The 96,162-nt window shown below is 72.6% G+C and carries 86 protein-coding genes, 3 tRNA genes and 2 pseudogenes (1 of these 91 cut by a window edge); 33 read left to right on the top strand and 58 right to left on the bottom strand.

All coding sequences use genetic code 11. The features are described 5' to 3' along the window. Positions 1–300: 300 nt before the first annotated feature. Complete coding sequence (gene proS, locus ACFQGL_RS16450) at positions 301–1,707, bottom strand: proline--tRNA ligase (protein WP_377512522.1); 1,407 nt, start codon at positions 1,705–1,707, stop codon at positions 301–303. A 69-nt stretch (positions 1,708–1,776) separates the two neighbouring features. On the opposite strand from proS, the gene ACFQGL_RS16445 reads away from it, so the two are divergent. Together ACFQGL_RS16445 and ACFQGL_RS16440 are read left to right on the top strand one after the other, a co-directional pair. Continuing rightward, a complete protein-coding gene (locus ACFQGL_RS16445; protein WP_377512519.1) occupies positions 1,777–2,334 on the top strand; it encodes a hypothetical protein in 558 nt (185 codons plus the stop codon). 22 nt (positions 2,335–2,356) lie between these two features. Continuing rightward, positions 2,357–2,953: a TetR/AcrR family transcriptional regulator gene (locus ACFQGL_RS16440; RefSeq protein ID WP_377512516.1), complete on the top strand. Its 597-nt coding sequence runs from the start codon at positions 2,357–2,359 to the stop codon at positions 2,951–2,953. Positions 2,954–2,995: 42 nt separating this feature from the next. On the opposite strand, the gene ACFQGL_RS16435 is transcribed toward ACFQGL_RS16440, so the two are convergent. From ACFQGL_RS16435 to ftsY, 9 genes are all read right to left on the bottom strand, one after another. After that, complete coding sequence (locus ACFQGL_RS16435) at positions 2,996–4,075, bottom strand: amidohydrolase family protein (protein ID WP_377512513.1); 1,080 nt, start codon at positions 4,073–4,075, stop codon at positions 2,996–2,998. A gap of 67 nt (positions 4,076–4,142) precedes the next feature. Beyond that, on the bottom strand, positions 4,143–5,702 hold the full coding sequence (gene ffh, locus ACFQGL_RS16430; RefSeq protein WP_377512510.1) for a signal recognition particle protein: 1,560 nt from the start codon (positions 5,700–5,702) through the stop codon (positions 4,143–4,145). Between the two features lie 114 nt (positions 5,703–5,816). After that, a complete protein-coding gene (locus ACFQGL_RS16425; RefSeq protein WP_377512507.1) occupies positions 5,817–6,473 on the bottom strand; it encodes a response regulator transcription factor in 657 nt (218 codons plus the stop codon). After that, positions 6,470–7,609: a sensor histidine kinase gene (locus tag ACFQGL_RS16420; RefSeq protein WP_377512504.1), complete on the bottom strand. Its 1,140-nt coding sequence runs from the start codon at positions 7,607–7,609 to the stop codon at positions 6,470–6,472. Before ACFQGL_RS16420 ends, ACFQGL_RS16425 begins: the two co-directional genes overlap by 4 nt. A gap of 477 nt (positions 7,610–8,086) precedes the next feature. Beyond that, complete coding sequence (locus ACFQGL_RS16415; protein ID WP_377512501.1) at positions 8,087–10,363, bottom strand: [protein-PII] uridylyltransferase; 2,277 nt, start codon at positions 10,361–10,363, stop codon at positions 8,087–8,089. Positions 10,364–10,380: 17 nt separating this feature from the next. Continuing rightward, positions 10,381–10,719: a P-II family nitrogen regulator gene (locus tag ACFQGL_RS16410; protein ID WP_007456507.1), complete on the bottom strand. Its 339-nt coding sequence runs from the start codon at positions 10,717–10,719 to the stop codon at positions 10,381–10,383. Between the two features lie 25 nt (positions 10,720–10,744). After that, positions 10,745–12,139, bottom strand: a complete 1,395-nt coding sequence (locus ACFQGL_RS16405) for an ammonium transporter (protein ID WP_377512498.1) — start codon at positions 12,137–12,139, stop codon at positions 10,745–10,747. Positions 12,140–12,381: 242 nt separating this feature from the next. Next, the gene (locus ACFQGL_RS16400) at positions 12,382–13,245 is read right to left on the bottom strand and encodes an aminoglycoside phosphotransferase family protein (protein ID WP_377512495.1); all 864 of its coding nucleotides are present in this window, start codon (positions 13,243–13,245) and stop codon (positions 12,382–12,384) included. 6 nt (positions 13,246–13,251) lie between these two features. After that, a complete protein-coding gene (gene ftsY / locus ACFQGL_RS16395; protein ID WP_377512492.1) occupies positions 13,252–14,436 on the bottom strand; it encodes a signal recognition particle-docking protein FtsY in 1,185 nt (394 codons plus the stop codon). A gap of 83 nt (positions 14,437–14,519) precedes the next feature. Here ftsY and ACFQGL_RS16390 point away from each other — a divergent pair, with 83 nt between their 5' ends. The 5 genes from ACFQGL_RS16390 (at position 14,520) to ACFQGL_RS16370 (ending at position 19,544) form a co-directional block, all read left to right on the top strand. Beyond that, on the top strand, positions 14,520–16,232 hold the full coding sequence (locus ACFQGL_RS16390; protein ID WP_377512489.1) for an alkaline phosphatase D family protein: 1,713 nt from the start codon (positions 14,520–14,522) through the stop codon (positions 16,230–16,232). A gap of 26 nt (positions 16,233–16,258) precedes the next feature. Beyond that, positions 16,259–16,699 carry a MarR family winged helix-turn-helix transcriptional regulator gene (locus ACFQGL_RS16385; protein ID WP_377512487.1) on the top strand — a complete coding sequence of 147 codons (441 nt, stop codon included), beginning with the start codon at positions 16,259–16,261 and terminating at the stop codon, positions 16,697–16,699. 136 nt (positions 16,700–16,835) lie between these two features. Beyond that, entirely contained in the window at positions 16,836–18,455 is a 1,620-nt protein-coding gene (locus ACFQGL_RS16380; RefSeq protein ID WP_377512483.1) for an MDR family MFS transporter, read from the top strand. An 11-nt stretch (positions 18,456–18,466) separates the two neighbouring features. After that, the gene (locus ACFQGL_RS16375; protein ID WP_377512480.1) at positions 18,467–18,961 is read left to right on the top strand and encodes a universal stress protein; all 495 of its coding nucleotides are present in this window, start codon (positions 18,467–18,469) and stop codon (positions 18,959–18,961) included. Between the two features lie 61 nt (positions 18,962–19,022). Then, positions 19,023–19,544, top strand: coding sequence for a DinB family protein (locus tag ACFQGL_RS16370; RefSeq protein WP_377512477.1), 522 nt, complete (start codon positions 19,023–19,025; stop codon positions 19,542–19,544). 7 nt (positions 19,545–19,551) lie between these two features. On the opposite strand, the gene ACFQGL_RS16365 is transcribed toward ACFQGL_RS16370, so the two are convergent. From ACFQGL_RS16365 to ACFQGL_RS16355, 3 genes are all read right to left on the bottom strand, one after another. After that, entirely contained in the window at positions 19,552–20,172 is a 621-nt protein-coding gene (locus ACFQGL_RS16365; RefSeq protein ID WP_377512474.1) for an HAD family hydrolase, read from the bottom strand. Then, positions 20,172–23,786, bottom strand: coding sequence for a chromosome segregation protein SMC (gene smc / locus ACFQGL_RS16360; RefSeq protein ID WP_377512471.1), 3,615 nt, complete (start codon positions 23,784–23,786; stop codon positions 20,172–20,174). The genes ACFQGL_RS16365 and smc overlap by 1 nt, the downstream gene beginning before the upstream one ends. Positions 23,787–24,156: 370 nt before the next feature. Next, entirely contained in the window at positions 24,157–24,351 is a 195-nt protein-coding gene (locus tag ACFQGL_RS16355) for a hypothetical protein (RefSeq protein ID WP_007456482.1), read from the bottom strand. Positions 24,352–24,722: 371 nt separating this feature from the next. On the opposite strand from ACFQGL_RS16355, the gene ACFQGL_RS16350 reads away from it, so the two are divergent. Then, positions 24,723–25,931, top strand: a complete 1,209-nt coding sequence (locus ACFQGL_RS16350; protein WP_377512468.1) for a CAP domain-containing protein — start codon at positions 24,723–24,725, stop codon at positions 25,929–25,931. Positions 25,932–26,050: 119 nt separating this feature from the next. Next, positions 26,051–26,893, top strand: coding sequence for an endo alpha-1,4 polygalactosaminidase (locus tag ACFQGL_RS16345; RefSeq protein WP_377512465.1), 843 nt, complete (start codon positions 26,051–26,053; stop codon positions 26,891–26,893). A 184-nt stretch (positions 26,894–27,077) separates the two neighbouring features. On the opposite strand, the gene ACFQGL_RS16340 is transcribed toward ACFQGL_RS16345, so the two are convergent. From ACFQGL_RS16340 to rsmD, 9 genes and pseudogenes are all read right to left on the bottom strand, one after another. Continuing rightward, positions 27,078–29,297, bottom strand: coding sequence for an MMPL family transporter (locus ACFQGL_RS16340; RefSeq protein ID WP_377512462.1), 2,220 nt, complete (start codon positions 29,295–29,297; stop codon positions 27,078–27,080). 232 nt (positions 29,298–29,529) lie between these two features. Further along, entirely contained in the window at positions 29,530–30,387 is an 858-nt protein-coding gene (gene mutM, locus ACFQGL_RS16335; protein WP_377512459.1) for a bifunctional DNA-formamidopyrimidine glycosylase/DNA-(apurinic or apyrimidinic site) lyase, read from the bottom strand. Positions 30,388–30,622: 235 nt separating this feature from the next. Continuing rightward, positions 30,623–31,342 (bottom strand): annotated as a pseudogene (gene rnc / locus ACFQGL_RS16330) (ribonuclease III); the annotation flags it as partial. Then, positions 31,339–32,325 carry a phosphate acyltransferase PlsX gene (locus ACFQGL_RS16325; protein ID WP_377512456.1) on the bottom strand — a complete coding sequence of 329 codons (987 nt, stop codon included), beginning with the start codon at positions 32,323–32,325 and terminating at the stop codon, positions 31,339–31,341. The gene ACFQGL_RS16325 and the pseudogene rnc, both read right to left, overlap by 4 nt. A 114-nt stretch (positions 32,326–32,439) precedes the next feature. After that, positions 32,440–32,613: a 50S ribosomal protein L32 gene (gene rpmF / locus ACFQGL_RS16320; protein WP_377512453.1), complete on the bottom strand. Its 174-nt coding sequence runs from the start codon at positions 32,611–32,613 to the stop codon at positions 32,440–32,442. 5 nt (positions 32,614–32,618) lie between these two features. Next, positions 32,619–33,182, bottom strand: a complete 564-nt coding sequence (locus ACFQGL_RS16315; RefSeq protein WP_377512450.1) for a YceD family protein — start codon at positions 33,180–33,182, stop codon at positions 32,619–32,621. Between the two features lie 112 nt (positions 33,183–33,294). Next, positions 33,295–33,792, bottom strand: a complete 498-nt coding sequence (locus ACFQGL_RS16310; RefSeq protein ID WP_377512448.1) for an SPFH domain-containing protein — start codon at positions 33,790–33,792, stop codon at positions 33,295–33,297. A gap of 225 nt (positions 33,793–34,017) precedes the next feature. After that, positions 34,018–34,500, bottom strand: a complete 483-nt coding sequence (gene coaD, locus ACFQGL_RS16305; protein WP_377512445.1) for a pantetheine-phosphate adenylyltransferase — start codon at positions 34,498–34,500, stop codon at positions 34,018–34,020. Then, complete coding sequence (rsmD, locus tag ACFQGL_RS16300; RefSeq protein ID WP_377512442.1) at positions 34,497–35,060, bottom strand: 16S rRNA (guanine(966)-N(2))-methyltransferase RsmD; 564 nt, start codon at positions 35,058–35,060, stop codon at positions 34,497–34,499. The genes coaD and rsmD overlap by 4 nt, the downstream gene beginning before the upstream one ends. Before the next feature lie 305 nt (positions 35,061–35,365). Here rsmD and ACFQGL_RS16295 point away from each other — a divergent pair, with 305 nt between their 5' ends. Further along, the gene (locus ACFQGL_RS16295; protein ID WP_377512439.1) at positions 35,366–36,328 is read left to right on the top strand and encodes an LPXTG cell wall anchor domain-containing protein; all 963 of its coding nucleotides are present in this window, start codon (positions 35,366–35,368) and stop codon (positions 36,326–36,328) included. Positions 36,329–36,426: 98 nt separating this feature from the next. Here the strand turns inward: ACFQGL_RS16295 and recG are convergent, their stop codons facing one another. Next, entirely contained in the window at positions 36,427–38,625 is a 2,199-nt protein-coding gene (gene recG / locus ACFQGL_RS16290; protein WP_377512436.1) for an ATP-dependent DNA helicase RecG, read from the bottom strand. Next, positions 38,622–40,235 carry a DAK2 domain-containing protein gene (locus tag ACFQGL_RS16285; RefSeq protein WP_377512433.1) on the bottom strand — a complete coding sequence of 538 codons (1,614 nt, stop codon included), beginning with the start codon at positions 40,233–40,235 and terminating at the stop codon, positions 38,622–38,624. The genes recG and ACFQGL_RS16285 overlap by 4 nt, the downstream gene beginning before the upstream one ends. Before the next feature lie 239 nt (positions 40,236–40,474). On the opposite strand from ACFQGL_RS16285, the gene rpmB reads away from it, so the two are divergent. Beyond that, positions 40,475–40,666 carry a 50S ribosomal protein L28 gene (rpmB, locus tag ACFQGL_RS16280; RefSeq protein WP_007456456.1) on the top strand — a complete coding sequence of 64 codons (192 nt, stop codon included), beginning with the start codon at positions 40,475–40,477 and terminating at the stop codon, positions 40,664–40,666. 178 nt (positions 40,667–40,844) lie between these two features. After that, positions 40,845–42,101: an ATP-grasp domain-containing protein gene (locus tag ACFQGL_RS16275; protein ID WP_377512430.1), complete on the top strand. Its 1,257-nt coding sequence runs from the start codon at positions 40,845–40,847 to the stop codon at positions 42,099–42,101. A gap of 16 nt (positions 42,102–42,117) precedes the next feature. Here ACFQGL_RS16275 and ACFQGL_RS16270 read toward each other — a convergent pair whose 3' ends face one another. Together ACFQGL_RS16270 and ACFQGL_RS16265 are read right to left on the bottom strand one after the other, a co-directional pair. Further along, positions 42,118–42,612 (bottom strand): GNAT family N-acetyltransferase, encoded by a 495-nt coding sequence (locus ACFQGL_RS16270; protein WP_377512427.1) that lies wholly within the window; start codon positions 42,610–42,612, stop codon positions 42,118–42,120. Continuing rightward, positions 42,609–43,541: a thiamine-phosphate kinase gene (locus ACFQGL_RS16265; RefSeq protein WP_377512543.1), complete on the bottom strand. Its 933-nt coding sequence runs from the start codon at positions 43,539–43,541 to the stop codon at positions 42,609–42,611. Before ACFQGL_RS16265 ends, ACFQGL_RS16270 begins: the two co-directional genes overlap by 4 nt. A gap of 153 nt (positions 43,542–43,694) precedes the next feature. Here ACFQGL_RS16265 and ACFQGL_RS16260 point away from each other — a divergent pair, with 153 nt between their 5' ends. Both ACFQGL_RS16260 and ACFQGL_RS16255 read left to right on the top strand, forming a co-directional pair. After that, positions 43,695–43,928, top strand: coding sequence for an Lrp/AsnC ligand binding domain-containing protein (locus tag ACFQGL_RS16260; RefSeq protein WP_013284547.1), 234 nt, complete (start codon positions 43,695–43,697; stop codon positions 43,926–43,928). Next, complete coding sequence (locus ACFQGL_RS16255) at positions 43,929–44,612, top strand: DUF3515 family protein (protein WP_377512424.1); 684 nt, start codon at positions 43,929–43,931, stop codon at positions 44,610–44,612. A gap of 112 nt (positions 44,613–44,724) precedes the next feature. Here the strand turns inward: ACFQGL_RS16255 and ACFQGL_RS16250 are convergent, their stop codons facing one another. Together ACFQGL_RS16250 and ACFQGL_RS16245 are read right to left on the bottom strand one after the other, a co-directional pair. Further along, on the bottom strand, positions 44,725–45,825 hold the full coding sequence (locus tag ACFQGL_RS16250; protein WP_377512421.1) for a D-alanine--D-alanine ligase family protein: 1,101 nt from the start codon (positions 45,823–45,825) through the stop codon (positions 44,725–44,727). A 191-nt stretch (positions 45,826–46,016) separates the two neighbouring features. After that, a complete protein-coding gene (locus ACFQGL_RS16245; RefSeq protein WP_377512418.1) occupies positions 46,017–46,235 on the bottom strand; it encodes a hypothetical protein in 219 nt (72 codons plus the stop codon). Positions 46,236–46,511: 276 nt separating this feature from the next. Between ACFQGL_RS16245 and ACFQGL_RS16240 the strand changes: the two genes are divergently transcribed. Continuing rightward, positions 46,512–47,357, top strand: a complete 846-nt coding sequence (locus tag ACFQGL_RS16240; RefSeq protein ID WP_377512415.1) for a helix-turn-helix domain-containing protein — start codon at positions 46,512–46,514, stop codon at positions 47,355–47,357. Between the two features lie 5 nt (positions 47,358–47,362). Then, positions 47,363–47,563 carry a DUF397 domain-containing protein gene (locus ACFQGL_RS16235; RefSeq protein WP_377512413.1) on the top strand — a complete coding sequence of 67 codons (201 nt, stop codon included), beginning with the start codon at positions 47,363–47,365 and terminating at the stop codon, positions 47,561–47,563. A gap of 24 nt (positions 47,564–47,587) precedes the next feature. Here the strand turns inward: ACFQGL_RS16235 and ACFQGL_RS16230 are convergent, their stop codons facing one another. The 5 genes from ACFQGL_RS16230 to ACFQGL_RS16210 form a co-directional block, all read right to left on the bottom strand. After that, complete coding sequence (locus tag ACFQGL_RS16230; protein WP_377512410.1) at positions 47,588–48,637, bottom strand: ROK family protein; 1,050 nt, start codon at positions 48,635–48,637, stop codon at positions 47,588–47,590. A gap of 135 nt (positions 48,638–48,772) precedes the next feature. Further along, on the bottom strand, positions 48,773–49,561 hold the full coding sequence (locus ACFQGL_RS16225) for a putative protein N(5)-glutamine methyltransferase (protein WP_377512408.1): 789 nt from the start codon (positions 49,559–49,561) through the stop codon (positions 48,773–48,775). A 145-nt stretch (positions 49,562–49,706) separates the two neighbouring features. Further along, positions 49,707–50,825 carry a cystathionine gamma-lyase gene (locus ACFQGL_RS16220; protein WP_377512405.1) on the bottom strand — a complete coding sequence of 373 codons (1,119 nt, stop codon included), beginning with the start codon at positions 50,823–50,825 and terminating at the stop codon, positions 49,707–49,709. Positions 50,826–50,832: 7 nt separating this feature from the next. Next, a complete protein-coding gene (locus ACFQGL_RS16215; RefSeq protein WP_377512402.1) occupies positions 50,833–51,840 on the bottom strand; it encodes an NAD(P)H-dependent glycerol-3-phosphate dehydrogenase in 1,008 nt (335 codons plus the stop codon). After that, entirely contained in the window at positions 51,837–52,574 is a 738-nt protein-coding gene (locus ACFQGL_RS16210) for a lysophospholipid acyltransferase family protein (protein WP_377512398.1), read from the bottom strand. Before ACFQGL_RS16210 ends, ACFQGL_RS16215 begins: the two co-directional genes overlap by 4 nt. Before the next feature lie 127 nt (positions 52,575–52,701). On the opposite strand from ACFQGL_RS16210, the gene cofC reads away from it, so the two are divergent. Genes cofC through ACFQGL_RS16185 form a run of 5 tightly spaced genes read left to right on the top strand, consistent with a single transcriptional unit; the run spans position 52,702 to position 58,394 of the window. Beyond that, positions 52,702–53,349, top strand: coding sequence for a 2-phospho-L-lactate guanylyltransferase (gene cofC, locus ACFQGL_RS16205; RefSeq protein WP_377512395.1), 648 nt, complete (start codon positions 52,702–52,704; stop codon positions 53,347–53,349). 23 nt (positions 53,350–53,372) lie between these two features. Then, entirely contained in the window at positions 53,373–53,570 is a 198-nt protein-coding gene (locus tag ACFQGL_RS16200) for a cold-shock protein (protein WP_121677258.1), read from the top strand. A gap of 54 nt (positions 53,571–53,624) precedes the next feature. Next, complete coding sequence (locus ACFQGL_RS16195) at positions 53,625–55,982, top strand: RNA degradosome polyphosphate kinase (protein WP_377512392.1); 2,358 nt, start codon at positions 53,625–53,627, stop codon at positions 55,980–55,982. 25 nt (positions 55,983–56,007) lie between these two features. After that, positions 56,008–57,528, top strand: coding sequence for a CYTH and CHAD domain-containing protein (locus ACFQGL_RS16190; protein WP_377512389.1), 1,521 nt, complete (start codon positions 56,008–56,010; stop codon positions 57,526–57,528). Beyond that, positions 57,516–58,394, top strand: coding sequence for an NUDIX hydrolase (locus ACFQGL_RS16185; protein WP_377512386.1), 879 nt, complete (start codon positions 57,516–57,518; stop codon positions 58,392–58,394). Before ACFQGL_RS16190 ends, ACFQGL_RS16185 begins: the two co-directional genes overlap by 13 nt. A gap of 66 nt (positions 58,395–58,460) precedes the next feature. On the opposite strand, the gene ACFQGL_RS16180 is transcribed toward ACFQGL_RS16185, so the two are convergent. From ACFQGL_RS16180 to leuC, 4 genes are all read right to left on the bottom strand, one after another. Beyond that, positions 58,461–60,443, bottom strand: coding sequence for an endonuclease/exonuclease/phosphatase family protein (locus tag ACFQGL_RS16180; protein WP_377512383.1), 1,983 nt, complete (start codon positions 60,441–60,443; stop codon positions 58,461–58,463). Positions 60,444–60,578: 135 nt separating this feature from the next. After that, positions 60,579–61,265 carry an HU family DNA-binding protein gene (locus ACFQGL_RS16175; RefSeq protein WP_377512380.1) on the bottom strand — a complete coding sequence of 229 codons (687 nt, stop codon included), beginning with the start codon at positions 61,263–61,265 and terminating at the stop codon, positions 60,579–60,581. A gap of 171 nt (positions 61,266–61,436) precedes the next feature. Then, positions 61,437–62,024, bottom strand: a complete 588-nt coding sequence (gene leuD, locus ACFQGL_RS16170; protein ID WP_377512377.1) for a 3-isopropylmalate dehydratase small subunit — start codon at positions 62,022–62,024, stop codon at positions 61,437–61,439. Between the two features lie 14 nt (positions 62,025–62,038). Further along, entirely contained in the window at positions 62,039–63,484 is a 1,446-nt protein-coding gene (gene leuC, locus ACFQGL_RS16165) for a 3-isopropylmalate dehydratase large subunit (RefSeq protein WP_377512374.1), read from the bottom strand. A 49-nt stretch (positions 63,485–63,533) separates the two neighbouring features. Here leuC and ACFQGL_RS16160 point away from each other — a divergent pair, with 49 nt between their 5' ends. Beyond that, positions 63,534–64,220: an IclR family transcriptional regulator gene (locus tag ACFQGL_RS16160; protein ID WP_091671614.1), complete on the top strand. Its 687-nt coding sequence runs from the start codon at positions 63,534–63,536 to the stop codon at positions 64,218–64,220. A gap of 75 nt (positions 64,221–64,295) precedes the next feature. Here the strand turns inward: ACFQGL_RS16160 and ACFQGL_RS16155 are convergent. From ACFQGL_RS16155 to ACFQGL_RS16140, 4 genes are all read right to left on the bottom strand, one after another. Next, positions 64,296–64,368 (bottom strand) — tRNA-Glu (locus tag ACFQGL_RS16155). A 188-nt stretch (positions 64,369–64,556) separates the two neighbouring features. Continuing rightward, positions 64,557–64,629, bottom strand: a tRNA-Glu gene (locus ACFQGL_RS16150). A 133-nt stretch (positions 64,630–64,762) separates the two neighbouring features. Beyond that, positions 64,763–64,834 (bottom strand) — tRNA-Gln (locus ACFQGL_RS16145). A gap of 108 nt (positions 64,835–64,942) precedes the next feature. Beyond that, positions 64,943–65,746 (bottom strand): fumarylacetoacetate hydrolase family protein, encoded by an 804-nt coding sequence (locus tag ACFQGL_RS16140; RefSeq protein ID WP_377512371.1) that lies wholly within the window; start codon positions 65,744–65,746, stop codon positions 64,943–64,945. 175 nt (positions 65,747–65,921) lie between these two features. Here ACFQGL_RS16140 and ACFQGL_RS16135 point away from each other — a divergent pair, with 175 nt between their 5' ends. Both ACFQGL_RS16135 and ACFQGL_RS16130 read left to right on the top strand, forming a co-directional pair. Continuing rightward, on the top strand, positions 65,922–67,415 hold the full coding sequence (locus tag ACFQGL_RS16135; RefSeq protein ID WP_377512368.1) for a hypothetical protein: 1,494 nt from the start codon (positions 65,922–65,924) through the stop codon (positions 67,413–67,415). 31 nt (positions 67,416–67,446) lie between these two features. Beyond that, a complete protein-coding gene (locus tag ACFQGL_RS16130) occupies positions 67,447–68,313 on the top strand; it encodes a 3-methyladenine DNA glycosylase (RefSeq protein ID WP_377512365.1) in 867 nt (288 codons plus the stop codon). A 15-nt stretch (positions 68,314–68,328) separates the two neighbouring features. On the opposite strand, the gene ACFQGL_RS16125 is transcribed toward ACFQGL_RS16130, so the two are convergent. Both ACFQGL_RS16125 and ACFQGL_RS16120 read right to left on the bottom strand, forming a co-directional pair. After that, positions 68,329–68,925: a TetR/AcrR family transcriptional regulator gene (locus tag ACFQGL_RS16125; protein ID WP_377512363.1), complete on the bottom strand. Its 597-nt coding sequence runs from the start codon at positions 68,923–68,925 to the stop codon at positions 68,329–68,331. Positions 68,926–68,998: 73 nt separating this feature from the next. Continuing rightward, a complete protein-coding gene (locus tag ACFQGL_RS16120) occupies positions 68,999–69,997 on the bottom strand; it encodes an aldo/keto reductase (RefSeq protein WP_377512360.1) in 999 nt (332 codons plus the stop codon). A 227-nt stretch (positions 69,998–70,224) separates the two neighbouring features. Here ACFQGL_RS16120 and ACFQGL_RS16115 point away from each other — a divergent pair, with 227 nt between their 5' ends. Next, positions 70,225–71,130 carry an RICIN domain-containing protein gene (locus tag ACFQGL_RS16115; RefSeq protein WP_377512358.1) on the top strand — a complete coding sequence of 302 codons (906 nt, stop codon included), beginning with the start codon at positions 70,225–70,227 and terminating at the stop codon, positions 71,128–71,130. 29 nt (positions 71,131–71,159) lie between these two features. Here ACFQGL_RS16115 and arfB read toward each other — a convergent pair whose 3' ends face one another. The 7 genes from arfB to ACFQGL_RS16080 all read right to left on the bottom strand — a co-directional run bounded on the left by arfB (position 71,160) and on the right by ACFQGL_RS16080 (position 76,714). Then, positions 71,160–71,585: an alternative ribosome rescue aminoacyl-tRNA hydrolase ArfB gene (gene arfB, locus ACFQGL_RS16110; protein WP_377512355.1), complete on the bottom strand. Its 426-nt coding sequence runs from the start codon at positions 71,583–71,585 to the stop codon at positions 71,160–71,162. 34 nt (positions 71,586–71,619) lie between these two features. Continuing rightward, positions 71,620–71,916, bottom strand: coding sequence for a hypothetical protein (locus ACFQGL_RS16105; RefSeq protein WP_377512352.1), 297 nt, complete (start codon positions 71,914–71,916; stop codon positions 71,620–71,622). Positions 71,917–72,026: 110 nt separating this feature from the next. Then, positions 72,027–72,887, bottom strand: coding sequence for a S1C family serine protease (locus ACFQGL_RS16100; protein ID WP_377512349.1), 861 nt, complete (start codon positions 72,885–72,887; stop codon positions 72,027–72,029). A gap of 41 nt (positions 72,888–72,928) precedes the next feature. After that, a complete protein-coding gene (locus ACFQGL_RS16095) occupies positions 72,929–73,888 on the bottom strand; it encodes a VWA domain-containing protein (RefSeq protein WP_377512346.1) in 960 nt (319 codons plus the stop codon). Next, positions 73,885–74,916 carry a DUF58 domain-containing protein gene (locus ACFQGL_RS16090; RefSeq protein ID WP_377512343.1) on the bottom strand — a complete coding sequence of 344 codons (1,032 nt, stop codon included), beginning with the start codon at positions 74,914–74,916 and terminating at the stop codon, positions 73,885–73,887. Before ACFQGL_RS16090 ends, ACFQGL_RS16095 begins: the two co-directional genes overlap by 4 nt. After that, positions 74,913–75,962 (bottom strand): AAA family ATPase, encoded by a 1,050-nt coding sequence (locus ACFQGL_RS16085; RefSeq protein WP_377512340.1) that lies wholly within the window; start codon positions 75,960–75,962, stop codon positions 74,913–74,915. The genes ACFQGL_RS16090 and ACFQGL_RS16085 overlap by 4 nt, the downstream gene beginning before the upstream one ends. 242 nt (positions 75,963–76,204) lie before the next feature. Then, complete coding sequence (locus ACFQGL_RS16080) at positions 76,205–76,714, bottom strand: hypothetical protein (protein WP_377512337.1); 510 nt, start codon at positions 76,712–76,714, stop codon at positions 76,205–76,207. 335 nt (positions 76,715–77,049) lie between these two features. Between ACFQGL_RS16080 and ACFQGL_RS16075 the strand changes: the two genes are divergently transcribed. Further along, positions 77,050–78,048 (top strand): endonuclease/exonuclease/phosphatase family protein, encoded by a 999-nt coding sequence (locus tag ACFQGL_RS16075; protein ID WP_377512335.1) that lies wholly within the window; start codon positions 77,050–77,052, stop codon positions 78,046–78,048. Positions 78,049–78,059: 11 nt separating this feature from the next. On the opposite strand, the gene cimA is transcribed toward ACFQGL_RS16075, so the two are convergent. Continuing rightward, the gene (cimA, locus tag ACFQGL_RS16070) at positions 78,060–79,688 is read right to left on the bottom strand and encodes a citramalate synthase (RefSeq protein WP_377512332.1); all 1,629 of its coding nucleotides are present in this window, start codon (positions 79,686–79,688) and stop codon (positions 78,060–78,062) included. A gap of 208 nt (positions 79,689–79,896) precedes the next feature. Here cimA and ahpD point away from each other — a divergent pair, with 208 nt between their 5' ends. The 3 genes and pseudogenes from ahpD to ACFQGL_RS16055 all read left to right on the top strand — a co-directional run bounded on the left by ahpD (position 79,897) and on the right by ACFQGL_RS16055 (position 81,843). Next, positions 79,897–80,427 (top strand): alkylhydroperoxidase, AhpD family, encoded by a 531-nt coding sequence (gene ahpD / locus ACFQGL_RS16065; protein WP_377512329.1) that lies wholly within the window; start codon positions 79,897–79,899, stop codon positions 80,425–80,427. A gap of 161 nt (positions 80,428–80,588) precedes the next feature. After that, positions 80,589–81,047: a PRC-barrel domain containing protein gene (locus ACFQGL_RS16060; protein WP_377512326.1), complete on the top strand. Its 459-nt coding sequence runs from the start codon at positions 80,589–80,591 to the stop codon at positions 81,045–81,047. A 56-nt stretch (positions 81,048–81,103) separates the two neighbouring features. Then, positions 81,104–81,843: pseudogene (locus tag ACFQGL_RS16055) on the top strand (tyrosine-protein phosphatase). Positions 81,844–82,043: 200 nt separating this feature from the next. Here the strand turns inward: ACFQGL_RS16055 and ACFQGL_RS16050 are convergent. Together ACFQGL_RS16050 and ACFQGL_RS16045 are read right to left on the bottom strand one after the other, a co-directional pair. Beyond that, positions 82,044–83,141: a branched-chain amino acid aminotransferase gene (locus ACFQGL_RS16050; RefSeq protein ID WP_377512322.1), complete on the bottom strand. Its 1,098-nt coding sequence runs from the start codon at positions 83,139–83,141 to the stop codon at positions 82,044–82,046. A 166-nt stretch (positions 83,142–83,307) separates the two neighbouring features. Beyond that, complete coding sequence (locus ACFQGL_RS16045) at positions 83,308–84,339, bottom strand: 3-isopropylmalate dehydrogenase (RefSeq protein ID WP_377512319.1); 1,032 nt, start codon at positions 84,337–84,339, stop codon at positions 83,308–83,310. Between the two features lie 229 nt (positions 84,340–84,568). On the opposite strand from ACFQGL_RS16045, the gene ACFQGL_RS16040 reads away from it, so the two are divergent. Then, entirely contained in the window at positions 84,569–85,411 is an 843-nt protein-coding gene (locus tag ACFQGL_RS16040) for an FAD:protein FMN transferase (RefSeq protein WP_377512316.1), read from the top strand. A 507-nt stretch (positions 85,412–85,918) separates the two neighbouring features. Further along, complete coding sequence (locus ACFQGL_RS16035) at positions 85,919–86,275, top strand: hypothetical protein (RefSeq protein WP_377512313.1); 357 nt, start codon at positions 85,919–85,921, stop codon at positions 86,273–86,275. 80 nt (positions 86,276–86,355) lie between these two features. Here the strand turns inward: ACFQGL_RS16035 and serA are convergent, their stop codons facing one another. After that, complete coding sequence (serA, locus tag ACFQGL_RS16030) at positions 86,356–87,954, bottom strand: phosphoglycerate dehydrogenase (protein WP_377512310.1); 1,599 nt, start codon at positions 87,952–87,954, stop codon at positions 86,356–86,358. A gap of 265 nt (positions 87,955–88,219) precedes the next feature. Between serA and ACFQGL_RS16025 the strand changes: the two genes are divergently transcribed. Continuing rightward, complete coding sequence (locus ACFQGL_RS16025; protein ID WP_377512307.1) at positions 88,220–88,504, top strand: hypothetical protein; 285 nt, start codon at positions 88,220–88,222, stop codon at positions 88,502–88,504. On the opposite strand, the gene ilvC is transcribed toward ACFQGL_RS16025, so the two are convergent. The 4 genes from ilvC to ACFQGL_RS16005 all read right to left on the bottom strand — a co-directional run bounded on the left by ilvC (position 88,488) and on the right by ACFQGL_RS16005 (position 94,517). Further along, positions 88,488–89,501 carry a ketol-acid reductoisomerase gene (gene ilvC, locus ACFQGL_RS16020; protein WP_377512303.1) on the bottom strand — a complete coding sequence of 338 codons (1,014 nt, stop codon included), beginning with the start codon at positions 89,499–89,501 and terminating at the stop codon, positions 88,488–88,490. The two genes, ACFQGL_RS16025 and ilvC, sit on opposite strands and share 17 nt — an antisense overlap. Before the next feature lie 57 nt (positions 89,502–89,558). Further along, positions 89,559–90,074, bottom strand: a complete 516-nt coding sequence (gene ilvN / locus ACFQGL_RS16015; RefSeq protein ID WP_377512300.1) for an acetolactate synthase small subunit — start codon at positions 90,072–90,074, stop codon at positions 89,559–89,561. Beyond that, positions 90,074–91,957: an acetolactate synthase large subunit gene (locus tag ACFQGL_RS16010; protein WP_377512297.1), complete on the bottom strand. Its 1,884-nt coding sequence runs from the start codon at positions 91,955–91,957 to the stop codon at positions 90,074–90,076. Before ACFQGL_RS16010 ends, ilvN begins: the two co-directional genes overlap by 1 nt. Positions 91,958–92,144: 187 nt before the next feature. Further along, the gene (locus ACFQGL_RS16005; RefSeq protein ID WP_377512294.1) at positions 92,145–94,517 is read right to left on the bottom strand and encodes a putative bifunctional diguanylate cyclase/phosphodiesterase; all 2,373 of its coding nucleotides are present in this window, start codon (positions 94,515–94,517) and stop codon (positions 92,145–92,147) included. A 111-nt stretch (positions 94,518–94,628) separates the two neighbouring features. Here ACFQGL_RS16005 and ilvD point away from each other — a divergent pair, with 111 nt between their 5' ends. Beyond that, positions 94,629–96,162, top strand: the 5' portion of a protein-coding gene (ilvD, locus tag ACFQGL_RS16000; protein ID WP_377512292.1) for a dihydroxy-acid dehydratase. It continues 314 nt past the right edge of the window; only the first 1,534 of its 1,848 coding nucleotides appear in the window; the start codon lies at positions 94,629–94,631; its stop codon lies beyond the right edge, outside the window.

The following is a 96,162-nucleotide window of genomic DNA, read 5'->3' as shown; positions in this document are numbered from 1 at the left end:
CACCCGCCCCGCCCCACCCCACCGGCCCCGCCCCACCGGCCCCGCCCCACCCCGCCACCACCCTCACCTCGTCGATCTAGGGCATATCGTCGTCAGCGGAGATCGAATAACAACAAGATGCCCTAGATCAACGGCGAGAGGGGGCGACGGCGGCAGGGGGCGCGGGGGCAGGGGGCGCGGGGGCGGTCAACGGCGAGAGGGGGCGACGGCGGCAGGGGGCACGGGGGGGGGCGACCAAGGGCGAGAAGGGGGACGGCCACGGGGGGTGACCAAGGGCGAGGGCCGCGCCGGGGGTGCGTTTTAGTAGGCGCGGGCGAGGATGGCGATCAGGTTGGGCTCGTCTTCGGAGTCCGGGACTGAGCCGTCGGCGCGGAGCAGGCAGCGGACCGTGACGCCCTGACCGTTCGCCTCGGCCTCGCCGGCCACGCCGACCGCCGACCACGGGACCCGGGCCCAACCGGTCGCGGCGGCCTCGATCGCCTCGGCGAGGGTGGCCACCTCGACCGTGCGCGACTCGCGATTGGCCAGCGCCTCGTCGTGCAGCACCTGCTGGTCCGTCTCCAGGGCGGCCAGCACCGCGGCCACCACGTCGGCCACCGGCGTCGGCGACTTCGACCCGTCGGTCCGGCGCACCACCACCGCGTTGCCGGCGGCCAGGTCGCGGGGGCCGACCTCGACGCGTACCGGATAGCCGCGCAGCTCGGCGTCGACGGCCCGGCGGCCGAACGGGGTGTCGGTGCGGTCGTCGAGCGCGACCCGGACACCGGCGTCGCGCAGGCCGTCGCGCAGCTTGGCCGCCGCCTCGGCGACACCCTCGCCATCCTTGACGATCATGACGTACGCCTGGATCGGGGCAAGCCTCGGCGGCACGCGCAGGCCGTTGTCATCGCCGTGGGCCATGATCAGGCCACCGAGCATCCGGGTCGAGGTGCCCCAGGAGGTGGTCCAGGCGTGCTCCCGGCCGCCCTCCTTCGAGGAGTAGCTGATGTCGAACGCCTTGGCGAAGTTCTGGCCCAGCTCGTGGCTGGTGCCCAACTGGAGCGCCTTGCCGTCGCCCATCATGCCTTCGCAGGTGTACGTGGCGGTCGCCCCGGCGAACCGCTCGCGGGCCGTCTTCAGGCCGACCACGACCGGAATGCCGATCACGTTGACCATCAGGTCCTCGTACGCCTCGTGCAGGATCCGCCGCGCGTAGGCCCGAGCGTCCTCGCGGGTGGCGTGCGCGGTGTGCCCCTCCTGCCAGAGGAACTCACTGGTCCGCAGGAAGATCCGCGGGCGCAGCTCCCACCGGACCACGTTGGCCCACTGGTTGAGCAGCAGCGGCAGGTCCCGGTACGAGTCGATCCACTTGGCCATGAACTCGCCGATGACCGTCTCGCTGGTCGGACGCACCACCACCGGCTCGGCGAGCGGCTTGCCGCCACCGTGGGTGACCACCGCCAGCTCCGGCGAGAAGCCCTCGACGTGCTGCGCCTCGCGCTTGAGGTAGCTCTCCGGGATGAACAGCGGGAAGTACGCGTTCTCCGCGCCGGCCGCCTTGATCCGGGCGTCCATCTCGGCCTGCATCCGCTCCCAGATGGCGTAGCCGGCCGGGCGGATGACCATGGTGCCGCGGACCGGGCCGTTGTCGGCCAGCTTCGCCTTGGCGATCAGGTCCTGGTACCAGCGGGGGAAATCCTCCGCACGGGGAGTGAGCACGCGTGCCATGACCGCACATCCTATGCGCCGCTTCTCGGGGCGGTGCGCTCGGGCGCGGCATCGTTAGCATCTGCCGTCATGGCCTTCCTTGATCCGCACACCGGGGCGGCTCCCACGCCCCAGCCCGACCCCAGCGATCTGGCGCAACTGGCCGCGAGATGGGTGCGCTGGGTAGCTCGGCACCGACAGCCGGCCAACCCGATCGCCGACCGCTCCGGCCGACACGCCGGGCACCACCAGCCCGCCGACGTGTGGTTCCTCGCGGGCACCTTCGGCGGCTCGGCGCAACGGAGGTGCGTGGTGCCCGCCGGACGGCCGCTCTTCTTTCCGGCGTTCTGCTGGTGGGAGGTCGGCGGGGCAGCCGGCCCGGCACGGGCCACCCTCGGCGCGACCGGCCACGCGCAGATCGACGGGGTGCCGGTGGCCCTGACGGCGGCTGGTTCGGCCGAGCCGTTCCCGGTTCGCGGCTTCTTCAACAACGTCGTCACCACCTGGCCGTGGTCGACCCCGGTCTCCTGCTGGGGACTGTGGGGACTGGTCCCGCCGCCCGCTCCGGGCCGGCACGAGCTGACCTTCGGCGGCACCGACGGCGGGCGGTTCCGGGTCGATGCGCAGTACCAGGTGGACGTGCGCTGAATCGACCTACACTTCGACAACCATGACTGAGCAGAGCAACACCACCCGGCTGCGGAACGGCATCGTCGACGCCGCTCGCGCCTTGACTGTCGCGACCGGGTGGGACGGTGTCCGGATGGGTGCCGTCGCGAGCGCTGCCGGCGTGAGTCGGCAGACGGTCTACAACGAGTTCGGCAGCAAGGCCGGGCTGGCCGAGGCGCTCGCCCGGCGTGAGGTGGACCAGTTCGTCGGCGCCGTACGGGCCGCGCTGATCGCGCACGGTCCCGACGTCCGGGCCGGCGCGTACGCGGCGATCGCCCACACCCTCGCCACGGCTGCGGACAACCCGCTGGTCAAGGCGATCCTGACGAGCGCCCGGGGTGGCTCGGACGAGCTGCTGCCGTACCTGACCACCCGGGCCGAGGTGGTGCTCACCGAAGCGTCCGGTGCGCTGATCGACTGGGCGGGCACCTACCTGCCGGGGGCGGACCCGACCGCGCTCGCCTTCGCCGCGGACACGATCGTCCGCCTGGTGGTGAGCCACATCGTCCTGCCCCGGGACCCGATCGACCAGACCGCCACCGCGCTGGCCAACCTGGCCGTACGCCTCTTCACCGCCGCCGCCCACCCCCCTCGCTGACCGACCCGACCCGACCCGCGCCCGCGCCCGACCCGCGCGCGGTCAGCGCAGGACGCGGCCGCGCAGGATGGTGCGGGAGGGAGCGCGGACGACGCGCAGGTCGCGGCGGGGGTCCTCGGGGTAGACGACCAGGTCGGCGAGGCCGCCCTCGACCAGACCGGGGAAGCCGAGCCAGTCCCGGGCACCCCAGGAGGCGGCGGCCAGCACGTCGAGCGGCGTCATGCCGGCCCGTTCGTGCAGCAGCAGCATCTCCTCGGCGGCCAGGCCGTGGTCGATGCCGCCGCCCGCGTCCGTGCCCACGTAGATCGGCACGCCCGCCTCGTGCGCGGCCCGTACCACCTCGGGGAAGCCGTCCCGCAGCGCCAGCATGTGCTCGGCGTACCCGGGGAACTTGGCCCGCGCATGCTCGGCGATACCACCGAACGTGGCGATGTTGATCATCGTGGGAACGAGCGCCGTGCCCTGGCGGGCCATCTCGTCGATCAGGTCCAGGCTCAGCCCGGTGCCGTGCTCCACCGAGTCCACCCCGGCCCGCACCATGATCTCCACGGCCGACTCGGAGAAGGTGTGCACCGCGGCGCGTACCCCGGCGTCGTGCGCGGTCCGCACGGCCGCGGTGAGGGTGTCCGCGTCCCAGGCCGGCGCCAGGTCACCCACGCCGCGGTCGATCCAGTCGCCGACCAGCTTGACCCAGCCGTTGCCGGCCCGCGCCTGCGCGGCGACCGCCGCGGCCACCTCGGCCGCGCCGACCTCCACCCCGATGTCGCGCAGGTAGCGCTTCGGCGGCGCGATGTGCCGGCCGGCGCGGGCCAGTCGCGGCAGGTCCGGCTCGTCCTCCAATTCGGGGTACGGGTACGGCGAGCCGGCGTCACGGATCGCCAGCACCCCGGCGTCCCGGTCCACCCGGGCCAGCTCACGGGCCTGGTCGAGGGAGGTGATCGGGACGCCACCACGGCCGATGCCGATGTGGCAGTGCGCGTCGACCAGACCCGGCAGCACGAAGCCGCCGTCGACGACCGTCTGGGCACCGGGCACCGGAGTGAAGGTCACCCGGTCGCCGACCAGCCAGAGATCCCGGACCTCGTCGTCGGGGAGCAGTACACCGCGCACGTGGAGAGCCATGCGCACAGTCCTACCCGATCACCCCTGGCCGTGCGCGAGGAGCCCGGCCCACCGCCACCAACACGCCTCAGCGGGGACGGTTGTCACCGCCCTTGCCGAGCTTGTTGAAGTCGATCTTCGGGAGCTTGAAACCCGGGGGCAGGCCCTGGCCGCCGGCCAGGTCGTTCGGGTCCATCCCCGGCGGGAGCTGCGGCATGCCGCCCGGGAAACCGCCCGGCATTCCGGCGCCGGCCCCGGTACGCGGACGACCGCCACCCTTGGTGCCCTTGCGCTTGTTCTTGGGGCTCTTGGTCGCCTTGCGCCGACCGCCGCCGGGCAGGCCCATCATGCCGCCCATCTGCTTCATCATCTTCTGCGCGTCGGTGAAGCGGTTGAGCAGCTGGTTGACGTCCATCACGGTGACCCCGGAGCCGTTGGCGATGCGCGCCCGGCGGGAGCCGTTGATGATCTTCGGGTTGGTCCGCTCGCCCGGCGTCATCGAGCGGATGATCGCGGTGATCCGGTCGAAGTGGGAGTCGTCCAACTCGGCGAGCTGGTCCTTCATCTGCCCCATGCCGGGCATCATGGCCAGCACGTTGGCGATCGGGCCCATCCGCCGCACCGCGATGAGCTGGTCGAGGAAGTCCTCCAGGGTGAACTGCTCGCCGCCCATCAGCTTGGCGGTCATCTTCTCCTTCTGATCGGAGTCGAAGGCCTGCTCGGCCTGCTCGATCAGAGTGAGGACGTCGCCCATGCCGAGGATCCGGCTGGCCATCCGGTCCGGGTGGAAGACGTCGAAGTCCTCCAACTTCTCACCGGTGGAGGCGAACAGGATCGGCTGCCCGGTCACCTCTCGCACCGACAGCGCGGCGCCACCGCGGGCGTCGCCGTCGAGCTTGGAGAGCACCACGCCGGTGATGCCGACGCCGTCGCGGAACGCCTCGGCGGTACGCACGGCGTCCTGACCGACCATCGCGTCGATGACGAAGATGACCTCGTCCGGCTGGACCGCGTCGCGGATGTCGGCGGCCTGCTGCATCATCTCGGCGTCGATGCCGAGCCGGCCGGCGGTGTCGACGATGACGATGTCCCGGGCTGCCCGCTTCGCGTGCTCGATCGACGCACGGGCCACCTGGACCGGGTCGCCGGTGCCGTTGCCGGGCTCCGGGGCGTACACCTCGACACCGGCCCGACCACCGAGCACCTGGAGCTGCCCGACGGCGTTGGGACGCTGGAGGTCGGCGGCGACCAGCAGTGGCTGGTGGCCCTGGCCCTTGAGCCAGCGGGCCAGTTTGCCGGCCAGGGTGGTCTTACCGGAGCCCTGGAGGCCAGCCAGCATGATCACCGTCGGCGGCTGCTTGGCGAACTGGAGCCGCCGGCCCTCGCCGCCGAGCACGTTGATGAGCTCTTCGTTGACGATCTTGATGATCTGCTGCGCCGGGTTCAGCGCCTGGGAGACCTCGGAACTGCGGGCCCGCTCCTTGACGTTCGCGATGAAGCCCTTGACCACCGGCAGCGCGACGTCCGCCTCCAGCAGCGCAAGGCGGATCTCGCGTGCGGTGGCGTCGATGTCGGCGTCGGTGAGCCGCCCCTTGCCGCGGAGCTTGGTGAAGATCCCGGACAGGCGGTCACTCAAGGTGTCAAACACGCGAACATCCCGTTTGTCAGTTTTTCGGCGGGCACAACGCGGCCGGCAGTGCGGAGTCCGGCCACCGCTAGGGTAGCCGCCCGGCCGCACGGCCGCTGTCGGCCGGCCCGGCCGTCAACCGGACACCAACCCTGACTGGTACGCGAAGACGACGAGCTGGGCCCGATCCCGGGCTCCCAGCTTGCCCATCGCCCTGCTGACGTGGGTCCGCGCGGTCGCCGGGCTGACCACCAGCCGGGCCGCGATCTCCTCGTTGTTCAGCCCTTCGCCGACCAATCCGACCACCTCGCGCTCCCGGTCGGTGAGCGCGTCCAGCCGGGGGTGCGGGCGGGGAACCCGGGACGGCCTGGTGGCGAACTCCCGCACCACCCGACGGGTCACCGACGGCGACAGCAGCGCCTCCCCCTCGGCGACCAGCCGGATCGCCCGCAGCAGTTCGGCCGGCCGGGTGTCCTTGGTGAGGAACCCGCTCGCGCCGTGCCGAAGCGCGTCGAACACGTACTCGTCCAGCTCGAAGGTCGTGAGCACCACGACCCGGGTGCCGGCCAGGTCGGGGTCCGCCACGATCCGCCGGGTCGCCTCGATCCCGTCGATGCCGGGCATCCGGATGTCCATGAGCACCACGTCCGGCCGTTCCCGCCGGGCCAGCTCGACCGCACGCAGCCCGTCGGCGGCCTCGCCGGCCAACGCCAGGTCGTCCTCGCTCTCCACCAGCGCGCGCAGCCCGAGCCGGACCAGGTCCTGATCGTCGGCGATGAGTACCCGGATCACGCGGCCGGCTCCACCGGCAGCCGGGCGTGCACGCGGAACCCGCCGCCCGGACGCGGTCCGACGTCCAGCAGCCCACCCAGCGCGGCGACCCGCTCCCGCATTCCGGCCAGTCCGTGCCCAGCGGTCCCGTCGCCGGCCGGATCCACCGTGTCGAACGTGGTGCCCACGCCATGGTCGGCGACCTCGACGGTCAGCTCGTCGGCCCGGTAGCCGACGGTCACCTCGGCGCTGGCCACCCCGGCGTGCCGCAGCACGTTGGTCAACGCCTCCTGCACCACCCGGTACGCGGCCAGGTCCACCGCCGCCGGCAGGTCGCGGGGAGCACCGACCGTGCGCAGCTCGACGGCCAGACCGGCCCCGGCGAGCCGCTCACGCAACGCCGGGAGCCGGGCCAGACCGGGCACCGGGCCGCGCTCCGCACCACGCCGCACCGCGCCCAGGGTCACCCGCAGCTCGTCCAACGCCTCCCGGCTGGTCCGGCTGATCGCGGTCAACGCCGTCTCGGCCTGCTCCGGCCGCTTCGGCAGCAGGTGCAGGGCGATGTCCGCCTGCATGCTGATGGCGGCCAGCCCGTGTCCCACCACGTCGTGCACCTCCTGCGCGATGCGCAGCCGTTCCTCGTCGGCCTGCCGTCGAGCCTGCTCGGCGCGGCCGCGGGTGAGCGTCTCCCGGTTCGCCCGTACGGCCACCCCTGCCGCGAACGGTACGACCACCCACGCCGACGCCGGGAGCACTCCCTCCCAACCCGTCGCCGGGCCACGGGACCAGAAGACGTGCACCAGCAGCCCGGCGAAGGCACATCCACCCGCCACCGCCGCTGCCCGCACCGGCAGCCGCACCGCCACCGTGTAGACCGCGATCAGGAAGGCGAGCAGGACCGGCCCGTACGGGTAACCGAGCACCAGGTACGTCGAGGTGGCCACGGTGACCACGCCGAGGGTCGCCGCCGGCGCCAACCGCCGGCCCACCAACGCCAGCACGGCGAGAGCGATCAGCACCCGACAGACGGCGTCCACGGGCCTGGTCCCCGGTTGGTTGTCGCCGGCCAGGCCGGTGGCGAGCAGCCCGAATCCGAGCAGCACCAGGGCGAGTACGGCGTCGATGGCCGTCTCCTGCCGCCGCCCGATCAGCCTCATGAACGTCATTCTGCCCGCGCCAAGGGCCCCCGTCGTGCGTCCGGCGGCGGCACCGTCGCTACGTCCGCCGACGTATCCGCTACCGCGAACCGGGTCCGCTGTCCGGACGGGCGTCGGCTCGCACGTGGCGCTGGCCGGGCGTGGCGCTGGCCCGGGCGTGGCGTTGGCCGGGCGTGGCGCTGGCCGGGCGTGGCGGGTTCGGCGGCGGACACGTCCGCGAGCAATATGACTCTGAGGTATGAATATGACTCTGGGGTATATCGCTCATCGATGTGACCGGCCCGAGCAGCGGCACCTGCGTGCCGATGGTTCGGCTCCGACCTCGGCGACCGCAGGAGAGCCAGCCCATCGGCCAAGGCTGACGCGTGATCGACAGGCCCGCCGGGACCACGGGCGACCCGGCCGCCCTCGACGCCGACGATCCGGCAAGGGCTCGGTCTGGCGGCCTTCGAGGGTCGGCTGGCTGCGGATCGCCGGTCAGACGGCCGCGAGGACGGCGGCCTCCAGGCGGGCCCGGGTGGCGTCGTCCGGCCAGCCACCGACCAGGTAGAAGGCGTCGACCACGTCGGCGCCGAGGGTGGAGATGCGCGCCGCTCGTACCAGCGCCCCGGCCTCGTCGAGCGCGCAGGTGACCCGGTAGAGCAGCCCGGCGGCGTCGGCGGCGCGCAGCTCCAGCAGCACGGCGTCGGTCGCCGCCTCACGGTGCCAGACCACTCGGGGAGCAGCGCCGGCCCCCCGGGCGGCGAGCGCACGGCCGCGCAGGCGTTGGGTGACCGACACGTCGCCGGCGACGGCCCGACGCAGGTCGGCGCGGAGCGGGACCGGATCCGGGGGCAGGCCGTAGCGGGGCTGCACCCGGCACTCGACCAGGGCACGGCCGTCCACGGCGGAGGCGTCCGCCGAGATGACCTCCAGCCGGTGCAGGGCGAGGCAGCCGGCCACCGTGGCGAGCAGACCCCGGCGGTCGGCCGCCGCCACCGCCACCCGGTCTCCGGTCAGGTGGACGACCGGCAGGGGGCCAGCCAGCAACGCCGGGTCCGGGGCCGGCGGTTCGGGCAGGACGCCGGTGTCCAGCGCGGTGCGGACCCGGGCGACCAACTCGGCGACGAGTCGGCCCTTCCAGTCCGACCAGGCCGCCGGGCCGGTGGCCGCCGCGTCCGCGCGGACCAGCGCGTGCAGCAGGTCGAGCGTGCCGGTGTCGCCGACCGCCTCGGCCACCGAGGCGATGGTGACCGGGTCGGCGAGGTCCCGCCGGGTGGCCACGTCGGGCAGTAGGAGGTGCAGCCGGACCAGCGTGCCGATCAGCTCGGCCTCCGCGGCGGGCAGACCGATCCGGGTCGCCACCGCCTCGGCCAGCGGTACGCCGACCGTGCTGTGGTCGCCGGGCAGCCCCTTGCCGATGTCGTGCAGCAGGGCACCGAGCAGCAGCAGGTCCGGCCGGTCCACCTCGCGGGCGTGCAGGCTGGCCTCGTGGGCGGTCTGCACCAGGTGCCGGTCCAGGGTGTAGCGGTGCACCGGGTTGTGCTGGGGCAGGCTGCGCAGCCTGGTCCACTCCGGCAGCCAGCCGTCGACCAGCCCGTACCGGTCGCAGGTCTCCCAGGCCGGCACCAGGCCGGGACCGGCGCCGAGCAGGGTGGTCAGCGCGGCCCGGGCCTCGGCCGGCCAGGGTGCGGGCAGCGGCGGGCAGTACGCGGCCAGCCACTCGCAGGTGGCGCGGGCGATCGGCAGCCGGGTGGCCGCTGCCGCGGCGGCCATCCGCAGCGACAGGCTCGGGTCGGGGCGGGCGCCGATCGCCGTTCGGGCCAGCACCAGCTCGCCGTCGTGCTCGACCACGTCCCGGGCCACCGGGCGGCGCGGCGGACGGCCGGCGGCACCTCGGGATCGGCCGGAGCGCAGCCGGTCGGCGGCCCGGAAGGCATCGTCCAGGGCGTGACTGACCGTCCGCGCGTCCCCGGCGACCCGCCGCATGAGGGCGTCGCTGTCCTCCAGCCCGAGCAGTCGGGCCACGCCGTCGCGCTCCTGGGCGACCAGCCGGTCGACCCGCCGCCCGACCTGCTGGTGCAGGGCGTCGCGGGTGTCGAGCAGGCGCAGGTGGGCGGCGCGGACGGCGGGGCGCAGCGCGTCGGTGATCCCGGCGGCGGAGATCGCCCGCAGCAGCCCCACGTCCCGTAGCCCGCCGGCGGCCTCCTTGAGGTCCCCCTCCAGCAGGAAGGCCAGCTCGCCGTGGGCCTGCCACCGGGCGGTGGTGACCTCCCGCAGGCCGGGCAGCTGGCGGACGGCGGTCCGTCGCCAGTGGTCGGCGGCGGTGCGGATCAGCGCGTCGGCCAACGCCCGGTCGCCGGTCACCAGCCGGGCGTCGAGCAGCCCGAGGGCGACCTTGACGTCGTCCTGCGCCACCGAGAGCGCCTCGGCGACGGTACGTACCGAGTGGTCGAGCCGCAGACCGGCGTCCCAGATCGGGTACCAGACCGACGCGGCCAACTCATCCGTGCCGGGCACCCCGGCGTGCAGGAGGACCAGGTCGAGATCGCCGTACGGGGCGCACTGCCGGCGGCCCAGCCCACCGACGGCGAGCAGTGCCACCCCCTCGCGTTCGGGCAGCAACCCGCGCAGGAAGGTGTCGTACGCCGCCGCCCGGGCCAGCCGGGCCTGCTGACCGATCCCCCCGGGCACGCCAACGGCCTCGTTGATCAAGAGGTTCGCGTCGCCGTCACCGGCGTGGTCTGACGCGTTCCTCTTGATCAACGAGGTCATGTCGGTCGTGGCCCTGGTCAGAGGGCGTCGAGGCCGCGCTCGCCGGTACGCACCCGGACGACCTCCTCGACACCGGTGACCCAGACCTTGCCGTCGCCGATCTTGCCCGTACGGGCGGCGCCGACGATGGCGTCCACGATCTTTTCCACATCGATCTCGTCGGTGAGCACCTCGACCCGGATCTTGGGCAGGAACTCGACCGTGTACTCGGCACCCCGGTAGACCTCGGTGTGCCCCTTCTGCCGCCCGTACCCCTGGACCTCGCTGACGGTCAGCCCGGCCACCCCGAGGGCGTGCAGGGCCTCCTTCACCGCGTCCAGTTGGTAGGGCTTGATGACCGCGGTCACCAGCTTCATGTCCAACCCCTCCATCTCAGGAACGTTAACCGGAGACCTTCGCGCTGACCGGACCGCTGGCCGGCCCGGCCGACGCGGCCGGCTCGCCGGCCGAGTTGGCACCGGTGAGCCCGGCCATCGCGAAGGCACCGCCGCTGCTGCCCGTGGTTGGCGAGAGGTCGTACGCGCTCTCCGCGTGCTCCGCGACGTCGATGCCGGCGACCTCGTCCTCGGCGTCGGCCCGCAGACCGATCACGACCTTGACCGCCAGGGCGATCAGCGCCGCCACCGCGAAGGAGTAGACCGACACGATGCCACTGGCCAGCGCCTGCCGGCCGAGCTGGGTCACCCCGCCGCCGTAGAACAGGCCCTCGCTGGCACCCAGACCCTCGATCGCCGAGTTGACCTGGAGGGTGGCGAAGAGGCCGATGAACAGCGACCCGATCCAGCCGGCCACGAAGTGCACACCCACCACGTCGAGGGAGTCGTCGAAGCCGAGCTTGTACTTCAGGCTCACCGCGTAGGCGCAGATCGCACCGGCGATGAGGCCGAGCAGCACCGACGGCAGCGGGGCGATGAAGCCACAGGCCGGGGTGATGGCGACCAGACCGGCGATGGCACCGGAGGAGGCACCGACCAGGGTCGGCTTGCCGCTGCGGATCCACTCGATCACGACCCAGCCGAGCACGCCGGCCGCCGTAGCGACCTGGGTGTTGACGAAGGCGACAGCGGTGGTGCCGTCGACGGTCAGCTCCGAACCAGCGTTGAAGCCGAACCAGCCGAACCAGAGCAGCCCGGCACCGAGCGCCACCAGCGGCACGTTGTGCGGCTTGAAGCTCTCCCGGGGCCAGCCGACCCGCTTGCCGAGGACCAGCACCAGACCGAGCGCGGCCGCACCGGCGTTGATGTGCACGGCGGTACCACCGGCGAAGTCCAGTGCCTTGATCTTGGATCCGATGAAGCCGCCGCCCCACACCCAGTGCGCCACCGGCAGGTAGACCAGGGTGAACCAGGCGAACGCGAAGAGCAGCCAGCCGGAGAACTTCAACCGGTCGGACACCGCGCCGCTGATCAGGGCGACCGTGATGATGGCGAACATCATCTGGAAGACCATGAAGACGTACGTGGGGATGCCGGTCCCCGCGCCGAGGAAGAGCCACTCCTCGCCGATGAAGCTGGTTTCGGTGCCGAGGTACTGGGTGAAGCTGCCGATCACGTTGTTGACCCCGGCATTGCCGTTGGTGCCGAAAGCCAGGGTGAAGCCGTAGATGACCCAAAGAACGGAGATGAGCCCGATCGCGGAGAAGCTCATCATCATCATGTTGAGTACGCCCTTGGACCGATTCAGCCCGCCGTAGAACAGGGCCAGACCCGGCGTCATGAGCAGCACGAGCGCAGACGACAAGAGCAACCAGGCGGTGTTGCCGGTGTTGATCTCCACGCTGCCTCCTCTCGGTGTGGAAGTCCTCCCGTCGGCTGAAAAGAGGCAGCATCGCCCGTCAGCCGGTTGCGCGGAAGCTTCGCGGCCGGCTGTTTCACCTAGGGTCTCGTGCGGGTTTCCGTTTCGTGACGGGTTGTTTCGTACGTGTCACGAAGTCTGCACACTCGCCGGCTTGGACGGTGGTGGATCACCCGGACGGCGTACGTCGATGGCTGACCGGTCGGAGGCATCGACCGGCCGGCTCAGCGCAGCGCGTTCTCCAGAGCGTGCCGCTCGTAGTCGAGCAGCCGCAGATCGCGCATCGGCCGACGCAGGTGGCCCTTGTGCACGATCCGAACGAATGCCGGCTCACCGGCGGCGGCCATCCTCCGGATCCCCTCGACGTGGTCCACGATCCGCTTGCGGATGGTCCGGATGAGCCGGTGCCGATCCCGGGGGATCAGCCCGTACGCGTCGGCGAACAACCGCAGCCGGCGCGGCCGGTCCGGGTGCTTCCAGCCCAGCGTGATCGAGTCCCGGTCGGCGAAGATCGGCACCCAGGTCCAGGCCGCGTACGCCACGTCGTAGATCCGGGCACCGGGCGAGGCGAGGTCGAAGTCGATCAGCCCGAGCGTGCCGTCCGGCCGCCAGATCACGTTGTGCGGCGCGGCGTCGTGATGACAGATCACCTCGGTGTCCGGTGGCGGCGGCCCGAACGAGCGCCAGACCGCCCCCGGCGCCGGGGTGAAGCCGTACTGCGCGTCGTGGAACATCCGCAGCATGGTGGCCACGGTGACCAGCGCCTCGTCGGTGACCCAGTGCGGGGCCAGCGGGTACTCCCCGCACTCCCCCTCCAGGTACGACAGCACCTCGCGGTTGCGCTCGTCCATGCCGAGCGCCCGGGGCGCGCCGGTGAACCCGACGTACTCCAGGTGCCGCAGCAGAGCGTGCACGGACGGGGTCCACGGCCCGGCGTTGCGACGGACCGTGTCACCGACCCGCACCACGGTGCTGACGTTGCCGCCGTGCAGCGGGATCTCCTGCGAAGTCACGTACGGTCTCCCGAGGCGCTGCGAGGGGTGGCCGGGCTCGCGCCAGCCCGCGTACGCGCGATCGTCACTGGTCACCCGAGACTACGCGTCCCGTCCGGTGGCCTCGGTGCCCAGCAACGCGTCGACGAACTGCGCCGGGTCGAACGGGGCCAGATCGTCCTTGCCCTCACCAAGGCCGACCAGCTTCACCGGGATGCCGAGCTTGCGTTGCACGGCGATCACGATGCCGCCCTTCGCGGTGCCGTCGAGCTTGGTCAGCACCACCCCGGTCACGTTGACGACCTCGGTGAAGACTCGGGCCTGTTCCAGGCCGTTCTGCCCTGTTGTGGCGTCCAGGATGAGCAGTGTCTCGTCGATCGGGCCCTGCTTCTCCACCACCCGCTTGACCTTGCCCAGCTCGTCCATCAGGCCGACCTTGTTCTGCAGGCGGCCGGCAGTGTCGATGAGCACGGTGTCCACGCCGGTGTCGATGCCGCGCTTGACCGCGTCGAAGGCGACGCTGGCCGGGTCGGCGGCTTCCGGACCGCGTACGGTCTCCGCGCCGACCCGCGAACCCCAGGTCTCCAACTGGTCGGCGGCGGCGGCGCGGAAGGTGTCCGCCGCGCCGAGCAGCACGGTGCGGCCGTCGGCCACCAGCACCCGGGCGATCTTGCCGCAGGTGGTGGTCTTGCCGGCACCGTTGACGCCGACGACCAGCAGCACCGCCGGCACACCGTCCTTCGGTGCGGTGCGCAGCGACCGGTCCAGGCTCGGGTCGAGCGCGTTGACCAGCTCGGTGGCGAGCAGCGCGCGCAGCTCGAAGGCCGAACGGGTGCCCAGCACCCTGGTCCGCTCGCGCAGCCGGTCGACGATCTCGCGGGTGGCGTCGACGCCGACGTCGGCGGTGATCAGGCTGTCCTCGATCTCCTCCCAGACGTCCTCGTCGAGGTGGTCGCGGGCGAGCAGGCCGAGCAGGCCCTTGCCGAAGACGTTCTGCGAGCGGGACAGCCGCGAGCGGAGCCGGACCAGCCGCCCGGCGGTCGGCTCGGGCACCTCCACGGCGGGCGCTTCGAGCACCGGTGGCGGCTCGACCAGGACACCGGTGGACAGATCCGACTCCGGTGCCTCGACCGGCGGGCCGGCGAGATCCTCCTCGGCCCGGGTGTCGACCTCGGTGCGCGGCAGCGGGGGCTGGGGCCGCCGGCGTAGCCGTGGCGCGACCAGCCCGACTGCGCCGACGATCAGCACACCGAGCAGGACCAGAGCGAGGACGAGATATTCGGCCATGCCGGAATCCTGTCAGATGCGGGCGGCGGCGTCCCAGCCACCGCACCCCGGCCGGTGCCAGGAACCGGCGGTAGGCTCGCCGCATGTCCGCCGCACCCCTGCTTATCGGCCCACTTCTGCGGCGAGTGGTGGACACCCGGGCGACCATCTGGGTGGAGACCGAGGGTCCCGGTGTGGTCACCGTCCGCACGGCCGACGGCGCCACCGGCACCGCGCCCACCTTCTCGGCGTACGACCACCACTACGCGCTCGTGGTGGTGCAGGGCCTCACCCCGGACAGTTCGACCACCTACGAGGTGCTGGTCGACGACGTGGTGGTCTGGCCGGTGCCGAGTAGCGGCTTCCCGCCGAGCGTGATCCGTACCCGGGCCGCCGACGACCGGGACCAGCCGGTCAACCTGATCTTCGGTTCCTGCCGGGAGACGACCCAGCACGCCACCACCCGCAAGCTGCCGCCGGACGCGCTCGACGCGTACGCCCGGCGGTTGATGGCCGACCCGGAGTCGAACCCGCCGCCGGACCTGCTGGTGCTGCTCGGCGACCAGGTCTACGCCGACGTGACCTCGCCGACGGTACGCCGGCTGCTGCGCCGACGGCGGCGGCGTCCGAAGGGCGCCCCGGCCGACCAGGTGGTGAGCTTCGACGAGTACACCAAGCTCTATCTGGAGTCCTGGCGGGATCCGGAGATCCGCTGGCTGCTCTCCACCGTGCCGAGCGTGATGATCTTCGACGACCACGAGATCATCGACGACTGGAACACCTCGGCGGCCTGGCGTTCGGAGGTCCGTGAGCAGCCCTGGTGGGCCGAGCGGATCGGCAGCGGGCTCGCCTCCTACTGGGTCTACCAGCACCTGGGCAACCTGTCCCCGGACGAGATCGCCGCCGACCCGGTCTTCGCCAAGGTCGCCGCCGCCGAGGACGCCACCGGCGTGCTGCGCGAGTTCGGGCACCGGGTCGACCAGGAGTCCGACCTGGCCCACGACACCGAGCGTTGGCGCGCGGTGCAGTACCAGTGGAGCTACGCCCTGGACCTGGGTCGTACCCGGCTGGTCATGCTCGACAACCGGTGCAGCCGGGTGCTCGAGGCGGGCCGCCGGGAGATGTTGCCGCCGGGCGAGTGGTCCTGGTTCCTCGACCAGGCGCACGGCGTCTACGACCACCTGGTCGTCGGTGCCTCACTGCCCTGGCTGCTGCCGCCGGGCATCCACCACATCGAGGCCTGGAACGAGAAGCTGGCCGACTCGCGCCGCCCGTGGGTGGCGCGCGGGGCGGAGAAGCTGCGCCGGGCCCTGGACCTGGAGCACTGGGCGGCCTTCCGGCGCTCGTTCGAGGCGCTCGGGGCGACCTTCGCCCGGATCGGCACCGGCACGCCGGGGCGGACCGGCGCGCGGGTCGGCGCCGGTCCGGCGTACGCCCCGCCGGCCTCGATCAGCGTGCTCTCCGGGGACGTGCACCACTCGTACGTGGCCCGGGCCCGGTTCGGCGATCCGGCGGTGGTCACCCCCGTGCACCAGCTCACCTGCTCGCCGATCCACAACCAGGTGCCGGCCGGCATCCGCCCGCTGATGCGGCTGGGCTGGTCACCCGGTCCGGCCGGGGCCACCCGGGCGCTGGCCCGCTCGGCCGGTGTCCGCCGCCCCGGGGTGCGCTGGCGCAAGCTGTCCGGCCCCTACTTCGGCAACGCCGTGGCCACGTTGACCCACCGGGGCCGCGGTGCCGAGGTGACCGTCGAGGGCACCACCAGTGATGGCCAACTACGTCCGGTGATGTGCCACCGGCTCGCCGGCGACGACTGACCCGCCCCCGCCGTAGTCTCTACGCCGTGGACGAGCACCTGCCGGAGCCGATTCGGGCGGTCGAGCACGAGTTGACCGCTTTGCTGCGTCGTGGGCGGGCGGTGTCCTGGGAGATCGCCCGCGAGGTGCACCCGACCCTCGAACCGAACACCTACGGGCTGCTGCTCTGGCTGCGCCGGAGTGGGTCGATCCGGCTGACCGAGCTGGCGGCGCGGCTCGGGGTGGGCAAGGGGACGTTGAGCCGGCAGATCAACGGGCTGGAGGCTCTCGGCCTGGTGCACCGTGACCCCGATCCGAGCGACCGGCGGGCCGCTCAGATCAGCCTCACCGAGGAGGGCCAGCGCAGGTTCGACGTGGCACGGTCCGGCCGGCTGCGTGAGTTCCTGCGTGCCCTGGACGGCTGGCCGACCCGGGACGTCGAGGAGTTCGCCCGGCTGCTCGGCCGCTTCAACGACTCCTGGACGTGACCGTCGACGTGGGGAATGTCCCAGTGGTCCAGCACGTTGTTGCTTTGGGCAACCAAGGGCATACGGTTGCCCCGAGCAACTCTCAGGCGGCCATGCGTGACAAGCGCCGCCCTTGCACCTTTCGGAGGCAACAACGATGACTCAGGCGACAGCGCCCCCTCGGCCGACCGGCGTCGACATGACCCACCGGCAGATCATGGAGGCACTCTCCGGTCTGCTGCTGGGTCTGTTCGTCGCGATCCTCTCCTCCACGGTCATCTCGAACGCGCTGCCGCGGATCATCACCGAACTGCACGGCGGCCAGTCCGCGTACACCTGGGTGGTCACCTCGGCCCTGCTCGCGACCACCGCGACCACCCCGATCTGGGGCAAGCTCGCCGACCTGACCAGCAAGAAGACGCTCGTCCAGATCGCCCTGGGGATCTACGTGCTGGGCTCGGTGCTGGCCGGTGCCGCGCAGGGCACCGGTGAGCTGATCGCCTGCCGGGTGCTCCAGGGCATCGGCGCCGGCGGCCTCACCGCGCTGGCCCAGGTCATCATGGCCACGATGATCGCGCCGCGCGAGCGGGGCCGCTACAGCGGCTACCTCGGCGCAGTGATGGCCGTCGGCACCATCGGCGGCCCGCTGATCGGCGGCGTGATCGTGGACACCTCCTGGCTCGGCTGGCGCTGGTGCTTCTACGTCGGTGTGCCGTTCGCCATCGCCGCGCTGGTCGTCCTCCAGAAGACCCTGCACCTGCCGGTGGTGAAGCGGAAGGCGCAGATCGACTGGTGGGGCGCCACGCTGATCACGGCGGCCGTCTCGGTGCTGCTGATCTGGGTCTCGCTCGCCGGCGACCAGTTCGCCTGGCTCTCCTGGCAGACCGTCGTCATGGTGCTCGGCGCCCTCGTCCTCGGTGCGCTGGCGATCCGGGTGGAGACCCGGGCCGCCGAGCCGATGATCCCGCCACGGCTGTTCCGCAACCGCACCATCACGCTGGCCGTCGTCGCCAGCATCGCGGTCGGCGTGGGCATGTTCGGTGCGTCGATCTTCCTGGGCCAGTACTTCCAGATCAGCCGCGGCCAGAGCCCGACCATGTCCGGCCTGATGACCCTGCCGATGATCCTCGGACTGCTGGTCGCCTCCACCGTGGGCGGGCGGATCATCACCAAGACCGGCCGCTGGAAGGGGTTCCTGGTGAGCGGCTCGGTGCTGCTCACGGTCGGCTTCGCACTGATGGGCACACTCCGCGCGGACACCAGCTTCACCCTGCTCAGCGTCTACATGGCGCTGGTCGGCGTCGGCCTCGGCCTGACCATGCAGAACCTGGTCCTCGCCGTGCAGAACACCGTCGGCCCGCACGAACTCGGCGCGGCCAGCTCGGTCGTGGCGTTCTTCCGCAGCCTCGGCGGCGCGATCGGCGTCGCCGCGCTCGGCGCGGTCCTCGCCCACAAGGTCAAGGCCTACACCGCCGACGGGCTGGCCCAGCTCGGCGTACCCACGGCCAGCTCGAGCGGCGGCGGCACCCTGCCCGACGTGCACACCCTGCCCGGCCCTCTGCGTGCCGTGGTCGAGGGCGCGTACGGCCACGGTGCCGGCGACATCTTCCTGGCGGCCACGCCCTTCGCGCTGATCGCGCTGATCGCGGTGACCTTCATCAAGGAGGTGCCGCTGCGGCAGCACAACGGCAGCGCGGTCGCCGACGAGGTCGAGCGGGAGTCAACCGTCGCGGCCGGCGCCGGCGCCGCCGTGATCCGTACCGGCGAGCAGAGGTGAGGTAGCCAGCCATGAGCGTGGGAGCACCGGACCGCGAGGAGTACGGCCCGAGGACCCGTCCGCTGCCCTTCGAGCGCGGCACGGACGGCCCTCGGGTGGTGCTGGCCGGCGTGGACGGCACCCGCACCTCCGAGCGGGCCGGCTCGTACGCCACCGGCCTCGCCCGCCGGCAGGGCGCCGCCCTGGTGGTGGTCTTCGTCAGCTCGGCGAGCGGGCTGACCGCCCTGGTGCCCGGGATGGACGCCGGCGCGGTTCAGCGCACCCACGACGAGTTGGCCGACGAGCTGCGCCGGGAGTGCCGACGCGGGGCCGAGGAGTGGGGCATTCCGCTGACCTTCCTGTGCCGCCGCGGCGACGCGTACGCCGAGCTGTGCACCGCGGCCGACGAGTTCCAGGCCGACATGGTGGTGGTGGGGGCCTCCGAGCAGGCCGGTCACCGGCTGGTCGGCTCGGTCGCCACCCGCCTGGTCCGTACCGGCCGCTGGCCGGTCGTGGTGGTCCCGTGAGGGCCCGGGTGCGCGGATAACCCGTCGCGGAGTGTCCGGGGTGCCGGGCAGGATGCGCCGCATGACCTGGATCGCGCCGGGGATCACCCGGACCAACGAGCCCTACGTCGGCGACGAGCGCACCATGCTCGAAGGCTGGCTCGACTACCACCGTCAGACGTTGCTGCTCAAGTGCGCCGGGCTGACCGAGGCCCAGTTGCGTACGCCCAGCGTGGAGCCGTCCGGGCTGACGCTGCTCGGACTTGTCCGGCACCTGGCCGAGGTGGAGGCCTGGTGGTTCCGGGAGAACTTCGCCGGGGAGCGGGTCGACTACCCGTACTTCACCCCGGAGAACCCGGACGCCGACCACGACGTGAGCACCGCCGACGCCGAGGCCGACTTCGCCATCTTCCATCGCGAGGTGGCGCTGGCCCGGGAGGCCGCGGCCGGCCACTCGCTCGACGAGACGTTCACCGAGGTGGGCGCGAAGAAGCGCACCTTCAACCTGCGCTGGGTGTACGTGCACATGATCGAGGAGTACGCCCGGCACAACGGCCACGCCGACCTGATCCGGGAACGCATCGACGGCGTCACCGGCGAGTGACCCGCGCTCAGTGGGCCAGTGCAGCCCGCAGGTAGCGCAGGTCGGCGTGGCCGCCCCAGCGGTGCGCCGACAGCCCGGCGGAGCGCGCACCCCGTACGGCCCAGTCCTCGTCGTCGACGAACAGGACCCGGGCCGGCGGGGTGGCCAGCGCCACGCAGGCGGCCTGGAAGTATTCCGGGGCCGGCTTGTGCACGCCGAGCGTCGAGGAGTTCACCACCACGTCCAGCTCGTCGGTCAGCCCGAGTGCGGCCAGGTCGGCGTCGAGCAGGTCGGTGGCGTTGGTGGCCAGACCGACCTTGATCCCGGCGGCGCGTACCTCCCGGACGACGTCGAGCACCTCGGTGTCCACCTCGCCGCGGTAGCGCTGCCACTGCTCCACCGCCGCACGGGCCCGCTCCGGGCCTCCGGCCGGCTCGGCCAGCGCGTCGGCCACGCTGCTCACCCATTCGGCATGGTTGACCTGGCCGGTGAGCACCGGCTGGAGCCGGCCCCACTGCATGGCGATCTCGGTGAGCACCCCGTCGGCGAGGCCGTACTCCCGCTCCACCCCGGCGGCGACCGCCGGGTCGAACCGGCGCAGCACGCCGTCCAGATCCAGCAGGAGCGCCGTCGCGCGTTCCCGAGCCACTACCCGTTCTCCTCGCCGCGGCCCTGCCGCTGCTCGTCCCCGTCGGCCCGGTTGAGCCTCTGACTGATCACCTGGGTGACCCCGCTACGCATGGTCACGCCGTAGAGCGCGTCCGCGATCTCCATCGTCCGCTTCTGATGCGTGATGACGATCAGCTGGCTCTTCTCCCGCAACTGTGCCAGCAACGTGATCAGCCGGCCCAGGTTCACGTCGTCCAGGGCCGCCTCCACCTCGTCCATGATGTAGAACGGGCTGGGTCTGGCGCGGAAGATCGCCACCAGCATGGCCACCGCGGTCAGCGACCGCTCGCCACCCGAGAGCAGGGAGAGCCTCTTGATCTTCTTGCCCGGCGGGCGGGCCTCCACCTCGACGCCGGTGGTGAGCAGGTCGTCGGGGTCGGTGAGGATCAGCCGTCCCTCGCCGCCGGGGAAGAGCACGGTGAACACCTGCTCGAACTCCCGGGCGGTGTCCTCGAATGCGCTGGCGAAGACCTCCAGGATCCGGTCGTCCACGTCCTTGACCACGGTGAGCAGGTCCCGACGGGTGGCCTTGAGGTCCTCCAACTGCTCGGACAGGAACTTGTAACGCTCCTCCAGCGCGGCGAACTCCTCCAGGGCGAGCGGGTTGACCTTGCCGAGCAGGGCCAACTCGCGTTCCGCCTTGGCGGCCCGCTTCTCCTGCACCGGCCGCTCGTAACGGACCGGCTCGGGCACCGGAAGGCCGTCTCGTTCGGCGATCGCGACGTCGGCCTGGGTGGGCGGGACCAGTTGGGCGGGGCCGTACTCGGCGACCAGGGTCTCCACGTCCAGCCCGAAGTCCTCGGCCGCCTTCGCCTCCAACTGCTCGATGCGCAGCCGCTGTTCGGCACGGGCCACCTCGTCCCGGTGCACCTGGCTGGTCAGCCGCTCCAGCTCCGCGCCGAGCCGCTTGGCGGCACCGCGTACCTCCTGGAGCTCGGCCTCACGCGCGGCGCGTTCCCGGGCGACCGCGTCGCGGTGCTCCTCGGCCGCCGCGATCGAGGTGGTGAGCCGGGCCAGCGCCTCCCGGGCGCCGGCCGCGACGGCCCGGGCGATGCCCGCGCCCCGGGTCCGCGCGGCCAGCCGGGCCGCGATGCGTTCGCGGGCGGCCCGCTCCGCGGCCGCCTGCCGGGCCAGCGAGTCGGCCCGCCCGGCGATCGAGGAGACCCGCTCCTCGGCGGTACGCACGGCGAGCCGGACCTCCATCTCGTTCTGCCGGGACTGCGGCACCATGGCGGCGAGTTGGTCCCGCTCCTCGGCGGACGGCTCGGCGTCGACCGGGGTCTCCTCGGCCAGCCGCAGCCGCTCCTCCAACTCGGCGAGTGCCGTGAGGTCCCGCTGTCGGGCCGCCTCGGCGCGGGCCCGGGACTCGCCGAGCCGGTCGGTCTCCGCCTTCGCCGAACGGGCCGCCGCGCCCAGTTCGGCCAGCCGGCGGGCGGCGGCGTTGCGGTGGCTCTCGGCTTCGCGCTTCTCGGCGGCGGCGTGCTGCACGGCCTCCTTGGCGGCGGCCACCTCGGCGCGCGCCTCGACGAGTTGGTCGCGCAGCTCGGCCCCGGCGCGCTCGGCGGCGAGCCGGTTCGTACGCGCCTCCTCGACGGCGGCCTGCACCTCGATGTAACTGGGCGCCTTGGCCGACCCGCCGGCCGCCGCGTACGCCCCGACCACGTCACCGTCCGGGGTGACCGCCCGCAGCTCCGGGTTTGCGGCGACCAACTCGGCCGCGGCGGCGAGATCGTCGACGAGCACCACGTCGCGCAGCGCCCGGTGCACGGCCGGGCGCAGCTCCGCACCGCACTCCACCAGGTCCGGTGCCCAGCGGGCGCCGTCCGGCACCTTCGGGCGCAGCGCGTCGGCGGAACCCGTCATGCCGGGCCCGGCCGGGCTGCCGACCAGCAGGCCGGCACGACCAGCGTCGGAGATCTTCAGCAGCCGCATCGCCTCGACGGCCTCGTCCACCCCGCTGATCGCGACCGCGTCGGCGAGACCGCCGAGCGCGGCGGCCAGCGCGGCCTCGTGCCCGGGTGCGACGGTGAGCAGCCCGGCGAGGCTGCCGAGCAGGCCGGGCACCTCGCCGGCGCGGGCGAGCAGCGCGCCGGAACCGTCCTTGCGCCGCAGACCCAGGGCGAGCGCCTCCTCCCGGGCCTTCCAGGTGGCCGCGTCCTTCTCCGCCGCCCGCTCGGCGTCGGCAAGCGACCGGACCGTGGCCTGCACCCGGTCCTGCCCGGCGACCGCCTCGGCGTGCCGGGCGTCCAGATCGGCGTTGTCCCGGTCCGCCTCGGTGGACTGCGCGGCCACCGCGTCCAGGTCGGCCTGCGCCTGCTCGGCGCGGCCCAGCGCGTCGGCGTGCGCGACGGCGAGCCGTTCGATCTCCTCGCCGGCGCTGGTGGTCCGGGCACGGGCCGAGTTGACCTGGCCGGTGAGCCGGGCCATCCCCTCGCGTCGATCGGCGATGGCCTTGGCGGCGGCGACCAGCTCCCGCTCGGCGGCGGCGAGCTGCCGTTCCAGCTCCTGGCGGTGCTCCACCGCCTCGGCCAGCCGGATCTGATCGTCGGTGAGCGCCGCGCGCAGCTCTTCCTCCTGCTCGCGGACCCGTTCGGCCTCGGCCTCCAGCTGGTCGGGGTCGCGGCCGGTCCGCTCGTCGTCGCCGGTGGCGCTCAGATGCCGCAGTCGCTCCCGGGCCAGCTGTTCGATCGAGCGGAACCGCTCCTGCAGGGCGGAGAGCTTGTACCAGGTGTCCTGGGCGGCGGCGAGCAGCGGAGCGTCCTCGGCCAGCGCGGCCTCCAACTCACCGAGCCGACCCTGCACCTCGGCGTGCTCGGCCTCGACCTGCACGCGCCGTTCCCGCAGCGCGGTCTCGTCGGCGATCTCCCGGTCGAGGGTGGTCCGCAGGGTGGCCAGGTCGTCGGCGAGCAGCCGCAGCCGGGCGTCGCGCAGGTTGGCCTGGATGGCGGCGGCACGCCGGGCCACCTCCGCCTGCCGGCCCAATGGCTTGAGCTGGCGGCGCAGCTCGGCGGTGAGGTCGGTCACCCGGTTGAGGTTCACCTGCATCGCGTCGAGCTTGCGCAGCGCCTTTTCCTTGCGCTTGCGGTGCTTGAGGACGCCCGCGGCCTCCTCGATGAACGCCCGGCGGTCCTCCGGCTTGGCGTGCAGCATGCCGTCGAGCCGGCCCTGGCCGACGATGATGTGCATCTCCCGGCCGATGCCGGAGTCGGACAGCAGCTCCTGGATGTCCAGCAGTCGGCAGGAGTTGCCGTTGATCTCGTACTCGCTCTCACCCGAACGGAACATCCGGCGGGTGATGGAGACCTCGGTGTACTCGATCGGCAGCGCGCCGTCGGTGTTGTCGATGGTGAGGGTGACCTCGGCACGGCCCAGGGGCGCCCGGCCGGCGGTGCCGGCGAAGATGACGTCCTCCATCTTGCCGCCGCGCAGCGCCTTGGCCCCCTGCTCGCCGAGCACCCAGGCGATGGCGTCGACGACGTTGGACTTGCCGGAGCCGTTCGGGCCGACCACGCAGGTGATCCCGGGCTCCAGCTTCAACGTCGTGGCGGAGGCGAAAGACTTGAAGCCCCGCACCGTCAGACTCTTGAGATACACCTTCTCGATCCTCGTCCGGTGGCCGCCGTACCGTCGCCGGCTGCGCGGACCTGGGTGAACCCGCAGACTAACCCGATGGTGGGGGCGGGCTGGCACGCGACCCGCATCCCGGGCGCGCCGGGCGGGAGTGCGGGCCGCGACCGTGGGTCGGTCGCGCTGTTGTTCCGCTGGCAACGAGTAAGGCAAAGACCGTTCATGATCGGCTTATCGGTCGGCACGTTTCCGGAATCCGCCGATGCCCTTCCGACTCCACCCAACGCAAGATCATAAATCGACGGCCACGAAAGGGGCCGGACAGCGTTGCGCGCCGGCACAGAGGTGTCGGCGCGCATTTTTGCGGTGGTGCGATTCAGTTTTCCGACCCGGAAGATCAGGTCAGCGCCGGCTCGGCCAGACGGAGCAGGTCGTCCGCCTCCGCCGCAGCCGCCGCGAGCCGATCGTTGTCGGCACGCAGACGCGTGATCTCGAACTCCAGTGCCTGAACCCTGGCACGCAGTCGGGTGACCTCGTCGAGCAGACGCCGGTCGGGCGCTGCACCTACGTGGCCATAGAGGGCCTTCGCCATGCTGACTCCTTGATATGCGCTGCCGGAAAGGCCGGCCAACGCGCGCCCATTTGTACGCGGCTGTCATTCCAGCTGTATCTGGGCATGACCGGGCGCGACTGGCGACACCTATATATTGAGCCGCAAACCCCTCCTTCGTCAAGTTCTCGCAGGCCGTAGATCATCTCCACGTCGACCTGTCCACTTGGCTGGGGGCTGCCACAAGGCACGGACACTCTCTGTCCGGACCCCCTTACTGTACGCCGGGATCTGCGGAAGTCCGCACCCTGGCGTCCGACTTCCCCTTAACTCTTCCTTAGCCACGTTGCCGCAGGTCACGGGCTGGTCGTAGCGTCACCCGGGCCAGCAACCAACCCCGTGGAGGCAGAGCCGTGTACGGCTGGACCGACCCGATGGACCCGAACGACGCCCACCGGCGCGCCGAGCGGCCGACCGACGAGCCGGACTGGCTGCGTGACCGCCCCGAGCCCCGCTCGGCCTACCTGTTCGGGGACGACCCCGACCAGCCGGCCGACGAGTGGCACCAGACCCAGCCCACCGCCCACTGGCAGCCGGAACCGACCTCCCCCGGCCACCCGGTCGACGGACACACCGCCGCCTGGCCGCCCTACCGGCCGGGTAACGGGCCGACCGACGGCTGGCACGGCAGCGGCCCGGCCGAGGAGACCACCGGCGGCTGGCGGACCGACGCCGACGCCCAGGCCAACGACGGCCGGCGGACCGAGACCGACGCCCAGGCCACCGGCGACTGGCGGACCGACGCCGACGCCGAGACCACCGACGGCTGGCGGACCGGCGCGGCCGCTGCGGGTCGCCCCGGCGAGGGGCGGCACCGCTCCCCGCGGCGCTGGCGCCGCCCACTGATGATCGGCGGCGCCGCCGCGGCGGCCACCCTCGTGGTGAGCTTCGGCGTCGGCGCGCTCGCGATGCCGGGCGGAGGCGGCGGGGCCGGCGAGCCGACCGCCGTCGACGACACCATCGCCGCCGCGCCGGCGGTACCGACCGAGCAGCCGTCGGCCGACAACCTGGTCGCGCCCTCCCCGACCGCCACGCCCAGCCCGACCCGGCCGAGCCCGTCGCCGAGCAAGGTCGTCAAGCCCACCCCGGCGTCGTCGAGCACCACCGCCGCGTCGCGGGGCAGCGCCCGACGCAGCAGCAGCTCGCCGAGCACCACCGGCTCGGGCTCCAGCGGCAGCGTCAGCGCCCAGGCCCGCGAGGTGGTGGACCTGGTCAACGCCGAGCGGGCCAAGGCCGGCTGCAAGGCGCTCACCATCAACACCAAGCTGATGACCGCCGCCCAGCGGCACAGCCAGGATCAGGCCGACCACCAGAACATGTCGCACACCGGCAGCGACGGCAGCGACAGCGGCGTACGGCTGGACCGCGTCGGCTACGCCTGGCGCACCTACGGCGAGAACGTGGCCTGGAACCAGAAGACCCCGGCCGCCGTGATGGACGCCTGGATGAACAGCTCCGGCCACCGGGCCAACATCCTGAACTGCGCGTTCACCGAGATCGGCGTCGGCATCGCCAGCAGCAACGGACCGTACTGGACGCAGGTCTTCGCCGCGCCGCGCTGACCGCGCGTCGTCCACGCCCCCGCGCTCGTTTGACCCGATGAGGTACGTCGGGCCGGAGCGTGGGGGCGACGGCGTACCGGTGGGGCGGCGACCGGCCGCCCGGACCCCGGGAGCTGCCGATGCGGATCCGGCTGCGGCGACGCGCCGTCGTACGTCCGCTGCGCCGCGTCCTGTCGGCCGGCGTCGTACTGGTCCTGGTGCTCCCGGCGTACGCCTGCCGGGTTGATCTGAGCCCCTCCGGCGCGCCCACCGCGTGGCCGGCCGAGCAGGCCCGCCACTGGCAGTGGCAGTGGCAGCTCAGTGGCCCGCTCGATCCGACGGTGGCCGCCAACGTCTTCCTGCTCGACCCGGTGGCCACCACCGCCGCCCAGACCGCCGAACTGCGCGCGAAGGACCGCCGGCTGATCTGCCAGGTGTACGTCGGCTCGGTACGGTCGACCGACCCGGACGCCAGCCGCTACCCGGCCGCAACCCAGGGCGCCACCGGCCGACGGCCGCAGAGCCGGTGGCTGGACGTCCGGGCCTGGGGCGTCCTGGAGCCGGTGCTGGCCGACCGGTTCCGGCTCTGCCGGGGCAAGGGATTCGGTGCGGTGGCGCTCGCCGACGCGGACGGGTACGCGCAGCGCACCGGTTTCCCCCTCGACTTCGACGACCAACTGCTGTTCAACCGTCGGCTGGCCGAGTTGGCCCGGTCGCTGGACCTCTCCCCCGGGCTGGTCAACGACGTGCCACAGCTCGCCGCCCTGGCGCCGGACTTCGACTTCGCGGTCAACGAGGAGTGCGTCCGACTGCGGCAGTGCGCCAAGCTGCTGCCGTTCGCCGACGCCGACAAACCCGTGTTCCACGTCGAGTACACCGGCTCGACCGACGACTTCTGCGTCACCACCGTCGGCTACGGCTTCGCGTCCATCCGCAAGGAATCGACGCTGAACGCCTGGCGAGTACCCTGCCCCCTCCCCTAACCCCTACCCCGCGCCCCGCCCACCCCCACGCCCCACGCCCCACGCCCCGCGCCCCCACGCCCCGCCCCCGTCGATCTAGGGCGAATCGTTGTTGACAGAGGTCAACTAGCAGCGATTTGCCCTAGATCGACGGGGAGAGGGGGCGGGGGGAGGGACGGGACGCGGGGAGAGGGAGGGGAGGGGGTTAGGGCACTGGTACTAGTTCTGGGGCTGGGGTTGGGGGGTCGGCGGGGGTTGGGGTCGGGCGTTGGCGCAGGAAGCGCGGGGCCCACCAGTTGGCGTCGCCGAGCGTGGTCATCAGCGCCGGGAGCACCACACCCCGGATGATCGTGGCGTCCAGCAGGATCGCCGCCGCCAGGCCGATGCCGAGCTGCTTCATGTCGATGGTGCTCAGGGTGGCGAAGATCGAGAACACCCCGACCATCACGATCGCCGCACTGGTCACCACGCCGGCCGACGAGGTGATGCCGTACGCCACCGCGTCCCGGTTGGCCATGCCGGCGCGGATGCCCTCACGGATCCGGCTGACCACGAAGACGTGGTAGTCCATGGAGAGGCCGAACAGCACCACGAAGAGGAACAGCGGCAGCCAGGACACGATCGCGCCCATCGAGGTGAAGTTGAGCGGCCCCTCCGCCCAGCCACCCTGGAAGATCAACACCAGCAGCCCGTACGCGGCCCCGGCGGAGAGCAGGTTCAGCAAGATCGCGCTGGCCGCCACCACCACCGACCGGAAGGTCAGCACCATGACCAGGAACGTGAGCACCAGGACGAAGCCCATCACCAGCGGCAACTTGTCGCGTACGTGCTGCGCGTAGTCCTGGCTGTCGGCCACCCCACCGCCGACCGCGTACTCGATCCCGGGGATGCCCCGCAGTTCGGCCGGGACCAGATCCGTGCGCAGCTTCTCCAGTGACCGCACCGACCGGTCGTCGCGGCTCGCGTACGGGGTGGCGACGTCCAGCACCGACACCCGCCGGTCGGCCGACACCTCGATCTTCGGGCCGTCCGCCTCCGCCGGGGCGAAGAGCGGGTCGGCGGCGGTCCGGGCGGCCAGGTCGGTCAGCGCCGCGTGGACCCGGTCGGCCTGCTCGGCGGGCGCCCGTACGGCCACCACGTGGTTGGTGCCGGTGCTCGGGAAGGCGGTGGTGAGCCGGTCGTACGCCTGCATGGCCGGGGTGGTGCGCGGCAGGTCCTCCATGCCGGGGAACTTCAGCTTCATGCCGAGCGCGGGCGCGGCCAGCGCCAGCAGCAGCCCGACCGAGATGACCAGGGTCGGCACCGGTGCGCGCAGGGCGGGCCGGAGCACCGCCGGCCAGAAGCGCGGCGTGCGCGGCTCGCCGTGCCGGCCGGTACGCGGAGCGGTGAGCCGCCACAGCAGCGGCACCCGGGGCCGGTCGACCCAGCGGCCGAGCTTGGCCAGCAGGGCCGGTAGCACGGTCAGCGAGCCGATCACCGCGACCGCGACCACCAGGATCGAGCCGACGGCGAGGGACGAGAAGACCACGTCTCCGGCGAGCAGCAGGCCGGCCATCGAGATGATCACGGCGAAGCCGGAGACCACCACGGCGTGCCCGGAGGTCTCCGCGGCGATCTCGACCGCGTCCAGACCGGAGCGTCCCTTGGCGCGCTCCTCGCGTTCCCGCCGGACGTAGAAGAGCGAGTAGTCCACCCCGACCGCCATGCCGATCAGCAGGATCACGGGTGACGTGGTGTCGGTGGCCGGCACCAGGTGCGAGGCGATGGTGGACAGACCCATCGCGGCGGCGACCGACGAGAGCGCCAGCAGCACCGGCACACTGGCGGCGATCAGCGCACCGAACGCGATGATCAGGATGGCCAGGGTGACCGGCAGGCTGAGCAGTTCGGCCCGCTTGAAGTCCTTGCCCAGGGTGTCGTCGAGGGCCTGGCCGATCGACGGCCCGCCGACCTGCTCGACGCGCAACTGCGGATGCGCGGCCTGCACGGTGGCGGTGGCGTCGCGCAGCGGCTGCACCCGCTCCGAGGCGGTGTCCGGGTCGCCGGACATGGTGATCGGCAGCAGCAGGGCCGAACCGTCCCGAGCGGTGATCGGTGGGCCGACCTCGGCAACCCCGGCGACGGTACGCAGCCGGGCCGCCGCGTCGTCGGCCGCCGCCTTCGCCGCCGCCGGATCAAGTGCGCCACCCCGGGAGGTGATCAGGACGTTCTCCACGGCCTTGTCGTCGAAGCTGCCGGCGTCCACGATCAGACCGGCCCGGCCCGCCTCGCCGATCGCCTGGTCGCCGCTGGTCGCCTCGTTGAGACCGGCGGCGTTGCCACCGAGGAAGCACACCGCCACGAACACGGCCCACAGCGCGACCGCCCGCCACGGGTGCTCGGCGCTCCACCGCGCCATCCGTACCGTCACCGGTCTTGCCTTCATCTCGTGTCCCCCTGTCACGTCAGCCCCCTGTCAACGGTGCTGACGCTAGGGACGTGACGAGGCGGTCACATCGGGGATCGGCCCCGGCCGTCCCCGGATCCCGCTCATCCGGGGTGACGGGTCCGTTCGGCGACACCGGTGGGCGAAAGCCCGCGATCCGGACGACCGCCGGGGTCCCACCCCGGAGTGGCCGGCCGCGACCCGCCGGAACCGACCCGGAGCCGCCTCCGGGTCATCCCCGAAGGGAACCCCGGGGCCGCGGCTGGCAGCGCGGGCAACTGTACGAGGAGCGGTTCATGAAGGCTTCCCGGCGGACCGGTGAGCCACACTGTCGGCACGGCTCACCCTCGCGGCCGTAGACGTTCAGCGCCCGGTCGAAGTAGCCACTCTCGCCGTTGACGTTGACGTAGAGGGCGTCGAAGCTGGTGCCGCCCTCCTTGATCGCCTCGGAGAGCACGTCGCGGACGTGGCCGAGCAGGCGCTGCGCGGCCGGCCCGGTCAGTGCGTCGGTCGGTCGTACGCCGTGCAGCCCGGCACGCCAGAGCGCCTCGTCGGCGTAGATGTTGCCCACGCCCGAGATCAGGGTCTGGTCGAGCAGTGCCCGCTTCACCTCGGTCCGCCGACGGCGCAGTGCGGCGACGAACGCCGCGTCGGAGAACTCCGGGTCCATCGGGTCCCGGGCGATGTGGGCGATCTCCGCGGGAAGATCGGCACCGCCCTCGCTGACCGACAGCCCGCCAAACGTGCGCTGGTCCACGAAGCGCAGCTCCGGCCCGTCGTCAGCGAACCGGAACCGCACCCGCAGGTGGGTCTCGTCCGCGGTGCCGGGCGGCTGGAGCAGCAGTTGGCCCGACATGCCGAGGTGCCCGATGATCGCGTCGCCGCTGTCCAGTGGCAGCCACAGGTACTTGCCGCGGCGGCGGGCGTCCAGCACGGTCCGGCCGGCGAGCACGTCGGCGAAGTGGACGCCGCCGGGGACGTGCCGGCGGACCGCGCGCGGGTGCCGTACCTCCACCGAAGCGATCCGGCGGCCGGTGACCCACTGGGCCAGCCCCCGCCGGACGGTCTCCACCTCGGGCAGCTCAGGCACGGGTCGGTCCTGCCGTGCTGCGGTCGTCGGCCCCGGCCGGTTCGACGGCCCCGTCGTCGGTGTGCGGTCGCGCGCCGTTGGCGCTCCGGCCCGCGCCGTTGCGTGCGGCCTGCTCCGCCGCGACGTCGGCCGGCATGGCCTGCGCCTCGTGGTCGGCCTGCTCGGCCCGGGCCGCCCGGTCGGCCCGCTCCTGCGGCGCGACCGGCGCCTCCCGGTCGGCCGAGCCGTCCTGGTCCTTCTCGTCGTTCTGGTCGGCGAGCATCCGCCAGGCCGCCTCGGCGGCTCGCTGCTCGGCCTCCTTCTTGCTGCGTCCCTCGGCACCGCCGTACCGGTTGCCGGCCACCACCACCCAGGCCGTGAACGTCTTGAGGTGATCCGGGCCGGTGCCCTCGATCCGGTATTCCGGCACGCCGAGCCCGAGCGCCGCGGTCAGTTCCTGGAGGCTGGTCTTCCAGTCCAGGGCGGCGCCCCGGCCGGCCGATTCGGCCATCAGCGGGTCGAAGAGCCGGTGGATGACGATCCCGGCGGTGTCCAGGCCGTACTGGAGGTAGATCGCGCCGAGCAGCGCCTCCAGCGTGTCGGCGAGGATGCTCGCCTTGTCCCGGCCGCCGGTGGTCTCCTCGCCCTTGCCGAGCAGGAGGTACGCCCCGAGGCCGTCCGGGCCGAGGCCACGCGCCACGTCGGCGAGCGCGCGCATGTTGACCACGCTGGCCCGCAGCTTGGCCAACTGCCCCTCGGGCAGGTCCGGGTGATTGTGGAAGAGCGCCGTGGTGATCACCACGCCGAGGACCGAGTCGCCGAGGAACTCCAGCCGCTCGTTGGTGGGCAGACCACCGTTCTCGTAGGCGTACGAGCGGTGGGTCAGCGCACGTTCCAGCAGGTCGGGTTCGAGACTCACGCCGAACGCGGCTTCCAGGTGACCGACGGACGCCCGCCGCCGCTTGTCGTTGCTCATGATGTGCGTACCTCGGTGTCGGTGGTGCGGTCGGTGCGGTCCGTCGCGGCGTCGCCGTCGAGCAACGCGCAGATCAGGTCGGTGGCGTGCCGGCGCCACAGATGGGCGGCGAGGGCGATGCCGGAGGCGACGTCGTCCGCGCGCGCGGCGCCGTGGCAGACGACCACCGTCCCGGCGACGCCGAGCAGAGCGGCGGCGCGAGGGGCGCCACCGCTGGCCGGTGGTCCACCGGCCATCGCGTACGCGCCCTCGATCGCCTTGAGCAGCACGTTACCGGTGAAGCCGTCGGTGACCACCACATCGGCGCGCGCGCCGAGGGCCACGTCGTACCCCTCGACCAGGCCGACGTAGCGCGCCCCGCCGGGCAGCGGTTCGGCGACGAGCAGCGGGTCGGTGGCACGACGGACCCGGTCGCCCTTGCCGGCCTCGGTGCCGACCGAGAGCAGTCCGACCCGCGGTGCGGCGATCGAGTGCGCCACCGCGGCGTACGCGGCGCCGAGCACGGCGTGCCGGGCGAGGGTGGCCGGGCGGGGCTCCAGCGAGCCGCCGACGTCGAGCAGGACGACCGGCCCGGCGACTGCGGGCAGGGTGGCGACCAGGGCGGGTTGCCGGATTTCCGGCCAGCGGCCGAGGCCGAGCACGGCGGCGGTGACGGTGGCACCGGTGGCACCGGCGGAGACCAGGGCGTCGGCGGTGCCGTCGCGGACGGCGTTGACGGCGGCGCGCACGGTGCTCTCCGCGCGGGCGGCGCTGGGATGGTCGGCCATGCCGACGGCGTCACGGACCGGCCGCACCGTGATCCGGGCCCGCTGGGCCGGTTCGAGGGCAGCGATGAGCTCGTCGGCCACCTCGGTCGGGCCGACGAGCAGCAGATGCAGGTCGGGGTCGGCGCGTACGGCCCGCAGAGCGCCGTCAACCACGACGGCGGGAGAGTCGTCCCCGCCGAGGAGGTCAACGGCGATCCGCGCGGTGCCCGGCTCCATTGGAACGCCGACCGGATTGGGTCGGCCGGCGTCGGAGGGAGCCGGGTCACCGGGCGAATGCCAGGGTGCACGCGCCGCCCGACCTGGGGTCGGGGGCGTCACTCGGCGTCCAGGTCAGACCTCGATGACCTGGCGGCCGTTGTAGGTGCCGCAGACGGAGCAGGCGGCGTGCGGCAGCTTCGGGGACTTGCACTGCGGGCACGCGACGGTCGCGACCACGGCCGCCTTCCAGTTCGCCCGGCGGGACCGGGTGTTGCTGCGCGACATCTTGCGCTTCGGGACGGCCACGGTTCTTACTCCTCTGTACGGGTCAGTTGCGACAGGCCCGCCCAACGCGGGTCGATCTGCTGGTGACTGTGGTCGGCCGGCAGATCGTCCCAGTGCGCCCCACATTCGGGGCACAGTCCTGGGCAGTCCTCCCGGCAGAGCGGGTTGGTCGGCAGCGTGAGCACCAACGCGTCCCGCAGCGCCGGCTCCAGGTCGATCAGATCGCCCTGCATCCGGCCCACCTCGTCCTCGTCGGTCGTGGCGTCCGTGGTGCTGTTCTCGTACGCGTACAGCTCCTGGATCGTCACGGCCATCGAGTCGTCGATCTGGCGCAGGCAACGGCCGCACTCGCCGCGGACGGGACCGGTGATGGTCCCCGTGACGAGCACGCCCTCGGACACCGACTGCAACCTCAGATCGAGGTCGAGGTCCGCGCCCTCCGGCACGCTGATCAACTCCAGGCCGAGGTCCGCCGGTGCCGGCACGACCCGCTGGACCGTACGCAACGCGCCAGGGCGACGCGGCAGTTCCCTCGTGTCGAGAACCAGCGGCGACTTGGGGTTGAGTGTCGATGGCGAGTGTTTGGGCATAGTCAGACTCCGGCCGGTGAGAGGCCGACAAAAAAGGTTACCTGGGCGACCGCCGGACCGTCGAACCGGGGGCGACGCCCGCCCTTGGAGATGTCGGCTGGTGAGGTGCCGCTCAGAAGGGTAGCGGGCGTTCCGCCTCATCCCCAGCGAAGGTGCCGATCTCCCGCAACGCGTGCATCTTGTCCCGGCCGCGCTCTATCGAGGCCAGCGCCCGGGTGAGGAACTGCTCGAAGTTGGCCAGGGCGGTGTCGACGTAGTCGTCGACCTCCTCGCGCAGGCGCTGCGCCTCGGCCCGGGCCTCCGCGATGATCCGGGCACCCTCGTGCTCGGCCGAGACAGTGATCTCATTCACCGAAACGAGGCGGGCGTGTTCTGCCTCACCCTCGCTGATGATCCGGTCCGCCTCGCGCTTGCCGGCTTCCATGATCTTGTCGCGCTCGTCCAGGAGCGCGGCGGCCCGCCGCAGGTCGGCGGGGAGGTCGGCACGCATCTCGTCCAGGGCCGCGATCACTTCGCCCCGGTCGAGCATGCAGTTGTTGCGCGACATCGGGACGGAGCGGGCCTGCTCCACCATGGCGATCAGTTCGTCGATGCGATCGAGCGGGTCCACCGGTACCTCACTCCTGTCGTTCGTCGGCCGACCTCCATGATGCGGGCTACGGCCGGTTCCCCGCTTCACCAATCATGTCGTGCCGACCCCACACCTGCCCGATCCACCCCGGCCCGGCGCGTCGCGACACTGTCACAGCCCGCCGATCTTGCAGTTACTGCCGGGGCGAAGCGCTCATAAGGGGCGATCACGGGACCGCAAGTGCAAGATCGCGGAGGGGCGCGGTCAGGCGCGCGGGCCGAGTCGGGACTGAAGGGCCTCGCGGACCGGGTCCGGAACGTGGGCGGAGATGTCGCCGCCCCACTTGGCCACGTCCTTGACCAGACTGGAGGAGAGAAACGAGTAGAGCGGGTTGGTCGGCATGAACAGCGTCTCGACCCCGGCCAGCCCGATGTTCATCTGGGCCATCTGCAACTCGTAGTCGAAGTCGCTGACCGCGCGCAGGCCCTTGATCAGCACGCTCGCCTGCTGGGCCCGGCAGAAGTCGACCAGCAGACCTCGGAACGACTCGACCCGCACGTTGCCGTACGAGGAGGTCACCTCGCGGAGCATGTCGATCCGCTCCTCGACGGTGAACAGGCCGCTCTTCGACTGGTTCACCAGCACGCCGACGATCACCTCGTCGAACAGCCGGCTGGCCCGGCCGATGATGTCGAGGTGTCCGTTGGTGACCGGGTCGAACGAGCCGGGACACACCGCACGTCTCATGATCGGCGACCGTACCAAAGGGTGGTCTCGCCGTAACGGCGACTGCGCTCGGCGGTGATCCCGTCCACCCAGTCGACCGGCCCGGTGCGGCTGGACCGCTCCACCACCACCAGGGCGTCGGTCGCCAACCAGCCGCCGTCGACCAGCGTGGCCAGCAGTCCGGTGATCTCCTCGTCCGACACCGCGTACGGCGGGTCGGCGAAGACCACGTCGTACGGCCCTCCGTCCGGGCCACCGGCCAGCACGGTCGCCACCTTGCCGGTCACCAACCGGGCGGACGGCGTGACCCGCAGGGTCGCCACGTTCTCTCGGATCACCCGGGCGGCCCGGGGGTCGGACTCGACCAGCAGCACGTGCCTGGCCCCCCGGGAGAGCGCCTCCAGCCCGACCGCTCCGGAACCGGCGTACAGATCGGCGAAGCGGGCACCGTCGAGATCGACCTCGGCCTGGACGGCGCTGAAGAGCGCCTCGCGGACCCGGTCGGAGGTGGGTCGGGTGCCGGCACCGGGTGGCGCGGCGATCCGTCGGCCGCCGAGCGTCCCGGCCACGATCCGGGTCACCATCTCCTCCTGCTCATGCCCGCGACGCTACGCGAGCCGCCGGAGGAGACCGCCGACCAGGTCGGTACCGGCACCGCGATCACATGATCACTTCTCGTATATCAATGATCTCAAATTCATAACATCACCCTTAGCAAATCATGAGCGCTGTATCACGAGCGACGATCTCGCTAGGGTCGGCCGGGTGCCGGCGGCAAACCGTCGGCCCACGGCTCGGGAGCGCCTCCCTACATTCGGACGTGCGGTGACCGTCCACTGTCGCTCCCGCGCCACGCCCCTAACGCTTCCGTTATTCAGGAGTACCAGTGATCCGTCCGAAGTCTCCGTTCCGGCGCGTCGCGGCCATCGCCGCCGGTGCGCTGATCGGCCTCGCCGGTGTCGGCACCATGGCGGCCCCCGCAAGCGCCCACCACCCCGAGCCCTCCGGCACCTACTGCTTCGCGGCCGATGGCCAGGCCACGGTGACCTGGAAGGTCGGCAACAGCGAGGACATCACTGCCAAGATCACCTCGGTCAAGTCGACCGTCCCCAGTGATTTCACCAGCGGCGACCTGAAGCTCGACGCCACTCTGCCGGCGAAGGGCACGGGTTTCCTCACCGCCACCCAGACCTACCGGTTCGCCGAGCGGCAGCCGAAGATCGAGCTGACCGTCGAGGCGCGCTGGGAGCGTCCGAACCGCATCATCACCGAGCACCGGACGGTGGAGGCCACCCGGGCCGGTACCTGCGCGGCGGAGCCCACCCCGACGCCGAGCAGCCCGACGCCGACCCCGACCCCCACCACGCCGGCGTCGCCGACCCCCACCCCGACCACCGCGTCTCCGTCGCCGAGCCAGTCGCCGAGCGAGTCGCCGAGCCCGACCCCGACCGCCACCCCGGTGCCGGCCGAGCCGGTGGGCACCGTCGAGTCGACCTGTGACGAGCTCATCTTCACGATCGAGAACCCGGCGGACGGCAAGACCGTCAAGATCACCCTGACCCCGAACAAGGGCGAGGTGAAGACGCTGACCGTCGAGCCGGGCAAGACCGGTTCGGTCTCCTTCGACGCCGTGAAGGGCCTCACCGTCACGCCGGCCGCCGAGGGCCTTGACGACACCGAGCCGATCGCCTGGGAGCAGCCGGCCGAGTGCGACAAGGGCGAGGGTGGCGGCCTGCCGCTCACCGGCTCGAACACCACCACGATCGCTGGTGGCGCCGTCCTCCTGCTGGCCGTCGGTGCGGGTCTGTTCCTGATCGCCCGTCGTCGTCGGCTCCGGTTCACCGCCTGAGCTGAACGGCGCTGAACTGCGCTAAGCCCGAGGGCGCGTCGACCATCCGGTCGGCGCGCCCTCGGCCATTTCCACGTACGACCTGATCGGGCCGGGCGTCAGCCCTTCTCCAGGTATTCCGCGCGATCCTCGTCGACCAGCGCCGCCACCGAGGCGGCCAGCGCCGGATTGCGGGTCAGCTCCGGGTCCTCCTCGACCAGGGTGATCGCCTCGGCGCGGGCGTCGCGGATCAGGTCGGCGTCGCGCAGCAGGGACAGCAGCCGCAGATGCGAGCGGCGCCCGGACTGGGTGGCCCCCAGCACGTCGCCCTCGCGACGCTGCTCCAGATCCAGCTCGGCGAGCTTGAAACCGTCGCCGGTGGACGCGACCGCGTCCAGCCGCTCGCGCGCCGATGAACCCTCGGCGGCCTCGCTGACCAGCAGGCAGAGCCCGGCGGCGGCGCCCCGGCCGACCCGGCCCCGCAGCTGGTGCAGTTGCGAGACACCGAACCGGTCGGCGTCCAGCACGATCATCACGGTCGCGTTGGGCACGTCCACGCCGACCTCGACCACGGTGGTCGCCACCAGCACGTCCAGGTCACCGGCGGCGAACGAACGCATCACCGCGTCCTTCTCGTCGGCTGGCAGGCGGCCGTGCAGCACCCCGATCCGCAGCCCGTTCAGCGGCCCCTCGGCCAGCAGCGGGGCCACCTCGGTCACCGCCAGCGGCGGCCGTCGGCCGTTGTCGTCCTCCGGCGGCGGCTCCTCGTCCGCGCCCGGCCCGTCACCGATGCGCGGGCACACCACGTACGCCTGATGGCCGGCGGCCACCTCCTCGCGCAGCCGGCGCCAGGCCCGGTCCAGGAAGGCTGGCTTCTCGGCGGCCGGCACCACGTGCGAGGCGATCGGCGAACGCCCCCGGGGCAGCTGGGAGAGGGTGGAGACCTCCAGGTCGCCGTAGACGGTCATCGCGACCGTACGCGGGATCGGGGTGGCCGTCATGACCAGCACGTGCGGCGGCTGGTCGGCCTTGGCCCGCAGCGCGTCGCGTTGTTCCACACCGAAGCGGTGCTGCTCGTCGACGACCACCAGGCCGAGGTCGGCGAAGTCGACGCCCTCGTAGAGCAACGCGTGGGTGCCGAGCACGATGCCGGCGGCACCGCTGGCCACCTCGCCGAGGGCACGCCGACGGGCCGCGGCGCCCAGCGAGCCGGTGACCAGCTCCACCCGGGTCGCGTGCTCGGCGGAACCCAGCTCGCCGGCCCGCCCGAGCGGACCGAGCAGGTCGAGCATCCCGCGGTGGTGCTGCGCGGCCAGCACCTCGGTGGGCGCCAGCAGCGCCGCCTGCCCGCCCGCGTCGACCACCTGGAGCATCGCCCGCAGGGCCACCACCGTCTTGCCCGAGCCCACCTCGCCCTGCAGCAACCGGTGCATCGGGTGCGGGGCGGTCAGGTCGGCGGCAATCTCCACGCCGACGTCGCGCTGACCGTCGGTCAGCTCGTACGGCAGCCGGGCGTCGAACGCGTCCAACAGGCCTCCGGAGCGGGCCGGACGCGGTCGGGCCGGCCAGTCGGCGGCCCGGTGCTTGCGCTGCACCAGGGTCAACTGGACGGCGAACGCCTCGTCCCACTTGAGCCGCCGGCGGGCCCGGTAGAGCTCCTCCTTGGTGGACGGCCGGTGGATCTCCTTGAGCGCGGCGCCCAGCCCGACCAGGTTGCGGCTGGCCCGCACGCTGGCCGGCAACGGATCCTCCGGCGGGGTGAACGTGTCCAGTACGACCCGTACGCAGCGGGCGATCACCCAGGTCGGCACCACCGCCGCGGCCGGGTAGACGGGGATCAGCGCGCCGGCGAACTCCTCGATCTCGTCGCTGACCGCCGCCTCGCCGTCGCCATTCTCGCCGAGCAGGACGTACTCCGGGCCGTTGAGCTGGCGCTTGCCCCGGAACTCGGTGACCTTGCCGGCGAACATCCCCCACCGGCCCGGACGCAGCTCCCGCTCCCGCCAGGCCTGGTTGCCGAAGAAGGTCAACGTCAGCAACCCGCCGGAGCCGTCGCCGACGGTCACCTCCAGCAGATTGCCCCGGCGCTGGCGCATCGGGCGTACGGCGGTGCGCTGCACCTGGGCCAGCACGGTGACCTGCTCGCCGACGTCCAGCGAGCGGATGTCGGTGTGCTCGCCGCGCTCGTCGTAGCGGCGCGGGAAGTGATAGACCAGGTCACCTGCGGTGTGCAGGTTGAGGTGGTCGGCCAACGCCTTGGCCGTCTTGTCCCCGACCAGCTTCTTCAGCGGAGTGTCCACCGTGGCCGCTTCGCTCATTCGATCCCCACCAGGAGCGGATAATAGGGTTGGCCGCCCGGGTAAGCCTGCACCTCGACGAACGGCCAGCGCCGCGCGACGTGTGCGCGGACGGCGTCGGTGAGCCCGGCCGGCGCGTCGACCCCGGCCAGCAGGGTGACCAGCTCCCCGCCGCCGCCGAGCATCCGGTCGACCACCGCCGCGCAGGTGTCGGTCAGGTCGGTGCCGATCAGGTGCACCTCGCCCTCGACCAGCGCCAGCACGTCGCCGGTGCGGCACGGGCCGGCCACGGTCAGCGCCTCCCGGCTCGCGTGGCAGACCTCGGCGTAGCGGCATGCGCCGGCCGCCTCGGCCATCGCGATCACGTCGTCCTCGAAGCGGCGGCCACCGTCGCGGACCGCGAGCGCGGCCAGCGCCTGCACCGGCGATCGGGTCGGCACCACGCTCACCTTGATGCCGTGGCGGTGCGCCTCGCGGGCAGCCGCGCTCGCCACCGCCTCGGTGTTCGGATCGTTGGGCAGCACCACCACCCGAGCCGCGCCGGTGCCGCGGATCGCGTCCAGCAACTCCCCGGTGGACGGGTTGCCCGGCACCACCGTGGCACCCTCCGCGGCGAACAGCGCGGCGATCCCGACGCCGGTCGCCACCACCACGGCGGCCCGGCCGTCCGTCGCCGGGCCGGGCGACGGCGCCGGCTGGTCGGCGAAGCGGGTCACCGAGATCCGGTACGGACGGCCGGCCGCGACCCCCGCCTCGACCGCCGCGCCCACGTCGTTGACGTGCACGTGCACGTTCCAGGTGCCCTCCGGCTCGCGCCCGTCGCCGACCACGACCAGGGAGTCCCCCAGTGCGCCCAGCGCCTCGCGCATCCCGGCCACCGCCTCGGCGCCCGCGTCGAGCAGGAACTGCACCTCGTACGCGTACTCCTCGGAGCCGGTCTCCCGGGCGACGGTGGTCGCCGGACGGGCGGTGCGCGGCGCCGGCGCGGGCCGGGCGGCGGTCTCACCGGTGAGTACCTCGACCAGGGCGTCGAGCAGCACGCAGAGCCCTCGGCCGCCGGCGTCGACCACGCCCGCGCGGGCCAGGGCCGGCAGCTGCTCCGGGGTGCGGGCCAGCGCCTCGGTCGCCGCCCGCGCGGCGGCCCGGGCCACCGTCGGCAGATCGTCGGTGTCGGCCCGCTCGGCCGCGGTGGCGGCTGCCGCGACCACGCTGAGCAGGGTGCCCTCGACCGGCCGGGCGACCGCGGTGTAGGCGGCGGCGGTGCCGGACCGCAGCGCGGCGGCCAACTCCCGCCCGCGCACCGTCGGCGCGACGGCGACCACGTCGGCGAAGCCGCGCAGGATCTGCGAGAGGATCACCCCCGAGTTGCCGCGCGCACCGAGCAGCGCGCCCTGGGCCATCAGCCGCAGAGCGTGCCCGTGCGCGGTGGACCCGCCGTCCGGGAGCGTGGCCAGATCCATCGACAGGGCCTGCTGGGCCGAGGTGAGGGTGAGCACCAGGTTGGTGCCGGTGTCGCCGTCGGGCACCGGATAGACGTTGAGCTCGTCGATCTCGCCCTGGTGGCGCTTCAGCGCGGCCAACCCGCCCGCACACCAGCGGCGGACCGCGGCGGCGTCGAGGGTGTCCAGCACGGCCAGAAGCCTACTGGCGCACGCCGACACCCGTCGGACTCGTCCGGCGCGTCCGTACGCCCCGACCCGGGCCGTGGACCACGCTCGGGTAGCCGCCTCCGGTACCCTTGCCGCCGCACCGGCCTGGTCACCCGACCGGGGCGGTTGGCCGGGTCGGCGGGTCATCGGGTAACCTGACCAGGTTGCCCGGGCAGCACCTGCCGGCGACCTCATGAACGTATCAATCCCAGGAGTATCCCGTGGCTAGCGTGTGCGACGTCTGTGGCAAGGGACCGGGCTTCGGCCACAACGTGTCCCACTCGCACCGGCGGACCAACCGCCGCTGGAACCCGAACATCCAGTCGGTGCGTACCCCGGCCGGTGGCGGCAACACCAAGAAGTTGCAGGTCTGCACCTCGTGCATCAAGGCCGGCAAGGTCACCCGCGCCTGACGCGGTAGCACCCACCTTCTCGTACGGCTCAGCCGGCGGACCCCTGCGGTCCGCCGGCTCTGTCGTGTCCGCGCGGGGTCGCTGACGCGTAGGCGACGCGGCCTCGTTTCCCGGCCGCCGCCCGGTTAGTGTCGCGCTGCGCCGGGCGTCGGATTCCGGCCGGACGAAGGGGCGACCGGTGCAGCTGGACCTGGGCCGAGACGAGATGGTCATGCTGGGTTCCGCGCTCGACCTGCTGCGCGGGCTCGGTGACCTGCTGCCCGCCGACAGCGTGGTCGTGGTCGAGGAACCCGACGTTATCCGCCGTCGCGACCTCGACCGGCACTGCGCCGCGCTGCCGTTCGTGTCCCGGCTGGTGCCGGCGCAGTACCAGACCGGCCTGGACGCGGAAGCGCTGCTCGCCCGGGAGCCGGGCCTGGCCGAGGCGCGGCTGGTGCTGCCCGGTCAGGAGTACGGGGTGCTCGCCGCCGCCCAACTGGCCGAGGCGCTCGGTCTGCCCGGTGCCGGCGTCAAGTCCGCCGAGGTCTTCACCGACAAACACCGGATGCGCGTGCTCGCCGCGACCGCCGGCCTCACCAATCCGGCGTTCGAGCTGGTCGGTACGGCCGCCGAGGCGACCGCGTTCGCCCGCCGGCAGGGCGGACGGTGCGTGCTGAAGCCGACCCGCCGTGCCGGCAGCCTCGGCGTGCAGATCATCAGCGATCCGGCGCTGGTCGCCGCCGCGTGGACCGCCAGCGCCGACCCGGAAACGCCGCCCGACGCCACCAGCCGGGGCCTGCCCACGGCGGTCCTCGCCGAGCAGGTGCTGATCGGCACCGAGCACAGCGTGGAGCTGCTGGTGGCCGACGGCGAGGTGTGCTTCGGCAACGTCACCGACAAGCGGGTGCTGACCGGTGGTCGACCGGTGGAGACCGGGCACACCGTGCCGTCCGCGCTGCGCCCGGACGCCCGCAGGGAACTGCTCGACGTGGCCACCCGACTGGCCGGAGCCGCCGGCTTCCGCACCGGCGTGCTGCACAGCGAGTGGATCCGTACCGCCGAGGGCCCGGCGCTGGTGGAGTGCGCCGCCCGGCTACCCGGTGACCTGATCACCGCGCTGATCTCGATCGCCTACGAGGCCGGGTTCGTCCCCGCGTACCTGCGGATGCTGCGCGGGGAACGCCCGGCGCTGCCGGCCCGGCCGACCGGCGCGGCGGCCGTCGAGTTCCTGCTCGCCCCGCCCGGCACCGTCACCGCCGTGGACGGGGTACGCACGGCCCGCCGGGTGCCCGGCGTGCTGAACGTCGGGGTGGGCGTGGCGGTGGGCGACCGGGTGTCCGAGGTCACCTCGTCGGCGCAGCGCAGCGGCCAGGTGCTGGCCTGGGGTACCGATCCGGCGGCGGCGACCACGGCTGCCGCCCGGGCCGCCGCGGAGATCCGGATCACCACCGGCTGAACGCGCCCCGCCGGCCTCAGAGCGTGCGGCCGAAGGAGATGCAGCCCTCCGCGTCCTTGTAGAAGCCGAAGTTCGGAATCCGGTCATAGCCGGCCGAGGCGTACATGGCGATCGCCTCGGGCTGCTTGTCCCCGCACTCCAGGACCATCCGCTTGCGGCCCTGCTCACGGGCCGAGCGCTCGACGGCCGCCAGCACCGCCCGGGCCACGCCCCGCCCACGCGCCGCCGGGACGGTGTACATCCGCTTCAGCTCGGCCGTGTCCTCGCCGTGGCTGCGCCAGCCCCCGCAGCCGACCGGCTCGCCAGCCAGGTGGGCGACGAGGAACGCGCCGTCCGGCGGTTCGAACTCGGTCGGGTGGACCGGGGTGTCGTCGCCGGTGCCGCCGTAACGGACACCGAGGTCGGCCAGCGCGGCGCTGATCAACTGCTGCGCCACCGGCGCGTCGAACCGCACCACCCGGATCTCGATCTCACTCACGGTGTCCAGAGTACGGCCGGCGCGACGCCTCATCGGAAGTGGTCCCAGCCCCCCGGGCCGTCGTACGGCGCACCGTCGACCGTCACCCCGGCACCGGCCGTGACCAGGCCGACCGGCCGCCATTCCGGCGGCAACGCCACCGCCGGGGGGAAGGTCGCGGCCAGCGCATGATCATCGCCACCCGCCAGGATCCAGGTGTACGGGTCGACGCCGAGCGCACGGGCCGTGTCGGCCATCTGCGCGGGCACCTCGAACGCGTCCCGGCGCAGGTCGATCGCCACCCGACTGGCCACCGCCACGTGCCCGAGGTCGGCCAGCAGCCCGTCCGACACGTCGATCATCGAGGTGGCGCCGAGGCGGGCGGCCTGCGGCCCGGCCGAGTACGGCACCTCCGGCCGCCGGTACGCCTCCACCAGCAGCCGCGGGGTACGAAAGCCACGACTGAGCACGGTCAGGCCGGCCGCCGCGTACCCGGTGCGCCCGGCCAGGGCCAGCACGTCCCCTGGTCGCGCACCGGAGCGGAGCACCGGCGCGCGGCCGCCCAGATCACCCAGGGCGGTCACCGCGACGGTCAGGGTGGGGCTGGCCGACATGTCCCCGCCGACGACGCTCGCGCCGACCGTGGCCGCCTCGGTGGCCAGCCCGTCGGCCAGCTCCTCCGCCCAGCCGGTGGCCAGGTCCGCCGGCATGCAGAGGGCGACCAGCAGGGCCGTCGGGGTGGCGCCCATCGCGGCGATGTCGGCCAGGTTGGCCGCCGCCGCCCGGTGCCCGACGTCGCGGGCCGAGGACCAGTCCCGCCGGAAGTGCCGCCCGTCGACCAGGACGTCGGTCGAGGCTGCCACCCGGCCGTCCGGTGCGGCGACCACCGCCGCGTCGTCTCCCGGGCCCACCAGGGTGGTCGGCCCCGAGGACAGTCGGGCGGTGATCCGCCCGATCAACCCGAACTCACCGATCCCGGCCACGCTGGCGCCACCACCGACGCTGCGCCCGTTCTGCCCGGCTCCGCCGTGCTCGCTCACCGCTGCTCCTTGACCACCGATAGGGATCAGACCTGGTCCGTAAGGTAGTTTCACCCTTCGGGCCGCTCCGGGGCGGCGACGGACGGAGGTCGAGTCGTGGTTCAGGCGTACATCCTCATCCAGACAGAGGTCGGCCGGGCACGTGACGTGGCCGGTCTCATCGCGGACCTTGCCGGCGTGGTACGCGTCGACGCCGTCACCGGGCCGTACGACGTGGTCGTCCTCACCGAGGCGAACACCGTCGACGAGCTCGGCAAACTCATCGTCAGCAAGGTGCAGATGGTGCCCGGCATCACCCGCACCCTCACGTGTTCGGTGGTGCGACTGTAAGTGGACGAGACCAGACCCTCCGCTGGCGCGCTCGAAGACGACGGGCCGCGCGACGCGGTCGACGAGACGCCCGAGCTGGCCGATGACACCCGCGAGCCGGCCGTCGACGCGCCGGCCGGCCGGGACCGCACGATGCGCGGCGCCGCTCTGCTGGCCACGTTGATCGCGCTGCCGATCACACTGCTGGTGGCCGTGCTGGCCTTCAGCAAGCTCTCCCCCGAGGTGCCGGCCGCCACGCCGAGCCCCTCCGCGACCACCGCCCGGGTGCAGTCCACCGCACCGGTCGAGATGGCCGCCCCGGCGCTGGCCGCCCGCCCGGCCACGGTCTGCCGCGCCCTGCTCTCCCAACTTCCGTCGACCGTCCGCGACCTGGCCCAGCGTCCGGTCACCGCCGGCCCGGAACAGAACGCCGCGTACGGCGATCCCGCCCTGACCGTGGCCTGCGGCGGCACCGAGCCGACCCTCCCGGCCACCGACGAGGTCTGGCGGGTCAACGGGGTCTGCTGGCACCCGGTCGAGCAGGACGGGGCGACCACGCTCACCACGGTCGACCGGGAGACGCTGGTGACGGTGCGCATCCCGGGCTCCTACGAGCAGCCGTTGCAGTGGGTGGCGCCGGTCTCCAACGCGATCGTGGCCGCGGTGCCCTCCGGCGGCGACATCCCCGCCGGCTGCCGGGCCTGACCCCGTACACCGATCGGCCCCGCAGGCTCGCCTGCGGGGCCGTTTGCCGTGCGGGATCAGCTTGCCGTGCGGGATCAGCTTGCCGTGGTGGCTCAGCTTGCCGCCCGGGCGCTCAGTGCAGGCCGACGCCGCGTCGCTGGGCGGTGCGGATCAGCCGGTTGACCAGCTTCGGATATTCCAGGCCAGAGGCCGCCCACATCCGCGGGAACATCGACGTCGGGGTGAACCCGGGCATCGTGTTGATCTCGTTGAGGTAGACGTCCAGCTCCGGGGTGACGAAGAAGTCGGCCCGGGCCAGGCCGGCGCAGTCCAGCGCGGTGAACGCGCGGACCGCGTACTCCTGGACCTGGCGGGTCACCTTGTCCGGCAGGCCGGCCGGGATGTCGTACTCGCACGAGTCGTCGAGGTACTTCGCCTCGAAGTCGTAGAAGTCGTGGTCGGCGACGACCCGCACCTCGGCCAGCACGGACGCCTCGGGCGCACCGCCGGCCTCGCCCTCCAGCACACCGCACTCGATCTCGCGGCCGACGATCGCGCCCTCGATGATGACCTTCGGGTCGAACTGCCGGGCGGTGGCGACGGCCGCGTCCAGCTGCGCCCAGTCGGTGACCCGGGTGATGCCGAACGACGAGCCGGCGCGGGACGGCTTCACGAAGACCGGCAGGCCGAGCCGCTCCTTGTCCAGCTCGCCGAGCGTCATTCCGTTGCGCAGCACCGCGTACGGGCCGACCGGGATGCCCTCGACCGCGCAGAGCTTCTTGGTGAACTCCTTGTCCATGGCGGCGGCGGAGGCGAACACGTTCGCCCCGACGTAGGGGATGCCGGCCATCTCCAGCATTCCCTGGATCGTGCCGTCCTCGCCGTAGGTGCCGTGCAGCACCGGGAAGACCACGTCCACGTCGGCCAGTGCCCGGGGGCCCTCGGTCGGGTCGAGCACCATCAGCCCACTGCCGGTCGGATCGGCGCGCAGCACGATGTCCGTGCCGGAGTCGGCGGTGATCTCCGGCAACTGCCGGGCGTCGATCGCGAGCTTCATCGGGTCGCCGCTGGTCAGCACCCACTGGCCGGCCCGGGTGATGCCCACCGGCACCACCTCGTACTCGTCCGGGTCGAGCGCGCCGAGCACGCTGCCAGCGCTGACGCAGGAGATGCCGTGCTCCGGGCTACGGCCGCCGAAGACGATCGCCACGCGGGTCTTGCCTGGGGTGGTCACTCCGGTCACCTCTTCGTACGCGACTGCGGCTGGTCGTGCTCGCCGGTGGCGCTCACCCGGTTGACCTTACTGTGCGTGGCGATGAGGCGCGGCGATACCCGGCGAGCCACGGCGCGACACGCAATCGGTCAACACAGGATATACGGTGTGTGACGGGATCTCCGCCCAGTGGCGCCGACGTGCGGGGCAGCTCAGTCCCGGGAGTGCCTCCGGCCGACCGCGATCACCTTGACCCGCTGCCGGCCGGCCCGCACCATGCCCAGCGCCATGAAGGCCCCGGCGATCCGGTCGGCGGCCTCTCGACTGCTGGCGCCGACGACCTGACGGCGGCGCTCGGGCGTGGTCCGTTCGTTGCGGTCGATGCCCTCGACGGGACGCACGTCGGTGAGCACCACCAGGAAACGGGTCATCGTCGGCCGTCCGGGTGCACGGCGCGGGGCTCCGGAACGGTACGCACGTCGTCTCCTTCCGGCGGGCCGGGATGGCGGCGGCACGCGACGATCGGGTACGGGGGAGAAACCCGATCGCCGCGCGCCCCATCCCCTCCGGTCGCTCACCACCACCGTCGCCACGACAACCGGCGGTGAGGACGCGATGACAGATTGACACGTGTAGAGCCGTGAATGCAACTCTCATCGACGTTCTCTCATGCACACGTTCCCGCAAATGTGTGCGACCATCGATGCATGGCCCCGAAGACCGCCCGTGCCCGCCGGCTCGGCATCGCCCTGCGCACCCACCGGGAAGCCGCCGGGTTGACGCTGGAGACCGCGGCGGATGAGATCAACAGCACCCGCAGCACGCTCTCCCGGTACGAGAACGCGCAGACGCTGATCAGCCCGGCCACTGTGCGGGCCCTGCTCTCCTCGTACGGGGTGGGCGCGGAGGAGATCGCGGCGGCCGTGCAGCTCGCCAAGGACGCCCGCAAACCAGGCTGGTGGGTCTCGTACTCGTACCTGCTGAGTCCCCGCACCATCGACTTCATCGCGCTGGAGGCCGAGGCCATCTCGATCGCCAACTTCGAGCCCTCGGTGGTGCCCGGCCTGCTGCAGACCTCGGACTACATCCGCGGCGTGATGCGCGGCGGCCCGCACACCCTCGGCGACGACCTGGTGGAGCAGCGGGTCAAGGTCCGGCTGGACCGGCAGCAGCGACTGACCGGCGACAACCCGCCCATCTTCGACGCGATCATCGACGAGGGCGCACTGCTGCGCCCGGTCGGCGACCAGTCCGCGATGGACGGGCAGTTACGCCACCTGGTCAAGATGGCCGAGCTGCCGAACATCTCCGTCCAGGTGATCCCGCTGTCCGCCGGCTACCACCGCGGCACCCGAGGCTCGCTGCACATCCTGGAGTTCGCCGACCCGGAAGACCCGATCATCGCCTCGGTGGAGACCGTCGCCGGCCAGATGATCCTCGACCGGGCCGGCGAGACGCGTACCTGCACCAAGATCATGGAGCATCTGCGCAGCGTGGCGCTCAGCCCGGCGGACAGCCGCGCCAAGCTCCTGTCAGTCCTGAAGGGACGGTAGGCCCGATGAAACCGACGATCACAGCGGCACTGGCCGCGGCGGCGTGGCGCAAGAGCAGCCGCAGCGGCGACGAGGGTGCCTGCGTGGAGGTCGCCGCGATCCCGCGGCTGGTGGCCGTCCGCGACTCCAAGGACCCGTCCGGTCCGGCTCTGCTGTTCCCGCCGCACGCCTGGGCCGCCTTCGCCCAGGCACCGCCTCGCCACTGACCGGCGGGGCGGGCCGGCACCGGCTCAGGCCACCAGCGGGCTGGGCTCCGGGACGGCGCGCAGCGCCTCCAGCGCGGCGATCGCCACCCCCCGGGCACCGGCCATGTCCCGCTCCGGCACCAGGGCGAACGTGGCCACCGCCGCCTGCTCCTCGCGGAGCACGGTGTGCTCGCGGACCGTCGCCAGGAACCAGTCGCGGAACTCCGGCGCCGCCTCGACCACTCCGCCGCCGACGAAGTACGCGTGCGGGTCGGTGAAGTTCGCCGCCACGGTGAACAGCCGGCCCAACGCCATCGCCTGCTGGGTGAAGAGGTCCCGAGCCATCTCGTCCCCCCGCTCGCCGTAACCGCGGACCAGTTTCGCGGCCCGGGCCACCGGCTCGGCGGCGAGCGGGTGGTCGGGATACCGGGTCAGCCAGTACGGCAGCAGGTTGCGCTCGATGCCGGTCAGCGAGGCGACGCTCTCGACGTCCCCGGTGAAGCCGCAGGCGCAGGTCGGCTCCGGCTGCCCCGGGCCGAGCAGCCCGTTCAGCGGGATGTGCACGTGACCCAGCTCCCCGGCCATGCCGGCCGCGCCGGCGATCACCCGGCCGTTCTCGACCACCCCGCCGCCCAGGCCGGTGCCGACGATCGCGGAGACCGACGACCGGTTCATCGCCTCGGCACCGAAGTACACGTGGTGGGCGTAGAGCGCGGCGGCGTTGCCGTCGTTGTGGTAGATCACCGGAATGCCGAGCCGCCGCTCCAGCGCGCCCCGCACGTCGAAGCCACGCCAGGCCGGCTGCGAGAAGTTGGTCGAGCCCCGGGACGAGATCACGCCGGTGGCGCTGGCCGGCCCGGGGGTGTCCAGCCCGACCGCGCGGACCAGGTCGCGGGGCACACCGGTCTGCGCCAGAGCGCCGTCCAGCGCCTGGGCCAGCGCCTCGATCGCCGCGTCCGGCCCGGCCCGTACCTCGCTCGGGATCTCCAGCAGCCCGTCCACCAGGAACCGGCCGTCCACCGTCAGGACGGTGGCGTTGTTGCTGGTGCCGCCGTTGTCCAGCCCGACGACCACCGGCACTCCTGCGCTGCCCACCGAAACCGCCTCCCGCCGTGGTAAGTGTGAGCCGAGGCTAGTGCCAACCCGGTACCCCCGCCGCCCCGGCCACCCCACCCATCGGTGATCGTGAGCGACCGCCCTGCCCTTGCCGGCCCGAGCCTGCGGCGCGGGTCAGGCTGGGCGTCGGGCGGTCACCGCGGTGGCGTCCAGGTCCTCGTCGTGCCGCACGGTCGGCACCAGCCCGACCGCGTCGAGCGCGGCGCAGAGCGCGCCCACCTGTGCGTCGCTGACCTCCACGACGAGGTGCCCAGCGGGCGCCAGCCACCGGGCCGCGCCGACCGCCACACGGCGTAGCACGTCGAGCCCGTCCGGGCCGCCGTCGAGCGCCACCGGGGCCTCGTGCAGCCGCGCCTCGGGGGGCATCAACGCCACTGCCGCGGTGGGCACGTACGGGGCGTTGGCGACCACCAGGTCCAGCCGTCCGCGCCAGTGCGGCGGTAGTGGGGTGAACAGGTCGCCCTCGAACACCTCGGCGGCCAGCCCGGCGAGGTTACGACGCGCGCACGCCACGGCCGCCGGGTCGATGTCGGCTGCCGCCAGCCAGCGCGGCGCGAGCCGGTGCGCCAGCGCGACCGTGGTGGCCCCGGAACCGCAGCAGAGATCGGCCACGGCCGGCGCCGGACCGGTCAGCGCGGCGGCCGCCTCGACCAGCAGAGCGGTCCGGCCGCGCGGCACGAAGACGCCCGGGTCGACGGCGATCCGCAGGCCGCAGAACTCGGCCCAGCCGAGCAGGTACTCCAGCGGTTCGCCGGCCACCCGGCGATCGGTCAGGTGAGCCAATGCGGCGGGGGACTCCGCCGCGGCCAGCAGCAGATCGGCCTCGTCCTCGGCGTAGACGCAGCCGGCGGTCCGCAACTGGCGTACGAGGGCGGACCGGTCGCTGGGGAAGGGGGTTGCCATCAGATGCCTCCGGGAACGCTCGCCGGCGCTCCCGTGGCCGCTAGAGCGGCGTGGACACGGGAGGAAGCGCCGGTCCTACTGGTTGGCGGATCGGACTCACCTCCTCCGGTCGAGACCCGCTGTCGCGGGCCGCCGACACGATAACTCAGACCGGCCCGGCGGCGTCGAGTGCGGTGGCGATGTCGGCCACCAGGTCGACGGTGTCCTCCACGCCGCAGGAGAGCCGCACGAAGCCGGGGGCGGTGTCGTCGCCCCACTGGGCCCGTCGGTCCGCCGTGGTGTGCAGGCCACCGAAGGACGTGGCCGCCGCCACCAGCCGGGCGGCGTCGACGAACCGGCTCACCCGGTCGGCGTCGCCCAGATCGAAGGAGAGCACCCCGGGCATCCGACGCATCTGCGCCGACGCCACCGCGTACGCGGGATCATCCGGCCGCCCCGGCCAGCGCAACCCGATCACGTCCGGACGGGCGGCCAGCAGCTCGGCGACCGCCGCGGCGTTGGCGGTCTGCCGGGCCAGCCGCAGGTCGAGGGTGGCCAGCGACCGGTGCGCCAACCAGGCGTCGAACGCGCCCGGCACCGCCCCGGTCGCGTTGCGCCAGACCGTGACCGCACCGATCAGCTCGGCCGACCGGCTGGCCAGGTAGCCCAGCAGCAGGTCGGAGTGACCGGTGAGGGCCTTGGTGCCGGAGGCCACCACCAGGTCGGCGCCGAGGTCCAGTGGGCGTTGGCCGAGCGGGGTGGCCGTGGTGTTGTCCACCGCGAGCAGCGCCCCGGCGGCGTGCGCCCGCTCGGCCAGGGCGGCAACGTCGACCACGTCCAGGCCCGGGTTGGCCGGCGTCTCCACCAGCACCAGTCGTACGCCGTCCAGCGACGGGTACGGCCCGACGGTCGGTACGAAGAGCACCCGGACACCGATCGCCTCCAGCACGTCGGTGGCGAACGCCCGGACCGGGAAGTATCCGTCGGTGGGCAGCACCACGGTGTCGCCCGGGCGCAGCAGGGTGAGCAGCATCCCCGTGATGGCCGCCTGACCGCTGGCGAAGACCCGGCAGTCGCCGCCCTCCAACTCGCCCACGGCCGCCTCCAGCAGCCGTCGGGTCGGGTTGTCGGGCCGCCCGTAGCCGTTGGCCGAGCCGGCCGGGCCCTGCCACGGGTCGAGGTGGTACGGCGCGGCGAAGACCGGTCCGGGCAGGAACGGCTCACCCGGCGCCGGCTCGGGCAGCCCGGCGCGCACGCTGCGGGTGCCGTCCCCCAGATCGCTCATCGGATCCTCACTCGTACGACTCGGGCTTGGCGGTCCGGCTCATCAGGGTGTCCACGGCGAGACGCGGGTCCATCCCCTCGTGGCAGATCCGCTCGACCTGCTCGGTGATCGGCATCTCCACCCCGTGCGCCCGGGCCAGGTCGCGGATCGCCAGGCAGCTCTTGACGCCCTCGGCGGTCTGCCGGGTGGCGGCCTGGGCCTGCTCCAGCGTCTCGCCCCGGCCCAGGTGCTCACCGAAGGTGCGGTTCCGGGCCAACGGGGACGAGCAGGACGCGACCAGGTCACCCATGCCGGCCAGGCCGGCGAAGGTGATCGGGTCCGCGCCGAGCGCCACGCCCAGGCGGGCCGTCTCGGCCAGTCCACGGGTCATCAACATGGCCCGGGTGTTGTCGCCGAAACCCATCGCGGTGGCGATGCCGTACGACAGGGCGATCACGTTCTTGACCGCGCCGCCCAGCTCGCAGCCGATCACGTCGTCGTTGGTGTACGGCCGCAGGTAGGGCGTCCGGATCGACGACTGCACCAGCGTGGTGCGGTTGCTGTTCGTCCCGGCGACCACGGTGGCGGCCGGCTGCTCGGCGGCGATCTCCGGGGCCAGGTTCGGACCGGAGACCACCACCACCCGGTCGGCGGCCACCCCGGCGGTCTCCACGATGACCTCGCTCATCCGCTTGGTGGTGCCGAGCTCGATGCCCTTCATCAGCGACACGAGGGTCGCGTCCGGGTGCAGGTGTCCGGCCCACTCGGCGAGATTGCCGCGCAGGGTCTGCGACGGGACCGCCAGCACCACCAGCTCGGCCCCGGTGAGCGCCTCGACGGCGTCGGCGGTGGCGGTGACGCGGGCGGGCAGCAGCAGGTCCGGCAGGTACTCCGGGTTGCGCCGCTCGTCGCGGATGCTGTCGGCCACCGGCGCGCGGCGGGCCCAGACCGTCACGTCCCGCCCCGCGTCCGCGAGGATCTTGGCGAACGCGGTGCCCCAGGAACCGGCACCGAGCACCGCGACGTGGCCGCTCATGCCGCTTCGCCCTGCTGCTGACGTTCGGCGGACGGCCGGGCCGGTCGTTCCCACAGGGGCGGCGGGGTGCCGCCACGGATCTCGGCGAGCATGTCCCGTAGCCGCAGCATGATGGCTTCCGTCATCTCCTCGAGGGTGGCCCGGGTCGGCGGGGCGTCCGCCCACCGGCTCAGGTCGACCGGTTCGCCGGCGACCACGGTCACCGGGATCCGTGGGCGCGGGTTGAGCCGGCTGGTCCGGGGATCGAAGATTCGCTCCGGCCCCCACATCACCAGCGGCACCACGGGCGCGCCGGTGGCCAGCGCCAGCCGGGCGGCACCCGTCTTGGCCTTCATCGGCCACAGCTCCGGTTGGCGGGTGGTGGTGCCCTCCGGGTAGATCACCACCGCACCCCCCTCGGCGAGCGCGGCGATCGACGCCTCCAGCGAGCGGACCGCGTCCACGCTGCCCCGCTCGACCGGGATCTGGCGGCACCGGTGCAGGATCCAGCCCACCACCGGCACCCGGAACACGCTGGCCTTGCCCAGGTACTGCGGCCAGCGCCCGGAGTCGTAGATGAAGTGTGCGGAGACCAGCGGGTCGGCGTGCGAGATGTGGTTCGCCACGATGATCATGCCGCCGTCCCGGCCGAGGTGCTCCTGGCCTCGCCAGGTACGCCGGGTCCAGACGGTCATCGCCGGCTTCACCAACCCCACGGCGAACCGTTGCCAGAATCCCAGCCTCCGCCGTGCCACTGTGCCTCCTCGTCGCGCCCTACCCCGTCACGGAACCTCGCCCGCGACACCCGCAGCGGAAATCATGCCTGCTCGCCCCCGGTACGGCCAGCGAGGGTCCCGCCGTCCGGCTGGCAGGATTGCGGGCGTGAGTCAGCCGAGGTGGGCCGTGGTGGTGCCGGTGAAGCGTCTGGGCGCGGCCAAGAGCCGGCTGCGGGGGGCGCTGGTCGGCGTACCGCACGAGGAGCTGGCGCTGGCGCTGGCGGCCGACACGCTCCGCGCGGTGCTGGCCTGCCCGGCGGTCGCCGAGGCCCTGGTGGTGACCAACGACGCCCGGGTGGCGGCGGCGGCCCGGGCCCTCGGGGCCCGGGTGTTGCCCGACGAGCCGGACGCCGGCCTGAACGCGGCGTTCCGGCACGGCGCGGCAGCTGTCCCCGCCGGATGGGTGGCCGGAATCACCGCCGACCTGCCGGCGCTGCGGCCGGCCGAGCTGGCCGGCGCGCTGCTCGCGGCGCAGAACGGGCGAACCGGGGTACGCCGGTTCGTGCCGGACGCACCGGGCGGCGGCACGGTGCTGCTCGCCGCGCCGCCGGGCGTCGACCTGGACCCGCGATTCGGGGTCGGCTCGGCGGCGGCACACGCGGCGAGCGGAGCGCTCGCGCTGACCGGCGACTGGCCCAGCCTGCGCCGGGACGTGGACACCGCCGCGGACCTGGCCGACGCCGCCGCGCTCGGGCTGGGATCGCGCACCGCCGCGCTGGTCGAGGTGGTACGCCCGGCCCGGGCCGCGGGCTGACCCATCCGGTGTACGGTGCCAGCATGCAGGGCACGGTGGCCAGCTACGACGCGGCGACACGCAGCGGGGTTCTGCTGCTCGACGACGGCACCGAGCTGCGCTTTCCGGCCCGCGCCTTCGATGCCTCCGGCCTGCGGCTGCTGCGGCTCGGCCAACGCGTCAGGATCGACACCGATCCAGACGGCGAGGTCGTCCGGGTGACATTGCCGACGATGAGCTGAGCCGTCGAGGCCAAGTTCATTTTGCGTTAACCGGAATCGGGTGATTATGAGCGGGTGAGTACCCCTCGCGAGCACCCGGCCAGCCCGCCCACCACCGACTACCGCAACGGCACCCGCATCCGCGGCACCGACGGTCGCTTCCGGCCGTCCCGAGCCGAACAGGCCGGCGCCGCCCGCGCCGACACGCTCGACGACGACGCAGCGGCCTCCTCTGGTCTGGACGAGGTGCTCGATCCCGCCGTCGCGCCGACCGACACGGACGGCCCGGCGGCCGGTGGGGTGCACCCGGCGCTGGAGGTCGGCCCCCCGAGCAGCGACGACCCGGACGACGAGCCCCCGCCCGCCGCGCCGCTGCCGGAGGACCGGTTCCTCAATCGGGAGCTGTCCTGGCTCGACTTCAACGCCCGGGTCCTCACGCTCGCCGAGGACCAGCGCACCCCGCTGCTCGAACGGGCCAAGTTCCTGGCCATCTTCGCCAGCAACCTGGACGAGTTCTACATGGTGCGGATCGCCGGGCTGAAGCGACGGCTCTCCGCCGGCCTGCCGGTACGCGGCGGGGACCGGCTGCCCCTGCGTACCCAGCTGGAGCTGATCGCGGAGCGCACCGCCGCACTGGGCGCCCGGCACGCCGCCTGCTTCGTGGACGACGTGCTGCCCAAGCTGGCCGACGAGGGCATCCGGATCCTGCGCTGGGGTGAGCTGGGCGACCCGGAGCGGGAGCGGCTGCGCACCTACTTCCGCGAGCACATCTTCCCGGTGCTGACGCCGCTCGCGGTGGACCCGGCGCACCCGTTCCCGTACATCTCCGGGCGTTCGCTGAACCTGGCGGTGGCGGTCCGCGACCCGGACGGTGGTTCGGAGCTGTTCGCCCGGGTGAAGGTGCCGAACAACGTCCCCCGCTTCGTCCGGGTGGACCGGGACCAGCCGGGCGTACGGATGCTGCCGGTGGAGGACCTGATCTCGGTGCACCTGGGGCAGCTGTTCAGCGGCATGCAGGTGGTCGAGTGCCACCTGTTCCGGGTCACCCGCAACGCCGAGGTGGAGGTCGACGAGGACCGCGACGAGGACCTGCTGCAGGCCCTGGAGCGGGAGCTGGCCCGACGCCGGTTCGGGCCGCCGGTCCGGCTGGAGGTGGCCGCGTCGATCTCCGACCACATGCTGGAGCTGCTGGTCCGCGAACTGGACATGGACGACCAGGACGTGCTGCGGATCCCCGGGCTGCTGGACCTCTCGGCGCTGTGGCAGGTCTACGGCGAGGCGGACCGGCCGGACCTCAAGGACCCGCCGTTCGTGCCGGCCACCCATCCCCGGCTCGCCGAGGGCGAGGTGCCACGCAGCGTGTTCGCCACCCTGCGCGACGGGGACATCCTCGTGCACCACCCGTACCACTCGTTCGCCACCAGCGTGCAGCGCTTCATCGAGCAGGCCGCCGCCGACCCGAACGTGCTGGCCATCAAGCAGACCCTCTACCGCACCAGCGGTGACTCGCCGATCGTCGACGCCCTGGTCGACGCGGCCGCCGCCGGCAAGCAGGTGGTGGTGCTGGTGGAGGTGAAGGCCCGCTTCGACGAGGTGGCCAACATCGGCTGGGCCCGCACCCTGGAACGCGCCGGGTGCCACGTGGTGTACGGCCTGGTCGGCCTGAAGACGCACTGCAAGACCGCGCTCGTGGTCCGGCAGGAGGGCAACCAGATCCGCCGGTACTGCCACATCGGCACCGGCAACTACCACCCGAAGACCGCCCGGCTGTACGAGGACTTCGGCATGCTGACCGCCGACCCGGAGATCGGCGCCGACCTCACCGACCTGTTCAACGTGCTCACCGGCTACAGCCGGCAGACCGCGTACCGGCGGCTGATGGTTGCCCCGCAGGGCATCCGCAGCGGCCTGATCGAGCGGATCGAGCGGGAGATCTCGCACGTCCGGCTGGGCATGCCCGGCCTGGTCCAGTTCAAGGTCAATTCGCTGGTCGACGAGGGGGTGACCGACGCGCTGTACCGGGCCTCGCAGGCCGGTGTGCACGTCGACCTGATCATCCGGGGCATGTGCACGCTGCGCCCGGGGGTGCCGGGGCTGTCGGAGAACATCCGGGTCCGTTCGATCCTCGGCCGGTTCCTGGAGCACTCCCGGATCTTCCGGTTCGGCAACAACGGCGAGGCCGAGTTCTGGATGGGCTCGGCCGACCTGATGCACCGCAACCTGGACCGGCGGGTCGAGGCACTGGTGCAGGTGAGCGATCCGGTGGCCCGCGCCGAACTGGACCACGTGCTGACCCTGGCGATGAGCCCGGAGGTGGACGCCTTCGAGCTGAGCGGCGACGGCTGCTGGACCCGGCGTACCGGCGGCGACGACGCGACCATGGACCATCTCCAGGAACTGTTGCTGCGCCGCGTCGGTGGCACCGCCGGCTGACCGGACGGCGGCATAGTCTGACCTCATGGTCGAGGAGGAACAGAAGTACGAGGTGGACGCCGCGTACGTGCTGCCGGACCTGGCCGCCACACCGCCGGCCGGTGGCCGGGTCCGGGCGCTGCCGCCGATGACGCTGATCGCCCGCTACCTCGACACGGTCGACCTGCGGCTGGCCCGGGCCGGCGCCTCGCTGCGTCACCGCGAGGGCGACGAGCTGCCCTGGACGGTGAAGCTGCCCACGTCGACGCCCGGCGTCCGGCACGAGATCTCCCGCCCGGGGCCGGTCGGCCAGCCGCCGCAGGAGCTCGTGGAGCTCGTCACCACCCTGCACCGGGGCGAGCCACTGACCCCGGTGACGGTGGTGCGGACCGTCCGGCACGCCCACGAGGTGTGCGACAAGGACGGCACGGTGCTCGTCGAGGTGGTGGACGACCGGGTGACCGTGCTCGACGGGTCCGGCGCCACCACCGGCACCTTCCGCGAACTGGAGGTGGAGCTCAAGGGCGGCAACCGGGGGCTGCTGGACCGGGTCGGCGCGGTGTTGCGCGAGGCCGGTGCCCGGGGCGGATCGTTCACCCCGAAACACGTACGGGCGCTGGGCGCGGCGGCGCAGGCAGACCCGGACCTCGTCCCGCCCGCCGGGCTGGGGGCCGATCCCACCGCCGGGGACGTGGTGACCGAAGCCGTCCGCAAGGAGGTGGGCCGGCTGCTGGCGCACGACCCGCTGGTCCGGCTGCACGCGGCGGTCGGCGACGGCGACACCGCCGTACACCAGATGCGGGTTGCCATCCGGCGGCTCCGCAGCGACCTGCGTACCTTCAAACCGCTGCTGCGCAGGGCCTGGTCCCGCCCGCTGCGGACCGAACTGCACTGGCTGGCCGGGGTGCTGGGTGCGGCCCGCGACGCCGAGGTGCTGCGCGACCGGCTGCGGCGTACCGCGACCGCCGACCCGCTCAGCCCTCTCGACCCGGCCGCCGTGCACCGACTGGACCAGGTGCTCGACGTGCGGCAGCGGCAGGCGCTCGCCGCCGTCGACGAGGCACTGCGCTCCGCGCGTTACCGCACCCTGGTGGACGCCCTGGTGCTGGCCGCCCGCGCACCCCGGCTCACCCGCCGGGCGACCGCGCCCGCCGCGCGGGCGCTACCGGGGCTGGTGGCCCGACCGTGGCGGCGGCTGACCGGGCCGGACGGTGTCGACGGCCTCGACCCGCTGGCGCCCGAACAGCGTTGGCACGCCGTGCGTAAGCAGGGCAAGCAGGCCCGGTACGCGGTCAACGCGGTGACCCCGGCCCTCGGCAAGGCCGCGCGGCGGCTGTCCCGTGCGCTGTCCGGCGTGCAGGACGTGCTCGGTGAGCATCAGGACGCCGCCGTTGCCGCCGAGACCTGGCTGGAGATCGCCGCCGAGCGGCCGGACGACCACGAGCTGGCGGTCACCGCCGGGCGGCTGGCCGAGCGGGAACGCGAGGCGGTACGCCGGATGCGGGCCCGGTTCCCGGCCACCTGGCAGCGAGCCACCAAGCCGCGACGCACCCGATGGCTGCGGTGACCGGCATCCGCGCCGCCGGCGGGGTGCCCTGGCGGCCGTCCGCCGACGGTGTGCAGGTCTGCGTGGTGCACCGCCCGCGCTACGGGGACTGGACCCTCCCGAAGGGCAAGCTGGAGCCGGGCGAGCACCCGCTGGCGGCGGCGGTACGGGAGGTGGCCGAGGAGGCCGACGTGCGGGGCGTGCCACAGGTGCGGCTGCCGTCGGTGCGCTACCGCAGCGAGGGCCAGCCGAAGGTGGTCGACTACTGGTCGATGCTCGCGGTGGCCTCCGGCGGCTTCCAGCCCGGCACCGAGGTGGACGACCTGCGCTGGCTCCCCGTGGACGACGCGATCCGGCTGGTCAGCTACCCGCACGACGCCGAGGTGCTGGCCGCGTTCGCCGCACTGCCGCCGGTGACCGCGACGATCGCGTTGGTGCGGCACGCGCACGCCGGCAAGCGGGCCACCTGGTCCGGCCCGGACACCGGCCGGCCGCTGGACGACGAGGGGTGGACCCAGGCGTACGCGCTGGCCGGGCTGATCGTCCTGGTCCGGCCGGCCCGGCTGGTGTCGGCCTCGCCGCGCCGCTGCGTACAGACCCTGGACCCGGCCGCCGCCCTGCTCGACCTGCCGATCGAGATCTGCGGTGACCTGGACGAGCCACAGCCGGGCCAGCAGCTCGACGAGCGGGTGCTCGCCACCGCCGCCCGCGTGCTGGAGCTCGCCGGCGCCGGCGGCCAACTGGCGGTGTGCAGCCAGGGCAAGGTGCTGCCGGGCGCACTGGAACTGCTCACCGGTCGCCCCGACGAGGACTTCACCACACCGAAGGGCGGTGGTTGGCTGCTCGCCTTCACCGCCGACCGACTGCTCGCCGCCGACCGCCTGTAGCGCCCGTCGACCCGCGTGTGCCGTTGCGCCCTACCCCCGCCCCCGTCCGAGCCCGCAGGCGGGACGTCAGCGGGGCGCAAGGGTGAGCGTGACCGCGACCGGCAGGTGATCGCTGGCCGTGCCGCGTGGCGCGACCACGTCGCCGGGTGTCAGGCCGGGTGAGACGAAGACGTGGTCGATCTGCTCGCGTGGGTCGTCGGCGGGGCTGGTCGCCAGCGGTCGGGCGGCCGCCAACGCGTCCACCAGACCGGCGTCGGTGAACTGCGCGAACGCCTCGTCGCCCGGTTCGGTGTTCAGGTCGCCGGCCACCACCAGCGGCCGGCCGGCCGCGTACCCGGTGGCGAAGTCGGCGACCGCGCGGGCCTGGACCACCGGGCCCCGGTCCGGCGGTGGTTGCAGGTGGGTGCTGACCACGGCGGTGCGGACGCCGTCGCCGAGGTCCAGGGTGACGGCGAGGGCCTGCGCGCCGGTGGGCGCACCGACGGCGGGCAGCGGCAGGGTCCGTGGATCGGTGACCGGCCAGCGGCTGAGCACCGCGTCGCCCCAGACGGGATCGGCGGCCGGTCCGAAGACGTACGGCATCCCGAGCCGGTCGGCCAGCAGGTCCAGGGTGTCGTGGCCGCCGTTGAGCAGCCAGCCCCGGTCCACCTCGCTGAGCAGCACCACGTCGGGCCCCTGTCGACGGACCACGTCGGTCAGCCCAGCCAGGTCGAACCGGCCGTCCAGCCCGAAACCCATCCGAACGTTGTACGCCACCACGGTGAGCCGTTCCGGCGGGCCGTCGCGGTTGCTGGCCACCGGCAGCCCGTCGGCCAGCAGCGGCGCCAGCAGGGCCAACGCGGTGACCCCGGCGGTGGTTCGCAGTGGCGGCAACGGTCCCGGGGCCGGGCGCGCGGCCGTACGGGTGGTGAGGGCCACGGCGGCGACGAGCACGGCGACCACCACCGGCACCGCGCCGTTGGGGTAGCCCAGGTCGTAGGCGGAGTAGTAGCCGACCGACCCGAGCGCGAAGACGAGCATGCCGGCGGCGACCGCGTACCCCCGGCGGCCCGCCGCCCGGACGCCACCCTGCGCATCCCCGGTGTTGTCGGCCGTTGCGGAGCGGTCGGCGTCGGCGCCTTCGGCCCGGCCGGCGTCTTCGGCGTCGGCGGCCGTCGCGGGACGGTCGGCGTCGTCGGTGCGGGCGAGGCATGCGCCGAGACCGACGGCGGCGAGCAGAACGGCCGGGACGAGCAGGTCGCCACGGTCGAGGGCGAAGAGCACCGCACCGGCCAGCAGCGCCACCGGGCCGAGCAACCGGCCGAGGCGGCGGGGTGGGGCGGTCAGCGCGGTCAGGAGGAATCCGGCGACCGCCACCGGCACCGGGGCCAGCCCGAACAGCGGTGTGCTGGCGACACCGTCCCCGGCGACCAGGTACGAGGTCCCGGTCCGGGCCAGCGCCGGTGAGAGCGCCACCATCCCGGCCAACAGCAGCGCCGGCCCGGCCAGCAGCCAGGCCCGCACACCGCCAGGGCCGGCCGGGCCGTCGGGCAGCGCTGCCGTGCCGGGCAGCGCGGTGCTGAGCAGGAACAGCGTCACCGCGACGGCGCTGAGCAGCCAGGCCACCCAGTCACCGCGCCAGACCAGGTCGTTGGTGTCCAGGAGCGCGTGTACGGCGGCGTTGACCGCCAGCCCCAGCGCCAGCCCCGGCACCGGCCGGTCGGTGCCGGCGGCGGTGCCGACCAGCCAGACCAGCCCGGCGAGCAGACCCGCGGTGGCCAACCAGAGCTGCGGACGCCCACCGGGAGTGGCGGTGAGCGCGAGACGCGCGGCGCCCAGCAGCACGGCCGCCGTGACGGCGACCGGACGGGCGCCCACCCGCCGGACGAGTGCCGGGGCGGCCAGCGCGAGCAGGAACCAGACGAGGGCGAAGGCGCCCATCAGCTCGGCCGGGGTGGACGCGGCCTGACCGAAGATGGTGATGATGCCGGGCAGCCAGACCCGCAGCACGTCGATGAGCAGGATGACGCCCAGCGCGAGCGATCCGGTGGTGAACAGGCGGTAGCGCACCGGCGCCCTCTTCCCGTCGGCGGACCGGCTGGGGGTGGCCGGCACGGCGATTCTGCGCGGAGCGGCGGGCCGGGTCAACGCTCCGGGTACGCCGAAGGGCGCCCACCCACGGGTGGACGCCCTTCGCGAGGGTGGTCAGCGCTTGCTGGCCGCCTTCTTGGCCGGAGCCTTCTTCGCCGGCGCCTTCTTGGCCGCCGTCTTCTTGGCCGCCGCGCTCTTGCTCGCCGTCGCGGTGGTCTTCTTCGCCGCGACAGACTTGGTCGCCGCGGCGCTCTTCTTCGCCGGGGCGGTCTTCTTGCTGGCGACCGTCTTGGTCGCCGTGGTCTTGCTCGCCTTGGCCGGGGCGGTCTTCTTGCTGGCGGCCGTCTTGGTCGCCGTGGTCTTGCTCGCCTTGGCCGGGGCGGTCTTCTTGCTGGCGGCCTTGGTGGCGGTGGCCTTGGTGCCTGCCGCCTTGGTGCCGGTCGCCTTCGTGCCCGCCGCCTTGGTGCCGGTGGCCTTGGTGGTGGCGGTGGCGGTCTTCTTCGCCGCCGCCGTGGCCTTCGGCACCTTGCCGCTGGCCACCATCTCCTTGAAGCCGGCGCCGGCGCGGAAGGTCGGGACGGATGTCTTCTTGACCTTCACCGCCTCGCCGGTACGCGGGTTGCGCGCTGTTCGCGCGCCACGTGCACGCTTTTCAAAGGCTCCGAATCCGGTGATCGCCACCTTCTCGCCCTTGGTGACCGCCGCCTGGACCTCAGCGAGAACCGCGTCGAGCGCGGCCGTCGCCGTCTTCCGGTCCCCCAGGCGAACGGCGAGCGCCTCGATGAGCTCGGCCTTGTTCACTGCTTCCTCCCAATTGTGCAACTGACTCGACGCGAGCCATTCTGCGCGCACGGTATGCCCTGTGCTGCCGGGACACAAACATTCGGTAGAAAAAATCCCTTGTGTCGCAACAGATTCGCCCCCACCGGTTGGTCCGGTAGGGGCGAATCCGATGCGTGCTGGGGCGTACGGCTATGCCACCGAGGGCAGGAACGGCAGTCGGCTGGCCTCATACGCGTCGATATCGGAGGCGTGCCGGAGGGTGAGTCCAATGTCGTCCAGGCCCTCCAGCAACCGCCAGCGGCTGAAGTCGTCCAGCGGGAACGACCAGCTGGCATTGCCCGCCCGGAGCTGGCGGGAGGTCAGGTCGACGGTCACCGGGGTGCTCGGATCCGCCTCGATGAGATCCCACAACTCCTCGACGGCCTTCAATTCCAACTCGACCGGCAGCAGACCCTCCTTGAGGGCGTTGCCGCGGAAGATGTCGCCGAAGCGCGGGGCCACCACCGCCCGGAAGCCCCAGTCCCGCAGCGCCCAGACGGCGTGCTCGCGCGAGGAGCCCGTGCCGAACTCCGGGCCGGCGACGAGGATCGACGCACCGGAATACGACGGATCGTTGAACACGAATGTCGGATCTTCGCGCCAGGCGTTGAACAGTCCGTCGGCGAATCCCGTGCGGGTCACCCGCTTGAGGTACACGGCCGGGATGATCTGATCGGTGTCCACGTTGGAACGCCGCAGCGGCACGGCGGTGCCGGTGTGCGTGGTGAACTTGTCCATCTCCTCGGTCCCTTCTACAGATCAGCGGGGGCGGCCAGCCGACCGACCACGGCGGTGGCGGCGGCGACCGGCGGGGAGACCAGGTGCGTACGCCCACCGCGGCCCTGGCGGCCCTCGAAGTTGCGGTTCGAGGTGGAGGCGGACCGCTCGCCCGGCTTGAGCGTGTCCGGGTTCATCCCGAGGCACATCGAGCAGCCGGCGAACCGCCACTCGGCGCCCGCGTCGGCGAAGACCTTGTCCAGACCCTCGGCCTCGGCGGCCTCCCGTACGGCGGCGGAGCCGGGCACCACGAGCATCCGTACGCCGTCAGCCACCTGATGGCCGCGCAGTACGTCGGCGGCGGCCCGCAGGTCCTCCAGCCGGCCGTTGGTGCAGGAACCCACGAAGACCACGTCGATCGGCAGCTCGCGCAGCGGAGTGCCGGGGCGCAGGTCCATGTACTCCAGCGCGCGGCGGGCGGCGGCGCGCTCCGAGTCGTTGGCGAACTCCTCCGGGTCGGGCACCGGCGCGCTCAGCGGTGCGCCCTGACCGGGGTTGGTGCCCCAGGTGACGAACGGGGTGATCCGGCTCGCGTCCAGGGTCACCTCCGCGTCGAAGCGCGCGCCCTCGTCGGTGGGCAGCGTCCGCCACCACGCCAGCGCCGCGTCCCAGTCCGCGCCCTGCGGCGCGTTGGGCCGACCCTTGAGGTACGCGAAGGTGGTCTCGTCCGGCGCGATCATGCCGGCCTTGGCGCCCCACTCGATGGACATGTTGGCGATGGTCATCCGCCCCTCCATGGAGAGGTCCTGGATGGCTTCGCCGCGATACTCGACGATGTGGCCCCGGCCGCCACCGGTGCCGACCTGGGCGATCAGCGCGAGCACCAGATCCTTGGCGGTCACACCGGGGGCGAGTCGCCCGGTGACGTTCACGGCCATGGTCTTCGGCCGGCTCTGCGGCAGCGTCTGGGTGGCCAGCACGTGCTCCACCTCGCTGGTGCCGATGCCGAAGGCGAGCGCGCCGAACGCGCCGTGGGTGGCGGTGTGCGAGTCGCCGCAGACGATCGTCAGGCCCGGCTGGGTGAGCCCGAGCTGCGGGCCGATCACGTGCACGATGCCCTGGTTGTCGTCGCCGAGCGGGTGCAGCCGCACGCCGAACTCGGCGCAGTTGCGGCGTAGCGTCTCGATCTGCGTACGCGACGTGGGGTCCGCGATGGTGAGCAGGTCACCACGGCGGGACCGAAACGCCGGATCGGCGTACCCGGTCGGGGTGTTGTGGTCCTCGGTCGCGAGCGTCAGGTCGGTACGGCGCACCCGGCGCCCGGCGAGCCGCAGCCCGTCGAACGCCTGCGGGCTGGTCACCTCGTGCAGCAGGTGCAGGTCGATGAAGAGCAGGTCCGGCTCACCAGCGGCGGACCGTACGACGTGCGCGTCCCAGACCTTCTCGGCCAGGGTCCTCGGCTCAGGAGTGACTCCCACCATCTGGACATCCTAAATTCTGGGAGGTAAGTTTCGGCTTGTGGGACACAGTATGAGCGGTGTCGGCGTTCTCGACAAGGCGGTGGTCATCCTGGCCGCCTGCGTCGACGGCGCCAGCCTGGCCGAACTCGTTGAACGCACGAAGCTGCCCCGGGCCACCGCACACCGGCTGGCACAGGCACTGGAAATCCATCGGATGCTGGTCCGGGACACCCAGGGCCGCTGGCGTCCCGGCCCCCGACTGGGCGAGCTGGCCAACGCCGCGCCGGACGTCCTGCTGACCGCCGCCGAGCCGTTGCTGGCCGCGCTGCGCGACGCCACCGGCGAGAGCGCTCAGCTCTATCTGCGCCGCGCGGACGAGCGGATCTGCGTGGCGGCGGCGGAACGCGCCAGCGGCCTGCGGGACACCGTGCCGGTCGGCTCGGTGCTGCCGATGACCGCCGGTTCCGCGGCCCAGATCCTGCTCGCCTGGGAGCCGCCGGAGGCGGTGATGCCGCTGCTGCCGCGTAGCAAGTTCACCGGCCGCACGCTGGCCGAGGTACGCCGTCGGGGGTGGGCGCAGAGCGTCGCCGAGCGGGAGGCCGGTGTGGCGAGCGTCTCCGCTCCGATCCGGGACCGCACCGGCCGGGTGATCGCCTCGATCAGCATCTCCGGTCCCATCGAGCGCCTCGGCCGCCGCCCCGGCGAACGCCACGCCATGGCGGTAGTAAGAGCCGGCCAACGCCTCTCCGGCCTCTAACCCCACCCCACCCCCTGTCCGCGGTGGGGGAAGCAGGAAGGCTCGTCTCGCGGGAGCGAGACGAGCCTTTGTTTGTAGCCCCGACCGGATTCGAACCGGCGCTACCGCCTTGAGAGGGCGGCGTCCTGGGCCACTAGACGACGGGGCCAGAACTTTTCTGCTTCACCGCCCTCGCGAGCGGTGCGGCTGTAGTCTAGCGGCACCGTCCTTGGCCGACGAGCACGGGGTGCGGGCCACCAGAGACGCCAGCATGGGCCCTCGACACAACAGGCGCGACACAACCGGGTTGGGAAACGAAACAGCCCGCCTCACGAGTGAGACGGGCTGTGCACTGTGTAGCCCCGACCGGATTCGAACCGGCGCTACCGCCTTGAGAGGGCGGCGTCCTGGGCCACTAGACGACGGGGCCAGAACTAATTCCGCTCCTCCACCCGTGCGGGCGGAGGAGCTGCACTCTACCAGAGATCATCCCCACCCCCGCAGGGGCGGAGTCGAACTCCGTCAGAATCCAGCGACCGGGATTCTTGCGAATCCCAGCTGCGCTGGGGTACCAGGACTCGAACCTAGACTAACTGAACCAGAATCAGTTGGGCTGCCAATTACCCCATACCCCATTGGCCCCTTGCGGCGCCGGGAAGGAACTTTACCCTCCCGGTGCCGACCGGCCAAATCCGATACCCCCGAACCACTTGTGAGCTGCGGAAACAGGGGCATCAGACGGTTCAGGCGACGGGGACCACCGGGTTGCTGAGCTCGCCGATGCCCTCAATCCGCACGGTGACGGTATCCCCCTCGACGAGCGGGCTAACCCCAGCCGGCGTGCCGGTGAGCACCACGTCGCCGGGCAGCAGGGTCATCACGTGGGAGATGTACGACACCAGGCCCGGCACGTCGAAGACCATGTCCTTCGTACGGCCGAGTTGGCGTACCTCCATCTCCTCCGGGTTGCGGCCCACCTCGCACCGGATCTCCAGGTCGGAGACGTCCAGCCCGGTGGTGATCCACGGACCGATCGGGCAGAACGAGTCGAAGCCCTTGGCCCGGGTCCACTGCCCGTCCGAGCGCTGGAGATCCCGAGCGGTGACGTCGTTGGCGCAGGTGTAGCCGAAGATGGCGCGTTCGGCGGCGGCCCGGTCGGCCCGGCGCGCGCCCGGCGCCCCGATCACCACCGCCAACTCCGCCTCGTGCTCGACCTGCTTGGAGAAGATCGGCAGCCGGATGGCGTCCCGGGGGCCGATCACCGAGGTGGACGGCTTGAGGAAGAGCAACGGCTCCTTGGGCACCTCGTTGCCGTGTTCGGCGGCGTGGTCGGCGTAGTTGCGACCGACGCAGACCACCTTGCTGGGCAGGATCGGTGAGAGCAGGCGGACGTCGGAGAGGGCCCAGCGGGCCCCGCTGAAGTTGAGTTGGCCGAACGGGTGACCCTCGATCTCGGCGATGGTCAGGCCCTGCGGCCCGGCCTCCGGTTCGCCCTCGACGGCCCCGAACGACATTCCCTTGGCATGAGCGAAACGAGCGATACGCACCTGGCCAATCTAGCCCCGACGACGGGTCCACCGACCAGGACCGGCCGCCGGGTGTGCTCAACCCGTCACAGCGGCGGCACCCTACCCGAGCCGATGACGGCCGGGGCGGGCTTCCCGACTTCGTACCCGCATGGAGCGCACACGCCCCTAGCGTCGGCTCCGGAGGTTCGTTCGTATGCCTGCATCGACACGACACCACAGAGCCCTCGCAGTGCTCGTGCACTGCCTCGGCATCCTCGCCGCCCTGCCGGCCCTGCCGGCGGCGGCTCCGGAGGCGATGGCCGCGCCACGACCACCGGCCGCGACGCCGCCACCACCAGCCGCGCCGCCACCACCAGCCGCGCCACCATCACCAGCCACGCCAGGACCGGCAACCACGCCAGCACCGACGACCACGCCCAGGGCGACGACGCCCACTCCGTCGCCGGTCGCGGTGGCCGCGCGGGCACCCGGGGCAGGGGCCGCGGCGCCCACCCCGCCCTCGGCCCCACCAGCGATGGCGACACCGTCCCGAAAACCAGCGTCCGGGCTCGCGCCACCGGTCACGGTCGCGGTCGCCCCGGAGAGCAGCCCGGCACCGCGGTACCGGATCCACGTCCGCAACGTCGGGAACTCGCCCGTCGACACGACGGTGCGCCAGGAGCTGCCGCCCGGTTCCTCGGCCACCGCGATCAGCGCGGGTGGCCAGGCAACCCGCAGCGCCGGGTCCACCGCGGAGGTGACCTGGCGGTTGAGACTGCCCGCACACAGCACCACCACGCTCGGCACCGCGCTCACCGCGACCGCCCCGGGTCGGACGCTGACCGCGCCGGCCTGCGCGTTCACCAGTGACGGCACCCGGCCGTACGACTGCGCCACCGCCACCTGGCAGGGCGCGGGCGCGGCGGCTCCGGCGGCCGAGGCCACCGCGGCACCGCCGTGGCAGCGGATCCCGGTGCTGCTGGCCGGGCTGGCCGTCCTGCTGCTGCTCAGCGCCGCTGGGGTCGTCCTGTGGCGGTGGCGACGGCGGCGCGGGGGTCGGGTCGCGGCCGCCGCCCTCGCCTCCAGCGAGGGTCCCAGCGGTGGACGCGGGACGATCTACCCGCGACCGGCCGCCCCGGCCCCGGTGACGCGTCGGCGTACCCCGCCGGTCTGGTTGCTGGTGGGAGCGGCCGTGGCCGTGCTGGCCGGCGTCATCGGTGCGGCGGGGTGGACGGCGACCCAGCGGGTCGCGGCGATCGACACCCAGAAACAGCCGACCAACGGGGCGTGGAGGGGTGCCGGGGTCACCGGACCGGTGGGCGTACCGCTGCGGGAGTCGGCGTTCGAGTTCACCGTCTACCGGATGTCCTGCGGTGGCCCCGGCAGTGCGGCCGGCAGTAGCGCCGCACCGGCGGCCGGGCGGCGCTGCCAGGCCACCGTGGGCGTGCGCAACGTCACCGGCGACCACCAGACCTGGCACGGCCAGCTGCAACGGGCGTACCTGCCCGGAGGCCGTTGGGTGAGCACCGACGAGCCGGCCACCCGGGCCGCCAATCTGGGCCGGGACGTCTTCGCCGACCCGATGGCGGCGGGCAGCCGGGTGGTCCTCCCGCTGGTCTTCACGGTCGACGGGCGGGACCCGCCCCGGCAGCTGGAGTTGCGCAGTGGGGTCTTCTCCGCCGGCGTACGGGTGGACATGCCCCGGTGAGTGCTCGGGCGGCGGTCGTACCCTGGGATCCGTGACCGCCGCCCTCGCTCCCGCCGTGCTCGACGGAACGGCCTGGCAGGCCCGCCGCCGTGCCCACCAGGAGCGGGTGGACGCCTGGCTGACCCCGCACCTGGCCCGTCGTCGTCGGGGCGAGCGGCACCCGGTTGCCGACTTCCTGTTCAGCTACTACTCGCACCGGCCGGCCCAGCTCCGCCGGTGGCATCCGGGCGCCGGGGTCGAGCTGCGCGGCGCCGACCCGGCCGAGTTCGGCCGGGACTACCGCGCCACCACCGCCGGGGTCACCCTCGACACCGAGGCGGTACGCGGGCGGCGCGGCGACTCGATCGCCTGGATCCGCTCGCTGCTGGCGGCCACCTCGGGGCGGACGCCGCACTTCGGCTGCTTCGGGATGCACGAGTGGGCGATGGTCTACCGGCAGACCCAGGATGAGCTGCGGCACAACGCCTGGCCGTTGCGGTTGACCCCGGAGCGGACCGCCGAGGTCGTGCAGGAGCGGGGCGTGCGGTGCAGCCACTTCGACGCGTTCCGGTTCTTCACCCCGCCGGCCCGGCCGTTGAACCTGCTCAGCCCGACCCGGGAGACCCAGCACGCGAACGAACAGCCGGGCTGCCTGCACGCCAACATGGACCTGTACAAGTGGGCGTACAAGCTCTCTCCGCTGGTCAGCTCGGAACTGGTGGCGGACGCCTTCGCGCTCACCCGGGAGATCCGCACCCTGGACATGCGGGCCAGCCCGTACGACCTGGCCGCGCTCGGTCATCCGCCGGTACGCGTGGAGACCCCGGAGGGCCGGGCCGAGTACGCCGCCGCCCAGCGCGGGTTCGCCGACCGGGCGGCGGTGCTGCGCGACCGGCTGCTCGCCGCCGTTCCGGCCTGACCGTCCGCGGTCGGTTCAGCCGGTCGGGCGGGTACGCAGGCCGTCGATGAGCAGTGCGACCACCGCGGCCAGGTCGTCGTCGAGGCCCGGCTCGCTCCACTCGGCACGGTGGGCCGGGTGGTGGAATCTCGCGGTGGCCTGGAGCAACGCCCGCCCGGCCACCGCCGGATCGGACACGGTGAACTCGCCGGCCGCCACCCCGTCCGCGACGATCACGCTGAGCTGACCGGCGAGAACCTCCAGGTGGTTGGCGACCACGCCCTCGGAGACTTCGGCGAGCTGGTGGAAGTTGGCGAACAGCTCCGGGTCCTCCCGGGCCATCCGGCGCTTGGTGCCGCTCAGCTCGGCCAGCCACCGGCGGAGCCGCTGGGCGGCCGGCTCGGTGCTGGTGGCCACCTCGACCAGCGGGGTGGAGACCCGCGCCAGCCAGCGTTCGGCGACCGCCTCGCGCAGCGCGGCCTTGCTGGCGAAGTGCCGGTAGACGCTGCCGTGGCTGACGCCCAGCGCGCGGGCGACGTCCAGCACGGTGGCCTTGGCCGGCCCGTACCGACGCAGCACCTCCTCGGCGGCGTCGAGGATGCGGCCGGCGGACAGGGCGGTGGTGTCGCTCATCAGCCCAGCCTCCCTGACCGTGCGGCCGGCCGTGGCGCGGCCCCCGGCCGACGGCCGCGCCACGGTCGGATGGTCATGCCCGCTCGCTGTCCAGCATCGCCATCTGCGCCTCGTCGTAGCGGGTGCCGGCCGCCGCACCGGGCGGGACGGCGGCCTCGATGGCGGCCAGGTCGGCCTCGGTCAGGGTGAGGATCGCGGCTCCCAGGGCCTCGGTCAGCCGGTCCCGGCGGCGGGCGCCGATCAGCGGCACGATGTTTCCGCCCCGGGCGAGCACCCAGGCGATGGCGATCTGCGCCACGGTGACGCCCCGGGCCTCGGCGATGGTGCGTAGGGCTTCCACCAGGGCCAGGTTGCGGTCCAGGTTCGCGCCGGCGAACCGGGGCAGGTGGCTGCGGAAGTCGGTGCCGGAGGTCTGCCGCCCCGCCGTCCAGTGGCCGCTGATCAGCCCCCGGGAGAGCACCCCGTAGGCGGTGATCCCGACGCCCAGCTCGCGGGCCGTCGGCAGGATGTCGGTCTCCGGGTTGCGGGAGATCAGTGAGTATTCGATCTGGAGATCGGTGATCGGGTGCACCGCGTACGCCCGGCGCAGCGTCTCGGCGCTCACCTCGGACAGGCCGATGTGCCGGACATGGCCTGCCTTGACCAGCTCGGCGATGGTGCCCACCACCTCCTCGACCGGCACGTCCGGCGAGAGCCGCGCGGGGCGGTAGATGTCGACGTGGTCGGTGCCGAGCCGGCGCAGGGTGTACGCCAGAAAGTTCTTGATCGCGGCGGGTCGGACGTCGACGCCGTTCCAACCGCCCTCGGCGTCGCGCAGTGCGCCGAACTTGACACTGATCACGGCGTCGTCGCGGTTGCGGCCGCGCAGTGCCTCGCGCAGCAGCAGCTCGTTGTGCCCCATCCCGTAGAAGTCGCCGGTGTCCAGCAGGGTCACACCGGCGTCCAGCGCGGCGTGGATGGTGGCGATGCTCTCGGCCTCGTCGGCGGCGCCGTAGAGGTCCGACATGCCCATCAGGCCGAGCCCGAGCGCGGAGACGGTCGGGCCGGTGGTGCCGAGGGTGCGGGTGTCCATGGGTCTTCCTCTCACCGTGGGGTACCTGACGACCGTACACCGTTGAGCTGACAGATGCCAGATTCTGTCAGTCGATGGCACGGCGTCACCTGCACCGCGCCGGCCCGCATTTGATGGTCCAACGGCCTGCGGCAATTCGATTTGACGGCATCTGGATGGACGGCCACCGACGATCGACCTGATTGTTTCGCACCGGCGGCTCGGCGCGTCGTGTTAGCTTGATTCTCGTGATTACCGGTGCGCGATCACTGATGTTTCTTGCCGGTCTTCTGACGATCGGCATAACGGCGTCCGAAACGCCTGCGTCCGCGAATTGGACGCCCGGCGACACGGCATTCGCCGGTCCCCCGGTCAACGGCGTATCCGCCGCGTTCGGGCCGTTTGGGCCCTCCACCTGCACTCAGGGGAACGTGTGGCGTGAGGCCAGACCGGACGACCACGTCTGCGTGGACCCCAAGACCCGGCAGTTCGTGAAACTGGACAACCGCAATCCCAATCAGTTCCGCAACCCGGCCGATCAGACCTTCGGGCCCGAAACGTGCCAGCAGGGATTCGTGTGGCGCGAGGCGACGCCCAAGGACCATCTCTGCGTCGCACCCCAGGTCCGCGAAACACACAAGAGATTCAACGAGACCGCATCCAATCGGTGGGTGGCGACCGTCTCGAAACGAGGCGAAACCACGACCGTACCGTTTGTCCAATTCGGCGAACTCGATCGACTCCACAGCGTCTATTCCGGCCGGAACGACCTGGTCGTGGATGCGGCGGACATGAAGGTGAAACCGGATATGAACCAGCCGACCCAGCGGTTCCGTTTCCTACGCCGGGGCGGACGGGTCGCCTACCAGAACGCTTTCGAAATCATGGACGCCGCCAGCGGGCAGTGCCTGAGCGTGCGCGACGGCAACACCGGCAACGGGGCCGGCCTGGTATTGGAGAGCTGCGGCTGGCGCGCGAACCAGACCTGGCACCTTCAGCGCCGGGCGGACGACAAGTGGGAGTTGCGGGCCGGGCACAGCGACAAGTGCCTCGATGCCGCCAACTCCGCCCTGACGGCGCCCGCGCCCGGTGCCTTCGTCCAGCAGTGGGAGTGCATCGGCGGCCAGAACCAGGCGTGGAGCTTCACCGGCTGACCGCACGCTGGTCGGAGTTCGTGGCTTAGCTACTCGCCGTCGGCGCGGCGGTCGCGCTTGCGCTGGGACTGGCGCTTCTTCTCGGCCAGTCGGCGCTCCTTGGCACCCCGGGACGGGCGGGTCGGCCGGCGCGGAGGCGGCGGAGGAGCCGCGGCCTCACGCAGCAGCGCGATCAGCCGCTCGCGGGCCGCCTCCCGGTTGGCCAACTGCGCCCGGTGCTCGCTGGCCGCGATCGTCAGCACGCCGTCCACCAGGCGGTTGGCCAGTCGGGCCAGCGCCCGGGCGCGGACCGAGTCGGGCACACCCGGCGAGTTGGCCAGGTCGTAGCTCAGCTCGACCCGGGAGTCGGCGGTGTTGACACCCTGCCCACCCGGCCCGGACGAACGGGAGAAGCGCTCCCGCAGTTCTCCGGCAGGGACGACCCACCGGTCGGTCACCCGCAGTCCGTCGTCCACGCCCCGAGGCTAACCTCCGCCGGCGCTCCGGCGGTCATCGGCGTACCGGCTCACTCTGCGTCGCCGACGGGCCGGGCGCCGGGCCGGCGGTCTCGTCGTCCGCGCCGGCCGCCGCGTACGCCACCGCGCCGACCAGCAGCAGCGCGATCACCGCGGCCTTCATGGCGACTCCCCGAATCAGCAGCCATGCGCTGTTGCGGGCACCGGGCACCGACTTCTTGACGGTCTGGTAGTCATTCCACCCACGCCGGGCGCGGGCGTACGCCGACCCCACTGCACATCCGATGATCAGGCCCACCAGCAGGAGGACCGCGAGAAGAGGACGCTCCACCTCCGCCAGTATCCATACCGAGCGTAATATTTCCATGGCCCGATGCTCTCCGGCCGGATATCCGACAGTGTCGACGTTCCCACCGGCCGCCAGACGACCATCCGGGCAGCTCAGCCGCCCTTACCGATGATCGTGTCGGCGGTCTGCTGCACCTGCTCGATCGGGATGGCGAAGCCGATGCCGATCGAGCCGTTGCCGTCGATGGTGGCGATCGCGGTGTTCACCCCGACCACCTCGCCGCGCGCGTTGACCAGCGGTCCACCAGAGTTGCCGGGGTTGATCGACGCGTCGGTCTGCACCGCCGAATGCCGGTTGTTGCCCAGCCGCACCTGACGGTCCAACGCGCTGACGATGCCCGCGGTGACCGTCCCGGACAGACCGAGCGGCGAACCCACCGCGAGCACCGGCTCGCCGACCCGGGTGGCACCCGCCTTGGCCAGCGGCAACGGCGCGAGCCCGGCCGACGGCGGCACCTTCAGCACCGCCAGGTCGCTGCGCGGTTCCCGACCGACCACCTCGGCGGCGAACCGGCGGCCGTCCGGCAGCTCCACCGTCACCGGCCCACCACCCCCCTTGGCCAGGATGTGGTCGTTGGTGATCAGGTGCTGCTGATCGTCCACGGCGAAGCCCGAACCGGTGGCGGAGGAGCCGTTCGCACCGCCCGCGAGCACCGACACCACCCCCGGCACGGTCCGCTCGGCGGCGGTGACCAGCTCGGCCGGCACCGGGGCGGCGGACGCCGCGGCCGGACCCGCACCGCCGTCCCGGCTGGCGATGACGCCACCGGCCACGGCACCCGAGACCGTGGAGAGCGCCACCACCCCCAGCGCGGCGAGCAACCAGCCGGGGCGCCGCCCGCCGGGATCCCGCCCGGGACCGGGTACGTCCCACCGCCCGCGCCCGTCCGGGTCGAGTTCCGGGGAGATGAACCAGGGACCACGCGGTTCGCCCAGTCCGGTCTGCACTGCCATGCGTACTCCTCACGGTCGGTCGATGTCCGTTGCGCGGCGGTTCAGGGCAGCCGGGAGAACCAGCGCATCGAGCCGGCGGCGGCGCCCATCGCGAAGACCAGTCCGAGACCGATGAACCGGGCCGAGATGTCCTGCCGCTCGGTGCGGTAGCCGACCGAGCTGCCGATGTCGTCGTAGACGGCACGCAGTTCGTCGGTGGTGCTGGCCTCGTGGAACATCCCGCCGGTCTCCTCGGCGACGGCCCGCAGGGTCTGCCCGTCGACCGGCACCTGGATCGGCCGCCCACCCCGGTCCACGAACCCGGACGGGGTGCCGAAGGAGATGGCGTGCACCGGCACCTTCGCTGTCACCGCCTCCGCCGCGGCCTCCATCGGGTCCATTCCGGAGGTGTTCGCCCCATCCGAGAGCAGGATGATCCGGGCCGGCGGCGGCTGCTTCGCGGCCTGGTGGTCCAGGCCCTTCACCGCGCCCAGCGAGGTGTTGATGGCTTCGCCGATCGCGGTGCCCTGCACACCGGTCACGCCCTCGGCGAGCCGGCCGATCCCCTCGTCCAGGGCATCCCGGTCGGTGCCCGGCGGCACCAGGACGGCCGCGCTGCCGGCGAACGCGACCAGGCCCACGTTGAACTCGTCGGGCAGGCCCTCGACGAACCGCCGGGCGGCCTGTTTGGCGGCGGCCAGCCGGTCCGGGTCCACGTCGGTGGCGAGCATGGAGGTGGACACGTCCACCGCCACCATCACCGTGGCACGTTCGCGGGGCACCCGGACCTCGGCGCTGGGCCGGGCGAAGCCGACGACGAGCAGCGCCAACATGGCCAGGAACAACCCGGCCGGAACGTGTCGACGCCAGGCCGGTCGCTCCGGCGCCACCCGGTCCAGCAGCCGCAGGTTGGTGAAGCGCACCGCGTAGCGGCTGCGTCTGCGCTGCATCACCAGGTACGCGGCGACCAGGGCCAGCACGCCGAGCAGTAGCCAGAGTCGCAGCGGCGACTGCCAGATCACGTGACACCTCCCCGGGCCACCCCGACCGGCGCGGCGGCCAGCCGGCGCTGGGCGTGCACATGCCGGACGATGTCCGCGCCCCAGTCCCGGTCGGTGCGCAGCGCCAGATGGGTGGCGGCACTGCGGCGCAGCGCCTGGTGGACCTGGTCGCGCTGGGCGGCGGCGGCCCCGGCGTACCGCTCGCGCAGCCGACGGTCCGACGTGCACACCTCACGACGGCGGCCGGTCTCCGGGTCGACCAGGGTGATCAGTCCGACGTCCGGCAACTCCAGCTCACGCGGGTCGGTCACCTCGATCGCCAGCACCTGGTGTCGGGCCGTGAGCCGGCGCAGGGTCCGTTCCCAGGGCGGCGGCTGACCCGGGTCGTCCGGCAGGCCGTCGAGGAAATCGGAGACCACCACGACCAGCCCACGGCGGTTCGCGAACCGGTGCACGGCGGCGAGACCGTCGGCCAGTTCCGGCGGCCCGACCGGCACCGACACCCCGACCGACAAGGCCGACCCCGGCCGGTCGCCGGGCGTGCTGGCACGCGGGGCGGCCAGCAGCGCGCGCAGCAGACCGAGCAGATGGGTACGCCCGCTGCGCGCCGGGAAGCGACGTACCCCGTCGGCACGCAGCACCTGGGCGCCGAGCCGGTTGCCGATGCCGGCGGTCAGGAAACCCACTGCGGCGACCGCGGCCACCGCCAGCTCCCTCTTGTCCAGCTCGGCGGTGCCGAACTCCATGCTGGCGCTGGCGTCGACGAGCAGCCAGGTGGTCAGTTCCCGGTCGGCGTCGACCTGGCGGATGTGTGGCACGGCGGTCCGGGCGGTGACCGCCCAGTCCATCCGGCGGACCTCGTCCTCCCCCGGCCGGTACTCGCGGCTGCCGGCGGGTTCGCTGCCGGGCCCGGGCAGCAGGCCACGGTACTGGCCGTGCAGCAGACCGTTCAGCCGTCGGGTGACCGTCAGCTCCAGGCGGCGCAGCCGCTGGTCCGGCGTCAGCTCGGCGAGGCCGGGGTCGGCCGTCACGGTGCTGTCGCGCCTCATGCCGCCGCCAGGTCGGGGACCTGCTGCGGGTGCCCGTGGGCCAGCCGGGGCGGCGGCACCACCTCCACCAGCCGGCGGACCACGCTCTCGGCCGACACACCGTCGGCGACCGCGTCGAACGAGAGCACCAGCCGGTGGGCCAGGACGTCCACGGCCAACTCCCGGACGTCCTCGGGCAGCACGTACTCCCGCCCGTGCAGCAGCGCCCGGGCCCGCGCGGCCGCGACCAGGCCCAGGGTGGCCCGCGGGCTGGCCCCGTACGCCAGCAGCGGAGCGATCTCCGGCAGCCCGAACCGGCCCGGGTCGCGGGTGGCGAGGATGAGTCGGACCACGTACTCGGCCAACGCGTGGTGGACGAAGACCCGCTCGGCGTGGATCTGGAGGTCACGCAGCCGTTCCGCGTCGAGCACCCGGCGCGGGCTCGGCCGGTCGGTGCTCATCCGGTAGAGGATGGCCAACTCGTCGGCGTCGGTCGGGTAGTCCACCACCACCTTCATGAGGAACCGGTCGCGCTGCGCCTCCGGGAGCTGGTAGACACCCTCGGACTCGATCGGGTTCTGGGTGGCCAGCACCAGGAACGGCGTCGGAACCGGCCAGCTACGCCCGCCGATGGAGACCTGCCGCTCCGCCATCGCCTCCAGCAGCGCCGACTGGACCTTGGCCGGGGCCCGGTTGATCTCGTCGGCCAGCACCAGGTTGGCCATGATCGGGCCCAGCTCGACGTCGAAGGTCTCCTTGGAGGCCCGGTAGATCCGGGTGCCGACGATGTCGGAGGGGACCAGGTCCGGTGTGAACTGGATCCGGGAGAAGGTGCCGCCGACCACGGTGGCGAGGGTCTGCGCGGCCAGCGTCTTGGCCACGCCGGGGACTCCCTCAAGAAGGCAGTGCCCGTTGGCGACCAGGGCGGTGAGCAGTCGTTCGACGAGCCGATCCTGCCCGACGATCACGCGTTTGACCTCGAAGAGGGTCTGTTCCAACTCGACGCCGGTCGGCTCGGCATCGACCGGGCTGGGCATGCTGGCCAGGGTGTCCGAGATGTCCGTCACGGTGCTTGCTTCCCGGGGCGGGGCCTCGGCAAACGTCGGATTGTGCGGGCCGGACGGGCCTGTTGTGGCCCGGATGGGGATGAGCCGCCCGGACGGGGGACGACCGGCACGGGACGGGTCGACGGGGCAGAACCCTCCCGAGTCGGCAGAAGTCGGCTGAGCGTGACGACGAGTCCGTACGGGCCGGAGCCGGCAGGGTGCGGCCCCCGCACACCAGGCGCGGGGGCCGACTGTCGGGCCGATCAGGGTGTGTGCGTGAGCAGGGTGAAGCCGAGGTCCGCCGGCGCTCCGGACGAGTTGCGGGTCTGGACGAAGACGGCGTTGGGTGTGCTCAGTCGCGGGGCGACCGAGATCTCGCCAGCGGGCGGGATGCAGCAGGAGTCCGACCGGGAGATCGTGGCCAGGAAGGCGCCGGCCGAGACCACGTAGCCGAACTGCACCTCGTACTGACCAACGCCGTACTTGATCACGGTGCCGGTGCCGCGCGCCTTGGTCGCGTTGGCGTTGACGACGGTCCAGGCGCTGGTGGCGACCAGGGTGGTCGCGCCACCGGCCTTCAGTGCGGCCCGGGCCTTACGCGTCGATTCGGCCGTCACCGGTGGCTGGGTGTCCACCCGGCGGCTCGCCTGCTGGGTCGCCTCCTGCGGAGCCTTCGCCGACGGCTGCGCGATGGCGATCCCCCCACCAGCCAGAGTGAGCGCCAGGACGGCGAACGTGACCGCTGCCGCCTTGCGTCGGAAGGATGTGTTCATGACAGGTCCCCCTTGTGTGACCGTGCTAATTCGGCCGACCCGCGGGGCGGGACGGATGACTACCTAAATAGGCGCACGACGCCAACAAGTCCGGAGGAAGCTCTCTCACACACACCTGGTGTGGCTCGTCTCGCAACGATCTACATCCGGTTTGAGCTGGGATTACTACTCAGAGTTGCGTCGCTTAGACCAGATGGAACGTAGCACCATAAAAAGCCGAGCGTCAATAGTTGATCTCCCTTTATCGAGTTGTCGGTCAGCCGTCAGATAATTGCGAAATGCGAAGCCATAACTATTCATGAAATGGTGTCGCGGATCCCGCTAGGCTGGCCGCCATGATCGTCGACAGTCCGCCCGCGCCCACCCGACGCCGCGCCCTCGCCCGGATCGGCACGGTGCTCTGCTGGTCGGCGGTCGCACCGACGGCACTCTGGGCCACCGTCCGGCTCGCCGGCCTCGACCGGGGGCCGCTGGTGCAGGCGCTCGCCTTCACCCCGTACGTCGCCGGCTGGAGCGTGCTGGCCCTGGGCCTCGCGCTCGCCCTGCGGCGCTGGTGGCCGGCGGCCATCGCGGCACTGACCGCGGTGGCGCTGCTCGGCGCGGTCGCACCCCGCGCGCTCGACTCCCCGCAACCCGCGGCGGCCGGCCCGACCGTGCGGCTGCTCACCGCCAACCTGCTCGCCGGCTCGGCCGACGCGCGGACGCTGGTCGAGCTCGTCCGCCAGCACCACGTGGACGTGCTCACCGTGCAGGAGTTCACTCCCGAGGCGCAGGCCGACCTGGACCGGTTCGGCCTCGACCAGCTCCTGCCGCACCGACAGCTCAACCCGCAGGTCGGCACGCCCGGCTCCGGGCTCTACTCGCGGTGGCCGATCAGCGAGGGCGGCATCCGGCAGAACCGCGGTGGTTGGGGCTTCAGCCAGGCGTACGGCACCCTCGCCGTCCCCGGCGCGCCACCGGTCCGCGTCGAGTCGGCCCACCCCTCGGCACCGTACGCGTTGGACCAGGTCGGCTCCTGGCGTACCGACCTGACCGCACAGCCACCGGCCACCCCGAACGGGGGCCTGCGGATCCTCGCCGGGGACTTCAACGCCACCCTCGACCACAGCCCACTACGGGCCCTGCTGCGCACCGGCTACGTTGACGCCGCCGACGCCACCGGCGAAGGGCTGACCGGCACCTGGGGCCCGTACGACGGCGACCTCATCCCGCCGGTCACCATCGACCACGTCCTGGTCGACCGACGCATAGCGGTCCGCGAGGTGCGCGTGCTGGCCCTCCCCAAAACCGACCACCGTCCCGTCCTGACAACCCTCACCCTCCCCACCCGGTGAGACTCCCTCCCCTACGAAGCAGTTCCTGTTCTGCGCGGCAACACAACGCCATGATCGACCGGACGCGCGGGGGCCAGGCCGTAGGTCAGGGCGTCCACCAGGGCGTGCCAGCTGGCCTCGACCACGTTGGGGTGTACGCCCACCGTGGTCCAGTCCCGACCGCCGCCGTCGGCGGTCTCCAGCAACACCCGGGTGACCGCGCCGGTGCCGTGGCTGCCCTCCAGGATCCGCACCTTGTAGTCGGCCAGCTCGAAGTCGCGCAGCTGCGGGTAGTGCCGGGCCAGGCCCACCCGCAGCGCCTCGTCCAGGGCGTTGACCGGGCCGTTGCCCTCGGCGGTGGCGATCACCCGCTCACCGCGTACCCGGATCTTGACGGTCGCCTCGGAGACCACCGCGCCGTCCTCGCGGTGCTCGACCAGCACCCGGTACGACTCCAGGGTGAACGGCCGGGCCGGCAGGCCCTCCGGCAGCTCGGAGCGGACCAGCAGCTCGAAGGAAGCGTCCGCTGCCTCGAAGGACCAGCCGCCAGCCTCCAACTCCTTGACCCGGTTGGTGACCCGGGTCAGTGCCTCCGGACGGCCGGCCAGATCCAGGCCGAGCTCACGGCTCTTGAGCTCGACGCTGGCCCGGCCGGCCATCTCGGTTATCAGGATCCGCATGTCGTTGCCCACCACCGACGGGTCCACGTGGTTGTAGAGCAACGGGTCGACCTTGATCGCGCTCGCGTGCAGCCCCGCCTTGTGAGCGAATGCGGCGGCCCCGACGTATGCCTGGTGGGTGTCGGGGGCGATGTTGGCGATCTCGGCGATGGCGTGCGAGACCCGCACCATCTGCTCCAGGCATCCCTCCGGTAGGACGGGCATGCCCAGCTTGAGTTGGAGGTTGGCGGTGACCGCGAAGAGGTCAGCGTTGCCGGGGCGCTCGCCGTACCCGTTGGCGGTGCCCTGTACGTGGCGGACGCCCGCCTCCACGGCGGCGATGGTGTTGGCCACCGCGCAGGCGGTGTCGTTCTGTGCGTGCATGCCGAGCAGCCCGGCGTCGATCCCGAGCCGCTCGGTCAGGTCGACGATCACGGCGGTCACCTGGGACGGCAGCATGCCGCCGTTGGTGTCGCAGAGCACCATCCGCTCGGCGCCGGCGGCCAGCGCGGTCTGCACGACGGCCGCGCCGTACGCCGGATCGTGCCGGTAGCCGTCGAAGAAGTGCTCCCCGTCGACGAAGACCCGACGGCCCTCGCCGACCAGGTGGGTGACGGTGTCGTGGATCATCGCTAGGTTCTCCGCACCGGTGGTGCGCAACGCGCGCTCGACGTGCCGGATGTCGGCCTTGGCGACCAGCGCCACCGCGGGGGTCTGCGCGTCCAGCAGGCCACGCACCTGGGGGTCGTCCGCGACCGCGACGCCGGCCTTGCGGGTGGCACCGAACGCGACCAGCACGGCGTGCCGCAGGTCGAGTTCGGTACGCGCCCGGCGGAAGAACTCGGTGTCCTTGGGCACCGCGCCCGGCCAGCCGCCCTCGATGAAGCCGACGCCGAACTCGTCGAGCAGCCGCGCCACCGCCAGCTTGTCGATCACCGAGTAGGTGAGCCCCTCGCGCTGGGCGCCGTCACGCAACGTCGTGTCGTAGACCTGGAACGTCATCAGGATCCTTTCTCGGAGCAACAAAAAGACCCCCCGCGGATGCGGGAGGTCTGCGCGCTCGGCGGAGGGGAGGGCCGGCGCGCTAGGTCGCAATAATCAGGGACGTGCTGGTCACGACCGTCACTCTGCCACCCCTCCCCGGTTTTGGGAGGAACAATCCACATGGCGGGACAGCCTCTGCCGTCCCGCGTCGCTCGCAAGGAGGACCATGGGCCTGGACGCGATCAGGGCGGCCCTGCCGCCGTACGCCACGGACATCGAGCTCAACCTGGGCTCGATCGGCGCCACCGCCACGCTCACCCCCGTGCAGTCGTGGGGCACCGCGCTGGCCTGCGCGGTGGCCGCCCGCAACCCGGTGGTGCTGCGGGAGATCGCGGCCGACGCCGCCGGGCACCTCACGCCGGAAGGCCTGGAAGCGGCCAGGGCCGCCGCGGCCAGAATGGCGATGACCAACGTCTACCACCGGGCCACACACCTGATGGGCGACGGGCAGTACGCCGCGATGCCGGCCCGCCTGCGGATGCGGATCGTGGCCCGGCCCGGCGTGGACAAGGGCGACTTCAAGCTCTGGTGCCTCGGCGTGTCGGCGATCTTCGGCTGCGGCGTGTGCCTTGAGTCGCACGAGAAGGCGCTGCGCGGCCGCGGCTTCACCCGGGAGCAGGTACTCGACGCACTACGGATCTCCGCCGTGGTGCACGCCGCGGCGGTCACCCTGGACGCCGAGGCCGCGCTGGCCTGAGCCCGTTCTTGTCTCCCGCTCCCGCCTCCGTCGCCGTCTCCCGCCCCCGGCGCGCCGTCTGCCGCTTCCGGCGCCGTTTCCCGCCCCCGGCGGCCGGGTAGCTCCTGCGGGGACGCACCCAGCGACGCCGAGATGATCGGCGACAGTCAGGAGTGAACGGCATGGACAGGATCGACCCGCACGCCACCTACGCCGGGCCGGACCCGCTGCGCGGCGGCGACCAGGGCACCGTGCCGGGCGGCGCACCGGCCGGCGCTTTCGACCCCTGGCGCTACCGGGACGACGCCGGGGTGGCCGACGCCGACCTGGTCGGATACAAGGTCGAGGCCACCGACGGTGGGATCGGCAAGATCGACAGCGCCAGTCACGAGGTGGGCGGCAGCTACCTCGTGGTCGACACCGGTCCGTGGGTCTTCGGCAAGAAGGTGATGCTGCCGGCCGGCACGGTCAACCAGGTCAACCACGACCAGCGCACGGTCTCCGTCGACCGGACCCGCGACCAGATCAAGGCCGCCCCGGAGTACGACGAGACCAGCCACAGCGACCCGACCTACCGGGACCAGTTGGGCGGCTACTACGACGAGACGTACGGCGCGCTGCCGCCCGGCACAGCGCGATAGCTGATCGGACCCGACAGCCGGCGGGGCCGAGCCCCATCGGCCGTTACGGTGTCAGCGTGGACGCCATCGACGAAACCCGACACATCTCGCTGCCCGCGACCTTCAACTTCCGCGACGTCGGTGGCTACGCCGGCCACGACGGCCGCACCGTACGGCGGGGGCGGCTCTACCGCTCCGACTCCCTGCACCGCCTCGACGAACAGGACCGGGACGCGTTCGCCGCGCTCGGCATCCGTACGGTCATCGACCTGCGCCGCCCGCAGGAGGTTGACCGGGACGGCCGGGTGCCGGCGTACCAGGGGCTGACCTACCGGCACATCCACCCGGAGCACGAGGACTGGACACACGCGCCGCACGAGGAGGGCACCAGCCTGGCCCGCTACCTCGCGGACCGGTACGCCGCCCTGGCACAGACCGGCACCTCCGGCTTGGCCGAGGCGGTCGGGCTGATCGCGGACTCCGCCAACGCTCCGGTGGTGGTGCACTGTTCGCCGGCAAGGACCGTACCGGCATCGTCTGCGCACTGACCCTCGCCGTGCTCGGCGTCGACGACGAGGACATCGCGGCGGACTACGCGCTGAGCAGCGAGGCGTCGGCCCGGTTCAGCGCGTGGCTGGCCGCCAACACCCCTGACCATGTGGCCGTGCCGGCACCGTTCCTGGCCTCGCCCGCCGAAGCGATGCAGATGTTCCTGGCCGAGCTGCGCGAGGGCCACGGCTCGGTCGAGGAATACCTACGCCACGCCGGCGTAACGGACCCGCAGCTAGAAGCCCTGCGCGCCCACCTGCTCAGCTAGCCCGCCACGCCCCCTCCCCGTCGCCCCCTCCCCCGTCGATCTAGGGCATATCGCTGTGATCGGAGATCCACTAGCAGCGATATGCCCTAGATCGACGGGGCGGGGCCGCCCGGGGGCCGCCCGGGGGCCGCCCGGGGGCCGCCCGGGGGCCGCCCGTGGGCCGCCCGGGGGCGGCGGCGGAGGGGCGAGCCGGGGGCGGGTTAGAAGACCCGGTGGACCCAGCCCTGGGGGTCGGCGGCCTTGCCGCGCTGGATGTCGACCAGTTGCTGGCGCAGCGCCATGGTGACCCGGCCGGGCTCGCCGCCGCCGATCAGGAACTCGCCATCGGGGAAGCGGACACCCCCGATCGGGGTGATCACCGCGGCGGTGCCGCAGGCGAAGACCTCGCGTAGCCGGCCACTTGCGGCGTCGGCCTGCCAGTCGGCGAAGGTGACCGGGCGCTCTTCGACCCGGTGCCCGGCCGCGCCGGCCAGGGTGAGGACCGCGTCGCGGGTGATGCCCGGCAGGATCGTTCCGGTCAGCGGTGGGGTGACCACCGTGTCGTCGTCGTAGACGAAGAAGACGTTCATGCCGCCGAGTTCGTCGACGAACCGGCGCTCCACCGCGTCCAGGAAGACCACCTGGTCACAGCCGGCCTCGATGGCTTCGGCCTGGGCTGCCAGTGACGCGGCGTAGTTGCCGCCACACTTGGCCGCGCCGGTGCCGCCGGGCGCGGCCCGGGTGTAGTCCGGCGAGACCCACACGGTGACCGGCTTGACCCCACCGGTGAAGTACGCACCGACCGGCGAGGCGATCACCATGTAGAGGTATTCGTTGGCCGGGCGGACGCCGAGGAAGACCTCGCTGGCGAACATGAACGGCCGCAGGTAGAGGCTGCCGTCCTCGCCGGTCGGGATCCAGTCCCGGTCGATCTCGATCAGCTTCTGCAGCGAGTCGACGAAGACCTCGGGCGGCAGCGCCGGCATCGCCATCCGCTGTGCCGAGGTGACGAAACGGGCGGCGTTGGCGTCCGGCCGGAACATGGTCACGCCGCCGTCGGCGGTCCGGTACGCCTTCAGCCCCTCGAAGATCTCCTGCGCGTAGTGCAGGACCGCGCTGGCCGGGTCCATCGGGATGGGTCCACGTGCCTCCACCCGGGCGTCGTACCAGCCCTTGCCGTCGGCGTACCGCACGGTGACCATGTGGTCGGTGAAGACCCGGCCGAACCCGGGATTGACCAGCAGGGCGGCCCGGTCGGCGACGGATACCGGCGCGGTATTCGGACGGATCTCGAAGTCGAGCTTGTCACCACCGCTCATCGCGCTGACCTCCCTGCGGGACAACGGCATGCGGGATCGCACACCGACATGGTTGTGCCAGAAACTTACCCCGAACGGTCGTTCAGCGGATAGCGCCGTTCGGTGGGGCGGCTGGTCCCGGAGATCCAGCGCCGAGCGACCGGCGCGCCGCCGGTGGCCCGGGCGGTCAGGCTACGGCATGGGCGGCGAGGCGGTCGCCGACCTCGGCGGTACGCAGTACGGTGCCCGCGGTCCGGCCGGCCAGCTCGGCGGCGACCGCCGCGTTGACCCGCGCCGCAGCCTCGGTATGGCCGAGCTGCTCCAGCAGTAGCGCCGCGGAGAGCACCGCGGCGACCGGGTCGGCGACGCCCTGCCCGGCGATGTCCGGCGCCGAGCCGTGCACCGGCTCGAACATCGAGGGGTACGCCCCCTCGGGGTTGATGCAGCCGCTGGCCGCCAACCCGATCCCGCCGGTGACCGCGGCGGCGATGTCGGTGAGGATGTCGCCGAACAGGTTGTCGGTGACCACCACGTCGTACCGCTGCGGCTGGGTGACCAGGAACATCGCGGCGGCGTCGACGTGCTGGTACTCGGTGGCGACATCCGGGTGCTCGGCGGCGACCTCGTCGAAGGTACGGGACCAGAGCGACCCGGCGTGGGTGAGCACGTTGGTCTTGTGCACCAGCGTGACCTTGCGCCGCTCCCGGCGGCCGGCCCGGGCGAAGGCGTCGCGGATCACCCGCTCCACGCCGTGCCGGGTGTTCAGGCTCTCCTCCGTCGCGACCTCGGCGGGGGTGTCCCGGTGCAGCGAACCGCCTGCCCCGGCGTAGAGCCCCTCGGTGCCCTCACGCACCACCACGAGGTCGACCTCGCCCGGCTTGACGTTGCCGAGCGGACCGGTGACCCCGGGCCACAGCCGGGACGGACGCAGGTTGACGTACTGGTCGAAGGCGAACCGCAGCTTGAGCAGGAGTCCGCGCTCCAGCACACCCGGCGGCACCGTCGGGTCGCCGACCGCGCCGAGCAGGATCGCGTCGTGCCCGGCCAGCTCGGCCAGCACCGAGTCGGGCAGAACCTCTCCGGTACGGTGCCAGCGGGCGGCGCCGAGGTCGTACTCGGTGGCCTGCACGCCGGGCAGCACGGCGTCGAGGACCTTGCGGGCCTGCGCGACCACCTCGGGCCCGATGCCATCCCCGGCCACCACCGCGATCCGTGCCACGCCCGCACTCCTCTGGTCGACTGCTTCGTCCGGTCCGTCCGGACAACGGTACGTCCCCGTCCCGCCTCCCGGTACGAGCCTTCCAATACCTGAGACGTACGGATACACAGCACCCTCTCAGCTGGGACCCATGAGGCGGTCATCTCCGCTGCCTACGGTGGGGGCAGCGGGTCACGGGGCCTGCGACGGGGGTCGCGACGACGCGGCACCAACTTGAGGGGCAGGTGCCATGCGCATCGACGAGCAGCCGCGGACCCGCTGGCCGGACACCTCGGCCTTCAGAGCCCGCCGGCCGGACCTCCGGCTCGGCAGCCGCCGGCAGCGCATCGACCCCGCCGGTGCCGCCGAGGGCCGGATCGCGGTGCAGCACACCGTACGCACACCCACCGCCGAATACACCCTGCTGCTCAACGCCCCCGAGTGGCTCGGCCGTCGGGGCGTCGGCGATGCGCTGCGGGACAGCGTCGCCGAGCTGCGGGCCGTCGACCTCACCTACGGCCCCAACCGGCCGGAGAGCCTGACCTCCATGCTGCGCCGGGGCGAGATCAGCCCCGACTCGTACCCCCCGCTTGCCGATCTGGTGGATCGCTGCACGGCGATGCGCGCCGCCACCGACGGGTGGTTCGACGCCTGGGCGGTGCCCGGCGGCTTCGACCCGGGCGGCCTGCTCGGCGGCTGGGCGGTGGAACGCGCCGCGGCCCGGTTGCGCGCCGCGGGCATCCACGACTACGCCGTGCTCGCGGGCGCCGACCTGGTCGTACGCGGCCACGCACCGCACGGCGGGCCGTGGCGGGTGGCGGTGCACCATCCGACCACGCCGGAACGCGCACCACTGGTGCTGGAGATGACGGCCGGCGCGGTCGGCACGTCCGGGGTGACCGGGCGACAGGGACACGTGGTGGACCCGCACACCGGCGCGGTGGCCGATCAGATGGTCGCCGCCACGGTCGTCGGCCCCGACCTGACCGTCGCCGACGCGTACGCCACCGCGCTCTACGCGGCAGGGCCGACCGGTCTGGCCTGGTTCCGTGGCGGCTCCGACTATCGCGCGCTCTTCGCCCACCGACGCTGACCACCCGCCACCCCCCGTCGATCGCGCGCTCTTCGCCCACCGACGCTGACCACCCGCCACTCCCCGTCGATCTAGGGGAAATCGTCGCTAGTGGATCTCAATCCACAGCAATACGCCCTAGATCGACGCTGGAGGGCGGGGCGGGGGGCGCGCGGGCGCGGGGGCGCGCGGGCGCGGAGGCGCGGGGCGGGGGGCGCGAGCGGCGGGGGCGCGATCGGCCCCCACGGTCTCGGCAACGACCGTGGGTGCCGGTCAGCGACGAGTGCGCGTGGCTCGCACAATCGAGGGGTGCGGACCGGTCGGGCCGGACGTCGACCGCGCCACCCGAAGACGGGCCGGCGCCGCGAACTCGGCCAGTGACCGCAGTCGGTACGGTAGCGAATCGACGCAACTCGACGCAAGAGTCTCCACAGCGGACCGTCCCGACCGGAGTGTGCGACAACTCAGCGGTCCGACGGCGGCGAGGCAGTTTCGACATGGTGAACGACTGATGGCACGCTGTCCGCCGTGAGTTTCGATCTGAGCGTGTGGGCCCTGGAGGACGGGGCGACGCCCGAGGACGTGCGGGCAGCGGTCGATGGTTGCCGGCAGGGGCGACACGTGGACCGTTACCCGGACCCACGGGTGGTCAGCTTCTACCGGGCCATCACCGCGTCGTACCCGGACCGGCACCCCGGCACGGACAGCCCGTGGGCGGTGGCGCCGCTGCACGCCGCCCACGACCATGTCGAGCTGAACCTGCACCCGACCTGCGCGGACCAGGTACTCCTGGACATCGAACGGCTGGCCGGCGAACACGGGCTGATGCTCTTCGACCCGCAGGACGGCTCGGTCTATCCGCCCCCGGCGCGGCTGCCCGGTTGACCCATCGGGGCGGCCACACCTGCCCCGGGTACGACGAGGGGCCCAGCGGATCGCCGGGCCCCCCTTGGTGCTGTCGTCGACTACTCGTCGCGCAGGTCCGCGGCGCTGGCGGCGGTCGCGCCGATCGAGTCGGCCGCCGAGGTGAGCAGGTCCGCACCGAGCGCCTGGTCGACCGTGAGGGTCATCAGCGTCTCGCCGCCCGCCTCACGCCGGGCCACCTGCATGGCGGCGATGTTGATGCCCGCCTCGCCGAGCAGCGTACCGACGGTGCCGACCACGCCGGGCCGGTCGGCGTACCGCAGGAAGAGCAGGATGCCCTCCGCGCCGATCTCCACGTCGAAGCCGTCCACCTCGGTCAGCTTGATGATGTCCCGAGCACCGGTGTGGGTGACCGTGCCGGAGACGCTGACCGTCCGGCCGTCGGGCAGCGCGCCGCGCACCGTGACCAGGGTCGGGTGCTCGGCCGTCTCGGCCAGGCTGGCCAGGGTGACCTCGACGCCACGCTCGGCGGCCAGGTGCGGGGCGTTGACGTAGGTGACCTGCTCCTCGACCACGGAGCTGAACAGGCCCTTGGTGGCGGCCAGCTTGAGCACCGACACGTCGTGCGCGACGATCTCGCCGCGTACCTCGACCGTGACGCTGGCGGCGACCCCGCCGGCGACCGCGGTGAAGGCCCGGCCGAGCTTCTCGGCCAGCGGGAGCAGCGGCCGGACGTCCTCGGCGACGACGCCGCCAGCCTGCACGTTGACCGCGTCCGGCACGAACTCGCCCTGCAACGCCAGCTTCACGCTCTTGGCCACCGCCAGGCCGGCCTTGTCCTGCGCCTCGTGGGTGGAGGCACCCAGGTGCGGGGTGGCCACCACGTTGTCGAAGGCGAACAGCGGCGAGGCGGTGCAGGGCTCCTTGGAATACACGTCGACGCCGGCACCGGCGACCCGACCCTCGGCGATCGCGTTCGCGAGGGCCTGCTCGTCGACGAGACCACCACGGGCGGCGTTGACGATGCGTACGCCGGGCTTGACGATCGCCAGCTCCTTCTCACCGATCAGGCCCACCGTCTCGGGGGTCTTCGGGAGGTGGATGGAGATGAAGTCGCTCTCACGCAGCAGCTCCTCCAGCCCGACCAGGCGTACGCCGAGCTGCGCCGCACGGGCCGGCTGGATGTACGGGTCGTACGCGATCAGCCGGGTGCCGAACGCGGCGATGCGCTGCGCGAAGAGCACCCCGATGCGGCCGAGCCCGACCACGCCGACGGTCTTGCCCTGCAGCTCGACCCCGGTGTACTTGGACCGCTTCCACTCCCCCGCCTTGAGCGCGGCGCTGGCGCTCGCGGTGTTTCGGGCCACCGCGAGCAGCAGCGCGACGGCCTGCTCGGCGGCGGAGACGATGTTCGAGGTGGGGGCGTTGACGACCATGACGCCCCGGGCGGTGGCGGCCGGCACCTCGACGTTGTCCAGCCCGACACCGGCCCGGGCGACGACCTTGAGTCGCGGCGCGGCGGCGACGGCCTCGGCGTCGATCTGGGTCGCGCTGCGCACGATGACGGCGTCGGCCTCGGAGAGCGCCGAGAGCAGGGCCGGACGGTCGGTGCCGTCGACATGACGGACGTCGAAGTCGTGGGCGAGCACCTCGATGGCGGCGGGGGCGAGTTCTTCGGCGATCAGTACGACAGGATTCATCGGTCCTCGTAGAGGTCGTGTTTGCGATCGGCCCGGGCGGTAGGACGCCGCACTGCGCCCTGCGCTGGCCCCGTGCCGTGGCCGTCAGGTGCCGGCTGCACACCTACCCGCGATCGTAGGGGGCACGCTGGCCGGCATGTTCGGGTCTCCGGGGTGAGTGCCCTCACACGGCGAGTCGGGCGACGGACATCAGCCGTTCACCGCACCGACACGGTTTGCCCCCGCCCGCTACAACCGGAGGCACAGCCACCGGGAGGAGCCACCCTTGTCGCTCGTCGTGCGCAGCACGCTGCTGCGACAGCTGACCCGCATCGATCTCGCGCGGTTCGGACCGAAGCTGGCCGAGGCGTTGGTCACCCGGTCCCAACAGGTGAAAATCCGACGCAGCTTCGTGCTCCGGCGCACCGCAGCGGCCGACGAGGCGGTCGCGCCACGGCCAACGGCCGGCGACCCGCGCTGGGTAGAGCGCTGGGCCACCGGCCGTTGGTGGACCATCCGCCGTTCGCAACGGCCGGACGGTGCCGCAGGACGTGTCAGGCGGTCTCGGTGATCGGGCGGTCGACCCAGCTCATCATGCCGCGCAGCTTCTTGCCGGTCTCCTCGATCGGGTGCGCCGCACCCTCGGCCTGCCACTTGGTGAAGTTGGGCCGGCCCGCCTCGTCCTCGGCCACCCACTCGCGGGCGAACTCGCCGGACTGGATCTCCCCGAGGATCTTGCGCATCTCCTCCTTGACCCGGGAGTCGATGATCCGCGGACCACGGGACAGGTCGCCGTACTCGGCGGTGTCCGAGATGCTGTAACGCATCTTGGCGATGCCGCCCTCGTACATCAGGTCGACGATCAGCTTCAACTCGTGCAGGCACTCGAAGTAGGCCACCTCGGGGGCGTAGCCCGCCTCGGTGAGCACCTCGAAACCGGTCTGCACCAGCGCCGCAGCGCCGCCGCAGAGCACCGCCTGCTCGCCGAAGAGGTCGGTCTCGGTCTCCTCGGTGAAGGTCGTCTTGATCGCGCCGGCGCGGGTACCGCCGATGCCCTTGGCGTACGCGAGCGCGAGCGCGAACGCGTTGCCGCTGGCGTCCTGCTCGACGGCGACCAGGCAGGGCACGCCCTTGCCGTCGGAGTACTGGCGACGGACCAGGTGGCCGGGACCCTTCGGCGCCACCATCGCCACGTCCACCTCGGCGGGGGGCTTGATCAGCCCGTACCGGATGTTGAAGCCGTGCCCGAAGAAGATCGCCTTGCCCGGGGCGAGGTGCGGGGCGATCGACTCGGAGTAGAGGGAACGCTGGGCGGTGTCCGGCGCGAGCACCATGATGACGTCGGCCTCGGCGGCCGCCTGCGCCGGCGTGACCACCCGCAGGCCCTGCTCCTCGGCCTTGGGGCGGCTCTTCGAGCCCTCCGGCAGACCGATCACCACGTCGACACCGGAGTCGCGCAGCGACAGCGCGTGGGCGTGGCCCTGGCTGCCGTAGCCGATCACGGCGACCTTCTTGGCCTGGATCAGGCCGAGGTCGGCGTCGTCGTCGTAGTACACCTCAACACTCATTGGAACTTCCCTTTCGTACGACGGCCGGGGCGGCCCGTCGTGGTCTGTGTGGATGGGTCAGGCGGCCCGCAGCGCGGGGCCGGCGGTGATCGAGCGCGAGCCGCGCCCGATGGCCACCAGCCCGGACTGGACCATTTCCTTGATGCCGAAGGGCTCGAGGTCGCGCAGCAGCGCGTCGAGCTTGTCCGGGGTGCCGGTGGCCTCGATGGTCAGCGTGTCCGGTGCCACGTCGACGACCCGGGCGCGGAAGAGGTTGACCGTCTCCAGCACCTGGCTGCGCGCGGCCCGGTCGGCGCGGACCTTCACCAGCAGCAGTTCCCGGGCGACCGAGACCTGCGGGTCCAGCTCGACGATCTTGAGCACGTTGACCAGCTTGTTGAGCTGCTTGGTGACCTGTTCCAGCGGGGACGAATCGGCGTTGACCACGATGGTGATCCGGGAGACGTCCGGGTTCTCGGTCTCACCCACGGCGAGACTGTCGATGTTGAACCCGCGCCGGGAGAAGAGGCCGGAGACCCGGGCGAGCACACCCGGCTTGTTCTCCACCAGCACCGAGAGCGTGTGGACCGTCATCAGATGTCATCCTCATCGAAGGCCGGGCGGACGCCGCGGGCGAACATGATCTCGTCGTTACTGGTGCCGGCGGCCACCATCGGCCAGACCATGGCGTCCTTGCCGACCACGAAGTCGATGACCACCGGGGCGTCGTTGATCTCCATGGCGGCGGCGATGGTCTTGTCCACGTCCGCGGCGTTCTCGCAGCGCAGCCCGACGCAGCCGAGTGCCTCGGCGAGCTTGACGAAATCCGGGATGCGGTGCTTGTGGGTGCCGAGGTCGGTGTTGGAGTAGCGCTCGTTGTAGAACAGCGTCTGCCACTGCCGGACCATGCCGAGATTGCCGTTGTTGATCACGGCGATCTTGACCGGGATGCCCTCCAGCGCGCAGGTGGCCAACTCCTGGTTGGTCATCTGGAAGCAGCCGTCACCGTCCACCGCCCAGACCACCGTGTCCGGCTTGCCGACCTTGGCGCCCATCGCGGCCGGCACCGCGTAGCCCATCGTGCCGAGGCCACCCGAGTTCAACCAGGTGTTCGGCTTCTCGTAGGAGATGAACTGGGACGCCCACATCTGGTGCTGACCCACACCGGCCACGAAGATCGCGTCCGGGCCGACGATCTCGCCGAGCCGCTTGATCACGTACTGCGGGGAGAGCGTGCCGTCGGCCGGCTCCTCGTAGCCCAGCGGGTAGCGGTTGCGCAGGTCGTCGAGCTGGGTCCACCAGTCGCCCAGGTCGGCGGCGTGCCCGGCGGCCCGCTCGGCGGTGACCGCGCCGATCAGCTCGTCGATGACGTGCTTGGCGTCGCCGACGATCGGCACGTCCGCGTGCCGGTTCTTGCCGATCTCGGCCGGGTCGATGTCGGCGTGCACCACCGCGGCGTCCGGGGCGAACGAGTCCAGTTTGCCGGTGACCCGGTCGTCGAACCGGGCGCCCAGGGCGACGATCAGATCCGCCTTCTGCAGCCCGTAGACCGCGGCGACGGTGCCGTGCATACCGGGCATCCCCAGGTGCTGCGCGTGCGAGTCGGGGAACGCGCCGAGCGCCATCAGGGTGGTGACCACCGGGATGCCGGTCAGCTCGGCCAGTCGACGCAGCCCGTCGGTGGCGCCGGCCTTGAGCACGCCGCCACCCACGTAGAGGACCGGCCGGCGGGCGGCGGCCATCAGCCGGGCCGCCTCCCGGATCTGCTTGCCGTGCGGGTGCAGGGTGGGCCGGTAGCCGGGCAGGTCCAGGGTGGGCGGCCAGGTGAAGGTGGTCTGCGCCTGGAGCACGTCCTTGGGGATGTCGACCAGCACCGGGCCAGGCCGACCGGTGCTGGCCAGGTGGAACGCCTCGGCCAGCACCTGCGGGATCTCCTCGGCGCTCTGCACCAGGAAGTTGTGCTTGGTGATCGGCAGCGTGATGCCCTGGATGTCCGCCTCCTGGAAGGCGTCGGTGCCGATCGACGGGCGGGCCACCTGGCCGGTGATCGCCACCATCGCCACCGAGTCCATGTACGCGTCGGCGATCGGGGTGACCAGGTTGGTCGCGCCCGGACCAGAGGTCGCGATGCAGACGCCGACCTTGCCGGTGGCCTGCGCGTACCCGGTCGCCGCGTGCCCGGCGCCCTGCTCGTGGCGGACCAGGATGTGCCGGACGGAGGAGTCGTAGAGCGGGTCGTACGCCGGCAGGATCGCGCCGCCCGGGATGCCGAAGACGACATCGACGTCGAGCGCCTCCAGGGACTTCACCAGCGAACCGGCACCCGAGACCTGGGCCGGGGCGGAGGTGCGTACCGCCGGAACGGCCGGGGTGGACGCGGCGCGTGCGGCGGCGGGGTCGGCGTCGCCGGCCGGGTCGGTGGCCGCGCGGGCCCGCCGGGCGGTGTGGGCGAGGGTCTCGGGCGTGGGTCTCGTCATGGCGGTTCTGGCCTTCGGCTGGAGTGGCTGGGGCTTCTCAGGCGGTGCGACGCGGGCGGGGCCCGCCCCGACAGGTTCCGATGGCAATAAAAACGGCCCTCGTGCAGATGCACGGGGCCAGCGCACTCTCGATGAGGGAGAGTGCGCTCAGGTAAGTACTCGCAGCGACCGGTACGACGACATGCGGCTAAGCCTGACGCATCTCACGCGATGAGTCAACTGATCCCACATGTTGGTTAACGGACGTCGGCGCGTCGGCCGACGACGCGCCCTGCGCAGGCGGGGCGACCTGCCCGGACCCGCCCGGATTCCGGCGCGGCGTGGGCAGCGGAGCGGGACGCGCACCCGGCGACGTGGCCGCCTCCAGCATCGCCTCCAGGTGCTCGGCCGGCACCCCCCAACCGAAGAGCGCGCCCTGGCCGAACCGACAGCCGGCGGCCACCACCGCGGCCAGCTCGGTCGGCGTGGTCACGCCCTCGGCGATCACCTCCAGGCCGAGCTGGTGGCCGAGCCGCATGACGATGTCGACCATCGGGGCGAACGCCGGACCGTCCTTGCCGACCGGCCGGACCGGCTCGTGCTCGGCGACCAGGCTGTGGTCGATCTTGAGGATGTCGATCGGCAGCCGGCGCAGCTGCCCCAGCGAGGAGTAGCCGGCGCCGAAATCGTCCAGCGCGATCCGTACGCCGGTCAGCCGCAGCGCGGTCAGCCGGCGGATCAGCTCGTCCAGGTCGGTGGCGACCGCGTGCTCGGTGACCTCCAGCACCAGCCGCTGCGGCGGCACGTGGTGGGCGCGCAGCGCCTCGGCGACCTGGACCACGTACTCCGGGGCGTGCAGCTCCCGTGGCGAGACGTTCACCGAGACCCAGACGTCGTGCCCGTCGGCCAGCCAGCGGGACAGCTGGTAGCAGGCCTGGTGCAGCACCCAGGCGCCGAGAGTGGCGATCATGCCGCACTCCTCGGCCAGCGGGATGAACTCGTCCGGCCGGACGTTGCCCAGCTCGGGGTGGTGCCACCGGAGCAGCGCCTCGGCGCCGACCGGCCGCACCGACGGCAGCGAGGCCACCGGTTGGAAGGCCAGCCGCAGCTCATCGCGGTCGATGGCACCACGCAGTTCGTGCTCCAGCGTGGTACGCCGACGCAGCAGCTGGTCGTACGTGGCGTCGTAACGCTCGATCCGGTTCTTGCCGCGCTGCTTGGCGTAGCGCAGGGCCAGGTCGGCGTGGCGCAGCAGCAACTCCACGTCCGGCTCGCCGGCCCACCCGGCCACGCCGATGCTCACCGACAGGAAGACCGGCCCGTCCGGCTGGTCGTACGGCCGGTTGACCACCCCGAGCAGCCGCTCGGCGACCCGGTCCGCGTCGGCCGGCCGACCCGCCATGAGTACGGCGAACTCGTCGCCGCCGAGCCGGGCCGCCACGTCGCCGGGGCGCAGGTTGCCGCGCAGCCGCCGGCCCACCTCGGCCAGCACGGCGTCGCCGACGTCGTGGCCCCGCATGTCGTTGACGTTCTTGAAGCCGTCCAGGTCCAGGCCGAGCAGCACACACGGGGTGCCCGCCGCGGCGGCGTCGTGCAGCGCGCGCAGCAGGCCGCGCCGGTTGGCCAGCGTGGTCAACGGGTCGGTGTGCGCCAGCTCACGGAAGTGCGCCTCCCGCTCGGCCAGCCGACCGGCGTAGTCACGGACGTCCTTGAGGGTCAGGTACTGCCGGGCCACCAGGGCGAAGCCCTCGACGCTGCCGGCCACGATGCCCGCCGCGGTGAACCGGCCGTCCTGGCCGAGGTGGTACATCGCCGAGGCGGCCATCGCCAGCATCGGGGCGACCGCGTACTCGCCGTCGCGGCCGATCAGGTCCAGCTCGACCTGGCCGGGTCGGTCGGCCCGGTGCACCGCGAGCGCGGAGGTCAACAGGCCGGCGGCGAGCACCACCGCCCCGGTCAGTGCCATCGTCGGCCCGGCCTGGCAGAGCCCGGCGGCGAGACCCAACCCGCCGCAGGTCACCGCACTGATGCCGATGCCGAGGGCGGCCAGCCGCCGGCGCGGGGCGGCAGCCCGGAAGACGACGATCACCGCGAGCCCGGCGCCGAGCGCGGCGCTGACCGTGGCCAGCAGGATCGCCGGGCAGGCCATCGGGGTGGCGGCGCCGAGCAGCCGGGTGGGCTCGGAGAAGAGCACCCAACCGACGAACCACAGCGCGGTGGCCATGATCAGGCCGTCCAGGGCGAGCCGGGCGGTCCCGGCCGCGGTGGCGGCCACCCCGGGCAGCCGGAGCAGGCCGGCGGCGAACGCCAACCCGCTGACCGCGGTGACGGTCGCCACCACGGTGGCCCATCCAGTGCGCTGCCCCTGCTGGTGCGCCCAGTGACCGTGCATGGCGAGCACGGCCGCCACCCCGGTCAGCAGGGCGAGCAGGGCAGCCCCGGCCGCCGCCGCGAGCAGAACGTGGGCTGGCCGCAGGGGGCCGGTGCGCCGCCGGGCGACCACGGTCAGCAGGGCGACGGCCGCCGCGGCGACGAGCCCGCTCAGCGCCGCGACAGCGACCATGCCCGGGGGGAACTGCACGTCGTCAAGAGTGCCGGATGAGCGCTCGTCGCGGGAGACCGGGTGTGCATCTGTTGGGACACGGCATACACACCGGATGGCCGGCGCGGTAACGGTGTCATGCTGGTACGCATGCCTGAGCTGCGGTCGAAGACCTCCACCCACGGTCGGATGATGGCCGGCGCCCGGGCCCTCTGGCGGGCCACCGGGATGACCGACGACGATTTCGGCAAGCCGATCGTCGCCATCGCCAACAGTTTCACCCAGTTCGTCCCAGGTCACGTACACCTCAAGGACATGGGCGGCCTGGTGGCCGACGCGGTGGCCGAGGCCGGCGGGGTGGGGCGCGAGTTCAACACGATCGCCGTCGACGACGGCATCGCGATGGGCCACGGCGGCATGCTCTACTCGCTGCCCAGCCGGGAGCTGATCGCCGACGCGGTGGAATACATGGTCAACGCGCACTGCGCCGACGCCCTGGTCTGCATCTCGAACTGCGACAAGATCACCCCGGGCATGCTGCTGGCCGCGCTGCGGCTCAACATTCCGACCGTCTTCGTCTCGGGCGGCCCGATGGAGGCCGGCAAGACGATGGCGATCGAGGGGGTCGTGCACAGCAAGATCGACCTGATCGACGCGATGATCGCCTCGTCCAACGAGGCAGTCAGCGACGACCAGCTCGGTGAGATCGAGCGCTCCGCCTGCCCCACCTGCGGCTCCTGCTCCGGGATGTTCACCGCCAACTCGATGAACTGCCTCACCGAGGCGATCGGGCTGGCGCTGCCCGGCAACGGTTCGACGCTGGCCACCCACGCCGCGCGCCGGTCGCTCTTCGTCGAGGCTGGCCGCACCGTCGTGGACATCGCCAAGCGCTGGTACGAGGGTGACGACGACTCGGTGCTTCCCCGTACCGTCGCCTCCAAGGCCGCGTTCGAGAACGCGGTGGCCCTGGACGTGGCCATGGGCGGGTCCACCAACACCGTTCTGCACCTGCTCGCCGCCGCCCGCGAGGCCGAGCTGGACTTCGGCGTCGCCGACATCGACGCCATCTCCCGCCGGGTGCCCTGCCTGGCCAAGGTCGCACCGAACTCGCCGCTCTTCCACATGGAGGACGTGCACCGGGCCGGCGGCATCCCGGCGATCCTCGGCGAACTGGACCGGGCCGGGCAGCTCAACCGGGACGTGCACGCCGTGCACTCCCCCTCGCTGGCGCAGTGGCTGACCGACTGGGACGTGCGCGGTGGCTCGCCGACGCCGACGGCGGTGGAGTTGTTCCACGCCGCGCCGGGCGGGGTACGCACCACCGAGCCGTTCTCCACCACCAACCGCTGGTCGTCGCTGGACACCGACGCGGCCGAGGGCTGCATCCGGGACCGCGAGCACGCCTACTCCGCCGACGGCGGGCTGGCCATCCTGTTCGGCAACCTGGCCCCGGACGGCTGCGTGGTGAAGACCGCCGGCGTGCCCGAGGAGTGCCTGACCTTCCGCGGCCCGGCGAAGGTCTACGAGTCGCAGGACGACGCGGTGACGGCGATCCTCGCCAAGCAGATCGTCGCCGGGGACGTGGTGGTGATCCGGTACGAGGGCCCGAAGGGCGGCCCCGGCATGCAGGAGATGCTCTATCCCACCTCGTTCCTCAAGGGTCGCGGGCTGGGCCGATCCTGCG

This window comes from Micromonospora vulcania, assembly GCF_042658605.1.
GTDB lineage: Bacteria > Actinomycetota > Actinomycetes > Mycobacteriales > Micromonosporaceae > Micromonospora > Micromonospora vulcania.
Note: the sequence above shows the minus strand (reverse complement) of the source record. Positions and strands in the feature narration are given on the sequence as shown.

What these genes read in the sequence shown, in the direction of transcription:
- proS (WP_377512522.1), bottom strand. Translation starts at nt 1,707, where the DNA reads ATGGCACGCGTGCTCACTCCCCGTGCGGAGGATTTCCCCCGCTGGTAC.
- ACFQGL_RS16445 (WP_377512519.1), top strand. Translation starts at nt 1,777, where the DNA reads ATGGCCTTCCTTGATCCGCACACCGGGGCGGCTCCCACGCCCCAGCCC.
- ACFQGL_RS16440 (WP_377512516.1), top strand. Translation starts at nt 2,357, where the DNA reads ATGACTGAGCAGAGCAACACCACCCGGCTGCGGAACGGCATCGTCGAC.
- ACFQGL_RS16435 (WP_377512513.1), bottom strand. Translation starts at nt 4,075, where the DNA reads ATGGCTCTCCACGTGCGCGGTGTACTGCTCCCCGACGACGAGGTCCGG.
- ACFQGL_RS16420 (WP_377512504.1), bottom strand. Translation starts at nt 7,609, where the DNA reads ATGAGGCTGATCGGGCGGCGGCAGGAGACGGCCATCGACGCCGTACTC.
- ACFQGL_RS16415 (WP_377512501.1), bottom strand. Translation starts at nt 10,363, where the DNA reads ATGACCTCGTTGATCAAGAGGAACGCGTCAGACCACGCCGGTGACGGC.
- ACFQGL_RS16410 (WP_007456507.1), bottom strand. Translation starts at nt 10,719, where the DNA reads ATGAAGCTGGTGACCGCGGTCATCAAGCCCTACCAACTGGACGCGGTG.
- ftsY (WP_377512492.1), bottom strand. Translation starts at nt 14,436, where the DNA reads ATGGCCGAATATCTCGTCCTCGCTCTGGTCCTGCTCGGTGTGCTGATC.
- ACFQGL_RS16390 (WP_377512489.1), top strand. Translation starts at nt 14,520, where the DNA reads ATGTCCGCCGCACCCCTGCTTATCGGCCCACTTCTGCGGCGAGTGGTG.
- ACFQGL_RS16380 (WP_377512483.1), top strand. Translation starts at nt 16,836, where the DNA reads ATGACTCAGGCGACAGCGCCCCCTCGGCCGACCGGCGTCGACATGACC.
- ACFQGL_RS16375 (WP_377512480.1), top strand. Translation starts at nt 18,467, where the DNA reads ATGAGCGTGGGAGCACCGGACCGCGAGGAGTACGGCCCGAGGACCCGT.
- ACFQGL_RS16370 (WP_377512477.1), top strand. Translation starts at nt 19,023, where the DNA reads ATGACCTGGATCGCGCCGGGGATCACCCGGACCAACGAGCCCTACGTC.
- ACFQGL_RS16355 (WP_007456482.1), bottom strand. Translation starts at nt 24,351, where the DNA reads ATGGCGAAGGCCCTCTATGGCCACGTAGGTGCAGCGCCCGACCGGCGT.
- ACFQGL_RS16345 (WP_377512465.1), top strand. Translation starts at nt 26,051, where the DNA reads ATGCGGATCCGGCTGCGGCGACGCGCCGTCGTACGTCCGCTGCGCCGC.
- ACFQGL_RS16340 (WP_377512462.1), bottom strand. Translation starts at nt 29,297, where the DNA reads ATGAAGGCAAGACCGGTGACGGTACGGATGGCGCGGTGGAGCGCCGAG.
- ACFQGL_RS16325 (WP_377512456.1), bottom strand. Translation starts at nt 32,325, where the DNA reads ATGGAGCCGGGCACCGCGCGGATCGCCGTTGACCTCCTCGGCGGGGAC.
- ACFQGL_RS16315 (WP_377512450.1), bottom strand. Translation starts at nt 33,182, where the DNA reads ATGCCCAAACACTCGCCATCGACACTCAACCCCAAGTCGCCGCTGGTT.
- coaD (WP_377512445.1), bottom strand. Translation starts at nt 34,500, where the DNA reads ATGAGACGTGCGGTGTGTCCCGGCTCGTTCGACCCGGTCACCAACGGA.
- recG (WP_377512436.1), bottom strand. Translation starts at nt 38,625, where the DNA reads ATGAGCGAAGCGGCCACGGTGGACACTCCGCTGAAGAAGCTGGTCGGG.
- ACFQGL_RS16270 (WP_377512427.1), bottom strand. Translation starts at nt 42,612, where the DNA reads ATGAGGCGTCGCGCCGGCCGTACTCTGGACACCGTGAGTGAGATCGAG.
- ACFQGL_RS16245 (WP_377512418.1), bottom strand. Translation starts at nt 46,235, where the DNA reads ATGACCCGTTTCCTGGTGGTGCTCACCGACGTGCGTCCCGTCGAGGGC.
- ACFQGL_RS16240 (WP_377512415.1), top strand. Translation starts at nt 46,512, where the DNA reads ATGGCCCCGAAGACCGCCCGTGCCCGCCGGCTCGGCATCGCCCTGCGC.
- ACFQGL_RS16235 (WP_377512413.1), top strand. Translation starts at nt 47,363, where the DNA reads ATGAAACCGACGATCACAGCGGCACTGGCCGCGGCGGCGTGGCGCAAG.
- ACFQGL_RS16225 (WP_377512408.1), bottom strand. Translation starts at nt 49,561, where the DNA reads ATGGCAACCCCCTTCCCCAGCGACCGGTCCGCCCTCGTACGCCAGTTG.
- ACFQGL_RS16220 (WP_377512405.1), bottom strand. Translation starts at nt 50,825, where the DNA reads ATGAGCGATCTGGGGGACGGCACCCGCAGCGTGCGCGCCGGGCTGCCC.
- ACFQGL_RS16215 (WP_377512402.1), bottom strand. Translation starts at nt 51,840, where the DNA reads ATGAGCGGCCACGTCGCGGTGCTCGGTGCCGGTTCCTGGGGCACCGCG.
- ACFQGL_RS16200 (WP_121677258.1), top strand. Translation starts at nt 53,373, where the DNA reads ATGCAGGGCACGGTGGCCAGCTACGACGCGGCGACACGCAGCGGGGTT.
- ACFQGL_RS16190 (WP_377512389.1), top strand. Translation starts at nt 56,008, where the DNA reads ATGGTCGAGGAGGAACAGAAGTACGAGGTGGACGCCGCGTACGTGCTG.
- ACFQGL_RS16185 (WP_377512386.1), top strand. Translation starts at nt 57,516, where the DNA reads ATGGCTGCGGTGACCGGCATCCGCGCCGCCGGCGGGGTGCCCTGGCGG.
- leuD (WP_377512377.1), bottom strand. Translation starts at nt 62,024, where the DNA reads ATGGACAAGTTCACCACGCACACCGGCACCGCCGTGCCGCTGCGGCGT.
- leuC (WP_377512374.1), bottom strand. Translation starts at nt 63,484, where the DNA reads ATGGTGGGAGTCACTCCTGAGCCGAGGACCCTGGCCGAGAAGGTCTGG.
- ACFQGL_RS16160 (WP_091671614.1), top strand. Translation starts at nt 63,534, where the DNA reads ATGAGCGGTGTCGGCGTTCTCGACAAGGCGGTGGTCATCCTGGCCGCC.
- ACFQGL_RS16135 (WP_377512368.1), top strand. Translation starts at nt 65,922, where the DNA reads ATGCCTGCATCGACACGACACCACAGAGCCCTCGCAGTGCTCGTGCAC.
- ACFQGL_RS16125 (WP_377512363.1), bottom strand. Translation starts at nt 68,925, where the DNA reads ATGAGCGACACCACCGCCCTGTCCGCCGGCCGCATCCTCGACGCCGCC.
- ACFQGL_RS16120 (WP_377512360.1), bottom strand. Translation starts at nt 69,997, where the DNA reads ATGGACACCCGCACCCTCGGCACCACCGGCCCGACCGTCTCCGCGCTC.
- ACFQGL_RS16100 (WP_377512349.1), bottom strand. Translation starts at nt 72,887, where the DNA reads ATGGCAGTGCAGACCGGACTGGGCGAACCGCGTGGTCCCTGGTTCATC.
- ACFQGL_RS16090 (WP_377512343.1), bottom strand. Translation starts at nt 74,916, where the DNA reads ATGAGGCGCGACAGCACCGTGACGGCCGACCCCGGCCTCGCCGAGCTG.
- ACFQGL_RS16080 (WP_377512337.1), bottom strand. Translation starts at nt 76,714, where the DNA reads ATGAACACATCCTTCCGACGCAAGGCGGCAGCGGTCACGTTCGCCGTC.
- ACFQGL_RS16075 (WP_377512335.1), top strand. Translation starts at nt 77,050, where the DNA reads ATGATCGTCGACAGTCCGCCCGCGCCCACCCGACGCCGCGCCCTCGCC.
- cimA (WP_377512332.1), bottom strand. Translation starts at nt 79,688, where the DNA reads ATGACGTTCCAGGTCTACGACACGACGTTGCGTGACGGCGCCCAGCGC.
- ahpD (WP_377512329.1), top strand. Translation starts at nt 79,897, where the DNA reads ATGGGCCTGGACGCGATCAGGGCGGCCCTGCCGCCGTACGCCACGGAC.
- ACFQGL_RS16060 (WP_377512326.1), top strand. Translation starts at nt 80,589, where the DNA reads ATGGACAGGATCGACCCGCACGCCACCTACGCCGGGCCGGACCCGCTG.
- ACFQGL_RS16050 (WP_377512322.1), bottom strand. Translation starts at nt 83,141, where the DNA reads ATGAGCGGTGGTGACAAGCTCGACTTCGAGATCCGTCCGAATACCGCG.
- ACFQGL_RS16040 (WP_377512316.1), top strand. Translation starts at nt 84,569, where the DNA reads ATGCGCATCGACGAGCAGCCGCGGACCCGCTGGCCGGACACCTCGGCC.
- serA (WP_377512310.1), bottom strand. Translation starts at nt 87,954, where the DNA reads ATGAATCCTGTCGTACTGATCGCCGAAGAACTCGCCCCCGCCGCCATC.
- ilvC (WP_377512303.1), bottom strand. Translation starts at nt 89,501, where the DNA reads ATGAGTGTTGAGGTGTACTACGACGACGACGCCGACCTCGGCCTGATC.
- ilvN (WP_377512300.1), bottom strand. Translation starts at nt 90,074, where the DNA reads ATGACGGTCCACACGCTCTCGGTGCTGGTGGAGAACAAGCCGGGTGTG.
- ACFQGL_RS16010 (WP_377512297.1), bottom strand. Translation starts at nt 91,957, where the DNA reads ATGACGAGACCCACGCCCGAGACCCTCGCCCACACCGCCCGGCGGGCC.